88 protein-coding genes, 3 pseudogenes and 1 other annotated feature are annotated in these 88,991 nt (G+C 39.0%); of the genes and pseudogenes, 18 read left to right on the top strand and 73 right to left on the bottom strand.

Annotation, left to right across the window (positions count from 1 at the left end; genetic code table 11):
- The 12 genes from FQ204_RS02890 to FQ204_RS02835 form a co-directional block, all read right to left on the bottom strand.
- Positions 1 to 1,196: Ig-like domain-containing protein (locus FQ204_RS02890; RefSeq protein WP_260843542.1), on the bottom strand; the 1,196-nt coding region annotated here is incomplete at its 3' end.
- A gap of 615 nt (positions 1,197 to 1,811) precedes the next feature.
- Complete coding sequence (locus FQ204_RS02885; RefSeq protein ID WP_144208404.1) at positions 1,812 to 2,132, bottom strand: TfoX/Sxy family protein; 321 nt, start codon at positions 2,130 to 2,132, stop codon at positions 1,812 to 1,814.
- Positions 2,133 to 2,134: 2 nt separating this feature from the next.
- A complete protein-coding gene (locus FQ204_RS02880) occupies positions 2,135 to 2,635 on the bottom strand; it encodes a GNAT family N-acetyltransferase (RefSeq protein WP_144208401.1) in 501 nt (166 codons plus the stop codon).
- A gap of 14 nt (positions 2,636 to 2,649) precedes the next feature.
- A complete protein-coding gene (locus FQ204_RS02875) occupies positions 2,650 to 2,811 on the bottom strand; it encodes a DUF3781 domain-containing protein (RefSeq protein WP_260843541.1) in 162 nt (53 codons plus the stop codon).
- Positions 2,812 to 2,869: 58 nt separating this feature from the next.
- On the bottom strand, positions 2,870 to 3,934 hold the full coding sequence (locus FQ204_RS02870) for a PhoH family protein (protein WP_144208399.1): 1,065 nt from the start codon (positions 3,932 to 3,934) through the stop codon (positions 2,870 to 2,872).
- Positions 3,935 to 4,008: 74 nt separating this feature from the next.
- Entirely contained in the window at positions 4,009 to 4,224 is a 216-nt protein-coding gene (locus tag FQ204_RS02865) for a YozE family protein (RefSeq protein ID WP_003028019.1), read from the bottom strand.
- A complete protein-coding gene (locus FQ204_RS02860) occupies positions 4,221 to 5,750 on the bottom strand; it encodes a hypothetical protein (RefSeq protein ID WP_186286759.1) in 1,530 nt (509 codons plus the stop codon). Before FQ204_RS02860 ends, FQ204_RS02865 begins: the two co-directional genes overlap by 4 nt.
- A gap of 76 nt (positions 5,751 to 5,826) precedes the next feature.
- Positions 5,827 to 6,195: an ASCH domain-containing protein gene (locus FQ204_RS02855; RefSeq protein WP_260843540.1), complete on the bottom strand. Its 369-nt coding sequence runs from the start codon at positions 6,193 to 6,195 to the stop codon at positions 5,827 to 5,829.
- Between the two features lie 93 nt (positions 6,196 to 6,288).
- Entirely contained in the window at positions 6,289 to 6,918 is a 630-nt protein-coding gene (gene pyrE, locus FQ204_RS02850) for an orotate phosphoribosyltransferase (RefSeq protein WP_144208396.1), read from the bottom strand.
- Positions 6,919 to 7,078: 160 nt separating this feature from the next.
- Complete coding sequence (gene pyrF, locus FQ204_RS02845; protein WP_144208393.1) at positions 7,079 to 7,771, bottom strand: orotidine-5'-phosphate decarboxylase; 693 nt, start codon at positions 7,769 to 7,771, stop codon at positions 7,079 to 7,081.
- Positions 7,772 to 7,964: 193 nt separating this feature from the next.
- On the bottom strand, positions 7,965 to 8,903 hold the full coding sequence (locus FQ204_RS02840) for a dihydroorotate dehydrogenase (RefSeq protein WP_144208390.1): 939 nt from the start codon (positions 8,901 to 8,903) through the stop codon (positions 7,965 to 7,967).
- A gap of 9 nt (positions 8,904 to 8,912) precedes the next feature.
- Positions 8,913 to 9,719, bottom strand: a complete 807-nt coding sequence (locus tag FQ204_RS02835; RefSeq protein WP_144208387.1) for a dihydroorotate dehydrogenase electron transfer subunit — start codon at positions 9,717 to 9,719, stop codon at positions 8,913 to 8,915.
- Positions 9,720 to 9,911: 192 nt separating this feature from the next.
- Here FQ204_RS02835 and FQ204_RS02830 point away from each other — a divergent pair, with 192 nt between their 5' ends.
- The gene (locus FQ204_RS02830) at positions 9,912 to 10,820 is read left to right on the top strand and encodes a LysR family transcriptional regulator (protein ID WP_144208384.1); all 909 of its coding nucleotides are present in this window, start codon (positions 9,912 to 9,914) and stop codon (positions 10,818 to 10,820) included.
- A 366-nt stretch (positions 10,821 to 11,186) separates the two neighbouring features.
- On the opposite strand, the gene FQ204_RS02825 is transcribed toward FQ204_RS02830, so the two are convergent.
- The 9 genes and pseudogenes from FQ204_RS02825 to FQ204_RS02785 form a co-directional block, all read right to left on the bottom strand.
- Positions 11,187 to 11,627: a cupin domain-containing protein gene (locus FQ204_RS02825; RefSeq protein ID WP_144208381.1), complete on the bottom strand. Its 441-nt coding sequence runs from the start codon at positions 11,625 to 11,627 to the stop codon at positions 11,187 to 11,189.
- 24 nt (positions 11,628 to 11,651) lie between these two features.
- Positions 11,652 to 12,395, bottom strand: a complete 744-nt coding sequence (locus FQ204_RS02820; RefSeq protein ID WP_144208377.1) for a carboxymuconolactone decarboxylase family protein — start codon at positions 12,393 to 12,395, stop codon at positions 11,652 to 11,654.
- Between the two features lie 95 nt (positions 12,396 to 12,490).
- Positions 12,491 to 13,375, bottom strand: a complete 885-nt coding sequence (locus FQ204_RS02815; RefSeq protein WP_144208374.1) for a LysR family transcriptional regulator — start codon at positions 13,373 to 13,375, stop codon at positions 12,491 to 12,493.
- Between the two features lie 95 nt (positions 13,376 to 13,470).
- Positions 13,471 to 14,709: pseudogene (locus FQ204_RS02810) on the bottom strand (MFS transporter).
- A gap of 363 nt (positions 14,710 to 15,072) precedes the next feature.
- Positions 15,073 to 15,915, bottom strand: coding sequence for an alpha/beta hydrolase (locus FQ204_RS02805; protein WP_144208371.1), 843 nt, complete (start codon positions 15,913 to 15,915; stop codon positions 15,073 to 15,075).
- Positions 15,908 to 17,236, bottom strand: coding sequence for a PTS sugar transporter subunit IIC (locus FQ204_RS02800; RefSeq protein ID WP_144208368.1), 1,329 nt, complete (start codon positions 17,234 to 17,236; stop codon positions 15,908 to 15,910). Before FQ204_RS02800 ends, FQ204_RS02805 begins: the two co-directional genes overlap by 8 nt.
- Positions 17,237 to 17,394: 158 nt before the next feature.
- Positions 17,395 to 18,324: a hypothetical protein gene (locus FQ204_RS02795; protein WP_144208365.1), complete on the bottom strand. Its 930-nt coding sequence runs from the start codon at positions 18,322 to 18,324 to the stop codon at positions 17,395 to 17,397.
- A 118-nt stretch (positions 18,325 to 18,442) separates the two neighbouring features.
- Positions 18,443 to 19,309, bottom strand: a complete 867-nt coding sequence (gene thrB / locus FQ204_RS02790; RefSeq protein ID WP_144208362.1) for a homoserine kinase — start codon at positions 19,307 to 19,309, stop codon at positions 18,443 to 18,445.
- 1 nt (position 19,310) lies between these two features.
- Positions 19,311 to 20,597: a homoserine dehydrogenase gene (locus FQ204_RS02785; protein WP_144208359.1), complete on the bottom strand. Its 1,287-nt coding sequence runs from the start codon at positions 20,595 to 20,597 to the stop codon at positions 19,311 to 19,313.
- Between the two features lie 180 nt (positions 20,598 to 20,777).
- On the opposite strand from FQ204_RS02785, the gene FQ204_RS02780 reads away from it, so the two are divergent.
- Complete coding sequence (locus tag FQ204_RS02780; RefSeq protein ID WP_144208356.1) at positions 20,778 to 21,731, top strand: polysaccharide deacetylase family protein; 954 nt, start codon at positions 20,778 to 20,780, stop codon at positions 21,729 to 21,731.
- 31 nt (positions 21,732 to 21,762) lie between these two features.
- Here the strand turns inward: FQ204_RS02780 and FQ204_RS02775 are convergent, their stop codons facing one another.
- From FQ204_RS02775 to FQ204_RS02750, 6 genes and pseudogenes are all read right to left on the bottom strand, one after another.
- Positions 21,763 to 21,924, bottom strand: a complete 162-nt coding sequence (locus FQ204_RS02775) for a hypothetical protein (RefSeq protein ID WP_003069441.1) — start codon at positions 21,922 to 21,924, stop codon at positions 21,763 to 21,765.
- A gap of 14 nt (positions 21,925 to 21,938) precedes the next feature.
- Complete coding sequence (obgE, locus tag FQ204_RS02770) at positions 21,939 to 23,249, bottom strand: GTPase ObgE (RefSeq protein WP_144208353.1); 1,311 nt, start codon at positions 23,247 to 23,249, stop codon at positions 21,939 to 21,941.
- Between the two features lie 57 nt (positions 23,250 to 23,306).
- Positions 23,307 to 23,441 (bottom strand): DUF4044 domain-containing protein, encoded by a 135-nt coding sequence (locus FQ204_RS02765; RefSeq protein WP_003024272.1) that lies wholly within the window; start codon positions 23,439 to 23,441, stop codon positions 23,307 to 23,309.
- Positions 23,442 to 23,620: 179 nt separating this feature from the next.
- Positions 23,621 to 23,985, bottom strand: a pseudogene (locus FQ204_RS10660) (UDP-glucose 4-epimerase GalE); the annotation flags it as partial.
- Between the two features lie 8 nt (positions 23,986 to 23,993).
- Positions 23,994 to 25,475: a UDP-glucose--hexose-1-phosphate uridylyltransferase gene (galT, locus tag FQ204_RS02755; protein WP_144208350.1), complete on the bottom strand. Its 1,482-nt coding sequence runs from the start codon at positions 25,473 to 25,475 to the stop codon at positions 23,994 to 23,996.
- Positions 25,476 to 25,548: 73 nt separating this feature from the next.
- The gene (locus FQ204_RS02750) at positions 25,549 to 26,727 is read right to left on the bottom strand and encodes a galactokinase (protein WP_144208347.1); all 1,179 of its coding nucleotides are present in this window, start codon (positions 26,725 to 26,727) and stop codon (positions 25,549 to 25,551) included.
- A gap of 236 nt (positions 26,728 to 26,963) precedes the next feature.
- Here FQ204_RS02750 and FQ204_RS02745 point away from each other — a divergent pair, with 236 nt between their 5' ends.
- Positions 26,964 to 27,968: a LacI family DNA-binding transcriptional regulator gene (locus FQ204_RS02745; RefSeq protein ID WP_144208344.1), complete on the top strand. Its 1,005-nt coding sequence runs from the start codon at positions 26,964 to 26,966 to the stop codon at positions 27,966 to 27,968.
- A complete protein-coding gene (birA, locus tag FQ204_RS02740; RefSeq protein WP_144208341.1) occupies positions 27,969 to 28,904 on the top strand; it encodes a bifunctional biotin--[acetyl-CoA-carboxylase] ligase/biotin operon repressor BirA in 936 nt (311 codons plus the stop codon). It abuts the gene before it with no gap.
- A gap of 60 nt (positions 28,905 to 28,964) precedes the next feature.
- Here birA and FQ204_RS02735 read toward each other — a convergent pair whose 3' ends face one another.
- From FQ204_RS02735 to FQ204_RS02680, 12 genes are all read right to left on the bottom strand, one after another.
- The gene (locus tag FQ204_RS02735; protein ID WP_144208338.1) at positions 28,965 to 29,381 is read right to left on the bottom strand and encodes a YjdF family protein; all 417 of its coding nucleotides are present in this window, start codon (positions 29,379 to 29,381) and stop codon (positions 28,965 to 28,967) included.
- Positions 29,382 to 29,618: 237 nt separating this feature from the next.
- Entirely contained in the window at positions 29,619 to 29,813 is a 195-nt protein-coding gene (locus FQ204_RS02730; RefSeq protein WP_003024260.1) for a DUF3272 family protein, read from the bottom strand.
- Between the two features lie 38 nt (positions 29,814 to 29,851).
- Entirely contained in the window at positions 29,852 to 31,516 is a 1,665-nt protein-coding gene (dnaX, locus tag FQ204_RS02725) for a DNA polymerase III subunit gamma/tau (protein WP_144208335.1), read from the bottom strand.
- Entirely contained in the window at positions 31,516 to 32,013 is a 498-nt protein-coding gene (locus tag FQ204_RS02720; RefSeq protein ID WP_144208333.1) for a GAF domain-containing protein, read from the bottom strand. The genes dnaX and FQ204_RS02720 overlap by 1 nt, the downstream gene beginning before the upstream one ends.
- Before the next feature lie 684 nt (positions 32,014 to 32,697).
- Positions 32,698 to 35,262, bottom strand: coding sequence for a pneumococcal-type histidine triad protein (locus FQ204_RS02715; RefSeq protein WP_144208330.1), 2,565 nt, complete (start codon positions 35,260 to 35,262; stop codon positions 32,698 to 32,700).
- An 8-nt stretch (positions 35,263 to 35,270) separates the two neighbouring features.
- The gene (locus FQ204_RS02710; RefSeq protein ID WP_144208327.1) at positions 35,271 to 36,194 is read right to left on the bottom strand and encodes a metal ABC transporter solute-binding protein, Zn/Mn family; all 924 of its coding nucleotides are present in this window, start codon (positions 36,192 to 36,194) and stop codon (positions 35,271 to 35,273) included.
- Between the two features lie 150 nt (positions 36,195 to 36,344).
- Entirely contained in the window at positions 36,345 to 37,067 is a 723-nt protein-coding gene (gene trmD, locus FQ204_RS02705; protein ID WP_144208416.1) for a tRNA (guanosine(37)-N1)-methyltransferase TrmD, read from the bottom strand.
- On the bottom strand, positions 37,057 to 37,575 hold the full coding sequence (gene rimM / locus FQ204_RS02700; protein WP_144208324.1) for a ribosome maturation factor RimM: 519 nt from the start codon (positions 37,573 to 37,575) through the stop codon (positions 37,057 to 37,059). The genes trmD and rimM overlap by 11 nt, the downstream gene beginning before the upstream one ends.
- Before the next feature lie 195 nt (positions 37,576 to 37,770).
- Positions 37,771 to 38,139, bottom strand: coding sequence for a 50S ribosomal protein L7/L12 (rplL, locus tag FQ204_RS02695; protein WP_003024225.1), 369 nt, complete (start codon positions 38,137 to 38,139; stop codon positions 37,771 to 37,773).
- Positions 38,140 to 38,209: 70 nt separating this feature from the next.
- Complete coding sequence (gene rplJ, locus FQ204_RS02690; RefSeq protein WP_144208321.1) at positions 38,210 to 38,710, bottom strand: 50S ribosomal protein L10; 501 nt, start codon at positions 38,708 to 38,710, stop codon at positions 38,210 to 38,212.
- Between the two features lie 37 nt (positions 38,711 to 38,747).
- Positions 38,748 to 38,882, bottom strand: a sequence feature (ribosomal protein L10 leader region).
- A 342-nt stretch (positions 38,883 to 39,224) separates the two neighbouring features.
- Positions 39,225 to 40,106, bottom strand: a complete 882-nt coding sequence (gene dapA / locus FQ204_RS02685; protein ID WP_144208318.1) for a 4-hydroxy-tetrahydrodipicolinate synthase — start codon at positions 40,104 to 40,106, stop codon at positions 39,225 to 39,227.
- Positions 40,107 to 40,161: 55 nt separating this feature from the next.
- Positions 40,162 to 41,238, bottom strand: coding sequence for an aspartate-semialdehyde dehydrogenase (locus tag FQ204_RS02680; RefSeq protein ID WP_144208315.1), 1,077 nt, complete (start codon positions 41,236 to 41,238; stop codon positions 40,162 to 40,164).
- Positions 41,239 to 41,738: 500 nt separating this feature from the next.
- On the opposite strand from FQ204_RS02680, the gene FQ204_RS02675 reads away from it, so the two are divergent.
- Positions 41,739 to 42,431 (top strand): YoaK family protein, encoded by a 693-nt coding sequence (locus FQ204_RS02675; protein ID WP_144208312.1) that lies wholly within the window; start codon positions 41,739 to 41,741, stop codon positions 42,429 to 42,431.
- A 57-nt stretch (positions 42,432 to 42,488) separates the two neighbouring features.
- Here the strand turns inward: FQ204_RS02675 and FQ204_RS02670 are convergent, their stop codons facing one another.
- Positions 42,489 to 43,436, bottom strand: coding sequence for an AEC family transporter (locus FQ204_RS02670; protein WP_144208309.1), 948 nt, complete (start codon positions 43,434 to 43,436; stop codon positions 42,489 to 42,491).
- Between the two features lie 14 nt (positions 43,437 to 43,450).
- Complete coding sequence (locus FQ204_RS02665) at positions 43,451 to 45,073, bottom strand: malolactic enzyme (RefSeq protein ID WP_144208305.1); 1,623 nt, start codon at positions 45,071 to 45,073, stop codon at positions 43,451 to 43,453.
- A gap of 203 nt (positions 45,074 to 45,276) precedes the next feature.
- Here FQ204_RS02665 and FQ204_RS02660 point away from each other — a divergent pair, with 203 nt between their 5' ends.
- The gene (locus FQ204_RS02660) at positions 45,277 to 46,167 is read left to right on the top strand and encodes a LysR family transcriptional regulator (protein ID WP_144208302.1); all 891 of its coding nucleotides are present in this window, start codon (positions 45,277 to 45,279) and stop codon (positions 46,165 to 46,167) included.
- Positions 46,168 to 46,335: 168 nt separating this feature from the next.
- On the opposite strand, the gene FQ204_RS02655 is transcribed toward FQ204_RS02660, so the two are convergent.
- From FQ204_RS02655 to FQ204_RS02640, 4 genes are all read right to left on the bottom strand, one after another.
- Positions 46,336 to 46,989, bottom strand: coding sequence for a DNA alkylation repair protein (locus FQ204_RS02655; protein ID WP_144208299.1), 654 nt, complete (start codon positions 46,987 to 46,989; stop codon positions 46,336 to 46,338).
- Position 46,990: 1 nt separating this feature from the next.
- Positions 46,991 to 47,533: a GNAT family N-acetyltransferase gene (locus FQ204_RS02650; protein ID WP_144208296.1), complete on the bottom strand. Its 543-nt coding sequence runs from the start codon at positions 47,531 to 47,533 to the stop codon at positions 46,991 to 46,993.
- Between the two features lie 121 nt (positions 47,534 to 47,654).
- Positions 47,655 to 48,191, bottom strand: coding sequence for a hypothetical protein (locus FQ204_RS02645; RefSeq protein WP_144208293.1), 537 nt, complete (start codon positions 48,189 to 48,191; stop codon positions 47,655 to 47,657).
- A gap of 88 nt (positions 48,192 to 48,279) precedes the next feature.
- Positions 48,280 to 49,950, bottom strand: coding sequence for a formate--tetrahydrofolate ligase (locus FQ204_RS02640; protein WP_144208290.1), 1,671 nt, complete (start codon positions 49,948 to 49,950; stop codon positions 48,280 to 48,282).
- A 137-nt stretch (positions 49,951 to 50,087) separates the two neighbouring features.
- Between FQ204_RS02640 and FQ204_RS02635 the strand changes: the two genes are divergently transcribed.
- The 5 genes from FQ204_RS02635 (at position 50,088) to FQ204_RS02615 (ending at position 54,349) form a co-directional block, all read left to right on the top strand.
- Positions 50,088 to 50,780 (top strand): phosphopantothenate--cysteine ligase, encoded by a 693-nt coding sequence (locus FQ204_RS02635; protein WP_144208286.1) that lies wholly within the window; start codon positions 50,088 to 50,090, stop codon positions 50,778 to 50,780.
- Positions 50,777 to 51,328 (top strand): phosphopantothenoylcysteine decarboxylase, encoded by a 552-nt coding sequence (gene coaC, locus FQ204_RS02630; RefSeq protein ID WP_144208283.1) that lies wholly within the window; start codon positions 50,777 to 50,779, stop codon positions 51,326 to 51,328. Before FQ204_RS02635 ends, coaC begins: the two co-directional genes overlap by 4 nt.
- Complete coding sequence (locus tag FQ204_RS02625; RefSeq protein ID WP_144208280.1) at positions 51,312 to 51,875, top strand: ECF transporter S component; 564 nt, start codon at positions 51,312 to 51,314, stop codon at positions 51,873 to 51,875. Before coaC ends, FQ204_RS02625 begins: the two co-directional genes overlap by 17 nt.
- Positions 51,876 to 52,055: 180 nt before the next feature.
- Positions 52,056 to 53,774: a phospho-sugar mutase gene (locus FQ204_RS02620; protein WP_144208277.1), complete on the top strand. Its 1,719-nt coding sequence runs from the start codon at positions 52,056 to 52,058 to the stop codon at positions 53,772 to 53,774.
- A 227-nt stretch (positions 53,775 to 54,001) separates the two neighbouring features.
- Positions 54,002 to 54,349 carry a PedC/BrcD family bacteriocin maturation disulfide isomerase gene (locus tag FQ204_RS02615; protein ID WP_144208274.1) on the top strand — a complete coding sequence of 116 codons (348 nt, stop codon included), beginning with the start codon at positions 54,002 to 54,004 and terminating at the stop codon, positions 54,347 to 54,349.
- Between the two features lie 115 nt (positions 54,350 to 54,464).
- On the opposite strand, the gene mutY is transcribed toward FQ204_RS02615, so the two are convergent.
- From mutY to FQ204_RS02590, 5 genes are all read right to left on the bottom strand, one after another.
- On the bottom strand, positions 54,465 to 55,634 hold the full coding sequence (mutY, locus tag FQ204_RS02610) for an A/G-specific adenine glycosylase (protein ID WP_144208271.1): 1,170 nt from the start codon (positions 55,632 to 55,634) through the stop codon (positions 54,465 to 54,467).
- A 66-nt stretch (positions 55,635 to 55,700) separates the two neighbouring features.
- Positions 55,701 to 56,678, bottom strand: a complete 978-nt coding sequence (gene pta / locus FQ204_RS02605; protein ID WP_144208268.1) for a phosphate acetyltransferase — start codon at positions 56,676 to 56,678, stop codon at positions 55,701 to 55,703.
- Positions 56,679 to 56,681: 3 nt separating this feature from the next.
- Positions 56,682 to 57,578: an RluA family pseudouridine synthase gene (locus FQ204_RS02600; protein WP_144208265.1), complete on the bottom strand. Its 897-nt coding sequence runs from the start codon at positions 57,576 to 57,578 to the stop codon at positions 56,682 to 56,684.
- On the bottom strand, positions 57,575 to 58,393 hold the full coding sequence (locus tag FQ204_RS02595; RefSeq protein ID WP_144208262.1) for an NAD kinase: 819 nt from the start codon (positions 58,391 to 58,393) through the stop codon (positions 57,575 to 57,577). The genes FQ204_RS02600 and FQ204_RS02595 overlap by 4 nt, the downstream gene beginning before the upstream one ends.
- Positions 58,377 to 59,048 (bottom strand): GTP pyrophosphokinase family protein, encoded by a 672-nt coding sequence (locus tag FQ204_RS02590; protein WP_144208259.1) that lies wholly within the window; start codon positions 59,046 to 59,048, stop codon positions 58,377 to 58,379. The genes FQ204_RS02595 and FQ204_RS02590 overlap by 17 nt, the downstream gene beginning before the upstream one ends.
- 95 nt (positions 59,049 to 59,143) lie before the next feature.
- On the opposite strand from FQ204_RS02590, the gene FQ204_RS02585 reads away from it, so the two are divergent.
- The 6 genes from FQ204_RS02585 to FQ204_RS02560 all read left to right on the top strand — a co-directional run bounded on the left by FQ204_RS02585 (position 59,144) and on the right by FQ204_RS02560 (position 63,763).
- Positions 59,144 to 59,701 carry a CYTH domain-containing protein gene (locus FQ204_RS02585; RefSeq protein WP_144208256.1) on the top strand — a complete coding sequence of 186 codons (558 nt, stop codon included), beginning with the start codon at positions 59,144 to 59,146 and terminating at the stop codon, positions 59,699 to 59,701.
- Between the two features lie 82 nt (positions 59,702 to 59,783).
- Positions 59,784 to 60,743, top strand: coding sequence for a ribose-phosphate diphosphokinase (locus FQ204_RS02580; RefSeq protein ID WP_144208413.1), 960 nt, complete (start codon positions 59,784 to 59,786; stop codon positions 60,741 to 60,743).
- A gap of 9 nt (positions 60,744 to 60,752) precedes the next feature.
- Positions 60,753 to 61,868, top strand: a complete 1,116-nt coding sequence (locus tag FQ204_RS02575; RefSeq protein WP_144208253.1) for a cysteine desulfurase family protein — start codon at positions 60,753 to 60,755, stop codon at positions 61,866 to 61,868.
- Positions 61,869 to 61,873: 5 nt separating this feature from the next.
- The gene (locus tag FQ204_RS02570; protein ID WP_144208250.1) at positions 61,874 to 62,221 is read left to right on the top strand and encodes a DUF1831 domain-containing protein; all 348 of its coding nucleotides are present in this window, start codon (positions 61,874 to 61,876) and stop codon (positions 62,219 to 62,221) included.
- Between the two features lie 177 nt (positions 62,222 to 62,398).
- On the top strand, positions 62,399 to 63,043 hold the full coding sequence (locus FQ204_RS02565; RefSeq protein ID WP_144208247.1) for a redox-sensing transcriptional repressor Rex: 645 nt from the start codon (positions 62,399 to 62,401) through the stop codon (positions 63,041 to 63,043).
- A gap of 27 nt (positions 63,044 to 63,070) precedes the next feature.
- The gene (locus tag FQ204_RS02560; RefSeq protein WP_144208244.1) at positions 63,071 to 63,763 is read left to right on the top strand and encodes a gamma-glutamyl-gamma-aminobutyrate hydrolase family protein; all 693 of its coding nucleotides are present in this window, start codon (positions 63,071 to 63,073) and stop codon (positions 63,761 to 63,763) included.
- On the opposite strand, the gene radC is transcribed toward FQ204_RS02560, so the two are convergent.
- The 18 genes and pseudogenes from radC to pcrA form a co-directional block, all read right to left on the bottom strand.
- Complete coding sequence (gene radC / locus FQ204_RS02555) at positions 63,760 to 64,440, bottom strand: RadC family protein (RefSeq protein WP_144208241.1); 681 nt, start codon at positions 64,438 to 64,440, stop codon at positions 63,760 to 63,762. The genes FQ204_RS02560 and radC overlap by 4 nt on opposite strands.
- An 86-nt stretch (positions 64,441 to 64,526) precedes the next feature.
- Entirely contained in the window at positions 64,527 to 65,180 is a 654-nt protein-coding gene (gene phoU, locus FQ204_RS02550) for a phosphate signaling complex protein PhoU (protein WP_144208238.1), read from the bottom strand.
- Positions 65,181 to 65,259: 79 nt separating this feature from the next.
- Positions 65,260 to 66,018: a phosphate ABC transporter ATP-binding protein PstB gene (pstB, locus tag FQ204_RS02545; RefSeq protein WP_144208235.1), complete on the bottom strand. Its 759-nt coding sequence runs from the start codon at positions 66,016 to 66,018 to the stop codon at positions 65,260 to 65,262.
- Between the two features lie 40 nt (positions 66,019 to 66,058).
- Positions 66,059 to 66,862 (bottom strand): phosphate ABC transporter ATP-binding protein PstB, encoded by an 804-nt coding sequence (gene pstB / locus FQ204_RS02540; protein ID WP_144208233.1) that lies wholly within the window; start codon positions 66,860 to 66,862, stop codon positions 66,059 to 66,061.
- 11 nt (positions 66,863 to 66,873) lie between these two features.
- A complete protein-coding gene (gene pstA / locus FQ204_RS02535; protein ID WP_144208230.1) occupies positions 66,874 to 67,758 on the bottom strand; it encodes a phosphate ABC transporter permease PstA in 885 nt (294 codons plus the stop codon).
- Complete coding sequence (gene pstC / locus FQ204_RS02530; protein WP_144208227.1) at positions 67,748 to 68,659, bottom strand: phosphate ABC transporter permease subunit PstC; 912 nt, start codon at positions 68,657 to 68,659, stop codon at positions 67,748 to 67,750. Before pstC ends, pstA begins: the two co-directional genes overlap by 11 nt.
- A 21-nt stretch (positions 68,660 to 68,680) precedes the next feature.
- Positions 68,681 to 69,547: a phosphate ABC transporter substrate-binding protein PstS family protein gene (locus FQ204_RS02525; RefSeq protein WP_144208224.1), complete on the bottom strand. Its 867-nt coding sequence runs from the start codon at positions 69,545 to 69,547 to the stop codon at positions 68,681 to 68,683.
- Positions 69,548 to 69,653: 106 nt separating this feature from the next.
- Positions 69,654 to 70,958 (bottom strand): RsmF rRNA methyltransferase first C-terminal domain-containing protein, encoded by a 1,305-nt coding sequence (locus FQ204_RS02520; RefSeq protein ID WP_144208221.1) that lies wholly within the window; start codon positions 70,956 to 70,958, stop codon positions 69,654 to 69,656.
- Positions 70,959 to 71,732: an inositol monophosphatase family protein gene (locus tag FQ204_RS02515; RefSeq protein ID WP_144208217.1), complete on the bottom strand. Its 774-nt coding sequence runs from the start codon at positions 71,730 to 71,732 to the stop codon at positions 70,959 to 70,961. It abuts the gene before it with no gap.
- Positions 71,716 to 72,000 (bottom strand): UPF0223 family protein, encoded by a 285-nt coding sequence (locus tag FQ204_RS02510; RefSeq protein ID WP_144208213.1) that lies wholly within the window; start codon positions 71,998 to 72,000, stop codon positions 71,716 to 71,718. The genes FQ204_RS02515 and FQ204_RS02510 overlap by 17 nt, the downstream gene beginning before the upstream one ends.
- 1 nt (position 72,001) lies before the next feature.
- A complete protein-coding gene (locus tag FQ204_RS02505; protein ID WP_021001807.1) occupies positions 72,002 to 72,403 on the bottom strand; it encodes a Spx/MgsR family RNA polymerase-binding regulatory protein in 402 nt (133 codons plus the stop codon).
- A 121-nt stretch (positions 72,404 to 72,524) separates the two neighbouring features.
- The gene (locus FQ204_RS02500; RefSeq protein WP_144208210.1) at positions 72,525 to 73,457 is read right to left on the bottom strand and encodes a bifunctional riboflavin kinase/FAD synthetase; all 933 of its coding nucleotides are present in this window, start codon (positions 73,455 to 73,457) and stop codon (positions 72,525 to 72,527) included.
- 25 nt (positions 73,458 to 73,482) lie between these two features.
- The gene (gene truB / locus FQ204_RS02495) at positions 73,483 to 74,361 is read right to left on the bottom strand and encodes a tRNA pseudouridine(55) synthase TruB (protein ID WP_144208207.1); all 879 of its coding nucleotides are present in this window, start codon (positions 74,359 to 74,361) and stop codon (positions 73,483 to 73,485) included.
- A 206-nt stretch (positions 74,362 to 74,567) separates the two neighbouring features.
- The gene (locus FQ204_RS02490; protein ID WP_144208204.1) at positions 74,568 to 75,842 is read right to left on the bottom strand and encodes a DUF2130 domain-containing protein; all 1,275 of its coding nucleotides are present in this window, start codon (positions 75,840 to 75,842) and stop codon (positions 74,568 to 74,570) included.
- Positions 75,843 to 75,967: 125 nt separating this feature from the next.
- Positions 75,968 to 77,707, bottom strand: a pseudogene (locus FQ204_RS02485) (ABC transporter ATP-binding protein).
- Positions 77,700 to 79,469, bottom strand: coding sequence for an ABC transporter ATP-binding protein (locus FQ204_RS02480; RefSeq protein ID WP_144208201.1), 1,770 nt, complete (start codon positions 79,467 to 79,469; stop codon positions 77,700 to 77,702). The pseudogene FQ204_RS02485 and the gene FQ204_RS02480 overlap by 8 nt, the downstream one beginning before the upstream one ends.
- Before the next feature lie 656 nt (positions 79,470 to 80,125).
- Entirely contained in the window at positions 80,126 to 80,524 is a 399-nt protein-coding gene (locus FQ204_RS02475; protein ID WP_144208198.1) for an NUDIX hydrolase, read from the bottom strand.
- A gap of 28 nt (positions 80,525 to 80,552) precedes the next feature.
- Positions 80,553 to 82,835 carry a DNA helicase PcrA gene (gene pcrA / locus FQ204_RS02470; RefSeq protein WP_144208195.1) on the bottom strand — a complete coding sequence of 761 codons (2,283 nt, stop codon included), beginning with the start codon at positions 82,833 to 82,835 and terminating at the stop codon, positions 80,553 to 80,555.
- Between the two features lie 152 nt (positions 82,836 to 82,987).
- Here pcrA and FQ204_RS02465 point away from each other — a divergent pair, with 152 nt between their 5' ends.
- Entirely contained in the window at positions 82,988 to 84,193 is a 1,206-nt protein-coding gene (locus FQ204_RS02465; RefSeq protein ID WP_144208192.1) for a cation diffusion facilitator family transporter, read from the top strand.
- 261 nt (positions 84,194 to 84,454) lie between these two features.
- Here FQ204_RS02465 and FQ204_RS02460 read toward each other — a convergent pair whose 3' ends face one another.
- The 5 genes from FQ204_RS02460 to pyk form a co-directional block, all read right to left on the bottom strand.
- The gene (locus FQ204_RS02460; RefSeq protein ID WP_144208189.1) at positions 84,455 to 85,288 is read right to left on the bottom strand and encodes an amino acid ABC transporter substrate-binding protein; all 834 of its coding nucleotides are present in this window, start codon (positions 85,286 to 85,288) and stop codon (positions 84,455 to 84,457) included.
- A 9-nt stretch (positions 85,289 to 85,297) separates the two neighbouring features.
- The gene (locus FQ204_RS02455) at positions 85,298 to 85,927 is read right to left on the bottom strand and encodes an amino acid ABC transporter ATP-binding protein (protein WP_144208186.1); all 630 of its coding nucleotides are present in this window, start codon (positions 85,925 to 85,927) and stop codon (positions 85,298 to 85,300) included.
- A 9-nt stretch (positions 85,928 to 85,936) separates the two neighbouring features.
- On the bottom strand, positions 85,937 to 86,578 hold the full coding sequence (locus FQ204_RS02450; protein WP_144208183.1) for an amino acid ABC transporter permease: 642 nt from the start codon (positions 86,576 to 86,578) through the stop codon (positions 85,937 to 85,939).
- Positions 86,579 to 86,721: 143 nt separating this feature from the next.
- A complete protein-coding gene (gene lepB, locus FQ204_RS02445) occupies positions 86,722 to 87,279 on the bottom strand; it encodes a signal peptidase I (protein ID WP_144208180.1) in 558 nt (185 codons plus the stop codon).
- 154 nt (positions 87,280 to 87,433) lie between these two features.
- Positions 87,434 to 88,936, bottom strand: coding sequence for a pyruvate kinase (gene pyk, locus FQ204_RS02440; protein WP_144208177.1), 1,503 nt, complete (start codon positions 88,934 to 88,936; stop codon positions 87,434 to 87,436).
- Between the last annotated feature and the right edge of the window lie 55 nt (positions 88,937 to 88,991).

Here is an 88,991-nt window from a genome sequence, read left to right as displayed (position 1 = left end):
CCTGATTTTGGTGACTTCTCTTTTACAATGTACTTCCCATCAGAAAGAGCCTTTGTAAGAGCAATACCATTTTCATCAGTTGTTACTTCCTGAACTTTAGACCTATCACTTTTTCGTAGAATTTCAAAGACAACGCCTGCCAACTTAACACCTGCATCAGCTTCATCGAATTTAGTGATTTTGATCTTACCAGCAATATCGGCAGTAACTGTGGCACCCGCAGATTTAACAGACTTCATTGTCAATGAGTACTCTTTACTTTCATTGACCTTTTCACCCCATTTTTTCCAAGTTAATTGCGGTTCGTTATCAATCCAGTACTGAGCGGAGTTTTTCACCTCTGAAGTATCTGCCGGTGAAGTGGTACGGTACTCTAGCAAAAAGCTCTTGTTCCCCATATTGGTCGGCATGAGCAATTCATAACTACGTTTACCATTGGTAAAAGTCAGCAAGGCCGAATTGTCCGTATCCTTTTTATACTCCTCTGGATCAGTAGTCACTCTATACTGTTTGATTTGGTTTTTGACACCAGGTTCATTGGTATTTGTCGAAATGTATTCTACTTCCCATAGATCAAAGGTAGACTCTATATAAGTCGCAAATGCCCCCAGACTGAGATTATCTTTAATCTTAACAGCATGACCATCCATATTTTGTTTTGAACGGTTAATACGCATGTTCCATCCGATTTGAGGAAGGCTTCCGTGGTTCCAACCACCTTTATAAATCAGCTCACCTTCAACAGGAGCCACATTAAATGGTCTCGTCTTAAAGGTTATTTCCTGTGTTTTACCACCTGGTATCTTATAGGTAACTTTCTTTTCTTCTTTTGTAACTGTTTCTTTTGCAGTTGCAACAAAGTTCCCTCGGATATTTTGCTTATCTTTGACTGCTTCATTAAAAGTGAAAAGCAGCTGATGTTTGTCCTTTTCTACCTTCACAGTTCCCATCTTTGTATTTGAATTTGTATCGATTAAATCCATAGTTCTATCTTCCAAATTCAAATTGTCAGGAGCTTTTACGATAAAGTAATCTCCTGGCTTAATCTCGTTCACCGGTACTCCAGAAAATGAGAAGTCACCCGAAAATTTCAAAGCCACTTCGGTTGTGGTTTCATTATGCCATCCGATTGAGTCATCACCTGTAGAGGCAATGGTTATTTTCAGGTTATCGAAATGTGCCCTTACTTGTAACATCAGCAGCAGACACTCGCTGGACGTTCCAGAAACCTATAACAGTAAAGACCGTGAATAAAGATAAAAAGAAAATTATCCACTTCTTTGTCTTCATAATAAATTTCTCCTTTTTCTAATTTTTTATAAGCTAATAGCACAAATATTGATATTATACTACAATTACTATTATACTTCAAATCAGTTAAAAAAACTATATCCTTTAAGGAAGTTTTCTTGACAGATTGTCACCCTTTGATTTATTTTTACTATGAGAAAAGTAATTAAGACTATTTCACGAAACACAACAATAAAAGTGCTATAAAATTCATACAAAGAGTACTTCTACTGGAGATTATGGACTTTTTGAAAGACCAAAACAACATTAACATCGTTCTTGAGCTCCCATACCCCAACGCTAAGCTAAAGACTATCAACAAGCTCTTCCAAGTCATCAAACAAAATGTTTTTAGCTTTTGAAACTTTGATAAGATAAAAAACGCATTCCCCCTTTTTATCCACTAAAGTAATCTTCCGCTGCCTGTCATTTAAATTCGGAGCTATATTTGGTAAATTGGTTACCTTTTTTAGCCATAACAAAAAAGCCCATAGCAGGCTTCTTTGTTGCTTTGTTCACATTTACTTTTTCTTTTTAGGTTTGGGCGTTGGCAGTTGATCATACATAGCTAAAATCAAGTCTTCTAGAAACACCTTATTATCAAGGTCTTCCACTAAAATCATTTCTTTAGCACCTTCGTATGGACACTCAAACGAAGGTTGGTCAATCTTATCTAAGACTGCTTGCACGGGTTTAACTAAAAAGCGATTATCATAAATGCCGCCAATAATCTTGCCACGGAAGTAAAGAATATACTCCCCCATCATAGCACGGTAAGTCACATCATCTAATCTCGATAATTGCTCCAAAACAAATTCCAAATAGTTTTTACTTGATGCCATTTCTATCCTCCTAAGCTCCGTTCAACGATAACAATCGTATAGAGTGCTTGCTTAACCTCGTATCCAATTGGTTTAAAGCTCTGCTTTTCCCAAAAATGCTGAGATTGAAGATTCCCCTTGACATAAGCTAAACGTGCTTTTCGAAAGTTCTTAGCAAAATAAGCTAACGCTTCTGTCACAATCTGACCGCCAGTTCCCTTTCCCTGATAGGCCTGATCAACCATAAACAAACCAATAAAAACAGTCTCCTCATCAGGATATGCATAGACAAAATCCATAACAGCCACAAGGTTAGAATTATTCCAAAAGCCAACATAAAATTTATCAGACTTGGCTTTCCCCTCAGGTAGACGGAGCATATCCTCTTTTACACTTGCCAAATTTGGCTCTGGTGGACAATGCTGAAAATACAGAGGATTGCTTTCATATAAAGATAAAATACTTGGAATATCCTTTTCAGTTAGTATTCTACAGCTATAATGCTTAGATAGTTGAGCAATCATCTTTTTTTAAATTCTTACTTTCTGTGTCCTGTAATGATGGTATAGGATGATGCACTGATGGTCAACAAAATATGGTCATCATCAGCCACATAGAAGTTCTTTCTATTGTGACTAATCGTTGTCTCAGATCTTTGGATAAAACCTTTAGCCCATACAACTGGATTTTCCTCTCTCAAAAGCAGATTTTTTTGCAGACGTACTTATCCAAGATCAGTCGTGTGCAACTTGTCCAGATTAACTAAGAGATAGCCCTTCATCATCTTCTGACTCCTTGGCTGACTCGCTGACGATTTCGTGACTAACTAAACTAGAATTTTCTTCTTTAGAAAAATGACTATGCACCACTTCTGTAGAATGTTCATAGGCTTGGATAATCTCTGCAACCACAGGATGACGAACAACGTCCTTGGCTGATAAGTAAACAAAATCAATCTGCTTGATATTCTTCAATTTCTCTGTCGCATCAATGAGACCTGATTTACTATTCTTTGGCAAGTCAATCTGGCTAATATCCCCATTGACAATCATCTTGGAATTAAAACCAAGTCGAGTCAGAAACATCTTCATCTGCATAATAGTCGTATTTTGCGCTTCATCTAAGATGACAAAGGCATCATCCAATGTTCGTCCACGCATATAAGCCAAAGGAGCTATCTCAATGATTTCTCGCTCCATAAGACGCGTTGTTTGATCCTTACCTAAAATCTGATACAATGCATCGTAAACTGGCCGCAGATAAGGATCTACCTTTTCCTTTAGATCCCCTGGTAAAAATCCCAGACTCTCGCCCGCTTCTACTGCAGGACGGGTCAAAATAATCCGCTTGACCTGACCGCGTTTGAGTGCTGTCACTGCCAAGGTCACCGCAAGAAAGGTTTTTCCTGTCCCTGCTGGTCCAATCCCAAAGACAACATCATGATTCTTAATGCTATCGACATAGATTTTCTGACCTAAGGTCTTGACACGAATGGGCTTGCCATAAGAATCTTTGATAATTTCTTCCTCATACAGAGCCACAAACTTATCAATTTCACCATTTTTGACCATTGTAATAGCTGTCACTACATCTGGTGTTCCAACTGTCATTCCACGGTTGACTAAGACTAGCAGAGCTTGAATAACCTGACGAGTCTCCTCACAAGCTGCTTCGCTACCGATAATCTGGACAATCTCCGTCCTTGCATGAATGGTTACCTGCAACTCCTGTTCCATTAAACGTAAGTGGCGTTCATTGGAACCAAAAAGATGAAAAGTATCGTCTGGATGCTGTAGGGTAATTTCTACTGAATGTTCTTGCAAACAAAGAACCTCTTTCTTCACATTATTTACTATATTATAGCAAAGTAACTTGGAAAATTCTATCTTTTCCTGAACTAATGAGCCTGATATTCTTCCCAAATCGCATCAAAGTCGCTGAGATTAAAGGAAAAATCAGCATGTTCTTCTAAATAGCGACTGACTTCATCAAAATCATCCGTATGCTTAGGAAAAGTCGGTTCATGAAAAACTAAATCGGCGAGTATTGCCTTAGGCGCTTTGCTTTTGGGATTGCGCTCCGTCATCAACCAAGTGTAAAACGATTTTCTCATTCTACCTTTTCTCCTTTCTTACTTTTTAACCAATTCGGTAAATATTCAGTCAAACCTAACGCAGACAATATGATAATTTGGGGTAAAAATTGTATCAAATACCGCGTCTTTCCACCTTCAAAAATAAGCAAAAACAACAAGCCTCCAAAAACTGCAAGACTGACACAATTCAATTTATCATTTGCACAATATTTCCACAAGGCAAAAACAAGTCCCAGACTCATCACAATCCAAACAACCTGCTTCACAGTCTCATAATAGCGATACTCACTCTTATCCACACTTAGAAAATAGGTTCTGATAAACTGCGTCACAGGATTCTGTTTTGTATAAGGATAAAGTGGTGAGATATAGGGCGTTTTCTCATATTCCACATCTCGATATAACCAACCCAGAGTTCCCTCTGAAACAGTTAATGAATGCTTATAGTAAAGATGACTGAGAAATCCTAAAAACGAATATTCTTTTAAACGCCGCTTGATTTCTTTTTTGACATTTTCTTGCTTGAACATTCCATTATTATACTGTTCTCGCTGATCTACATCAATGTATTGAAGCAAGCCCTCTTTCATGTCTTCTTGATCGTGTCCAATAAAGGTCAACCCTAAGTCGATAAAGAGCAAGGGACTTTTCGCTAATCCATTCCCTTGTATCAGTGTCACTTCTGTTTGTGTCGCTTTCAAATAGTTCCCGCCGAGAGAAATCATGCTAAACGATAAGAGAAAGGTGAAAAAGATTAGGATAAATTTCTTCCATTCCTTTTTGAAAAACAGCAACATAAAACCTGCCATAATGACAATCAACACAGTTGGTCGAATCAGAACTGCAAGACCACTTATCAAGCCCAATCCAATTGTCTTTATGAAGAGTACCCTTTTATCCTGCCATTGAAGTCCAAATAAATCAAAAAGCAAGAATGTTTGTAAAGCGATGAGCGGAAGAGGCCATATATCCGTGTACATCGAATAAAAATAAGGTGAAAAGCCAACTAGCAAGACATACAAACTAAATGTCATATCAGCAGCAGACTTGCTCACATGTTTTTTCATTCCCTTGTACAAAATGAGAGCTGTTATGTCGGCATAAAACATATTTAACCCTTGCAAAATCCATAAAGCTGAACTTCCAAAGATATTATAAAAAAAGCGCTCGTACAAAAAGAGAAACAGATTATTCGGATTGCGTGTCAAATAACTAGAAATAGAAGATTCTTTTAAATATTTAAAAGCACCGTTAAAAACAACTGCTGCATCTCGCCGAATCAACAACTGAGCAGACAAAAGCATTGCTAACTGAAATACAATAACCGCTATCATAATAGCAACTTTGTGCTTCATCAGGTAGTGGTAGCATTTTTTTACATTTCCTAAATAACGATAAGCCAGAAACGCTAGTATCGCCACTCCAATCAAAGCCAGACTAGAAATTGTCCCTAGATGAATAATCGCAGTAAAAAACCAATGCAAGCCCACAATTAACATGATTTTTTGCAAGATTCCAAAGAAAAAAGAGTACATTTTTAGCATAGGACCATTATATCAAAATCTAATTTATTTCGCTATTTAAAAAACAACAATCATCAGATTGCTGCTTAACGTCTAATTACGTGCTACGTCCGTTTTCTTCATTATCTAAAAGATAATCTTCTAAAACAGTAAAAATTTCTGTAACAACCAAAACAGACTCCGAAAATTCTAATCCTTCTTCTGGCAAGGTTTTACGCCAATAATCACTAAAAATAGTCTGCCAATCTCTCAAACTGCGATTGCCTTCCCCTTCTAAAAAAGCTTCTTCTGCTGTCACTTGATGAAAGGGACGGACAAGAACTTCTTTTATCACCATGACCAAGGCACGACTAGGATTATCCATTCTATCTAGCATAATGGAGACTTCCCCAACTTTAGGTAATGATTCCTTTTCTTTTTCATACTCTTCAAACCAAGAACTTGTCGCTTGCTTGACTCCTCTCAAGGTCAAATCATATAAATCTGAAAATTCATCTGGATGCGCCCAAATTTCTGCTTGCGGATAATTCCTACTTATGTTCTACCAGATTCATTGTCCTTATTCCTGCCAATTTTCTTGGTCATGTTTAAATTTCTCAAGTAGAGCCAAACCTTCTGCTGAAACATAGCCTTCTTGTTCTGCCAGATTGATCAATTCAGTATAGTTAGATAAGGTCACTAGTTTCACGCCTGCATCTGAAAAATTCTTTTCTGCTCTAGGTAATTCGTAAGTGAAAATAGCCACTACTCCAATGACATCTGCACCTTCCCGCTTCGCTGCTGCAACGGCATCCAAAACAGAACCACCAGTTGAAATCAAATCCTCAACCACGACCATTTTTTGACCTGATTTTACCCGACCTTCAATCTGATTTCCAGCCCCATGATCTTTAGGTTTGCTACGAATATAGGCAAAGGGCAGATTCATCTTGTCTGCAATAATAGCACCATGAGGAATACCCGCTGTCGCTGTTCCAGCAATCACTTCTACTTCTGGAAATTCAGCCTTGATTTTCTCTACAAAACCATTTTCAATCAACGTTCGCGTTTCTGGATAGGCCAAGGTCACACGATTGTCTGTATAAATTGGAGACTTAATACCACTAGCCCAAGTGAAAGGTTCTTTCGGTTTCAAGTAAACAGCCTCAATTTTCAATAAGTCACGGGCAATATCTTTTGCTAAAGTCATGATTTCTCCTTTTGATATGATTCTTTTTATAATTCTATATGATTTCATTCATACACATCATTCGCTATCGTAATTTTTAGAAATCAGCAAGATAGTCTATAAATTTCCAAGATTTAGCAATCTATGCAGAAAGACACAAAATCATATTTTATTTGTCTTCTTAACTGTTCCACTGTCTTTTAATTTCGTGGTAAGCATCCCAAGGATTTTCAGCCTGAATGATAGGACGTCCGACTACAATATAATTACTGCCAATCTGATGCGCTTCTTGCGGCGTCATAACCCGTTTTTGATCCCCGATTTCAGAACCAGATGGTCGAATACCTGGCGTTACACAAAGAAAATCGTCTGCCGTCGCTTCTTTAATCAACTCTACTTCCAAAGCCGAACAAACTACGCCATCCAGTCCAGCCTCCTTAGCCTTGCGAGCATAATTGACTACAGATTCCTGTACTGTTGTTTGGATATTTTGACAGTCGCGCATATCCTCTTCACTAGTGGAGGTCAACTGAGTAACGGCTACCAGTTTGGCCTTGTCTCCAAGAACTTTTTTAGCTTCACGCATCATCTCTACACCACCAGCAGCATGAACCGTCACCATATCAATCCCAAAAGTACCCAAAACTGACATAGCTGAACGAACTGTATTTGGAATGTCGTGCAATTTCAAATCTAGGAAAATGCTGTGTCCCAAACCTTTCAGATAATGCACAATTTCCGGACCAATGGCATAGAAAAATTCCATACCAATTTTTACATAAAGCTTTTCGTCTTCTGGAAAATGCTCCAAAAACTCCTTGACATCATCAAAGGATGGAAAGTCTAGGGCAATAATAGGACGTTCTTCACGCATGAGGGATAATCTCCTTATTTTTACTGGTAATACTCATAAAGAAAAACCTTGCCTGAGAGCAAGGTTACACGAAAATCAGCATTTTATTGCCATTTTAAACCGTATGTGCCTTGGAGCCTCTCTGGACTTCTTTAAAGGTTTTATTTCATTTATTTTATAATTTACTTTGTCTCTTGTCAAGCAAAAAATCAAACTAAAGCAAATTTTCCTTGACTTCTGCTCGCAGACTTTCCAAACTCTCAATGCCATACTTATCCATGACTTTAGGCAGGTTCTCAATGATATTAGGACAAGCATACGGATCGGTAAAGTTTGCCGTACCAACACCAATAGCGGATGCTCCAGCAATAAACATTTCAATGGCAGCTTCTGCTGAGTCTACTCCACCCATGCCAATAATGGGCAAGTCGCTAGATTGGGCTACTTGACGAATTAACTTCAAGGCAACTGGAAAAACAGCTGGTCCTGACATACCGCCCGTTCCATTTGCAATAATGGGTTTTCTGCTTTTTAAATCAAACCGCATGCCAACTAAAGTGTTAATCATAGTAAAGCCAGAAATTCCAGCAGCTTCAACTGCCTTAGCTATCTGCGTAATATCTGCTACACTAGGTGTCAATTTTACATAGACCGGCACTTCCGACACATCTACTGCTGCCTTCGCAGCCTCATACGCCAAATCTGGCACCTGCCCAATCAATAATCCTCCATTGCCATGATCCACATTAGGGCAAGAAATATTGAGTTCAATCGCCTTGACGTTTGGTGCTTGCGAAATTTTTCCTGCAACAAAAGCATACTCTTCATTGGAAAATCCAGCAACATTAGCAATAATCGGCAGATTAGGATAATGTTGAGCCAGCCAAGGAAGTTTTTCTGCTAACACCACATCTACGCCAGGATTTTGTAAGCCAATAGCATTAAGCATACCGGCTGGTGTTTCCGCCACGCGCGGTGTCGGATTGCCAAAACGAGGATTCTGCGTGCTTGCTTTAATCATTATCGAACCAAGCACATCCAGAGCATAATATTTGGCATATTCCTGACCAAAACCAAAACAACCCGAAGCTGGAATAATTGGATTTTTCAGTTCCAATCCTGGAAGAGAAACTGCTAAACGATTTTTCGACATGCTAACCTCCTACACCAAAACTGTACCAGTCTCAAAAACGGGACCGTCTTCACAAACGCGTTTATTGACTGATTGAGCCTCACCAGCCACATGAAGTACACAAGCATAGCAAGCACCCATTCCACAAGCCATTCGTGACTCCATAGAAATGTAAGCTCGCGGATGGCTACGAAATGTTTCATCAACATATTTGAGCATACCGGGAGCGCCGCAAGCATAAACCGCTGTAAAACTTTCTGGCAACTCATTCACAACAGAGGAAACATAGCCTTTGCGACCATAAGAACCGTCATCTGTTGTTACAATGACACGACCGTATTTTTTCATCTCTTCTTCCAAAATAACAGCAGATTTTGTTGCAAATCCAAGAACTGAAGTGACCTTGACTCCTTTGCTGTGTAATTCTTTTGCTACTTGTAGCAAGGGCGGAACCCCAATCCCTCCTCCAATTATAAGAGCTGTATCACCAACGTCCAAACCAGATAAATCAAAACCATTGCCTTGAGGTCCCATGACATCTAACTGAAACCCCTTTTGCAGTTGAGAGAAAATTTCCGTGCCCGCTCCTTCTATCCTGTAAATAATCCGACAGATTTTCTGTTCTCTGTTAATCTCCGAAATCGAAATAGGACGTCGTAAAAGTTTCGCATCATCTGGAACTCGAATATGCAGAAACTGACCAGCCTTCATTTGACTAACCATTTCTCCTTGCAAATTCATAGTAAAAATTCGCGGAGCAATTTCCTCTTGGTCTATAATCGTCATTTTCTCCATCACGATTTTTCCAAATCTTGTCTTACACGAGCTATTTACCATCTCTACCTCATTTCTTTATTAAAAAAGACCCTGCATATACACGCAAGGTTTCACGAAAATAGAGAGCAGAATTTCTCACTCTTCTTTCAACTGAAACCTTGGAAGTCTCGCTGGACTTTCTTAAAGGTTAAATTTAACATATTTTACAACTTCAAAAGTGTTTTGTCAATGCTAATATGATAAAATAGATTCATGAGAATTCAGCAATTACATTATATTATCAAAATCGTCGAAACTGGCAGTATGAACGAAGCTGCCAAACAGTTGTTTATCACCCAGCCCAGTCTGTCTAATGCTGTACGTGATTTGGAAAATGAAATGGGGATTGAGATTTTTATCCGAAATCCCAAAGGCATTACCCTAACTAAGGACGGCATGGAATTTCTCTCCTATGCCCGTCAGGTGGTAGAGCAAACCCAGCTACTGGAAGAACGTTATAAAAATCCCGTTGCAAACCGAGAACTTTTCAGCGTTTCCTCCCAACACTACGCCTTTGTGGTCAATGCTTTCGTATCTCTGCTCAAGAAGAGTGACATGGAAAAGTATGAGCTTTTCTTGCGTGAAACGCGAACTTGGGAAATCATTGATGACGTCAAAAATTTCCGTAGTGAAATTGGTGTTCTTTTTCTCAACAGCTACAACCGCGATGTCCTCTCTAAAATGCTAGATGACAATCACTTGCTTGCCACTCATCTCTTTACTGCACAGCCCCATATTTTTGTTAGCAAGAGCAATCCTCTAGCCAAGAAAAAATTGGTTCAATTATCAGACTTAGAAGATTTTCCTTACCTCAGCTACGATCAAGGAACCCACAATTCCTTTTACTTTTCAGAAGAAATCCTATCCCAAGAACACCATAAAAAATCCATCGTTGTCAGTGACCGAGCAACCCTTTTCAATCTTTTGATTGGTCTTGACGGTTACACTATCGCAACTGGTATTCTCAACAGCAATCTCAACGGTGACAATATTGTTTCCATTCCGCTAGATATTGATGACCCTATTGAGCTGGTTTATATTAAACACGAAAAAGCTAGCTTGTCTAAAATGGGGGATAAATTCATTGAGTACCTGTTAGAAGAAGTTCAATTTGATAAGTAAACCATAATCATCTGTTCCACTCTTATGTGTGATAAACAATGAAATTTTTATGTTATATTTTCTCCCATCGCTTTACAATAGGCTTGAATCCTTTTATTGTACTGCGGTGGGAGTTTTTTCTACAATTTTCGTCTTTCTGCCTAGCGGGCGAACTATATTTCATAGATAGAATAGTCTGAAAGCTCACAATTAAAAACAGCACAAACTTTTTCACTCTCGGTTTGTGCTGTTTTCTTTAATACATCGGTCTGTCGCCATCCGTTCCTGGCTTTGAAATGCCTAGACTAGCGTAGCTGTGTAAAGACGGTTCTTTTATGATACGAACAATCAAATCCGCAATACTTACTCTTGAAATGATTGTTTCTTCTAATCCTTCAATTGATTATATTCTTCGTCTGAAACAGCTTCACACCATTCATTTGACAAATCTTCTCCTGGAACACCAATCGCTATATGACTGAACCAAGAATCTTTCTTAGCGCCATGCCAATGTTTTACATTAGCCGGAATAACGATTACAGAACCTTCAGATAAACTAACGGCTTCTTTGCCTTCTTCTTGATACCAGCCTTCACCAGCCGTACAAATCAAAATCTGTCCACCGCCCTTGCTAGCATGATGAATATGCCAATTATTTCGACAACTAGGCTCAAAGGTAACATTATGAAGGGCAATCACACCATCTTTTGTTGCACCAACGGCATTTAGATAAGATTGACCGATAAAGTATTGAGCATAAGCATCATTTGATGTGCCAAGTCCGAAATGATTTGCCTTATCAAAGGCTTCTTTTGTTTGATATTTCATTTTTCTACTTCCTTTGTGATAAATTTACTGTTGTGCATTTGCAACTTCGTTGATACAGCTAAGTGCATTGAGAGTACGTGGATAACCGATATAAGGGATACAGACAGAGATGACTGCAATTAACAACGTTTTATCATTTCCCAAGCGAAGATTGGCTGCAATATGTCCCTTCAACTGCGGTTCACAGCCTCCTTGAGAATAAAGATAACAGAATGTCAACAATTCACGCTCTGTGTAATCAAGCCCAAAACGAGTATAATAATCACAAAAACAATTATCTACCAACCATTTGTTGATATGGCGTACATCTGGCTCGCCTTTTGTTGCAAAATCCTTCATTTGATTGCCAAAAATTGCAATTTGTGCTGCTTCACCGGCTTCTAAGCGAGTTTGATTTTTCGGATTTTTTTGACTAGCCAAAGGAAGTGACATTCCTTGATTGGTAAAAATCGTATTTGTCATTGTTATAAAGGAATAGACACGACTAAGCCCTAAATAAGCGACTGCTTGATACAGCAATTCTTTGACTTCCACAGCTTTTACCCCATTGTTCAAAGCAATTGGGAGAACTTCTTTGTAAAGCTCAAATCCTTGACTTCCGACCAACACTGCTAAAATCGCTAAGTAATATCGCCTTTTATCTAATGAAAAGGGAAGGTCTCTTGGCACCTCCTGAAAGGCAAATTGTTTAAAAAGCGTAACAAACTCTGGGTCTGTTTCAGATAAGCCCATCAAATCTGGAAAAGAGATTTCATTATCGCTATCCATGATATTTCTCCTCGCTTTCTTCTTTATATTGTTATTGTACTGCTTTATTTATTGCAAATCAATCTAAATTATAGAAAAACTCAGATAAGCAAAACTTATCTGAAATATTTCCTAGCAATATCTAAAAAATCCTCTATGTAAGGATGAGCGTGCTCTAAGTGATAAAAGAGAAAATAATCACGCTCTATTGGCTGTTTGTCATCATTTAAAAGAGGAAGTTCACAATATGGGAGAGAAGCTGGTTTCTCATACATTTTTTTAAAGGGAAAATAAGCATGAGAAACCATTAGCTGAAGTGCTGCTTCTTCGTGCGAAAAAACGAAGTGAAATTCAGACTTAAAACCAAGATTATCTCGATAATAATCTGACTCTAGTCTTTCTTGCCCCTTAATGGCTAATAATAAGGCTGGATAAGCCTGCAAATCATTCAAGCGAACAGATGTTGATTGTAACAAGGGGTGATCTTGCCCAGTTCTGATATAAAGTGGAAAAGAGGTCAAAGGAATATTGGCATAATTCTCTGAAAAAGCTTTCCGCTGGTCACTAATCGTCACATCCAACTTTTGCTGACGCAAAGCAAGACCAATTTCTTCATGACTTCCCACTGTGATTTCCAGTTGAACACTTGGAAAACGCTCTTTGAATTCAGCTAAAATCTGTGGAAATACACTTTCTGACATCCCCCACAGCACACCAATTCGCATAGAGACAGGCTGTTCTCCTGTCAAAAGTTGCGTATCTGCAACCAGATCATGATAATCTTCCAACAAATGTTGACTTTTTTGATAAAAAAATTTTCCAGCTCTCGTTAAATGAAATCCTCGATTTTTTCGTTCAAAAAGAGTAACTCCCAACTCCTCCTCTAATGATTTCATCTGCTGGGACATAGGTGATTGCGAAATAAAATTTTCTTCTGCTGCTTCTGTAAAACTTCCTGTACGAATAATATCCTGAAAATAAGACAGCTGTTTAAAATTCATCCCGTTTCCTCCTGTATTTGCCTGATTTCATTATACCATGAAATGCAAAAAGCCTGTCACTTCAATTGGACAGACTTTCATTAAAACTTGATATATTACGCTTCTTTTACAACCAATTCTTCTCCTAATTGTGAGTAACGTTCTGCTTTTAAGTTCTTAATCGTCCATAAGGCAGCAAAGCTAATCAAATAAAGGCTTGCTAGGAAAATCATGACCATTGAGACACTTGAAAAATCTAAAATTTTCCCAATAATCACAGATGAAAAGCCTCCAATTGCACGTCCGACATTTAAGATGACATTATTAGCTGTGGAGCGAATGTGAGCTGGATACAATCTCGTAATCATCGCGCCATAACCAGCAAACATACCGTTTACAAAGAAGCCGACAATCGCACCACCGACAATCATGGCTGGCATTGAATTAGCAAATTGGAAGAGGTAAACACACATGGAAGAAGCTAAAAGAAAGATTGAATAAACAAATCTTGGTCCCCATTTATCAAGGATTTGACCGAAGGTGAGCATTCCCAGACACATTCCCAAAATCGTTGAGACCATCCAAAGTGAGGAATCTTTTACAGAAATATGCAGGCTTGTTTGGATAATGGTCGGAAGCCAGTTCATCATACCAAAATACCCAGCAATTTGCACCGTCGTCATGACCATCAGTGCTACCGTCTGAGCTGTTAGAGCTGGTGTTTTAAACAATTCACTCATTTTAACAGACTGGCGTCCTTCTGCTTTTAATTTCACATTGCCATTATCTCGGATATGATCATCGTCAATCACTAGCATCATCCACAAAACCAAAGCAATAGGGGCAAGGCCAAAGAGGAATAGACCTTTCCAGCCAAGTGCCGGTGCCAACCAACCTGCTAAAAGCGCTGAAGTAATGGAACCGATTTGACCTGCAATTCCGTTTAGAGATGAAATGCGTCCCATTTTTCCAATAGGAACAATTCCTGCCATGATAGCAATGGCAACTCCATACTCTCCGCCAACACCTATCCCAGCAATGAAACGCATGAGATAGAGATAATAAATGTTTTACGTAAAGTAAATCAGCCCTGTCGCTAATGAAAAAATAACAATCGTCCATTTAAAGACTTTGAACTTGTGATAGCGGTCAGCCAGTATACCAAAGATCAAACCACCGACCAACATTCCTAGATTGGTAATCGTCGCAATCCAGCCCCCTTGGGCTCCTGTAACGCCCAATTCTGAAATGATAGACGACATCGAAAAAGCTAAGAACATGACATTTAAGTCGTCTGTTCCTGATGCAACAATCGCAGCAACTAATGCTCGCTTATTATTTTTGTCTAAAGACATGCACATTCTCCTTAATCGTAGCTCACAGACTACATTTATTAATTGAATACAGCCTTAAAAATCAAAAAGCTCAGGAAATCCTGAGCCAAAAGTTTACAGTAAAATAGTAGATTAGCGCACTAATCCATTTTAACGATTACTTTTATGCCTCACAGGACATGATTAAAGTTGTATTTAATTGCATTAAGTATAAAATAGATTAGAAGATTTGTCAAGGGAATTTAACAAATAGTTTTTAGTCTTGTTTCGACAATAAATTACCAAATAGTATACAAAAAAACTGATTAACTTCTTCATCATTTACAAGAACACAAAAAGTTTGGGGTAAAATTGAGGGTTACGAAAGTATCGCTTTTTCTACTCTTAATTTCCTTGATTTCTCTGATTTTGTCTATCTACAAGCCGTTCTTGGACTAAAGACACGACCTCATCATTGGTTGGCAAGTCAGAGTGTTGTGCATCCTCACCTGTAACGGTGGTTTCTGTATAGTGAGCCGCTTGCCCTTGATAAATATACTTGCCAGCACTTACACTTGCATCAGGAACCAATTCATCTGAATCATAGGTAATGGTGCCTGCTACAGAGTACATGGATAAGGTCGTAGGAATATTTTTGCGATTCTTAATGAAATCAGCCAGCATCTCTGTCTTGTTGTTGATGTTTGTTTCAGTGAAATTATAAGGCGTTCCGATTGTCATTAACTTTTTAAGATCCACATCATAATCGCCAAGATAATTTTCAATAAATGCTGTATAAATCAAACCACCATTAGAATGCCCCAGACCTTTAAAATTATTGAAATTATATTTTCCTTGCAAGTCCTCAAAAGCAGCATTGACCATTTTAGCTTGTTTTTTGATGTTACTATAACCATCTTTATTGTTCTCAAATCCGATAACAATAATTGGTTCATTGTCATTGGCAGCAATGGTACCGCTATAAGTAATGCGTCCGTCATTCCAAACTTTCACTTTGAGCAAGCTATGTTTAACCCCGCGACGTCTTTGATTCATCTTTTGAACCAAACCGTCAAAACGATTTTCTGTAGCCGAGCTTCCTGGTATCATAATGATTGGAGACAGGCGAGAATTATAAAATTTAGCAATTTCATCGATATTTTTTCTTGTCCAACTATAAGAAGGGACTGCTAAAGCAATGAGAAATATTAAAACTGTCAGTAAAACAATTTTTACTTGTTTAGTCATGCTTACCTCCTTTTTGATCTATTTGTCGAAGTTCATCATGAATCCGGTCATTAAATCTAACGAAAGGAAGATAAATCATGACATCAATGATAAAAATGAAAATCCCTACAGCTAAAGCTCGCAAACTTCCCCCTGTTCCAATAAAGGCATAAAGTACACTCGGCGCTCCGCTAGGAACTGGATACACAGCTGGTGGCATTATTCTGAAATAAAGAAAAATACTAGCGATAAAGACATTCACCATTGGTATAAGAATAAAAGGAATCAAAAAGAGAAAGTTGAAAAAAATAGGAATCCCGACCATAAAGGCTACGCCGTGGTTAAACAAGGAAGGAAAAATACTCTTCAAACTGACATCGCGATCCTTGTCACTGCGTGATTTCCATAAAATAGCTACAAGCAGAGCCAGCGTCCCTCCAAGCCCCGCAAATACGCCATAAGCATCATAAAGATTTGTTTCTGAAAAAAGATAAGGAACCCCTCTCGTTGTATGATGCTTTAAAGCATAATTAAGGTTATCCAGAGCAAAAGAGTCATTTACAAAAGGAATATCATTAAAAGGATTGCTATTTCCAATCCAAGCACTAAAAGTCCGTAGGGCAGTATTCATCTCAATCACGAAAATATTGTTTTGATTGACAATTAAGCCTGAGAAAAAATTTGCAATCGTTGAAAAAACATTGTAGAGATTTCCCAGATAAATAAGAAAACTACAAACAACTGCCAGTAATAAAGAGGATAGAATAGGAAGAACCGTCTTTGGATGATATATAAAATGTTTATCCACAATTTGATCATCACTTGGACTTGAGAAACGAAAGATTTGTCCTACTACATAGCCAATCAAAATAGCAACCACTAAATTGATATTGACAGGAAGATTGATTCTCGTCAATGCTCCGTCATTTAAGAGCACTGAGAATAACTCTCGCGAATTGACCAGCAAACTAAAAACAAAAGCAGTAATTCCTGCTGTTCCCGTACTACGTCCGTAGTGACCAACTGTATATTTTGCACTAAAATAAGTCGCTAAAGGCCCTGCCATTCCTCCCGTCAGAGCGGTGAAGTTTGTCAAAACCAATCCAATCGTCGAAAAATATGGAAACCAAAGTCGAACTCCAAATAAGTTATTGATATAGCCGTTTGGTGAAAAAACAGATTCTGCCAAAACCATTGTTGTCGTGGTGAGCAAGAAAAAAGGAAACAGCGACACCAAAGTTTCTTGGGTGATTTTAATAAAACTCTTTTGCCGAAAAGCAATCATTTTTTTAATTAAATATTGATCTATATGGCTTTTTCTCGTTAATTTATTGAACATCATAGCTTGATTGTAGCATAGTTGAGACGACAATTCAATTAGGCTGGGGAAAAATAACATTGCTCAATATTTTGACGAATAACTATAGCAAATGTTCAACAGTTTGTAAGTTAGATTTAAAAAAGCTCAGATACAAATCCAAGCTTTGAAATATTTTAAACTTACCCTAATTTTCTTGTAATATACTTTTGTGACTGTGCAGAAAGAGCACTAATAATCATTCCCACAGCTCCAGCACCTGTGAATAATAATAACAAACCAAGATTTGTCCAATAAGAACTATGAATTTCATTACCACTTAAAATATAGTCCGTTAGATAAGTAAAGGCAGTAAAAACATCCACTCCTTCAACTTTAGCAAGCTGAATAGCGTAATCAAACTGATGTGCAATCAGCATCATGATAAGCATAAAGACAGCACTAATCGCAATCCCGACTTTAGACAGCTTTTTACCTAACAATTCGTAGCCTTTTACTGTACAAACTCCCATGACAATGCCTGAGACAACCGCTACATAACCAAGTTGCGCAATCACCAAGGTAACAATTCCCCCTATCAAGCTCCCTAGAAAGACTCCTACCGTTCCTGCTAAGATACTTTCCTTTTGGTGATCATAAACTTGATTTTCAATCGATAAGTTTGAGCTTAATTCTTGAAATGCTTCTGGTGAAAGCAGCAAAAGATTTCCTCCAACTTGATACAAATCTACTTGTCCTGCTTTTCCGGTCTGCTCGCACACATTCGTAAGATTTCTTTCTTTCAAGAACGCGATAATGTCTTGTAATCCCTGACGAATATATTCACGTGTTTTTCCTTTAGTCATACCTGTTTTAATATGAAAAGTTGTTTTATATAAATTGACTTGATAGGTTTTCAGAGCCCTAGAAGATTTCGTCAACTCTTTAAATTCTTCCAAAGATGGTAATGCTTCACCATTTTTTACCGAGCAACAAATACAGTATTGATTTTTTTGATTCGTTTGTTCAATATAGAAAGTATAACCATCTTTTTGACCAAAAATAACAGATGAAGTCTCATCAAACTGCAACCCCAACTCTTCCGCAAGTGCCTGCAAATCAAGTTTATTCATAATTGTACTTCTTTGTATATTCTTTATTTATTATAGCATACATTTGAATTTATAAACAAGGGCAAATTATGTGGAGAAACATAAAAAGAGTTGCAATAACACAACTCTTCATCTTTTCTCATTTTTCTACTCGAACGCCTTGGCAATCAACCTGAAGTTCAAAAACTTGTCCTTTAAATTGTTGCCCTTCTATTTTCTCTTTTATCGTATTCGACTGGCCTTTTGGTGCTAGAACCATCAAAGTAGGTCCTGCTCCTGATAGATAAGTCGCATACGCACCGTTTTTCTTTGCCAACATCTTGATTTTTGGAAATTCCTTAATCAAACCTTGGCGAAAATGCTCATGAAAACGGTCGGACTCAATAGCACGCCCTGCTGTCACCATATCGCCCTTCATTAAAGCGGCAATTGCCACATTCGCCACAGAACTTGCAGCGACAGCTTCTCGATAAGATAAACCTTTTGGAAGAACACCACGGCTGTCTTTGGTGCGCAATTCATAATCTGGAATATAGGCGATAAAGCTTACTTCTGGAAACTCCGTCACCACAGTTGAAACTTTCTCGTTTAAATAACTAGAAATTGTCAAATTTCCATAAATTGCAGGTGCCACATTATCTGGATGTCCTTCAATTTTCGTCGCAAGATTCAATTTTTCAGCATTTGTCAACTGCAAATTTGCCAATTGATTTGCAAGTTCAATTCCTGCAACAATAACGGAACTAGAAGAACCCAGACCACGCGCTAAAGGAATATCACTTGTCATTTTTAAATGATGAGGTTGAATAGCTGGAGCAATTCTGCGCGCCACTTTAATCAATAAATTCCGTTCATTTGAAGGAATACGCCGCTCCAAATCATGCTCAATTAGCCAACGGTCGCTTTTCCCCAAAACTTCAATGGTTAGATATTTACTGACAGCTACACCAACCGAGTCAAATCCCGGACCAATATTTGCGCTCGTTGCAGGTACAATAATTTTCATTTTATTCTCCTAATACTTTGAAGGTGTTCAATAATTTAAAATCAGAAGTTGCCTGCAATTTTCGAGTGACATTTTCTAGCTGCGTTTTGTTGACAGCATGGGTAATAATCACAACACGTGCGGTATTTCCGTCTGTTCCTTGTTGCAGAATTTGCTTAAAGGAGACATTTTCAGCATTAAAAATTTCTGCTAAACGTAAAACTTGTCCTTTCGCATCAGGTGCTAGTATCGAAAAATAATACGGGCTCTTACAATCTTCTGGTTTAGCCAGAACTAATTCACGCTGAAACTCATTAAAGGCTTTTCCAACGGTTCCTTCGTTAATCCGTCGAACAATCCGAATAATATCTGCAACAACACTTGTTGCGGTGGGTTTTTGTCCCGCACCTGGACCGTAATACATTGACTCACCAATACCGATAGATTCTACAAAGACTGCATTCATCACGCCATTCACACTAGCAAGAGGATGAGATTTTGGTAAAAAGGTCGGTGTGACTTCTGCAGCAAGGCCCGATTCCGTTTCTTCAATGGAACCGACTAATTTAACAACATAGCCTAATTGCTGCGCAACTGCTACATCTTCTGGTGTAATATTGCGAATGCCTTGATGGGCAACATCTTCAAATTTGACCGTCATTCCAAAAGCGAATTGACTTAAAATAACCATTTTATAAGCAGCATCAATTCCGTCCACATCATTGGTTGGGTCACTTTCTGCAAATCCAAGTCGTTGTGCTTCAGAAAGTGCTGCTTCATAAGACCAGCCCTCTTCTACCATTTTGGTCATCATGAAGTTGGATGTCCCATTGACCACACCGAGAATACGCGTAATTTTATCAGAAGCTAGGGAATTAACAAGCGTGCGTAAAATCGGAATCCCTCCCGCTACTGCCGCTTCATAATAAAGAGCTACCTTGTGTTTTGCAGCAATCTCAAGCAACTCAACGCCATGAACTGCCAACAAGTCTTTATTTGCAGTGACAACATGCTTACCTGCCTCTAGTGCTTGAGTGATGAAAGTTTTTGCAGGTTCAATACGCCCCATCAATTCAACGACAATCGTTACTTCTTTATCATTCACAATTTCATCAATCGTCGTGACAAAATTAAAATGATTGCCTGCTGCTAACAAGCGTTCTTTTTCAGCATCATCTTTTACCAATACTTTCGCGATTTCAATTTCTGAATGAGCTGCTTGTACAATCTTTTCACTATTTTCTTTCAATAAAAATGGAACACCACTAGCAACTGTCCCAAAACCAAGTAAAGCAATTTTAATAGACATGACCACTCCTTGAGATTTTTATGCTTTTTATTATAGCAAATAAACTTGGTTTTTTCTAGTAAGCAGGCACTACGATTTTTATAAAAATAATAGAAATCTATTTTAAAATTTTGTGAACGCTTAGTAAGAAATATGGTAAAATAAATATAATGATTTAAAAGTAAAAAGGAGTTCTACATAATGGGAAAACATTCTGGTAATCGTTCTGTACGAAATCGTATTCGTAAGAGGAGACAACGGCGCGCTATTATTAGCCTCATCTTATTGGTCGTTCTGGTGATTGCAGGGACATTTATGTGGAAACGCTCTGGGACAAATCTATCTAATAACCAAGCAAGATCTGCCACTTCAACAGTAAAGAAATCTTCTACCTCTCAGTCAACAACCAAAGAAACAGATAATTCTAGCCAGAAAACAAGTAAAATCAACTGGGTGAAACAGGAACAACCAGTTAAATTCCCTATTTTGATGTACCATGCGATTCATAATATGGATCCTTCTGAAGCAGCAAATGCTGGTTTGATTGTCTCGCCAGAAACGTTTGAAAGTCATTTGAAAGCCCTAAAAGACGCTGGTTATTATACTCTCACTCCAGAGGAAGCATATAAAGTTTTGACCGAAAATGTTCTTCCGAAAAATAAAAAAGTCGTGTGGTTGACCTTTGATGATAGTTTGAAAGATTTCTACACCAATGCTTTTCCACTTCTTCAAAAATACCAAATGCGGGCAACCAATAATGTCATTACTAGCTTTGTCGACGAAACTGGGCGTGAAGATATGCTGACGCTTGATCAAATCAAAGAGATGAAAGAAAAGGGAATGTCTTTTGAAGACCATACTGTTAATCATCCGGATTTATCCCTTTCAAGTGCAGAAACACAAACGACAGAATTGCAAGATTCTAAGCAGTATCTAGACAGCAACCTGTCACAAAATACAACGACTGTCGCCTACCCTTCAGGACGTTATAGTGAAACAACGATACAGATTGCTGAAAGCCTCGGCTATAAAATGGGATTGACAACCAACAACGGACTAGCTTCTCTTAATGACGGGCTTTTAACCCTCAACCGTGTCCGTGTCAATCCAACAACGACTGCACAAGACTTATTAAATGAAATTGCTACAAATTAAAGAATAGGACTTGCTCAAAAATGAGCAAGTCCTATTCTTTTTTCTTTTGTGCTAATTTTTCACGTTCCAAGCGAAGCTTTCGGTTCGGATTGAGTTTGTTAAAAAGTTTTTCGAGCTTTTCTTCATTCCAAACGTCAGCTGCAGAAACGAAATTGCCGTTTTCATCACGAAAGGATATTGGTTTATCACCCATAAGATTGCTCCTTTTTAGTCTACAAATTCAAATTCAAATTTGCCGATACGAACCAAGTCACCATCTTTAGCACCACGCGCCCGCAATGCCTCATCTACACCCATGCCACGCAGTTGACGAGCAAATTTCATGACAGCTTCCTCACGGTCAAAGTTCGTCATAGTAAAGAGTTTTTCCAATTTGTCTCCTGAAAGTACCCATGCTGCATCGTCAGCGCGTGAGATTTCAAAAGCAGGAGTATCTTCATCAAAACCATAATAGGCTTCCTCTTCCATTTCTGACTCATCGTAAAGCAGAAATTCTGGCGTTTTATCTAGCAATTCTGCAGTTGCATCTAACAGCGTCGAAAGTCCTTGTTTTGTCAGGCTTGAAATTGGAAAAATCTGTGGCAGTTCATCAAATTCATCATAATTTGCTGCTAATTTTTCTTTAAATATTTTCAGATTTTCTGCACTTTCAGGCATATCCATTTTATTAGCGACAATAATCTGCGGACGTTCCATCAAGCGAAGATTGTAGGACTCCAATTCTTTATTGATAGCAAGATAATCTTCGTAAGGATCGCGCCCTTCGCTGGCTGACATATCAATGACGTGCAAGATAACACGCGTCCGCTCAATATGGCGAAGGAATTGAGTTCCAAGCCCTACACCTTGACTGGCTCCTTCAATCAAGCCAGGCAGGTCTGCCACAGCAAAGGATTCACCGGACTGCGTCCTAACCATTCCAAGATTGGGGACAATGGTCGTGAAATGATAAGCTCCAATTTTCGGCTTAGCAGAAGTAATCACACTTAAAAGAGTGGATTTTCCAACAGACGGAAATCCGACTAAACCGACATCTGCCAAAATTTTCAATTCCAACTGGAGTTCACGTTCTTGACCCGGTTCACCATTTTCAGAAATTTCTGGTGCTGGATTTTTAGGCGTCGCAAAGCGGATATTGCCACGACCGCCGCGACCACCACGGGCTACAATGAACTCTTGACCATTTTCAATCAAATCTGTCAGGACTTTTCCCGTTTCAGCATCACGAACCGTTGTTCCTTGCGGTACATGAACAATCAAATCTTCTGCTCCACGACCGTGCATTCCCTTGGTCATCCCCTTTTCACCAGACTGAGCCTTAAAATGACGATTGTAACGAAAATCCATCAGGGTACGAAGCCCTTCATCTACGACAAAAACAACATTGCCGCCACGACCACCGTCACCGCCCCAAGGTCCGCCATTTGGGACATACTTTTCACGGCGGAAAGCTACCATGCCATCGCCGCCATTACCAGCCTTGACTTTAATCTTAGCTGTATCTAAAAACATACTCATATTTTTCTCTTTTCTCGTTTTCCACTCTAAAAAAACGCTCTTTCAAGCGTTCGAGGATTAGAAATTGCTCAAAGCACCAAGTGCACTTGCAAAGATTGCTCCGACTGTTACCAATAACATGATAACAACGACAATCAAAGTCAATTTTTCAAATCCTGTTTTTTTACGTTGTCCATTATCACCGAAAGCCACGATATTACCTCTATGTATTTAATTTACTCTTCTAATTGTAACATGAAGAAGATAGTTTTTCAAATGATAGCTGAAAAGAATAAATTTCAACTGCAAATTTCCAAAGAATAAATTTCAACTGCAAATTTCCGCAAATAAAAATCCAACAAACTTCCTGCTGGATTTCAATGTCAATCAGTTTAACCGTTTAGATGTGTCGAATGCTGTTTCCAAGCTGTCTCGATAATCATCTCCATATTGTCAAATTTTGGTTGCAAATCCAAGACTTGGCGAGCTTTGTCCGATGAATCAATGAGCTTCGTATCTGGAACACCCAGACAATCTGCAATTTCTGATGGAATTGGATATCCTGTCATCTTACGATCCGCTTCTGCAATTTCTAGATTAGAAAAACCTGTTGAAGAACCTAGATTGAAAGCTGAAGACTCATTGCCGGAAGTAGTCCACTGCTAAAATGAGCGTCTGCTAAGTCAAATGGACGTGTATCATCACAAACATTTGTACCATCTGGTTTCTTGCAATCATTTCCGAAAATAGCAATTTTTTAATGGGTTATTTCACAAGACCAATCGATTCAATAAAACGCATAAAGGCAGTCTGACCTTCTTTTGTTCGCTTGTAAACGCCCGCATCTTCCAAAACACGTTTGAAAATCTGACCAACCGAAGCACGCACAATTGATTGAGCTGATTCTGCCGTTATATTTGAATGGCTGACTTTTAACTGGTCAGCCCATGCTTGATGATAGGGTGCCACTTCCGATCTTTGCCCCAAAAGAAATTCTTCAACTTCTTTTAACTCATTTTTCAAACGAGGTGGGAGAATTGCCAAGCCCATGACCTCAATCAAGCCGATATTTTCTTTCTTGATGTGTTGAACATCCTTATGAGGATGATAAATACCATCTGGATATTCTTTTGATGTTTGATTGTCCCGAAGAACCAAATCTAACTCAAACTTACCATTTTTTTGGCGTGCGATTGGAGTGATAGTATGGTGCGATTCACCATTTGACTCAGCTATAATCTGAACACTTGAATCTGAATAGCCGCGCCAACTTTGTAAAATCTTATCAGCCAAATCTATCAATGCAGATTTATCAGTTGATTTTAACCGCAAAACAGACATCGGCCAGTTGACAATACCAGCTCCTACATTTTCAAAACCTGCAAAGGTGAATGTTTTGTCCAGCTCTGCCTTTTCCATAGGAAAAGTATGTCGTCCACCTTGATAATGGTCATGAGTGAGAATGGAGCCTCCTACGATAGGAAGGTCAGCATTGGAGCCTGCAAAATAGCCTGGAAAAGTCTCTACAATATCCAAAAGACGCGCAAAAGTAGCACGGCTGATAGCCATAGGAGTATGTTTGCTATCTAAAAAGATACAATGCTCATTAAAATATGCATAGGGAGAATACTGAAAGCCCCACTCTCGTCCGGCTAAGTCAAAGCGGATAATTCGATGATTCGCTCGCGCCGGATGATCTAGCCGCCCTTGATAACCCTCATTTTCAAAACAAAGCTGACAGGCTGGATAGTGGCTCGTCTTGACTTTCTTAGCTGCTGCAATCTCTTTGGGATCCTTTTCTGGCTTAGAAAGATTGATCGTAATCTCCAAATCACCGTATTCAGTAGGTGCTTGATAGGCAATATTCTTAGCAATGGCTTTCAATTTGATGTAATCATTACGCTTGCTGAGCTCATAAAAATCAGCAATAGCCTGCTTGGGAGCTTGTTTGTAGGTCTGCCAAAATTGCTGATTGAGCTGACTAGGTGCTGGCGTGATTAAATTCATCAACTCTGCCCCAAGAATACCCTGTTCTGCAAGAGTTGCCCCAATGTTTCCAGTTGCTAAAGCAACTTCTAGTAAATCGTCTTTGAGATCAATTAAGCTGGTTGCTACTGTCTCCTGTTTCGCAGCCTCTTCTCCAACCAGACTCATGACGCGATTTGTCAGATAAATTCGGTCAATTTCTGTAAAAGAGCTATTTGCTATGACCTCTGTTACAAAGGCATTCAGTAAATTTCGTGCCATTGATTTTCCTTTCTTTTATAGAAAGGGCTGAAATTCTCGTCAGCCCTTATTTACTATTATATAAAACGCTCGCTTAATCCAACACACGACTGCCGCCAGCAATTTCAGCAATATAGAAGCTCGGCGCATAACCTACAACTTCTTCATATTTTTGCCCAACATTTTTTTGGAAAGCTTCCACTGCGTCTTTGCGAACCAAAGCAATGGCACAACCGCCAAATCCTGCTCCCGTCATACGAGCGCCAAGTACGCCTTCTTGCTCCCATGCAGTATGAGCCAAGGTATCCAACTCTAATCCTGTGACCTCATAATCATGTTCAAGTGAGACATGAGACGCATTCATTAAGCGACCGAATTTTTCCAAATCGCCAGCTTGCAAAGCAGCTTGAGCCTGAAGAGTCCGTTGATTTTCCAACACAGCGTGACGAGCACGTTTGAGTCGATTTTCATCTTGAATTAAGTAGCTGTATTCATCAAAATCCCATTCATTTAATTCACCCAAAGTCTCGATAGAGAGTTTTTGCTTTAATTCCTCTACTGCTTTTTCACATTCTGCACGCCGTTCATTGTATTTGGAGTCTGCTAGTTCACGACGCTTATTCGTATTCATGATGACAACCACATTGTCTTTGAGGTCAAGTGGCACCAAGTCGTATTCGAGCGTGTTCGTATCTAAGTAAATTGCCCGTTGATCCGCCCCCATGCCAATGGCAAATTGATCCATGATACCAGAATTAACACCGATAAATTCATTTTCTGTTTGTTTACCAATTTTTACTAAATCTAAACGTTTCAATTTTAAATCAAACAGTTTCTCTGCAATAATTCCTGTCAATAGCTCTAAAGAAGCCGATGAAGAGAGACCTGAACCATTTGGAATATTTCCAAAGATATAGATGTCCATGCCTTTGTCAATGACATGTCCTGCTTTTTGCAAGAAATGAAGCACCCCTTTTGGATAATTCGTCCAATGATGCTCTTTTTCAAAACGAAGATTTTCTAAAGGCACCTCAATAATGCCTTTATCTTCAAAGTTCGCAGAATAAAAACGAAGTAAATTGTCATCACGCTTGCGCGCCGCTCCATAAGTTCCTAGCGAAATAGCTGCCGGAAAGACGTGACCACCATTGTAGTCTGTATGCTCACCAATTAGGTTAATGCGACCCGGTGAAAAGAATGTATGATCTGCTTCTGTTCCAAAAACTGTTGCAAAATCTGAACATAATTGTTGAATAGAAAGAGTCGTTGACATAAAAAGTCTCCTTTTTGTTTGGTATTGTAACCGTTTTATTATCTTTATTATAAAATATCATTAGTAAAATTTCAAGTATTTTAGTAAATTTTTACCGAATTTGATTACTAAAATTTAAAAATTTTTAAAGATAAAACTTGATAGTGAAAGGCTTGAGCTTTTACTAAATATTTTTTGTATTTTACTAATTTTTAAGGTATAATATACTTATTCTTTAGAGAGAACAGGAAAAAAGAATGACAACCATTAAAGATATTGCAAGTGTAGCTGGTGTTTCTCCAGCAACTGTATCGCGTGTTTTAAATCATGACCAATCCATGTCTGTGAGTGATGAGACACGCCAAAAGATATTTGACATTGCAGAGGAATTAGAATATAAAAAAACAAAAAGAGGAAGCAAGCGAAATTCTCAAAACCGCAGAATTGCAATTGTGGAATGGTACACAGAAGAGGAGGAACTAGACGACCTCTACTACTATGCCATTCGTCTTGGGGTAGAGAAAAAAGCCCAAAAATTGGGCTATGATGTTATACGCTTTTTCAATAATGAAACATTAAATCATCTTGAGCAAATTGACGGTATTATCGCGATTGGAAAATTCAGCCCTCAAAAGATAAAGGAGCTGGAACTCCACACAAGGCAGCTTGTTTTTATTGATAGCAATACGCTTGCCTATGGACATAGCTGCGTCACGACAGATTTTGAAAATTCCGTTACAACTGTTCTGAACCACTTTTTAGAAAGGGGACACCAACAAATTGGGCTGCTAGTTGGGCAAGAACAAACTTCTGATAAAACCACTATCCTATCTGATCCACGCTTGGTAACCTTTAAAAATTATCTAACTGAAAAACAACTTTATCAAGAAACATACGTCAAAATAGGAAACTTTTCATCTGAATCAGGTTATTCTATGATGAAAGAATTGATTGAAAATTTAGGTGAACAACTTCCAACTGCATTTTTCATGGCAAGTGACGCCTTAGCTGTTGGTGCTCTTCGAGCGCTTCAAGAAGCGGATATCCCTGTACCAGATCGTGTTAGTTTGATTGCTTTTAACGATACATCTATTGCCAAGTACGTCTATCCACCACTCAGCACAGTTACTGTCTTTACAGAGGAAATGGGCAGACAAGGTTTGCAACTGCTGCACGAGGAATTTCAACATCCTGGCTCGACCATTCCACGTATGATAACACTTGCCACCAAACTGACCCTTAGAAAGAGTAGTTTAGAATAAATGAAAACATACGAAATTTTATTTGACATTCTGAGTCAAAAATCTGACTATATCAGCGGTGAAAAATTGGCGCAAGACTTAGGAATTTCACGTACTTCTATCTGGAAAGCCATTCAACATTTAGAAAAAGAAGGCATTCACATTGAATCCGTAAAAAATAAAGGCTATAAGCTCCTTTCAGGTGATTTATTGATTGCTGAAAAAATAGAAGAAACTGCTCCCATTCAAGTTTCCTTCAATTCAAACTGCAAATCCACTCAACTTGATGCCAAAGCAGGAATTGAAGCTGGCAATCCTGCCAACATGCTCTACCTCGCTTCCTCTCAATCAGCTGGTCGTGGACGCTTTGGCAGAAATTATTTCGCTCCAGATCAAGGCGGAATTTATATGTCTCTTCACTTGAAACCCAATCTCCCTTTTCAACAAATTCCCGCCTATACTATCCTGACTGCTGGAGCCATTTATAAGGCTATTAAAGACCTCACTTTAATGGAAATGGACATTAAATGGGTCAATGACATTTACTACAAGGGCAAGAAAATAGCTGGCATTTTAACCGAAGCTATTACTTCTATCGAGACGGGCTTAGTCACTGATGTGATTATTGGAGTGGGCATCAATTTCGCAATCTCTGATTTTCCGAAAGAGTTAAAAAGTAAGGCTGCCTCTCTCTTCCACGAAAAGCAACCTATCACACGCAATGAACTCATTGCTGAAATTTGGAAAGATTTTTATGAATGTGATCCGGATGAGCTGATCTATCTTTACAAACAACACTCTCTTGTCTTAGGTCGGACAGTCACTTTTTGCCAGAATGACAAAGACTACAAAGGAGTTGCCAAGGAAATATCAGATAGCGGTCAGCTATTGGTTCAATTAAATACTGGACAAGAAATGTGGCTAAATAGCGGTGAAGTTTCTTTAACAAGTTGGTAAATAAAAGAAGGAGATAAATTGAGTAAACATCAACTTGTCTCCTTCTTTTTCAGCACAAACTCAATGACCTTTGTGCTTTTCTTTGCGTTTTTGCTGTTTTAGTTGGAATTTTCTATTTTGCACATATTCTTTTTGAGCTTTCAATCTGGAACTTTTGTTTTGTTTATCTAACTCTTGTTGCAGTTTTAGTGCGTCTTGTGATTTCGTTGAGCGTTTTTCACGTTTCATTTCTTTTTTTGCTAATCGTTGCAAGCGTTTAGGATTTGCACAATGTCTTTTTCTCTTTACTGCAACAACTGGGCTAAATTGTAATTGTGAAAACCTCTGATTAACAAATTCCAAAACCTCGTTCATCTGGGGTTCAACTCCAAATGTCATCCGACAAACAGACAAACCTTGAGCATTTTCTTGCTCAAATAAGCCATAATAAAAGCCATTTTCAAAGTATATGGTCAATTCTAGTGAAACATGTTCCATACAGCATCCTCCTTAAATATATTACAAAGAAGGGACAACCAAGGAGGAGGGTTACTGATAGTCGTGACCTGCTTCAATTTGTCATTAGAAAAACAAATCTGGCATAGCACGTATATGTTCGGACTACCAACCGAAACTGTGTTTTTATCTTTGCACTTTTATTCTATCGCAAGCAGAACATTTTTTCAAATTGAAAAGAAGAGAAAAGGTTGAGGATTTTTGCCCCAACCTTTCTTGTTATTTTTTACGTTTGATATGTTTGTCAATTTCGTCCACTATTTTTCCCATGACATAACTCACCTGTAAATTGCGAATCACTAAAAGCGCCCAGAAAACGGCAAATAAATAGTGTCCTGACATCATTGCTTCGTTAAAAAAATACGTTTCAATTGCTGTGAAAAAAGCTGTTGTAAGAAATTGTTGTCTTGTCATGATTCTATTATAGCACGAAACAGCAGAAAAATCTAAATTCAGTCCTCTTGAACGGTAATTTTTTCCGCTAAGAAATCAAATCCTTCTGGAATGATGCTTTCTTTCTTCTCTTCTCCTTGACTGGCATTTTCTCCACGTGCCTTGGCGGAAAATTCAGCCCGAATCTCTGTCCAATCCGTCATAGAAACTGCCAAAATGTCCGGTGAAAATCCAGCCGCATTGCTTAATAAATTCCCAAACATGGTGTTGAGATTCTCCCGTTTCATGGTTTGCTCTGCATTAAAGCTCGACTCAAATGCCAAAATGGCGTGATTTTCGTTAGCCGCGACGGGTTGTGAGCCGACTAACAGTGCCTTGTCCGCACCAGCTAAATTTTCAATAATTTCTCTCCAAGCATTCTGCAACTTGGTTAGATTGCTCCGAGCTAGGCTAGGATTTTCAACTGCTTCTTGCAAAATGGCATTCACTTTATGTCTATCTACTCGATAACCCTTGTTTGTTTTGGCTGGTCGTGTTGCCTGCACTGGCTTACTAGGTGCAGAACTTGACTGCAAACTTGCCAATTGATTCTTAAGCTGGCTGATTTCTTCTTTGAGCGTTTCTATCTCGCCTGCTATATTGGAGGGTAATTCTGCTTTTTCTTGCCCTTCTGCCAGTCGAATGGTCATCATCTCTGTATAGATCTTGGGTTGCAAGCTATTTTTAATTTCTGCAAGACTTCTCGTTGCAATCTCAATCAACTCAAACAACTTTTCTTGTGGTGTATTGAGGTTGTCCAAAAAGATCTCGCTCGTATGCGTATTTTCTCCACCTGTTTTGACAATGAGCAAATCTCTGAAATATTGCAGCAGGTCTGTGACAAAGCGAGCCATATTTTTGCCGTTGTCGAATATGATATCAAGATTTTCCAATGCTGCTGACGTATCATGTGCTAATACAGCTGCTACGTAAGCGTCTAGCGCTCCTAGACTGATAGAACCCGTGATTTCCTCAGAAATAGTTGTCGTCAGCTGATTATCTTGAGTCAAGCTGAGGGCTTGATCCAAGATAGACAATGCATCTCGCATACCGCCTTCTGCCCGTCTTGCGATAATCTGCACTGCTTCATTTTCAAAGTCAATATTTTCTTGTTGCAAAATCCACTCAATATGCTCTACAATATATTTGGTCTTAATCGACTTGAACTCAAAGCGCTGAACACGCGAGAGAATGGTTGCTGGTATTTTATGCAGTTCTGTCGTTGCTAAAATAAAGACAACATTCTCTGTCGGCTCTTCCAAAGTCTTAAGAAGCGCATTAAAAGCGCCTGTTGAGAGCATGTGAACCTCATCAATGATATAAACCTTATGCTTCGCTAGACTGGGAGCGTAAGTAGATTTGTCACGAATATCTCGGATTTCATCCACACCATTGTTGGAAGCCGCATCAATCTCAATGACATCTTCTAGGCTTCCTTCGGTAATGGCTTGGCAAATATAACAGTCATTGCAAGGTTCGCCACCCTTTTGGTTAGGGCAATTCATCGCCTTAGCAAAAATCTTGGCTACGCTGGTCTTTCCTGTCCCTCTGGGACCTGAAAAGAGATAGGCATGACTGATTTTATCCTGTTCAACTGCCTGCCGCAAGGTTGTCGCCACAACCTCCTGCCCAACTAGCTGACCGAAGGTTTGGCTTCTATATTTTCGATATAAAGCTTGATACATTAGGCTTTGTCTCCAAACATTTCAAAATTCCAACTTGTTTTCTCTAGCAAGAGAGCCACAAAATTTTCCAGATATTCTCGGTCAATCTCATCATAATCTGCTACCAGATGAGAATCCAAATCCAGCACCCCTACTAGGCTGTCGTTTTTGACCATTGGTACTACAATCTCGCTGCGAGCTCTGCTATCACAGGAAATGTAATTGCCATGTTGGGTCACATCTTCTACAATCATCGTCTGCCGTTTGGCTGCTGCTTCACCGCAGACCCCTTTTCCTAAAGCAATGTGCACGCAGGAAACACTCCCTTGAAAAGGTCCTAACACCAACTCGTTTCCGTCATAAAGATAAAAGCCAGTAAAGACAGAATTTGGCAAAGCTTGGTTTAGCAGAGCAGAGCTGTTTGAGAGATTCGCCAACGCGTTGCTTTCGCCCTCTAGTAATGCTTCAAGCTGCGCTAAAAGTAATTGATAATTTGAAATTTTTTCTGATTGATTCATATTTTCTATTATATCAAAAAAACAGCCTCGTGACTGTTTTTTCGCAAGTGGACAAGTCATTCCTCAAAAATGATAGATTTGTTAGTTTATAAAAAGTCGTCCGAGGGTCGGACGAAGTGAACCGCTTTTGATTGAGACAATCTGACCCTCGGACGAAGTGAACCGCTTTTTGTTGAAGCAATCTGACCCTCGGATGAAGTGAATCACTTTTGATTGAGACAATCCGACCCTCGGACGAAGTGAACCGCTTTTGGTTGAAGCAATCTGACCCTCGGACGAAGTGAATCAATTTTAGTTGAGACAATCCGACCCTCGGACGAAGTGAACCGCTTTTGGTTGAAGCAATCTGACCCTCGGACGAAGTGAATCACTTTTGATTAAGACAATCCGACCCTCAGACGAAGTGAACCGCTTTTGATTGAGGCTAGCCGACCCTCGGACAGGGTAAATTAGTTTTGGTTTGTTCTATCCGCCCAGCGGACGAAGTGAAATCATTTTGGTTTGCTCTATCCGCTCGGCGGACGGAGTAAATCTCTTTTAGTTTGTTCTATCCGCTCGGCGGACGGAGTGAATCTCTTTTAGTTTGTCTTATCAGCCTGGCGGACAAGATAAAACTTCCCTTTATAAACATAGAATAACAAAAGAGCTGGAAAGTCAATTTCCAACTCTTGAGGGGGGGTATTATTAAGAAACCAATTTTCCTGTAAGTACATTGATAGACTTGACAGTTCCTGTCGAATCAGTGTAGCTGACTGTCTTGTTTTCAGGATGATAGGTAAAGTTTTCTAAGCTCAAACCATATTTAAAAGCAATGTTAATCATTTTTGCTCGGAAATCTTGCAGAGACAATCCATAGCTTGCTGCGCGTGCCTTTTCAGCTTCTTCTTCAGCATTAACTGTTGGTTTTTCAGTCCCTTCTGAATTTTCCTTTTCATCATCTACCTCTTTACTTGCAGAGTCGTCTTTCTTATCTTCTGGCTCTTCATTTGGTGCATAATTCTTGCCATCATCTGATTGGTTTTGCTTGCCATGGTCGCTGTCATTACCAAAACCATCATCAGAGTGAGGACGATCGTTTGGATTTTGCACATAATATTTCACCGTAGCAAGGAAATCTTCCATGCTATAACCATCTGGCGCGTTGTAAAGACCTTCGTCAAACCAAGAGAGAGAAATATTGTGATAGTGATCATGGTGCGGAATAATCAATTGCCCATTCTTGTAATCCACAACATAAGCTGTATGATATGGCATTGCCTCAACCGGCACTTTTTTAGCTGGTGTCACGCGTTCATAGATTGATTGCGCACTTTCTTTTTGAGGTTGCTTTGGATCAGTTTTAGGCTTGTCTTCTTTCTTTTCATTCAGCGCTTTGGTTTTCAGATATTCTTCTGTCGCCTTACGCTCAGATTCTGACAAATCCTTCTTAGGAATATAATGGCTGTGTGTCATGTGTGGCGCAGTGTAGCCATCTCCCTGCTCCTCTGTCACATCATGCGGATCAAAGATATAACCGTCTGATGTCGCATAACGACCTGCAGCTTTAGCTAGCGCAACTTCATCAGCCGTATAAGCAATTTGCGAATTTGCTTTGCCTGCGCGGTCAGGGTGCACTTCGGCGGAGAGTTTCAAGACTTGGTCTAGCAAAGCCAATTTATCCGCATTCTTGTCTGCCACTTTTTGGAGCAAATCATTCACTTGAGCCAGTTTATCACTTGCATTTCCTTTTTCTTCCAATGCTTTTCGGATAGACATCAACACAACTTTCGCTTTCTTTGCAAATTCTGTGTTTTGGCTAGCAGAATCATTATCTGAACCAGTTGCTTTCACCATTTCGGCTAACAAGGCTTTTGCTTTCGCAAGCAGGCTCTCTTTCTCCTCTATACCTAATAACAGATTTGAGTTGAGACCATTTATTTGTTCTTCAAAGTTTGCTTTTTGACGTGCATCTGAAACCTTCTCTAACAAAGCTTCTGCTTTAGCAAGGAAAGTTTTGATTTGCTCATCACTAACTTCTGTTTCAGCAGGTTCTTCTTTCTTCTCGTTTTTATCAGAAGTTTTGCCAGTATCTTGCTGATTTTTATCTGGTGTTGCTTGATGATCTTGTTGCGCTTGATCCGATTGCTTAGCTTCTGAATAGTCCTCGCCCGGCGTTATCATCTGAGCAATCTTTCGTTCCAATTCAGACATGTCACGATAATAAATAAAATGATAATGATTGCCGTGCGGAACAGCCACTCCATTAGAAGTCCGCTTTGTAATCTGTGCTGGGTCAAATACCAGACCGTCTGATTCTACATGCCGTTGACTCAAAGGAGTCGCATACAATTGCCGCAGCAATTTAATGATTTCAGCTTTATTTCCGCGCTTCGGTTCAGTTTGTTTTGGAGCTGGTTGAGAAGGCTGAGTTTGCTGATTTCCTGTATGATTAGACGTTCCCGGATTAGCAGGACGATAGTCCAACGATGGATGGCTCATTCCTCCGTTTGACTGAGGAATTTGACCTGAATTGGACGGATATTGTGGACGACTTTTGCCTGTTTTATTGTCCCAATAGTTTTGAGCCGCCGCCAATTCACTAGGCGATAAATCACTCTTTGGAATGTAGTGGAAATGATTGCCATGCGGAACGATAAAAGCATCACCTGTATCCTCAATGACATCAGTTGGATTGAAGACATAGCCATCATCTGTCGTATAACGACCTTGCGCACGAGCTTCTTTGACAGCTGTTGTTACAGTTCCTTTTGCGCCCTTATGCCCTTTCCCACTGTATTCTTCCCTTTGACGAGCAATTTCTTCTTTTGTCCGAACATTGCTGGTGTGATTTGGATCTTTCAGATAAAGATAATACTTGCCATTCACCTTAATAATGTAGCCGTCTTTTACTTCGTTGACAATATCAGACTGCTGCAAAGTGTAGTTTGGATCGCGCATGATTAGCTCCTCACTGATAATGGCATCATAAGGAACTTTTCCATTGTAATAGTGATAATGATCTCCGTGAGACGTTACGTAGCCTTGGTCTGTAATCTTAACGACAATCTGCTCTGCGTTGATTCCTTCTTTGGCACTCACTTCATCAGGAGTCAAATTCTCAGACTTTTTTGCTTTGGCTTTGGACTTACTATCAACATAAGCTACACGATTGTCTGCTTTGCTAGAAACACTTTGATAACGCCCTAGCTCATACGCACAAATGCTCAATGCAAGAACTGCAATAGATCCAACAATATATTTTTTCTTCATTTTTCTCCTCATTTTTTCAATTCTTTTGCCAATACCGCTAGATTGGCGTCTAGATTTTCAAGATAAGTTTTATTATTTTGTGGGTCAGCTTCCAAAGGATTCAATTCTTTTAATTTCACCCCTGTGGATTTGACCAAGGTTTTAGCAACTTTTGATGACGCATTGCTTTCCACGAAAATTGTTTTGACCTTGTATTGTTTCACAAACTCTTCGATTTCCGTCAGCTGACGCGGACTAGGCTCTTGCTCTGGTGAAATCCCAGCAATCCCCAATTGAGTCAATCCAAATCGCTTTGCCAAGTAAGAAAAGGCCGTATGCTGCGTCACAAACGTTTTTTGTTTCGCTGCTTTGAAAATCGGCTGATATTTTTTAGTCAACTCTTTTGCCTTAGATGCCAGCTCTTTCGCATTTTTTTGATAGGTTTCTTTATTTTTACTATCAATCTTCGAAAGTTTATCAGCGATGATTTGCGCTTCTTCTGCTACTTTTTCTGGATCTAACCAGGTATGCGGATCATAAAGAGTTTTTTCATCCACTCCCTCACCAGCAGCAACATCTTCTAATCCCGGTACACGCTCCAGCTTCATACCTTCTGACGCTTCAAGCACCTTCACTTTGGATTTTTTTAGATTTGGATCCAATTTTCCTGCCCATGACTCTAGTGTATGAGAATGGTAAACAAAGACATCCGCATCATAGATAGCAGCTACATCATTCGCTGATGGTTCAAAGGAATGAATACCGCTACTGGATTGAATCATCCGAACATCATTTAAATCGCCTGATACTTCTTTGACCATAGCATAAATCGGATAAAAACTTGTTACAATTTTCAGACCTTTACTCTGTTTTTTTGTACTTGTTCCACACGCTGTCAACAACAAAGTCAATCCTACCACAAAAATAGAAAATAGATATTTCCTTAATTTCATATATCACTCCTTAACTAGTGTTTAACCAGTTTATTAACTGGTTAATATGATACCATGATAGAAATTAGCTGTCAAGAATTTTTTATCTGTTTTTCTAACAATAATAAAAAAGCTTCCTAAACCACATTAGAAAACTTTTAGTCTTATACATCAATTATTCTTTTCTTTACGAATCTCTTCCAACATTTCAGTTTCTTCTGCTGTGAACTCATATTTTTCTAGCAAATCTGGACGACGCTCGTAAGTCTTTTTCAGACTCTCATACAGACGCCATTTTCGAATATTTTCATGATGACCGCTCATCAAAATATCTGGCACAACCATTCCACGAAAATCATAAGGGCGCGTATATTGAGGATATTCTAAAAGACCTGATGAAAAACTGTCATCAGTATGACTAACTTCCTTACCAAGAACTTCAGGAATCAGTCGTACCGTCGCATCAATCATCGTCATAGCAGCCAACTCTCCACCGGTCAAAACATAATCTCCAAGAGAGACCTCGTCTGTCACCAAACTTTTAATCCGCTCATCATAACCTTCATAATGCCCACAAATAAAGATCAATTCTTCTTCTTGAGAAAGTTCTTCCGCATAGGCTTGATTAAATGTTCGACCAGCGGGATCTAACAAAATAACCCGTGGTTGCTTTTTTTCAATCGCATCATAAGCATCAAAAATCGGTTGCGCTCTGAGCAACATTCCCTGACCGCCTCCATAAGGCTCATCATCAACATGTCGCAACTTCTCTGCATTTTCTCGAAAATTATGATAGTGAATCTCTAGCAATCCTTTTTCACGTGCCTTACCAACTATTGAATGCTCCAGCGGGGCAAACATCTCCGGAAATAATGTTAAAATATCAATCTTCATCATCCAGCCCTTCCGGAATTTCCACATCTACTCGATTATTTTCAAGATCAATATTCAGCACAACAGGTGGAATATAAGGCAAGAGTAAATCGCGCTTACCTTTACGCTTTACCACCCAGACATCATTGGCACCCGGCTGCAAAATTTCTTTAATGGTTCCAATCAAAATATCCTGTTCATAAACATTTAAGCCAATAATTTCATGATAATAAAATTCGCCCTCATCTAAATCCGATAAGTCTTCTTCAGCCACTTTCAAAGTAAAATCACGATATTTCTCAATGTCATTGATATGGTACATTCCTTTGAATTTGATAATATCAAAATTTTTCATCTTACGATGACTAGCAATTTCCACATTCATGACAAAATGTTCCTTTTTATCAAAAAGAGCTAAAACATTTCCTTTTTTAAAACGCTCCTCTGTAAAATCAGTTACGGACATAACGCGCATTTCACCTTGCAAACCTTGCGTATTTACAATTTTTCCAACATTATAATAGTTCATTTTCTCTCCAAATACTAGCATTATCCTATTTATTCTATCATGAATAAAGGGAATTCTCAAGAAAACAAAAACCCCACTAAGATAAATTCTTAGTAGGGTCATTGGGGAATGACATTATTCCTCTGATTTTAAATCGCCTTAAGCAACCTTAAAACCTTGATTTATTAGGTTTCCGCAATCTCTTGCGGTGCTCTATTATTTAAGAGTAACTGAAGCTCCAGCTTCTTCCAATTTAGTTTTGATTTCTTCTGCTTCTGCAGTTGCAACACCTTCTTTAACAACAGTTGGTGCTCCATCAACAAGTTCTTTAGCTTCTTTAAGACCAAGACCTGTGATTTCACGAACAGCTTTGATAACGCCGACTTTCTTGTCGCCTGCTGCAGTCAATTCAACGTCAAATGAATCTTTTGCAGCGGCAGCTTCACCAGCACCAGCAGCAGCTACAGCTACAGGAGCAGCTGCAGTTACACCAAATTCTTCTTCGATAGCTTTTACAAGGTCGTTCAATTCAAGAATTGAAGCTTCTTTAATTTCAGCAATAATATTTTCAATGTTCAATGCCATTGTTATTTCCTCCAAATATGTTTTCGTTATTTATTATTAGTTTGTAGCATAGGCTACGCGCAACTTAAGATTAAGCTGCCTCTTCTTTGTTCTCTGCAACCGCTTTGACTGCAAGAGCAACGTTGCGAACTGGTGCTTGAAGTACAGATAGTAGCATAGATAGAAGTCCTTCGCGATTTGGAAGAGTTGCAAGAGCAACGATTTCTTCTTTAGATGCAACAGCACCTTCAATAGCTCCACCTTTAATTTCAAGTGCATCAGCTTCTTTAGCAAAATCATTGATGATTTTTGCTGGTGCTATAACATCTTCATTTGAAAATGCAACAGCAGATGGTCCAACAAACGCATCAGCAAGACCTTCAAGTCCAGCTTTTTCAGCTGCACGACGTAAGATTGAGTTTTTAATGACTTTATACTCAACTTCGCTTCCACGAAGATTACGACGAAGAACTGTGTCTTGTTCAACTGTAAGACCACGAGCATCAACAACAACGATACTTGCAGCTGCTTTCATTTTTTCAGCAACTACATCAACTAGTTCCGCTTTTTTAGCAATACTTGCTTCACTCATTTAGTGTTTCACCTCCGTAATTATTTGCTTGGGGAATTTTTCCAAAAGAAAAACGCGCCCAAACCTAGACACGAAAGTACAATACGTTTCTTTTACATGATCCGTTTTGTCCTCGGTAGGATCTTTATGAGTCAAGCTCCCCTACTGTCTTAGGCAGTTTTTTCAAACCAATGATTATTGTAACATAAGAAAAAGAAGATTGCAAGAGTTTTTGATAATTTTTTATAGCTAGAGGGAAAATCTATCTTTTTTGGTTAGCAGATACATTAAATTTTTGAAAAAAGCACCAGCTCACTCGGAGTAGATGCCTTATACTCTTATAACTCTCTAGCTTTCAAATATTGCTCGTTTGCAATAAGCATTTTTTTGTAATACTGATCATAACTCTTACTAAATTTCCTTATTAGTGGAATTGCATTGGATGCCAAAGTCCTCCGTAATGAAAAAATTAACTACTTCACAATAAATTTTAACAACATTTTTACGACTTTTTACAAATCTAAAATGCTTAATTTCAATCTTCAAAAAATGGAAGAATAGAGGCTTTTTCTGTCTCTGTACAAGCAACAAGCGGGAGGCGAAGTGGTCCGACTTCAAATCCTTGAGAATTTAGCACAGCTTTAAGTGGTGCTGGGCTAGTTACAGAAAAGAGAGCTTCTATTTTGGGTAACAGCCGACGTTGAATCTGAGCAGCTTTTTTCAGCTTACCCTCATCTAAAGCAGCAAACATTTCATAAAAGTCATCTCCATTGGTATGAGCCGCAACAGATATAACGCCCTGTGCTCCGATTGCCTTTGCATGAAAAGCTTGTCCGTCTTCCCCAGTATAAATTAGAAAGTCCTGTGGAGCGTTTTCAACCAAATGGGTAAGAGCATCTATGCCTGTACAATCTTTGATAGCAATAATATTTGGCAATTGCGCCAAGCGCAACGAAGTTTCCACCGTCAAACCAGCAACCGTTCGGCTAGGAACATTATAAACGATGACTGGCAGATTTGAAGCTTCCGCAATCGCTTTATAATGCTGATATAGTCCTTCTTGAGTTGGTTTGTTGTAATAAGGAGTCACTGCAAGTCCGGCAGCAAAACCACCAAATTTGTCAACTTCACGCGCGAATTCAACTGAATCTCGAGTATCATTTGTACCAATTCCGGCTATCAACGGAACTCGCCCTTTTACAATCTTTTGAACTGCTGCAAATAATTCTAGCTCCTCTTCATGCGTCAGAGTTGGGCTTTCGCCTGTCGTTCCTGCGATAATCAGTCCTTCTGTATGATGCGCTAGAAGGTGCTCAATCAGCTTAGGAAGAGCTTCAAAGTTAATACTACCGTCCTCTTTAAACGGTGTTACAAGCGCTGTTATGATTCTAGCTTTTTTTAAATCTTCTATAGACATAAACCTCGTCCTCCTAGCTTGCAAAGTACAATGAATATGAATGCTATCTTATACTTCACTTCATCTCAAAAACAACTTCTGCTGTCGGGCGTACTAAGCCACGCTCATGCAAAGTTTCAGCGATTTGAACAGAATTCCAAGCAGCACCTTTAAGCAGGTTATCTGAAACCACCCACATGTGGATTCCTTTTTCAGCATCTAGGTCTTTACGGATACGACCAACAAAGGTATCACGTGAACCAACAGCGTTGATGGCTTGCGGATAGATTTGGTGAGCGACATCATCCTCAAGAACTGCTCCTGGGAAGTCTGAAATGGCTGCCTTGACTTCCTCAATCGGCGCTACTTCCTTGGTCTCAATGTAGACAGACTCTGAGTGCGCCGAAAGAACAGGGATGCGAACACAAGTGGCAGAAACCGCAATCGTGTCGTCTTCCATGATTTTTTTGGTTTCATTGGTCATTTTCATCTCTTCGTAGGTGTAGTCATTGTCCGTGAAAACATCAATTTGAGGAAGAGCATTAAAAGCAATCGGATAGTGCTTTTTATCGCCACCAGAAGGCAAAATTTCTGCCTTGACATCACGCGGATTGACTCCATCATTTAAGACTTCACGTAATTCACGCTGAGTCTCAAGAATAGCTCCCATACCAGCACCAGACACAGCCTGATAGGTCGATACGATGATACGCTCTAGACCCCATTTCTGACGAACAGGTTCCAGCGCCACCATCATCTGGATAGTGGAGCAATTTGGGCAGGCGATAATTCCGTTATGAGCATCAAGTGCATGTGCATTGACCTCTGGTACAACCAAAGGAACATCAGGATTCTGACGGAAATAAGAAGTGTTATCCACCACAACAGCTCCTGCCTTGACAGCGTACGGAGCATACTTAGCAGAGGTTGAGCCACCTGCTGAAAAGAGGGCAATATCAACACCAGCAAAAGCTTCCTCAGTTGTTTCCTCAATCACTACTTCTTGATCTTTAAAGGGTAGTTTCTTCCCAGCAGAACGAGCTGAAGCCAAGTAGCGTACTTTTTCAATTGGAAGAGTTGATTCTTCCAGCATTTTGATCATTTGAGCTCCAACGGCACCTGTAGCACCTACCACAGCAACTGTGTATCCCATAACATACCTCTCTGAATTTTCAAAAAATTTGTGTATTGCTGGTATTATACTACTTTTCTAAAGAATTGAAAAGACTTATAAGAAAAAAAAGAGGCTGGGCAAAAAGTGTCCCAGCTTCTATCAGATTTAGTAATAAACGAATAACGCAGTAGGTGATTGGGCTCTTCATTCGCTTTTCAAGCTCGGAAGAGCACCTAACCAACCTTGCGGGGGTGGGACTACGAACTAAAAATCGAAAATTTTTAGTTCGTAGTCCCACTCCCTAAGGGCACTTTCGTGTGATGAGCAGGTTCACACAACTCATCAAGGTCCGCTCCTGCATATATGACCTCCCATGCTCAATATGTGGCTTGCGCCACCTATCGACTCATCGCATATCTAGCATTCTACTATAGAAAATTCCAAAAGTCAAACTATTTTTATTATTAAAATTTCCAACTTATCCTATGTTTGAAATTCGTTCTTTAAAAGAGTAAAATAGTTTCTAGGAGGATGAAGTCATGGATACAACGAAACAGCCTGTCCCTATGCCTCAAGATACGAGAGTGATAGCTCTCTTGCTTGGAGCTGTGGGTGGCTGCCTGGATGTTTTCTCGCATATGCAATTCAGCACGCTGATCGCGACCCAAACAGGGAATATCATTTTAATCGTAGCCGATTGGAATGGAGCCGCTGTAAAAACTGCTTACCATATTCTTTCACTTATCTTCTTTACTCTTGGTTTTATCCTTGGCATTCTGCTTAAAGAACGGGCGAAAAGCTCTCATTGGCGTACTTGGGGAATCTTACCGTTAACTCTTACCACTTTCCTCTTTCCTTTCTTTCACTCACATTATTTTATATGGGTGATATTGCTTGCAACCTCTACCGGAATGGTCATGCTAACTTATACAGGCTCAAAAATTGAGTCTTATCCCTACATGATTATGATGACTTCAGGAAATTATCGGAAAATGGTCACTGCTTGGTATGAATACATTCGTTTTAAGGAGCGTAGACATATTATTCAAAGACAGGCTGTTAATTACTCTATGATTGTTGCTAGTTTCATCGGAGGTGCTATTTTTACTGGATTTCTCACACAACTCATTCACCAATATGCTATCTGGACAGTTACCACTATTTTGACGATTATTAGCATCCATTATACTAGATACAACCATATACATCATCTAAAACAAAAGAATATCTAACATCAATTAACGCCCCGACTGTTGTCAGGGCGTTTTGCTATTATTTTTAATAATGCTTTATCCAAGCAATGTCACAACAACTGGAATAACAATTACAAATAAGACGGTACTTAATGTCACAACATTTGTCGTAAATTCGACATCACCACCGCCCTGACTGGCAAGAATTGGGAGAACTGCAAGGGCAGGTGCGGCAGATTGGACAACGAAGGTCTTGTATTCCATCGCAGGCAATCCGCTTGCTACTAAATTCAAAAGGATAACCATTGTTATTGGTGCTAAGATAAATTTACCAACTAAGGTCACAACAGAATCCTTATCGAACCGAATTGTGCTCAAACCTGCTTTAGCTAAAATGATTCCAATGTAAATAAGAGACAAAGGAGTTACCAAGTTTCCAATGTAAGTAAGGGTACTGTTGGCAAAACTAGGTACTTCCCAGCCTAAGATAAGAAAGACTAAGGCGACGAGAAAACCAATCAGAGGAGCTGGCAAGAGCTTTTTCCAGTCAAATTTTTGCCCTGCTTTCTTTTTTCTTGTCTTACTGTCACTCGTCATCAGATAGACTCCAAGCGTCCAAGTAGAGATGGTGTTGGCGATATAGTAAACCAGGAAATATGGAAGTGCCTTGTCCCCGAAGAGGGCAACATTTAAAGGAAGTCCGATAAAAATCGTATTGGCATTGACGAAAGTATTAATCATGGTTGCCCGACGACCGGGGCGCACCTTGAATAACTTTACTGCCGCAAAAGCAAGGAGATAGCCGATGGCAAAAGCTACCAAAACCCAAAGGAGAGCTCCTGATAACGAAACAAGCTTGCTCAAAGTCATATACTTTAAGACAGAGACAAAGATTGAAACCGGCAAGGCTACATTCATTATGAGGCGGGACAGATTGGGACCGAAGTCTTCTCCGAACCAGCCCCTTACTTGCAAGATATAGCCTAATACAATGATTGCAATAATTGGGATGATACTTTGAATAGAGGTTAAAAAGATATTCATAAAAACCTCCTATCTTAGTATCTTGGATACCATTTCAAATCGCCTACTGCTTTAGCCATATCTTTCTCTGCTGCTTGTGCAAGACCCTGCTCTTGAGCTTTTTTGGCGACGGCTTCTGCTACCTTGATAGATACTTCTGTCACGTATTTGAAAGGCGGAAGAACGGGAGCTCCAGGCTGGGTAATATCCACAATGCCGCTCAAGGAATGGGCTGCAGCCCCAATCATTTCATCTGTCAGCAGCTTGGCCTCTGAGCCAAGGACACCCAGACCTAAACCAGGGTAGATGAGAGCATTGTTGGCCTGACCGATTTGATAGGTCACACCTTTGTACTCCACATCATCCGCTGGGATACCTGTTGCCACAAAGGCTTTTCCGTCAGACCATTTGATCAAGTCCTCGGCAGATGCTTCTGCTAGTTTTGTAGGGTTGCTGAGCGGGAAGATGATGGGCCGTTCTGTGTTTTGACACATGGCTTCTACGATTTCTTTGGTGAAAGTGTTGGGCTGCGTAGAAGTTCCCACTAAGATTGTTGGTTTGACCGTCTTCACTACTTCAAGCAAATCTATGAGTTTATCTGCATTTGGGAAGTCGGAGCGTTTCTTAGCAAAGGTTTTTTGCTCAGGAGTTAAGTCATCCATGTCATCAAAGAGCAGACCTTGCTTGTCAACCATGAAAAAGCGTTTATAGGCTTCCTCTTCTGACAAACCATCTACTACCATCTCTCTGTGTACACGCGCAGCGATTCCCGCACCCGCTGTACCGCCGCCGTAGCAGAGATAGATCTGGTCGCTTAGTTTTTCACCAGTGACGTCCAGAGAACCAAAGATACCACCCAAAGTGACAATTCCTGTCCCTTGGATATCATCGTTAAAAGTTGGGATTCTATCTTTGTATTTGTTTAAAATAGTTGCAGCATTTAAGCGGCCAAAGTCTTCCCAATGCAGGTAGAGTTTAGGGAAAAGACGCTCAGCTGTTTGGACAAATTGATCAACAAAATCATAGTAACGGTCTCCACGAACTCTTTCATGACGATTTCCAAGATAATTTGGATTGTCTAACAACTCCTTGCGATTGGTTCCTGCGTCAATAACTAGTGGCAAGACGGATTTTGGATCAATTCCTGCTGCTGCAGTATAGACCATGAGTTTGCCGACTGAAATATCTACACCATTGGTGCCCCAGTCACCGATTCCCAGGATTCCTTCTGCATCTGTCACCACAATCAGCCGGATTTCATGGTCTCCTGCCGCGTTTTTCAGCATTTCTTCGATGTTTTCAGGATGGTTGATGTCCAAATACCCGGCATACTGAGGATCTACAAAGAGATCGCTATAGCCCTCGATGGTATCAGCGATTGTAGGGTCGTAGACAATGGGGTTGAATTCCTTGATATGCTGACTAAATAGATAGTAAAAGAGAGTTCGGTTGGTATTGAAAATCTCCATCAAAAACAAGCGTTTTTCAAGATTGCTGCCTTTTTGCTGATAATGATGGTAGGTTTGAGCTGCCTGTTCTTCCAAGGTTTGGACATAAGGCGGCAAGAGTCCGACGAGCCCAAGCTCTTTGCGTTCTGCTTCTGTGAAGGCTGTGCCTTTATTCAAAAAAGGATTATTTAAAATTTCATGTGCTTTCATATAGACTGCTCCTTGGTTTTTAGGGTAAGAAAAATGGATTTTTAGGCTTGATCTGTCGCTCAAAAACCATCCTCTGTTTGCTTTATTATAAAATAAAAGTGTTCCTATAGTCAAAAACAGCAGTACGGATAAAATTTATTTATACCAATTTTCTTTTGCCCTAATTTCACCTCTTTGTGTTACACTTGAAGAAAGAGGTAACCATGAACATAAAAGATTTTGAGTATTTTTATTCTCTCACGCAGCTTCAATCTTATACTGCTGTCGCCAAGAAATTTGACATCAGTCAGCCGTCTGTTTCTTATGCCGTAAAACGCTTAGAAGAAGAATTTAATTGCAAACTCATTGCAGCAGATCCGTCTCATCGTACTTTTTCTTTGACAGAGCAAGGAGAAATCCTCCTAAGCCATCTCAAGCGCATCCTGCCTGAGCTTTCTTCTGCCCATAAAGAAATCAATCGCTCATTAGCGCATTATTCGACTGTCGGATTCCCGCCGATGATTATGAATTATTTACTGTCATTTATTTCTGAAAATGATGATAAAACTGCCGTTTTCCAAAAAATCCGTCCTATTCGGGGAGGTTCTGTCGAATTGCTTCGACTCTTGGAAAATGGAGATTTAGATGCCAGCTTTATTGCGACACTCGGCTCCTTTTCGCACAACACCTTAAACTTGCGGGAGTTATTTTCAAGTCAACTATTTGTCGTCATGTCTAAATCCCATCCGTTAGCCAGTAAAGAAATTCTCTCCTTTTCGGAATTGATTGATGAATCTTTTATCGTCCTTGACCAGCATTTCATTCACCTGAAAGCTTTTCGTGAGTTAAATCAAAAGCATCACAATAAAGCTGAAATCTTTTTTCAGACGGATGACGTTTCCCTGCTAAAGCAGATGCTGCGTAAAAATATCGGTATCAGCCTTTTAGCAGATTTTGCTCTTTCAGACGATGAGGATAAATTGGTTAAAATCCCTCTGTCTAAGGAGGATAAAATAACATTTTATATCTATCTTGCCAGTCTAACATCAACAATTTTAAATGAAGATATAATCAATTTCTTTGATTACATCACCAATCTTCTTCAAGAAAAATAAAAACCTGAACCGATTCTCTTTAGGAGGCTTATCCTAGAGGATTGGTTCAGGTTTTGTTTATTGATTGATAATTGTCTGATTGTGCTTTATCTTTTGACTCAAAATGATTTCAATTGTTAATGGGTGCGAAGGAAAAAGATAAACGAAAGAAGTCTATCATTATCCTTTTCATAAATACTTGCTTCCTTCTTTAATACTGAGTTTGCTCAGTCTATCTTTGTATTTTTCGATAAACTCCTGCACCCAGACAGGATTGGTCTTGGAGTAATCTCGCAGGGCCCAGCCGATGGCCTTATTGATGAAAAACTCTGTCTGGCCCAGATTGTTGATTAGGATCTGCTCCAAGAGCTCGGTATCCGTTTCTTCTTTTTGAAGCAATTGGTGCTCAAGGGCAAGGCGCCGCAGCCAAAAATCTTCATCCCTGCTCCAATCTAATACTATTTTCTTTGTCTCAGGATAATGCAAACTAATATAGCCTACTGAGCGGCACAAAAAGTCAATCGTGTCCCACCATGGCTTTGTTTGTGCTAATTTCTTTATCTTTGGTAAATCGTTTGAGGTCAAGGCTTTTTGTTTTAGTTGTAAGTAATCTAGCACCACATATTGCATTTCACGATAGGGATTCTTCCAGGCCTGGTCAATAAATCCCCAATCTATCGTAGATTTGTGATGTTTCTTAAAAAATATTTTAGAGATTTGTCGCCTAATAGGTGTTTTAACTCCTAAAAATTCAAACTGGCTTTTCATATATGCTCTCATATGAACGGCGTCATCAGAGTTCGCTACTTCTTTTAATTCTTGGAAAATGTCTTCTGCTTTCATATTACCATTCATTTTCAATACCTATATCTTTGACTAATTTAATTGGTCTTGCTGGTTTATCTAAACTCTTCTGCAACCAAACTGTATCATGCCACTGGCCGAACTTGTAACCAATTTTTGGGAAATGAGCCACTTGCTGATAACCACGTTTTTTATGGAAAGAAATACTGGCGTCATTCGGCAGTGCAATACAAGCTAGAAAATGGATATAACCCTGTTGGTCTAAAATCCCTTCTAAGGCATCATAAAGCTTGCTTCCCAGACCCTTGCCGCGTGCATCCTCAGCCAGATAAACCGACAGCTCGCAGACCCAGTCATAGGCCGTACGTCCATAGTAAGTCGAAGCATAAGCATAGCCCAGAATGACCCCGTCCTCTTCAGCGATCAAGTAGGGAAATTTATCCAAGATTTTCTCAATCCGATCGGCGAATTCCTCGACAGTCGGCACCTCATACTCAAAAGTGATAGCCGTCTTCTCCACATAGGGAGCGTAGATTGTCACCAAAGCTGCTGCATCTTCTTTTCTTGCAAATCTGATGTTCATTGCGTCTCCTTTTTCAAAAGAAATAAAACTAAATTCAATTTTCACGTGCGTCATCCAATTCTACCATTTCGTAAAGAGTATTAGAATTGCATATTTTATTATAATAGAAAAACTACTAAGATTATTTCCTATATTTCTTATTATATAGGATAATTTCTTTTGCGATTTGAGGTTTGGTGGCTTTTCCAGTGATTAGTAACCTGAGAGGCTTGATAACTTGTAACCCTAAGCGATTTTTTGTGTAGTAAGATAGCCGATAGTGAAAATAGTTCACCAATTCTAAAAAAGCAAAAAGCCATAAACCGATTCCAATCATTGCGTTTGTGTTATTTTCTCTAAAGGTCATTAGCCAAATCGGTATATAAGCAAACATCAACATATAATCAAGTACTTTTAAGAATTTATAAATTGGTGCAACAATCCGAGTTTCCAAATCTTGCTTTTTTTGGATTTTCTTTAGACAGTTTAACCAATATAAAGCACCTTGAATCAAAATCAAATTGAGAATGAAAAAAGGAAAATAGATGATTGCACTCGAAGGCGCAAATCTTGTTTCTGGTTTTATATATATTAGATACACGATACAGAATAAAAATACGCTCGTCAGTTCCCCTGAGAATAAATAACTCAACTCTTGTTCGATACTTCTTTTTGGCAAAAAAGCATCTCCTATAAAGAAAAAGCTAAGTCATAATCATTGATACCAGAAAAAGGCTCCTCAAAAGCCTTTTTCCTTGCAATCTTGATTAGAACAAGCCAATAGCTGTGCCGTCTGGAGCCACATCCATATTGAGGGCTGCTGGGCGTTTTGGCAGACCAGGCATAGTCATAACATCACCGGTCAGGGCGACAATAAAGCCTGCGCCCAATTTTGGAACAACTTCACGAATCGTAATTTCAAAGTTTTCTGGTGCTCCCAGAAGCGTTGGATTATCTGAAAAACTGTATTGGGTCTTGGCCATACAGATTGGCAGCTTATCCCAACCGTTCTTGACAATTTGAGAAATTTGAGTTTTTGCTTTCTTTTCAAAATTGACTTTTGTTCCGCGATAGATTTCCTTGACAATTTTCTCGATTTTTTCTTCAACTGTCAGAGCGTTATCATAGAGTCGAGTGTAGTTGGCAGGGCTAGTTTCAATTGTTTTGATCACAGTTTCAGCAAGAGCTAAACCACCGTCAGCTCCGTCTGCCCAGACACTGGCCAATTCCACAGGGACATCAATCTCTGCACAAAGTTCCTTGAGCACTGCAATTTCAGCTTCCGTATCGGAAACAAATTCATTGATAGCTACTACGGCTGGAACACCAAATTTACGGATATTTTCCACGTGGCGTTTAAGGTTGGCAAAACCTGCTTTAACCGCTGCGACATTCTCAGTTGTCAGGTCTTCTTTAGCGACACCACCGTTCATTTTCAAAGCTCTGAGGGTCGCAACAATGACTACTACATCTGGAGCAGTCGGCAGATTGGGTGTTTTAATATCTAGGAATTTCTCAGCCCCCAGGTCCGCACCAAAGCCAGCTTCAGTCACCGTGTAGTCTGCCAGATGCAGGGCTGTTGTCGTCGCCAGAACAGAGTTACAGCCGTGAGCGATATTGGCAAATGGCCCGCCGTGGACAAAGGCCGGTGTGCCATAGATAGTCTGTACTAGATTGGGCTTTATAGCGTCTTTCAAGATGAGAGCAAGAGCCCCTTCTACTTCCAAATCTCGAACATAAACAGGCGTCCGATCATAACGATAACCAATAACGATATTAGCTAGACGTTCTTTCAAGTCCTCAATGCTTGTCGCTAAGCACAGAATAGCCATGATTTCAGATGCAACTGTAATATCAAAACCATCTTCCCGCGGAATGCCATTAACCGGACTACCTAGACCGACGGTCACATGCCGCAAAGCACGGTCATTCAGATCTACCACGCGCTTCCAGATGATGCGACGTTGGTCAATTCCTAGAGTATTTCCTTGATGTAAATGATTGTCAATCAAAGCAGAAAGAGCATTGTTGGCAGTGGTAATCGCATGCATATCTCCTGTGAAATGCAAATTGATGTCTTCCATTGGTAAAACCTGTGCATAACCACCTCCAGCGGCTCCGCCTTTGATTCCCATAACTGGTCCAAGAGACGGTTCACGAATAGCAATCATGGTTTTCTTGCCAATTTTGCTGAGGGCATCTGCCAAACCAATAGTAATAGTTGATTTTCCTTCGCCGGCCGGTGTCGGATTGATGGCTGTTACCAGAATCAGCTTACCAACTGGGTTCTTTTTTAATTTCTGAATCTTATTAAAAGACAATTTAGCCTTGTATTTGCCGTAGAGTTCCAAATCGTCATAATCAATTCCGACTTTCTCTACCACATCAGCAATCGGCTGCAAGTCAACACTCTGAGCAATTTCTATATCCGTTTTCATTGGGAATCCTCCAGTTTTGATAGGATTATTATATCAAAAAATAAAGAAAACAAACACTTTCAAAGCTAAAATTCTCAAAAACGTTCGGAAAAGTCTTTTCTATTTACGAATTAACTTTTTTTGTGTAAAATTTAGTTATGAAACTATTGATTACTTCTGGCGGAACGAGCGAAAAAATTGATCAGGTTCGTTCTATTACAAATCACTCTACAGGAAAACTTGGTGCACTGATTGCGGAAAGTTTCTTAGCCCAAGGCGACCAGGTCACCTTAGTCACTACACAGAGTGCTGTCAAGCCTGCTGCTCATCCGAATTTAACCATTCAAATCATTGAAAATGTACAAGATTTGCTGGAAACAATGCAGCCTTTGGTCAACACTCATGATGTTTTAATTCACTCAATGGCTGTTTCCGACTATACCCCTATTTATATGGCAGGATTTGACCAAATCACTGCTTCACAGGATTTAACAGAGTTTTTGAACAAAACAAACGTACAAGGGAAGATTTCTTCACAAGATGAATATCAAGTGCTCTTTCTCAAACAAACACCGAAAATTATCAGCCAAGTAAAAAAATGGAATCCCCATATCCGTCTAATTGGTTTTAAACTCTTAGTGGATGTTTCTAAGGAAGAGTTACTGGCAGTTGCTCGTGCCAGTCTTGCTAAAAATCAAGCTGAAATAATTGTGGCAAATGACTTGTATGATATTTCCAATAATCAACATCATGCTTACTTGGTCAAACAAGATTCCGTAATAGAAGCCACTACTAAAGAAGAAATTGCTCAATTATTGCTGACACATATTCACACAAAGGACAATCTATGAAACATATTACACTAGCTGTCACAGGAAGTATTGCTGCATATAAAGCTGCCGACTTGGTCAGTCAATTGACAAAAGACGATCTAAATGTAACTGTTCTCATGTCTCAAGCAGCTACAAATTTCATTACCCCCTTAACTTTGCAGGTATTGTCGAAAAATTTAGTGCATACAGATGTCATGGACGAGCCTGCGCCAAACAAGGTCAATCATATTGAAATTGCCAAGCAAACAGAGCTTTTCTTGGTTGCACCTGCTTCTGCCAATACAATCGCTAAATTAGCCAATGGCTTTGCGGACAATATGATAACCAGCACTGCACTTGCTTTGCCTATAACAGCCAAAAAAGTGCTAGCTCCTGCTATGAATACAAAAATGTATGAAAATCCAATCACTCAAGAAAATCTATCTAAACTAGAAAAATACGGCTGGCAAATTATTCAGCCTAGAGAAACCGTCTTAGCCTGTGGTGACCACGGAATCGGCGCTCTTGCTTCTGTAGAAACAATTATAAAAAAAGTAAAGGAAATGATTTATGAAGAAACAATCTAATATTGCTCAAATTGCTATCTTTTTTGCTATTATGCTCGTCATTCATCTATTGAGTTCAGTAATATTTAATCTTTTTCCCGTCCCGATCAAACCAACAATTGTTCATATTCCAGTTATTATCGCTAGTATCCTTTATGGACCAAAAGTTGGTGCACTTTTAGGTGCTTTAATGGGAATCATTAGTCTAGTTACGAGTACCATTGTCCTCTTGCCAACAAGTTATCTATTTAGTCCATTTGTCCCTAATGGGAATATTTATTCGCTCATCATTGCTCTCGTTCCGCGAATTTTAATCGGAGTCACACCTTATTTTGTTTATAAATATCTTAAAAATAAGACTGGACTTATTTTAGCTGGGACCGTCGGTTCGTTGACAAATACTATTTTTGTTTTAGGAGGGATTTTCCTACTATTCTCCAAAGTTTATAACGGAAACATTCAACTACTGCTTGCTTCTGTTATTTCAACCAATTCCATTGCTGAAATGATTATTTCTGCGGTTCTGACGGTTACCATTATTCCAGCCCTTGAAAAAGTTAGAAAATAATCACGTGAAAACGTGATTTTTTTATGAAAAAATGCTATAATGAAAACGGTTAAACAATAAAAGAAAGTTTAAAATTCTGAGAAAAATATAATTTTCATTATTCTACTAAGAAAACGAAGTTAGTTGCTTTTTTTCAGATGTTTCATAAACTTTCCAATTTTTATAAAAGGAGATTTCACAATGACTTATCAAGATAATTTCAAAAAATGGCTTGATTTTGCAGAACTTCCAGATTACCTTCGTAAAGAATTGGATTCGATGGATGAAAAGACAAAAGAAGATGCTTTTTATACCAATCTCGAATTTGGTACTGCTGGTATGCGTGGCTTGATTGGTGCAGGTACGAATCGTATCAATATTTATGTCGTTCGTCAGGCAACTGAAGGTTTAGCACGTTTGATTGATGAAAAAGGTGAAGATTTCAAAAAACGCGGTGTCGCTATCGCTTACGACTCTCGTCACTTCTCACCAGAATTTGCCTTTGAATCTGCTGCTGTCTTAGCAAAACATGGCATTAAATCTTATGTATTTGAAAGTCTCCGTCCAACACCAGAACTATCGTTTGCAGTTCGCCATTTGGGAACTTTTGCTGGGATTATGATTACAGCTAGCCACAACCCTGCTCCATTTAATGGCTATAAAGTTTATGGTGAAGATGGGGGGCAAATGCCGCCGCATGATGCTGATGCCTTGACGGATTATATTCGTGCAATCGAAAATCCATTTGCCATTGAAGTAGCTGATGTTGAAGCCGAAAAAGCATCTGGATTGATTGAAATCATCGGTGAAAACGTTGATACTGAATACCTTAAAGAAGTAAAAGATGTGAATATCAATCAACAATTGATTGATGAATATGGAAAAGACATGAAAATCGTCTACACTCCGCTTCATGGTACAGGTGAAATGTTAGCACGCCGAGCATTTGCCCAAGCTGGTTTTGATTCTGTTCAAGTTGTCGAAGCTCAATGCGTGCCAGATCCAGACTTCTCCACTGTCAAATCACCAAATCCAGAAAACCAAGCTGCTTTCGCACTCGCTGAAGAATTGGGACGTAAAGTTGGTGCGGATGTCCTTGTCGCAACAGACCCAGATGCTGACCGTGTGGGCGTTGAAGTTCTCCAAAAAGACGGTAGCTACCGCAATCTTTCAGGAAATCAAATCGGTGCGATTATGGCCAAGTATATCCTTGAAGCGCATAAGACTGCTGGAACACTTCCTGCAAATGCAGCACTTTGCAAATCCATTGTCTCTACCGATCTTGTAACCAAGATTGCTGAAAGCTACGGCGCAACCATGTTTAATGTCTTAACTGGTTTCAAATTTATCGCCGAAAAGATTCAAGAATTTGAAGAAAAACACAATCACACTTACATGATGGGCTTTGAAGAAAGCTTTGGCTACTTGATTAAACCATTTGTACGTGACAAAGATGCTATCCAAGCTGTTTTGGTCGTAGCTGAGCTTGCAGCTTACTACCGTTCTCGCGGCTTAACTCTTGCAGACGGAATTGAAGAAATCTACAAAGAATACGGTTACTATGCTGAAAAAACGATTTCAGTTACTTTGTCTGGTGTTGATGGCGCTGAACAAATCAAAGCTATTATGAGCAAGTTCCGTGACAATGCACCGAAAGAATTCAATGCTACTGCTGTTGCAGTCACAGAAGATTTCAAAGCACAAACTGCTACTGATTCTGACGGCAATGTAACGAAATTAACAACTCCACCAAGTGACGTATTAAAATACACACTTACTGATGGTTCATGGATTGCTGTACGTCCTTCAGGAACCGAACCAAAAATCAAATTCTACATTGCTGTTGTCGGAGATTCCAGCCAAGACGCTCAAGCAAAACTTGCTAAAATTGAAGCAGAAATCAACGACTTTGTAAAATAATCAGAATCTCACTTCTATCATTTTCAATTTCGAGTCTGTGACAATAGTGTCTCAGGCTCGAACTGCTTTTATCATAGAAATATTTTCTCTATTTACAACTTCAAACAGTCTAACAGACTATTGTCTTGTCTCATTCCTTTTTTAATATTTCACTTTTCATTTCAAATCTCTGCATTATTTTTATATTTATGGCATACTGAAATGAGCAAAAGAAATGAGGTTATTTTATGGAAAAATTTGCACAAGACATTAAAGATTTAGAAGTGACTACTGTTAATCGTGCTCGAAAAGCTATTGCAGCCAAAGAAACTGCTACATTTTTCATTGGTCGAAAAACATGTCCTTACTGTCGTAAATTCGCCGCTACGCTAGCTAGTGTTGTCACTGAAACCAAAGCACATATTTTCTTTATCAATAGTGAGGAGCCTAGTGAACTGGAAGAGCTCCAAGCATTCCGTTCCGAATATGGAATCCCAACTGTACCAGGATTTTTACATACAGAGAATGGTCATGTGACTATCCGTTGTGACTCCTCTATGACGGCTGACGAAATCAAGTCATTCGCTAACTTATAAAAATGAAGCTGAGACGAAAATCTCCAGCTTCACAACATATTATAAACCAACTAGGCAATAGCTTTTTACAATCACAAAGCGAGGCAGGGAGCATATTATCCCTGCCTCTTAACATTTAATTTCCTTTTAATTTACCTTCTTGAAAGGCTTGCCACATTTTCTGCTGGGGTTTAGCAAATGGATAATCGGCAAAGTCATCAGGGTGCAGCCATAGAACTTGTTCCTGTTTAGGCGTTTTCGTAGCATTTACCACCTGACCGTAGAGCAAACGAATCTGCCACTTGCGATGACTAAACACATGTTGAATCGTTGGAAAAGTTTGCTCCTGCCAATCTACTATCAAATCATAGTCCTGCTCAAAACTTTCTTGAGGAGGCAATTCAAATGCGACTTGATTTTCAGCTACTTCAAAAAGTGATAGCTGTTCATCGTCAGAAAATTCATCTACTTCAATTAAAGGAAAGTGCCAAAATCCTGATAAAAGACCGCTTGTTTCATTTTTTTCCAAAAGAAACTGTCCTTGAGTATTTTGAACAATCAAACCATACAAATAAACTGGGACTGGTTTTTTCTTAGGAGCTTTGATAGGGTATTTATCCATTGTTCCATGTAAATAAGCAGCACTAAATTCTTTTATAGGACTATCTTTCGGTCTAGGATTCACCGGCGCTTCAATATCTGAACCCAAATCCATCAAGGCTTGGTTGAAATCTCCTGGTCTTTCAGGATCAATCAAAATTTCCATCATGGCCTGAAAAACTTTTCGATTAGCTGGAACACCAATGTCTAAGTTTACCTCAAATAAACGACTCAAAACTCGCATAACATTGCCATCTACTGCTGGCTCAGGCAAGCCAAAAGCAATGCTAGCGATAGCGCCCGCTGTATAAGGACCAATCCCTTTAAGGCTGGAAATTCCTGCGTAAGTGTGAGGAAACTGTCCATTAAAATCTGTCATAATCTGCTGGGCTGCCTGTTGCATATTGCGCACTCGCGAATAATATCCTAGTCCCTCCCATGCTTTTAATAAGCGTTCTTCTGGTGCCGTTGCCAAATCTTTGATTGTCGGAAACCAATCTAAAAAGCGCTCATAGTAAGGAATGACCGTATCTACTCGCGTCTGTTGTAGCATAATTTCTGAAATCCAAATATGATAAGGATTGCTGCTTCTCCGCCAAGGCAAATCACGTTTATTCTCATCATACCAAGCTAATAATTTTTGACGAAAGGAGGCAATTTTTTCATCCTCCCACATCTCAATTCCATATTTTTTCAAATCTAACATAGCTTTAGTATATCATAAAATAAAAAGAGAACCCAGAAAGTGAACTCTGGATTCTTTGTCATTTTTCTAATAATGACCAACTGCTTGGCTAGCAGTAATTAACGTTAATTTATAAACATCGTCAGCATTACATCCACGTGAAAGGTCGTTTACTGGGTGATTCAATCCTTGCAAAATAGGACCGACTGCTGAGAAACCGCCGAGGCGTTCTGCCATTTTATAGCTAATATTTCCAGCTTCGATACCAGGAAATACAAAGACAGTCGCTTGACCAGCTACATTGCTGCCAGGAGCTTTTAACTCTGCTGTTTTAGGTACAAAGGCCGCATCAAACTGTAATTCTCCGTCAATAGCAAGCTCTGGTCGCATTTCCTGCGCTAGTTTTGTGGCTTCAACGACTTTATCAACCTTTTCACCAAATCCAGACCCTTTAGTTGAATAGCTAAGCATAGCTACTTTTGGAACAATACCAAAAATTTGTGCAGTTAATGCTGAGTTAATGGCAATTTCTGCTAATGTTTTAGCGTCTGGATCAATATTGATTGCGCAGTCCCCGAAAACATAACGTTCATCACCACGAACCATTAGAAAAGCACCAGATGTACGAGAAACCCAAGGAAGAGTTTTAATAATTTGAAGGGCTGGGCGAACTGTACTTGCCGTAGAGTGAACTGCACCAGAAACCATACCTTGTACTTTTCCAAGATACACGAGCATGACACCAAAATAATTGACATCCTCTTTCAATAGTTTACGAGCTTCTTCTTCTGTGATTTTTCCCTTACGGCGTTCAACAAAAGCTGCAACCATTTCTTCAAAACAAGAACAATTTTGAGGGTCAATGACTTCATAACCTTCCGTTACGCCTTCAATTTCAAGATAAATCCTAATTTTTTCGGGATTTCCCAACAAAACAGGTGTAATACTAGTTTCTTTTACCAAACGTTTTGTCGCTTGAAGAATACGTGGTTCTTCACCTTCTGGTAAAACAATTTTTACTTCTTTGTCTTTAAGTGCTTCGCGAATCTTTTCAAAAATTTTCATGTTTTACTCCTTTTTATTGCTTAATTTTTGAATTACTGCTTGGAAATCTTCCGGAAGAGGACTCGATTTATTCACAACTTCCTCATGGAATGGATTGTAAAAACGCAATGAGTGGCAATGAAGCGCTTGCCGCGCTATGCCATCTGTCAAGCTGCCTCCATACAAATCATCTCCTAAAAGAGGAAAGCCAATATAAGAAAAATGAACCCTAATCTGGTGTGTCCGTCCTGTGTGAAGATGAATATCAACGAGGTAAACATCACCATATTGCGCTAAAACTTTATAGCTCGTATGAGCATATTTCCCATTTTTCGCTACACAGCGTGTAATAATACTGCTATCTTCTCGTGCGATGGGAGCGATAATGTCTCCTTCAGGCTTTAACCGTTCAGAACCCTTAACCAAAGCATAATAATGCTTCTCAATGACTTTCTTTTGCAGCTGTTTATCCAATCTTGCATGAGCATAACCGTGTTTTGCAAACAACATCAGACCACTCGTATCACGATCCAAACGTGTTACAATATGAATCTGCTGATTTTCATAATGATTAGAAATGTAGTAAGCTTTTACAAAATTGGCCATTGTATTAGAATGATTCACACTAGGAATGCTAGCTACGCCTGCTGGCTTGTTCAAAATCAAAAAATGTTCATCTTCGTAGACAATCTCTAATTCTCTTTCTACTGCCCGTAGACTACCAAAACCTTCTTCTGCAGGAATATCGACAGCAACTTTGTCGCCAATATCCAACAAATAAATGGCATTTTGCTTTTTTCCATTTACTTGAATATCTCCACCAGAAAACTTAATTTTTGCAAGCAAACTTTTGGAAATTTCGTGTTTTTTTAAAAAGGTCTTGACTTTAACATGTTCATCTGCAGTAAATTCAAACCTCATTCCTCCACCTCGCCAATAAAAGCATCTTTTACACGATTCCAGAAGCTCGTATGACTCGGTGTAGCAAGAAAGTTAATCTTATGTTGATCAATTTGAAATTCAATTTTAGAAATATTGTTTATCATAAAATTTTGATTGTCAATCGAAATTGCATGTCGGTCATTCCAAGTCGGCACGATTTCAATTTTATCTTTCTTAGGAACGATAATTGAGGAACCTAAGGTCCGAAACACACGATTGTTCAAGCTTGCAACTTCTGCAATCTGAAGAGCTTCAATGGTTGGGTGCAAAACAGCTCCACCTAGCGATTTATTGTAAGCTGTGCTTCCTGTCGGAGTTGATACTGAAATGCCATCACCACGAAAGCGCTCAAAATGCACTTGATTGATAATGACATCAGCAACCATTGTTCGTCCTGAACGCTTGATTGTTGCCTCGTTCAAAGCACGTTTTGTACAAACTTCATTATTTCCATGGAAAATTTTAACATTTAAAATCGGATAGGAAACTTTCGCACCCGTGTCTAATTTTAAATTGTCAATTAGTTTGTCCAATTCAAAATCTCGATAATCCGTATAAAAACCCAAATGTCCTGTATGGACGCCAACAAAGCGGACTTTATCTAGCTGATCTTCATATTTATGAAAGGCCGACAAAAGCATCCCATCGCCACCGATTGAAATGACAATATCAGGATTATTATCATTCAAAATAAAATGATTCTGCTTTAATTTTTGTTTTAACTGGCGAGAAATTTCTTGACTTTGTCGCCTGCGATTGCTGATAATCCCTATTCTTTTACCTGTATTCTTCATCTGTATCGTCACTATTTCCTACGCCATCATTCAATTTGCGACTAATTGGGTCAAACAAGGCTTGTGCCTCTTGAATATCATCACGAATTTTTCCCATTTCTTCGTCCAATTGATAGGCGATTTTTGCGGTAATCTCCAGACGTTTCTTAATTTCATCTGGAAATTCACCCTTATATTTATAATTCAGCGAATGTTCAATTGTTGCCCAAAAATTCATGGACAGAGTACGGATTTGAATCTCTGCTAAAACCGTTTTATTGCCATTGATGGTATCAACAGGATATTCAATAATGACATGATAGCTTCGATATCCACTAGCCTTACGATTTTTAATATAGTCTCGCTCTTGGATAATCCGCATGTCATGGCGTTTTCGCAAAACATCCAAAACTTCTTCTACGTCATCCACAAATTGAACCATCACGCGCAAACCTGCTATATCTTGCATATCTTGCGCTAGATTTTCCTCTTTAATCCCGCGCAGAGCCATCTTTTCTTTGATACTTTCTATCGGTTTTACACGCCCCGTCACAAATTCAATCGGAGAATGCTGTTTTTGTTTTCGATACTGTTTACGAATCCCGCGCAGTTTGATTTTTAACTCACCAACCGCTTGAATATAAGGATCCAGAAACTCTTCCCACTCTAATTGCATACACTCACCTTGTCATTTTACTTAATTTTTTATAAAATAAACATAATACTTATTATAACATAAATCGCTTTCAAACAAAAGAAAAGGATTTGAAAATGAATCATTTGGAAATTGAATACAAAACGCTTCTGACAAAGAATGAGTACCAACAGCTGTTACCGCTGTTTTCAGATATAACAGCTACCAAACAAACAAACTACTATATTGACACAGCCGACTTCTCAATCCGAGATACAAAAATGGCACTTCGGATTCGTGCTTTTGACAATCGTGCCGAATTAACTTTGAAAATTCCGCAGCAAATCGGTAATATGGAATACAATCAAGCTCTCACTTTAGAAGAGTGTCGCACACTCATCAATACATGTGTGCTACCTGAAGGAGAAATACGTACCCTGCTGACTCATGCTATCAATCTCGATGAACTAAAGGTGCTAGGGAACTTAACAACTATTCGCTATGAAAAAGAGACCACTATTGGCTTAATGGCACTTGATGAAAATCATTATTTTGACAAAACAGACTACGAATTAGAGCTGGAAGTGACAGATGCAAAGGTTGGAAAAGAACAATTCGACCACTTTTTACAAGCTCATCATATCCATTATAAATATGCAAAACCTAAAGTTGCAAGATTTGCTCAAAACTTATGAATAAAAGCTGAAATTTTGCTTATTTTTTGATAAAATGGAATGTAGAAACCAAAAGGAGTCTTAATAAGTTATGATGGATATACTGACAGATAAAGCACAGATGAAGTTGTTTGCACTAAATTCCAATCACGATATTGCCGAAAAAATTGCTAAAGCCGCTGGCGTGACTCTTGGAAAACTATCCTCGCGTCAATTTTCAGACGGAGAAATCCAAGTAAACATCGAGGAAAGTGTTCGTGGTTTTGATGTATTTATCATTCAATCAACGAGTTTCCCTGTCAATAATCATTTGATGGAGCTTCTCATCATGGTGGATGCTTGCAATCGTGCCAGCGCTAACTCTGTCAATGTTGTGATGCCGTATTTTGGTTATGCTCGTCAAGACCGTACTGCCGCTCCACGCGAACCGATTACAGCAAAACTTGTCGCAAATATGCTGGTAAAGGCAGGGGGTGATCGTGTTCTGACCCTTGATTTGCATGCGGTCCAAGTCCAAGGCTTCTTTGATATTCCTGTTGATAACCTTTATACCATCCCTCTTTTCGCCAAACATTACTGTGAAAAGGGCTTGTCTGGCGAAGATGTAGTTGTGGTCAGTCCAAAGAACTCCGGCGTTAAGCGTGCTAGAAGTTTAGCAGAGCATTTAGATGCTCCAATTGCTATCATCGACTATGTACAAGATGACTCTAACCGTGATGAAGGTTACATTATCGGAGATGTGGCAGGTAAAAAAGCCATTCTCATTGATGATATTCTAAACACTGGACGTACCTTTGCTGAAGCCTCAAAAATTGTTGAACGTGAAGGCGCAACAGAAATTTATGCGGTTTCTAGTCATGGTCTATTTGTCGAGGGAGCTGCTGAAAAGTTAGACAATTCCCCAATCAAAGAAATTCTAGTAACCGACTCAGTTGCCACTAAAGAAAAAACTCCGAAAAATGTTCAATACATTACTGCAAGTGAGCTAATCGGAGATGCAATCGTTCGTATTCATAAAAGAAAACCAGTCAGTCCTCTTTTTGCTTACAATAAAAAGAAATAAGGAGAAATCTTGATTTATTTCGATAATGCAGCAACAACTCCTATGTCAACAGCTACTATTGCTGCTATGACACAGGTTATGGAAAATACCTTTGGCAATCCGTCTAGCATTCATAGTCACGGTAGAGCTGCTAGTAAAATTCTTCGTGAAGCCCGACAAGAGCTTGCTGAACTGCTTCATACCAATAGTCAACATATTATCTTTACATCTGGTGGGACAGAAAGTAACAATACAGCTATAAAAGGATATGCCTTGGCCCATCAAGACCAAGGAAAACACATTATCACTACTGCTATTGAGCATCATTCTGTTCTTGAAACTATTGAATATTTGGTGGACAAATTTGGCTTTGAAGCTACTTATATCCAACCTAAAAATGGAGAAATTACAGCTCAACAGATTAAAGAGTCTCTTCGAGAAGATACAATACTTGTTTCAACCATGTATGCCAATAATGAAACAGGCTATGTGCTTCCGATCAAAGAAATTGCTGAAGTTGTGAAACATCATCCCGCTGCTTATCATGTGGATGCTGTGCAAGTTATGGGTAAATTACCTGTCTATCCTGACGAGCTAGGAATTGATTTCATGAGTGCATCAGCTCATAAATTTCACGGTCCTAAAGGGGTCGGCTTCTTGTACTTCAATCATGTAAAATTTGATAAGTTTTTACATGGTGGAGACCAAGAAGATAAAAGACGGGCAGGTACTGAGAATTTAGCAGCTATTGCCGGTATGGTTGCAGCTTTAAAAGAGAATCTTAAAGACTATTCAAAAAATATAAGTCATGTGGAAAGCTTAAAGAAACAGCTTCTCGCCGAACTTGATGGAACCAATTACTATATAAACAACGCTTCCTCTACACTTCCCTATGTCATAAATCTTGGCTTTCCAAAGCATGCTAACGATTTATTGCTCATGCGTTTAGACTTATCTGGAATTTCTATCTCAACTGGCTCTGCTTGTACGGCAGGCGCTATTGAACCCAGTCATGTTCTTGAAGCACTTTATGGTAGCGATTCAGAACGCTTAAAGGAATCTATTCGCATTAGTTTCTCGGAGCAAAATACTTCAGAAGAAGTTCAACAATTTACTACGATATTAAAAGAAATTTTAGGAGGATAAAATAGATGGCTTTTCAGACCACTATTCACTTAAAAGACTGCCCCTACAGTTACTCTCTTGGAGAAAATGTAAAAAAATTTACTTTGCGTGATAACACATTTGCCGAAACCAAAGTTGGAAATTATGAACTGTCACGTTTATTAGAAAATGTTCCAAATAGCGGGGATGGTTTTCTATTAAAAATCATTATCAATAAAGACCTTTCTGGTGTAAAAATCAATATTACAGACAAATCAGGACTTCGTTTGGTCAATATTTTTAAATCAGAAGCCAATCATATTATTCAGGAAAAATTTTATTTTCTAATGGATAGTTTAGTTGAACGTGGTATTTTTACCAAACAAGAGCAATAAGCAAATAGCTTAAAAGCTCATTTTTAAACCGTCAGTAAAATAATATAATGAGAGTGGGATAACGAGCTGAAAATCTTTGATTTTCTGAATTTTGTCCTACTCCTTTTCTATTTTTATCAAATAAGTTGATTTTTTCACAAACTTTCTATAAAATAGTCTTTGAAAGGATGTGATTTTGTGAAATCTGAAAAAAATACCACCATTCCACGCGCAACTGCAAAAAGGCTCTCTCTTTATTATCGGATTTTCAAACGATTTAATTCCGAAAAAATCGAAAAAGCCAATTCAAAACAAATCGCAGATGCTATCGGGATTGATTCTGCCACTGTCCGTCGTGATTTTTCTTACTTTGGCGAATTAGGTCGTCGTGGCTATGGTTATGATGTAAAAAAACTCATGAATTTTTTTGCTGATTTACTTCATGATAATTCTATTACCAATGTGATGTTGGTCGGTATCGGTAATATGGGACACGCACTTCTCCACTACCGCTTCCATGAACGGAATAAAATGAAGATTGTCATGGCATTTGACACTGATGATCATCCTGAAGTTGGAACTACTACAACTGACGGGATTCCTATTTATGGCATTTCACAAATCAACGATAAATTAAAAGGTGTAGATGTAAAAACAGCTATTTTGACAGTTCCTAGTGCAAAAGCGCAAGAAGTTGCAACTGCTCTTGTACAAGCTGGTGTAAAAGGTATTCTCAGTTTTTCCCCTGTTCACTTAACCGTTCCAAAAGATGTTGTCGTTCAATATGTTGATTTAACAAGTGAGCTGCAAACACTTCTCTACTTTATGAAAAAAGGGAATTAAACAATTAGAAAGAGCAGACATTTATTTATGAAGAAACCCATTATTGGAATTACTGGAAATGAAAGACCAAACCCCGAAGATGAATTTGCCATCATGAGTTATGCTGCTAAGGGATTTGTGGAAGGTGTAAAAGAAGTTGGTGGAACTCCCATCATATTGCCAATCGGAGATGCAGATATGGCGCAGCGCTACATTCAGATGATTGATAAGCTCATCCTAACGGGTGGGCAAAATGTATCACCGCAATTCTATGGCGAAGAAAAAACAATTGACAGTGATGATTACCATTTGGAGCGTGATTTGTTTGAACTAGCCTTAATCCATGAAGCTGTCCAACAGCAAAAACCAATTTTTACTGTTTGCCGCGGTACACAATTGTTTAACGTCGCAATGGGTGGAACTCTTTATCAAGATATTGAACATCATTGGCAAGACAGTTCTGCTGAGTATACGACTCAAAAATTAGTCACTAAATCCGGCTCTGTTTTAGAAAAGATTTACGGCGAAGTGTCTCATATCAACTCTTTCCATCATCAGAGTATCAAAGACTTAGCAGAAAATATTGAAGTCATTGCCCGTGATCCAAAAGATAATACCATTGAAGCCATTACAACAACCGATGAAATTGCTTATCTGGGAGTCCAGTGGCATCCAGAATTCTTATTTGAAACACGTCCTAAAGATCGGCTTCTTTTTGACTATGTCGTCAATAAACTTTAAATCAATTCCGTTTCTTCTCGATAACTATAATAATCTTTCTTAGCGACGATGAGATGATCCAGTAAGATGAAACCCATTAGTTCACAGGCTTCTTTTACATGTTTGGTCACTTCATCGTCGTTTCTGCTCGGCAGTACGGCTCCTGAAGGATGATTGTGTACTAAAATAATGGATGTCGCCATGTGCTTCACGGCATAATGCAGGATTTCTCGTGGCTCTGCAATACTGCGTGACACGCTGCCGATAAAAATTGTCTGTTGATGAATGATTTTGTTTTGAGTATTCAGATATAAAGCCACAAGGTGTTCTTGCTTTTTATGCCCCAATTCCTGTTGCATTTTTTTCGCTAACTTTTGACTACTTAAAATTTGCTCTTGCGTAATCAATTCTGCCTTACTGATTCGCTGTCCCAGCTCCATCATGGCTTGCAATTCAATAGCTTTGATACGACCAATTCCAGAGATTGATTGCAGTTCTTGTAGCGTCATATTACGCAAATCATTCAAACTAGAAATAGTTGATAGAATTCGTTGAGAAACTTGAAAAACAGTTTCTTTTTTATTGCCCGTACGGATAAGAATGGATAACAATTCTTGATTGCTCAATTGTTCTGCACCTTCTGCTACCAAACGTTCTCTTGGCAATAAAGAATCTTCCTGAAATGAAATACTGTACATAAAATACCTCCTCATATTCTTATTCGGAAAAAGAAGAGGAAAATAAAAAATCTGAGAAATGATTCTCAAATTTTTTAAATTAGTATTTACATTTCAACAATTTTACCTGTTTCAAAGTAAACAACCCATTCACAGATATTTTTAGCATAATCACCAATACGTTCTAGGTACGAAATAACTTGGAAGTAATCACGGCCTGTAACAATCAAATCTGGATTTGTTTTAATTTCTTGCGTTGCTAGGTCTCGAATATCATCAAAGTACTGATTGATTTTCTCATCCATAGCAGCTACTTCATAGGCCTTATCCACATCGCCATTAAGGTAAAGCTCAAGTGCTGCTTCCACAAAGTTCTTGACATCACGTCCCATCTTGCTGATTTCTTCTTCAACAGATTGGATGCGAACTTCTCCTTTCATGCGGATCGTCGCCTGCGCAATGGAAACAGCATGGTCACCCATTCTTTCCACATCACTACTTGCTTTCAAAACTGTAATAACTGTGCGTAAGTCTTGTGAAACGGGCTGCTGCAAAGCAATAATTTCCAGAGATTTTTTCTCCAACTTTACTTCATATTCATTTACTTCTGCATCTTCTTCGATAACCTCTTTTGCTAATTCACGATCGTGGGTCACAAATGCACGAACTGTGCGGTTAATCTGTGATAAAACTTCATTTCCCATCGCGTAGAATTGGTTATGGAGTTTTGCTAAATCTTCTTCAAATTGTACTCTAAGCATAAAATTTCCTTTCATAAGATATAAAGGGTGCTAACAGTCTAGGGACTGGTTGAGATAACAAAAAGTAACTTCTGTCTTTCTATCCGAATTTTCCTGTAATATAATCTTCCGTTTCCTTATGAATTGGACTGAGGAACATTTCTTTTGTGGTATTAAACTCAATCAAATCTCCATTTAGGAAGAAAGCTGTCTTATCTGAAATACGACTAGCCTGCTGCATAGAACGTGTCACCAATAACATCGTATATTGATCTTTCAGTCCATAAAGTGTTTCTTCAATTTTTCCTGCAGAAATGGGATCAAGTGCCGACGTTGGCTCATCTAAAAGGATGATTTTCGGACTCGTTGCTAAGACGCGAGCTACACAAACACGTTGCTGCTGACCGCCTGACAAGCCAATTGCTGAATCATATAAGCGATCTTTTACCTCATCCCAAATGGATGCTCCCTTTAGTGAAGTTTCAACAACTTCATCCAACACCTCTTTGTCTTTGACACCATTGATTCGCAGACCATAGACAACATTTTCATAAATCGTCATCGGAAATGGATTGGGCTGTTGAAAAACCATTCCAATTTCTTTGCGAAGCTCTACTGTATCTGTTCGCGGACTGTAAATATTGTGCCCGTTATAAATCACAGTACCTGTCGTTGTCACCTCTGGATTCAAATCTCCCATGCGATTGATTGCTTTTAAAAGGGTTGATTTTCCTGACCCAGAAGGACCAATCAAAGCAGTAATCTCCTGTGGTAATATATCTAATGATACACTATTGAGAGCTTTCTTTTTATTATAATAAACCGACAAGTCCTTAATTTGTAAAATAGGTTCTGTCATTCTGATATCCTTTAATAAATTCTAAATTAATCACAGCTTTTTAACCAAAATGACCAGAAACATAGTCATTCGTAGACTGCAACTTAGCATTTTGGAAAATATTGGCTGTTTCATCATATTCGATTAAATCACCAAGATAGAAGAAACCGGTATAGTCACTAGCACGTGCTGCCTGCTGCATGCTGTGGGTCACGATGATAATCGTATAGTTCTTCTTCAACTCTAACATCGTTTCTTCTAACTGCGCTGTTGCAATTGGATCGAGCGCAGAAGCAGGTTCGTCCATTAAAAGTATTTCTGGCTTCACGGAAATAGCTCTAGCAATGCAGAGACGTTGCTGCTGACCGCCTGATAACATCAAAGCAGACTTGTGAAGATCATCCTTTACTTGTTCCCAAAGCGCTGCTTGCTTCAAAGACGTTTCAACAATTTCATCTAAAATCTTCTTATCCTTGACACCAGCACGTTCATGCGCAAACGTAATATTACGGTAAATGGATTTGGCAAATGGATTTGGCCTTTGAAAAACCATTCCGATATGCTTACGCATTTCATAAACATTGATATCTGGGCGGTTAATATCAATTCCTTCATACCAGATCTCACCAGTAACCTTAGCGATGTCAATCGTATCATTCATCCGATTCAAACTACGAAGATAGGTTGATTTACCAGAACCTGAAGGTCCGATAAGAGCTGTAATTTTATTTTTCTTGAACTGCATATCAACCCCTTTAATGGATTCATTTTGACCATAGTAAACATGCAAATCCTTCGTTGATAAAACAACCTCTTCCTCAGGAAAAGTAATGATATGTTTTTCATTCCAGTTATATTCTGCCATTTCTTCTCCTTTTAAGCAGATGTTAATTTCTTATGCAGGTAACTTCCGAGCTTACGAGCTCCAAGGTTAAAGATTAAAATAAAGATGAGAAGCACTGCTGCTGACCCAGCTGACACTTCCACTGCATCAGGAATCGTTCCTTCACTATTGACTTTCCAAATGTGAACAGCCAAAGTTTCAGCTTGACGGAAAACAGAAATTGGGCTAGTTACGCTGAAAATGTTCCAATTTGACCAGTCAAGTGCTGGGGCAGATTGACCTGCTGTATAGATAAGCGCAGCAGCTTCCCCAAAAATACGCCCAGAAGCTAATACAATCCCCGTCACAATACTTGGTAACGCTTCTGGAACAACAACATGGACGATCGTTTCCCAGCGAGAAATTCCAAGAGCAAGTCCAGCTTCGCGCTGTGTATGATGCACATGCTGTAAGCTATCTTCGACACTACGTGTCATCTGTGGCAGATTAAATACAGTTAACGCTAGGGCTCCAGAAATGATTGAAAAACCATATTGGAATTGAATAACAAAAATCAAATATCCAAAGAGACCGACAACAACGGAAGGCAGGGATGATAAAATTTCAATACAGGTTCTGACAAAATCTGTCACTGGACCTTTTTTAGCATACTCAGATAAGTAAATCCCTGCTCCCATTGATAAAGGAATGGAAATGATTAAGGTAATAACTAACAGAAATAGCGAATTATAGAGTTGAATCCCAATTCCGCCGCCTGCTTGATATGAAGACGATTGTCCAGTCAAGAATTTCCAAGACACATGGGGTAATCCTCTTACTAAAATGTAAAGAATTAGCGAGGCAAGGATGGTAACAATGATTCCTGCAATGATATAGAGGACGCCAGTGGCCAATTTATCCATTTTTTTAGCGTGCATAGTTCTTCTTACCTCTTTCCTTTGTAATCAATTTAATCACAGTATTGAAGGCTAAGCTCATCAAGAGTAGAACCAGAGCGAGTGACCACAGAACATTGTTATTAACAGTTCCCATAACAGTATTTCCAATTCCCATTGTTAAAATAGAGGTCAGGGTCGCAGCAGGTGTCGTCAGAGAAGTTGGGATAACTGCTGAATTTCCTACGACCATTTGAATCGCCAACGCTTCACCAAAAGCACGAGCCATTCCAAAGACAACTGCCGTAAAAATACCCGAACGAGCTGCTTTTAAAGTTACACGCCAAATTGTTTGCCAACGAGTCGCTCCCATTGCCATACTGGCTTCTCGATAATGACGAGGCACCGCACGTAAGCTATCTGTTGTCATAAAGGTTACTGTTGGTAAAATCATGACAAAGAGAACAAAAATCCCTGACAAGATTCCAAAACCTGTTCCGCCAAAGATACTACGGACAAAGGGGACAACTACCTGCAACCCAATGAAACCATACACAACCGATGGAATGCCGACTAGAAGTTCAATAGCTGGTTGGAGAATTTTTGAACCTTTAGGAGAGACCTCCGTCATAAAAACAGCTGCTCCAATCGCAAATGGTGTCGCTAATAAAGCTGATAAAAGGGTTACAAGAAAAGAACCTAGAATCATCGGTAAAGCGCCAAATTCCTTACCTGACGGATTCCACCTTGTTCCAAAAAGAAAACTAAAGATATTTACTTTATTAACAAAGAAGGTCGAAAGACCTTTCTCTGCCACAAACAATAAAATCATTGCAACGACAAAGACAATCAAACTCATGCAAAGAAAAGTAATGGTTTTACCAAAGGCTTCTAAACGAGAATTCTTTGACTTTGTCAGCATTTTTTTTGCTACTTCGTTCATGTTATTTCTAAACTCTTTCTTTTACTTTGAGCTAATAGTTCCATCAAGACTACGAGCAACTTTCATGTCGTTGATAGGAATGTAACCCATTTTCCCAACAATATTATTTTGGACTTCTGCTGTCATCATATACTCCAGAAATTTCTTAGCTAACTTGTTAGGTTCTCCCTTAGTGTACATGTGCTCATAAGACCAAATAGGCCAGTTGTTCGTCGTCACATTCTTCTTCGTTGGCTTGTAGCCATTCAAGTTTAAACTTTTCACACTCGTGTCCACATAAGAAAAAGCTAAGTAAGAAATGGCACCTGGAGTCTGTGAAACAATCGTTTTGACCATTCCGTTAGAATCCTGCTCCTGTGCTTGCTTGGCTTCCTTGCCATTCATAATAACACTATCAAAAACTGCTCGACTACCAGAACCAACTGCACGGTTGATGATGGTAATTTCCAAATCCTGACCACCAACTTGTTTCCAGTTAGTATATTCACCAGTAAAAATTTTTCGTAGCTGCTCTGTTGATAAATTGTTTATCTTAATTCCTTTATTTACGATAATCGCAGTGCCCGCAACAGCAACTTGATGATCAACCAAAGCCTTAGCATTGATACCACTTTTTTCTTCTGCAAATAAATCGCTATTTCCAATATCTACGGCGCCAGATTGGACCTGTGACAATCCTGTACCTGACCCTCCGCCTTGTACATTCACAATTTTTTTCGGATTTTCCTCAGCGTATTTATCTACAACTGCCTCAACCAAAGGCTGCAAAGCGGTTGATCCGACAGCTGTTATTGACTCGCCACGGTTAATCCAGGAAGCACAAGCTGACAAACTGAGACTACAAATCACAAGAGTGATTGCCAAAAGTATTTTTTTATGCTTTACCAAAATAATCTCCTTTTAAGATATGAAAACGCTTGTTGATCTATGGTTTTTCTAACTTATTCGCGTCTTATCTCACTATAACATATATCGTGGGTTTTGGAAAGATTTTTTATTGAAATCTGAGGCCTTTTGGAAAATAATTTTTCAAGATATTTCCAGTTACCTTTGCAAATCCTAAACCATTGCCTTGAACGACTAGCTGATACCAGCCATTTACAAGGTTTTGAGGCAGATTTACCGTCTCGCCAGCAACGTATTTTTTAAATTGCTCTTCATCAATTTCAATGACTTGCTTCACTTCACTTGGTTTTAAAGCAAGTCCCAAAGCAAAACTTGGTTCAAATCGTTTTTTCTTATAGACTCCCAGATGTAGACCGTTTCTAGCAATTTTTAATTTCGACATATCTGGCAGACCTAGTGGCAATAGATATAAATGCTCTCCAAAAGTCTGTAACTCTCCAGTTAGCTCTATGGCAAGATGTTCTCTTTGAAACTCTTGCCACAACATCTTCTGCTCAGGTGTCAGATAGCTCTTCTTTGCCTTTAATTTTTTAGCTGACTGCTCACCACAAAAACGAAATTTTGCAACAAATTGTCCTTCCCCCTTGAAATGGTGAGGATACATGCGTGCAGTTTCCGAAAAGTGAATACCAGCCACCATACCATTGATTTTTGGAATTTCAACTAATTCAAGCGGATAGTTTTCTAGTAGCCAGTCAACGATTTCCTCGTTTTCCTCTGGTGCCCAAGTACAAGTGGAATAAATCAGTTCACCATTCGTCGCCAACATTTTTATCGTATCTTCTAATATCTCACGCTGAAGCTGTGCACACTGAGCTGGATAAGATTCACTCCAATACTCCATTGCTTCTGGCTGTTTTCTAAACATTCCTTCGCCAGAACAAGGTGCGTCTAAGACAATCAAGTCAAAATAACCTTGAAAGACTTGACTTAATCTGTCCGCTGACTCATTCGTCACCACAACATTTCTCGCTCCAAAACGCTCAATATTTTCTACTAAAACCTTAGAACGTTTTGGATTGATTTCATTGGAAACAAGAATACCTGTATTATTCAAGTATGACAATAAATGAGTGGATTTCCCACCCGGCGCTGCAGCTAAATCAAGAACTTTCATATTCTGCTGCAGTGCTGCAACTTGAGCGACCATTTGCGCAGCAGGTTCTTGTGAATAGACTAATCCCGTGACATGCTCTATTGATTTTCCAGAAACTTTGCCATAATAACCCCAATTCGTGTCAGGGATAGAATTTGGAAAAGTTTTTTGCTGTTCTTTTAATGGATTGACCCGAAAAGCGGAAACTGGCTCCTCATCAAAAGTTAGAAAAAAAGAGGGAACTTCCTCTCCCAAAAGATTGTTGTACTTTTCTTTAAATCCTTTTGGAAAATTCATTTAATCCTCTCGCTTTCGATATATGTATGTTTTAATTTCATCTAATTTCATAGTTGGAATCATCATAATCCCCTGATGACTTTCAAAATCAGGCTGTTCACCATCAAATGTCAAAGTCGTGTATCCCAACTTATCTCCCATAATGGAAGCAGCAGCATAATCCCAAGGCCAAATATAGGAAATATAGGTCAACAGTTGACCCGACAAAACCTTACTAAAGCTGATTGCAGCACTTCCGTACACTCGAACACCTAAGGTTTCTTTCGCCAAATCAGCAATTCCCCAATCATTGCGCTCAAAAATCCCAGCATTTGAAGCTATTAAAAATTGATTTAAAGGGCGATCTTGGTAAGGAGGCAGTTTCTGCTCATTGCAATAGACATCAAATTGACCACCACCGTGGTACAACTTATCCTCTATCACATCATAAATAATACCAAATTGACCAATTCCATTTTCAAAATAAGCCAATACAACAGCAAAATCAGCTTTTTGCGCTACAAAATTATTCGTGCCGTCAATGGGATCGATAACCCAAACATTGCCATCCGAAATAGAATGACGCAAGCCATTTTCCTCAGCTAAAATGTGATCCGCAGGATAAGCCTCCAAAATCCAGGTTACTAAATTATCCTGAACTTCTTTGTCCATCTGAGTTACCAAATCAGTCGGACTGGACTTGGTTTCGATTTCTAATTGATCATCCAAATGCTCTTTGATATAAGAAGCCGCATTCAGTACAATTTGCTTGGCAAAATTAAATTTCTTTTCCAAGAGAAAACATTCCTTTCTCCTTTTGTTTTGCAGCTTGAACGGCTCGATATAAAGAATAGCCACTCGCTGCTTCAAATTCACGTCCGATACGCTTTTCTTCAGCTTTGCTTGGAACAATTTTTTTGAATAGTTGATAAGAAGCCAATATCTTTTCGGCTGCAATTTTCACTTCATAAGCCTGCTCAACATCATTCAAAAAAGAAAGCACTGAAGCAAGCTCTTCAGTGCTCCACGACATGTCTAGTGGGTAACGATAGTTTTTATTCATATTATTCAATCTCAGCTCTTAGAGTTGCGTCGCGCAATTCCTGTTTTCGATATCCGCGAGGCAAAAACGCACGGATTTCATCTTCGTTAAATCCAATTTGCATTCGCTTGTCTTCCAGAATAATCGGGCGACGTAAAAGACTTGGATTTTCCTCAATTAGACGAAGCAATTCGGAAATTGATAAACTTTCAACATCTAAATTTAATTTTTGAAAAATTTTTGAACGAGTTGAAATAATGTCATCTGTTCCATTCTCCGTCAGAGAAAGGATATGTTGCAATTCTGGTGCAGACAGTGGGCTCGTCATGATATTGTGCTCCTCAAAAGGAACTTCATGATTGGATAGCCATGCACGCGCCTTGCGACAACTTGTACAACTCGGTGATAAAAATAGTGTAACCATGCATTTCTCTTCTTATTATTTGTAACTGTTATCATTATACTAAATTTTATGTAAGATTACTAGGTATTTTTACAAATTTTCTCCTATTTTTTTAGGAAAAATAAGAAGCTTAATACATGATTTAGTGGTTTTCATTTTCAGGAGTCCAATATCTTGCGATTTCCTCATCTGCTTGCAATTGTTTGACTAGTTCGTCCACATGATCGAATTTTACCATATCTCGGATTTTATCCAACCAAAAAATACGAATAGTATCACCGTAAATATCTTGTGAAAAATCAAAAATATTAGCTTCAAAACGAAGTTCATCACCTTCAAAAGTGACATTTTTTCCAACGCTAGCCATTCCGCGATATATCTGTCCGTCGTGCTCTACATCAACCACATAGACTCCATCTGCTGGTAAAATAACCCGATCCAAGGGAGCAAGATTTGCTGTTGGATAGCCAATCGTCCGCCCTCTTGCATTGCCATGAACGACAATTCCGCGGGTGGATAGCGAATAACCCAGCAATTGATTACTCTCTGCGACATCTCCTGCTAGTACCGTTTCTCGAATGCGAGTTGAACTTATTTTTGCTCCGTTGAAATTTACAGAAGGAACTACGATAACTTGCCCTTCAAACAGCTTTTCCAAATCTTCTGCACTGCGTCGATCAGAACCAAAATGATAATCAAATCCTGCAATGACTGCTTCTGCTTTCAAACGCGAGATGTATTTTGTGAAAAATTGTTCAGCCGTATTACGAGCAAATTGACTAGTGAAATCAATCAAATATAAATAATCTACCCCAAGATTTTCTAATTGTTGCAAGCGATCTGCTGGGCTTGTCAAATGAAGCATCAATGAAGGTTGATAACGTACAAAGGCTAATTTGGGAGATTCTGGAAAAGTCAGCACTGCAATCTTCAAATGCTTCTCTGCTGCAATCTTTCTCGCTTCAGCAAACAAAGCTTGATGTCCTTTATGCAGTCCGTCAAAATACCCTAGCACTAATACTGTGTGTTCAATTTGCTGAATGTCTTTTTCATTTTTAATTCTAATCGTTTTCATCATTTATCTATTTTATCACAAAATTTTAAAGAAATACTTTTCTAGGTTTATATTCTTTGTCACGCTTTTCTAGAATAGCAAGCAATTTCCCTTGAAAAAATCCAGCTACTTGAGTTTCATTTAAATTTACATCAATAAATCGACCAAATCGTACGTCCTCTGCCTGATCTTGCGTAAGGTCTATCTTGAGCAGATCCCCTATGCCCAATTCAATCGGCTGCAAGAATGAAAAATCTCCTTTGTTCACCTTCTCGTCAATTTCTGCTAAAGTCAAAGCTTCTTTCAAATCCATGCCAGCCGCAGCAGTTCGAGTCAGTTGAGACATATGGGAAGCATATCCTAATTTCGCTCCTAAATCAACTGCCAACGTTCGCACATAAGTCCCCTTGCTGCATTTAACCCGAAAGGGAAAACGTGCCAAGTCGCCTTCATGGACAACAGCCCCTGTCCGTTCAAAGTCATAAATTGTCACTTGACGCTTCGGTCGCTCTACTATCTCCCCAGCTCGAGCATACTCATAAAGTTTGCGTCCATTGACCTTGACAGCCGAGTACATAGGGGGCACTTGAGTCTGCTCGCCAACCATACTGGCAATGACTTGATCTACTACGTTTTCATCCAATATTTCCGTCACAGGGCTGAAAGCAATCTGCTCCCCACTAGCATCCTCTGTCGTTGTTGAAAAGCCTAGAGTGGCCTCTCCTTCATAGATTTTACCTTCATCCTGCATAAATTCTACCAATCGCGTGGCCTTTCCGACTGCAATGGGCAGAACACCTACCACATCTGGGTCCAAAGTACCTCCGTGACCAATTTTTTTGGTTCCTAAAATTTTACGCAGTTTAAACACCGCATCATGTGAGGTCATTCCTGCTTCCTTTTTTAAATTGATAATTCCGTCCATTTGATTCCTTTATTCTGCTAAAAATCATATCAGCAATTGATTACATTCTTTATTTCTTTCAGTCCCACAAGAGCCATAATGAAGCTGTATCCAAACATCTAGTCAGACTCGAAGCAGTCGTCGAACCCACCCCTTCAGATAAAGGTTAGAGGTGGCAAGGCAAGTGCATCTTTCAAAATTGCTTGTCGCATCTGCATAGTGTCCTACTAGTCGTTCTTCAACGCTTCAAACTTAGCCTTCATGGTTGGATTTTTGCGGGTTAGTTTTTTGACGGACACGTCATCAAGTTTGTTGTTGGCGAGGCGCAGTTGATTGTCTGATGTCTGAAGTGCCTGTTTGACTGCTTCCATTCGCTTAATAGCTTTGTCAATTTCTTCAATTGCCTTATTAAAATTCTTAGAAGCTGAGTTATAGTTCTTTGCAAACGCTACTTTAAAGGTTTCTAAATCGTCTTCAAAGTGAGTAATGTCAATATTTTGCTCCCGAACCAGAGCCAGCTCCTGCTTGTATTTCAGAGAATTGAGCGCAGCATTGCGTAAAAGTCCAATGAGCTGGATAAAAAATTGAGGACGAACCACATACATTTTTTCATACTCATGACTGACATCGACAATGCCAGTGTTGAAATAGTCGTTATCTGCTTCCAGCATGCTTACCAAAACAGCATACTCGCATTTCTTTTCCCTGCGGTCCTTGTCCAATTCTTTGTAAAAATCAGCATTTTTATGCTTCTTCTCAGTACCGTCCGCTTCATTTTTCATCTCAAACATAATAGAAATGATTTCTACTCCGTTTTCATCTTCCTCACGAAAAATGAAATCCCCTTTAGACCCTCGCGCAGAAACCTGATTATCCTTCTCAAAGTAAGCATTTGGAAAGGCAAAACTGCGAACTTTGTTAAATTCGCTTTCAGCGTAATGCTCTAAACTCTCTCCAATCGCTTTAGTAGACTGTTGTGCTTTAAAGTTCTTGTAAAATTCTACTTGCTCATTAACCGCCTTTAGCTGAGCTTCGTAATTTTGTTTAACAGATGCAAGGGACAATTCATTTTCTTTCTCTTGCAACAAAAGCTGGGTTTGTATTTGGTCGCGTTCTTTTTCAATATTTGTCAACGAAGCCTGCAGCTCATTTTGGTGTTCCAGCTTCATACGATCCAGCTGCGACTGCAAGCCCAGCAACTCCTTATCTTTATTGATGAGTTTTTCAGACAGAGCCTGCTCCGTATCCTTTTTGATCAGCTCCTTTTGTGATTCAAAATTGGAAATAGTCGCCTTGAGTTCCTGGATTTCAGACTCTTTCTGACTTAAGACCTGCTGTTGCTCATTCTGTGCTTTTTGTTTTTCTAAAGCTAATGCCTGCTCAATTCGAGCATGGATTTCCTTGTCAAATTCTGTCGTCCGTACCTGAGCCAAGAGCTCGCTGTACTGACTTTCGTTGACTGTAAAGACTTCCCCGCAGTTGGGACATTTGATTTCGTTCATGGATACCTCTTCATTGATCGTTCTCTATAACATCTTATTATACCATTTCTTATGGTTATTTTAAATCAACAGCTTAAATATAAAAAGACCGTTGGCACATGAACAACAATCTTTTTGTTTGTAAATTAAGCCTGTATTCGCCAGCTGGCAGCACTGCGTCTTTCCTGAATAAATCTGCTGTACAAGCCTTGTTTGGCAAGTAGTTCTTGGTGCTTCCCTTGCTCAACAATGCGTCCTTGATCAAGAACAATAATTTGATCGGCACGCTCTACCGTTTTTAGTCGATGAGCAATCATAATAATAGTCTTATCCTTTGTCAAAGAATGAATAGCCTGCATGAGTGCTTCTTCATTTTCAGGGTCGACATTAGCTGTTGCTTCGTCCAAAATGATAATTGGAGCGTCCTTGATAATGGCACGAGCAATGGAAATCCGCTGCCGTTCCCCACCAGAGAGACTGGCTCCGCCTTCACCAATCTTGGTCTGATATCCCTCTGGCAAAGACAGGATAAAGTCATGACAAGCAGCTTTTTTCGCAGCAGCGACAACCTCTTCATGACCAGCGTCTGGATTTCCAAACTTAATGTTATTTTCAATGGTATCTTCAAACAAATAGACCGTTTGAAAAACAAAACTAAAATTACGAATAAGGCTGTCATAACTGTATTCTTTCACATCATGACCGTCTAAACTGATACTGCCACTCTCTATATCCCAGAAACGAGCAATGAGATTGCAAAGAGTTGTCTTTCCAGAACCAGAAGGTCCCACCAAAGCTGTCGTCGTCTTTTCTGGAATATCCAACGATACATCATCAATAATTTTCTTACTCTCATAGGAAAAATTGACATGATTCAGCTTGATATTGCTGGTTTTTGGCTGCAAATCTTTTCCGCTAATATCCATTGGTTTAATCGACAAAACTTTATTGACCATATCAACTGACAAATCAACAATTCGAAGAAGAGAAGAAAAGCTACCAACTCCATCAAGACTTTCATAAATCATAAAAGCACTGATGAGCATCATGATACAAATCAAAAGATTCATACTGCCTTTTAGGTAAAAGTAAATAGAGAACGCTCCCATAACCGTTCCAGTCAGCTTGGTAATTATCCCTTGCAGGGCGATATAAGGCGAGGTAACCCAAGTCAGCTTTGTATCCAAGCGCCTTTTATCATCAATAGCACGCGATAGTTTTTTAGCCGATGATTGAACAATATTATAGTTCTTTACTTCCGCAATCCCTTGACTGTATTCTAGCACAACTGCTACCAAATCTGTGTCAGCCTGCTGCTTAGCTTCTGATACATTTCCAGCTTGCCAACGCATCAATCAATTTGGCAAGAGAAACAATATCAATCCTGCCAACAAGATTAAACCAATTCTCCAATCGTAGATAAATACAAAAACCGTAATAGTTCCTGCTGTTAGAAATCCTTCCAACGTCATCATGACAACCCGAGTAGCAACATCCGCTAGACTTTCAAGTGTATTAGTTGTGACGCTGGTAATTTGTCCCAGACTATTTTGATTAAAATACCCCATTGGCAGGTAGCGCATGTGTTCAGCAATTTCAATCCGCTTATGGGTACAAGTATGATAACCTGCTTCTGTCTGCAACATTGTAACTTTCAGGCTAATCAAAATATTAAGAATAACAGATAAGAGCATCATTCCAAGAGAGAGCCCTACAGTCTGCATAGAAACATCATTGTTAATGATAGCCATAACAACCAACCCAATAGCTGGAATCCGAAAAGCAACAATAAAGGCTTTTAGAACCCCTAAACAAACAGAAGTATAGAATTTTTTACGATCTTCTTCCGTACAAAAATCAAAGAATTTTTTCAATGTACTAAGCATCTGCAAATCCTCCTTCCGTCATTTTATCGCTATCTTTTACTGCTATATGAGCTTGCCACATAGAAGCATAAAGCGGACAAGTCTTCTGCAAATCTGCATGTTTTCCTTTTGCCTCAATACGTCCGTCATTAACTACGACAATCTGATCTGCACTTGCAATCGTTGAAAGACGGTGAGCAATGACCAGAAGCGTACGACCTTCTATCAAACGAGCTAAACTAGACTGAATGAGAGCTTCATTTTCAGGATCGGTATAAGCCGTTGCCTCATCCAAAATAATGACTGGTGCGTTTTTCAGCATAGCTCGTGCAATTGTAATCCGTTGCCGTTCTCCACCAGATAAATGATTACCACCAGTTCCAACACGGGTCTCAAAACCATTTTCTAAATTACTAATAAAATCATAGCAACCGCACTTGCGAGCAATGTCAATCACTTCTTCATCCGAAGCAGCGGAATTACCCATACGGATATTTTCCATAATCGTTTCATCAAAAAGGTAATTATCCTGTGTGACGTAGGCAATCTGACGACTGTAATAATCAAGAGGTAGGTTTTGAATGTCCACGCCCCCAAAGGTAATATTACCAGAACTAACATCCCAGAAAGAAGCTAGGAGCTTAGCAATCGTAGATTTTCCTGAGCCAGAAGGACCGACAAGAGCAGTCACTGTATCAGGCTCAATCGTTAAGGAAATACTATGCAACACTTCTTCCTCATCCGAATAACCAAAGCTAACATCTGTCATTCGCAGTTCTGTTCCTTTTGGAATTTCTGTTAATTCTGTCGGACGAGGCAAATCAGGTTTTTCCAAAATAGCAATCACTTCACCAAAAATCGTCGCAATTTTCCGTAGATCATCCATATAGGAAGCCACTAAAATTAAAGGTGTCAAAAGACTAAGAGACAGAATGATTAGTAGAATAAAGTTGCTGGCTGTTAGACTCCCTTGCAGGTAAAAGAAGGTTCCAAAAGGAAGCAAGAAGAGCAAACCAGACGGCAAGAAAGCTGTAACAATGCCCATTTCTACTACGCATTTACGCATCCATTCAATAAAACAATCAACTCCTTCTTTAGCAGCTATGACAAATTTATCATAAGAAAATTTCTCTTTTCCAAAAACTTTGATGACTTCAATTCCATTGATGTATTCTACTGCTGTATCGTTGAGCTTTTTCGTTTTCTCAACCGTATTTTCAAAATCACCTTTGCTCTTGCGCAGCATATTACCATAAGCTAAGATAACAATCGGGATTGTCAGAAGCGAAAGCAAGGTTAGGCGCCAATCAATCACTAACATGGCAATTAAGATAATAAAGGGACCACATAGTCCAGATGTAAACTCAGGAATTAAATGCGCCAAGGTTACTTCTGTGGCATCCACCCGTTCAACAATGATATTTTTGTAAGTACCAGAAGATTGATTCAAGACCACTCCAAGGGGCAATTTGGCCAATTTCTCTGTCAGACGATAGCGCATTTCTGCCAAAATCTTAAAAGTTGCAGTGTGAGATAAGAGCGTCGAAATCCCATGAAAAACCCAATGCGCAATCCATGCCAGTCCTATCCAAATGGACTGAAGGACATAAAAGTTCCAATCTCGATTGCCTTGTAAAAGCTGATTGATCATATTTCCTACAAAAAAATAAGGCAAAAATCCACACAAAACAGATAAAAAAGCAAATATGAGACTGATGATAAAATAAAATTTATGAAGAGACACAAACTCCAGTATCCAAGATACAACCGACTTTTTCTTCATACAAATCCCTTCTTTCTCTTAAAATCCTAATATGGGACTCCCAGTCAAACAATTTCATGATATACCGAGAGTATTTTATAGCAGTTTCTTCCGACCAATCCTCAGCTAAAATCTGCTAAAGTGTATAATCAGCATACAGAGCCTCATCAAGAAACTGCTTTTCTACTAAAAACTAATCCCAGCACACTTACAAATCGGACGAAGCGAAACATCTTGATAACTTTACTTAAAACTGGGATTAGTATTTCCACAAGTAAATCAGCTTTTTATTTTATCATAAAAAATCCCTTTTTCAGGATAATGGAGCCAGCGCATTTTCTATCTATTATTATAAATTCTGACAATTCTAATGTCAAGCAAAAATAAAAAAGGAGTCAGACAAGCTACAATCGCTTCACAAGAAGATTTGTCTCACTCTTTTATTTATTTTATATCATTAAAAGTTCACAATTTGCTATGAACAAACTCGCCTATTCATCAAATTTAACCTTTCTGTCAGCTTTTATATCTTCGCGCCATACTTTCAATCATTTCTATGATTTACAGGCGGACTTCTGCCGGCTCCTTCGCTGTAACATTATCTCTTTCTAAAAGGACATACAATATTCTAAATAATCTACTTTCTGCCACAAACTGCTTCCTTTCACTGCTGTTAGCTATCTCAACTTTTCGACCACCTTTTGAAAAGTCTCTTGATTGCTCTGCCAGTATAATATATCAGGCACATTTTTAACTTCTGTCCACATAAAATCAATATGTTCATCAGAAATATGAATATCTTTTTGATTCGTTTCCACAAGAAAAAGTGTTTTAAAAATAGTCAAGTCTTCATCAATAACAACTGTATGATGACCAATTTTCAAAAGCTTTGTTAGCTCGATTTCCAGTCCAGTCTCTTCAAAAATCTCACGAATACAAGCTACTTCAGGACTTTCATCACTTTCAATGCCACCAGTAATCGGTTGCCAGAAAGAAAGTTGTCCAGTTTTAACTTTTAAGAGCAAAATTTCCTTAGTAATCGGGGCATAAATCCAGGCTTCAATGGAATATTTCATCGCAGTAGTCCCTTTTAAAATTTAGATTTCACTTCTTCTCAATTGGTGCAACACTTGCCAACAGTTTCTTTAATCCAACCTCTGGAAAATTGATTTTCAATTCTTGGCTACTACCGCTGCCTGACACTTCCAATACCGTTCCATCTCCCCATTTTTTATGGTGAGCAATGTCGCCGATAGCCCAATCAATAGTCGGCTGATTAGCAGCTACATTCTTACCAAATGGCAACTGGCTAGAGGAAGTGCTGCTCGGTGCAGCTTGCCGCTTGCGTTCCTGCAATGCTTGAGCGAGACTCATTCCTTGACCAAACTGAACAGTTTTACCATTCACATAGGAAGCTTTAAAGGATATATTAGCAGGTCGAGCCAAGCCTTGATAATCTAGCAAGTCTGAACTAATTTCATTGAGAAAACGAGTTGGACGATTGTAGTTGGTTTTTCCGTATAGCAGGCGCGAGTTGGCATTGGTTAGGAACAAGACTTTTTCAGCACGAGTAATTCCGACATAAGCTAATCGACGCTCTTCCTCTAGCTCGTCTTCGTCATCAGCCGCGCGACTAAGTGGGAAGACATTTTCTTCCATACCGATAATGAAAACCACTGGAAATTCTAACCCCTTGGCAGCATGCAGCGTCATAAGTGTCACTTCAGAGCTTTCCTGGTCACCATCATCTGTATCTGCAATCAAAGCCAAATCATTGAAGAAACGGCTAAGTCTGTCTAAACCAGTCTCCTCAGTATCATTTTCTGGATTTTCATCAAAATTCTTAGTAACAGAAAGGAATTCTTCGATATTTTCAATTCGAGCCTGACTTTCCAGCGTAGCTTGAGCTGCTAATTGCTGGGTGTAACCAGTCTTTTCAAGCACAAGCTCGACCAGTTCTGTCACGGTCAACTCGTCCAATCGTTCGCGCAGATTCAAAATAAGATTGGCAAAGTCAAAAACAGCCTGAGCAGCTTTCCCCTTAACAGGTGAGAGCATAATCTGCGAAGAAGCATCTAAAAGAGACATCTCTTGACCAGCTGCAAAATTACGAATTTTCTCCACTGTACCCGGTCCAACTCCCCGCTTGGGCTCATTGACAACGCGTTCAAAACTGATGTTGTCGCTAGTATTAGCGATGAGATTGAGATAGCTGATAACATCTCGAATTTCCTTGCGGCTATAAAACTTAGTCCCCCCCACCATAGTGTAAGGAATATTAGCTTTTAGGAGAGATTCTTCAATATTCCGAGATTGGGCGTTGGTTCGGTAAAGAACAGCAAAATCCCGATAGACATAGTCAGATGTGCTAGATAGTTCATCAATGGTTTTAGCTACAAAGAGAGCTTCGTCTTGCTCATCATTAGCCCGATAATAAACAATATCTTCACCGTCAGCATTTTGTGTCCAGAGAGTCTTTGGACGGCGGTTGCGGTTGTTTTTGATAACATCATTAGCAGCTTGCAGAATGGTCTTGGTTGAGCGGTAATTTTCCTCCAGAAGAACAACTTTAGCTTCAGGATAATCCTTTTCAAAGTCCAAGATATTTTGCATATCAGCACCTCGCCAGCCATAGATAGACTGATCTGCATCACCAACCACACAGATATTTTTAAAGCGTGAAGCTAACAGTTTGACCAGTTGGTACTGAGCGTGGTTGGTATCTTGATACTCGTCCACATGGATATATTGATAGCGCTGCTGGTAATAAGTCAACACATCTGGATTTTTATCAAAAAGGCGCAAGGTCAGCATGATTAAATCATCAAAGTCCATCGCTTCTGACTGACGGAGCTCTTTTTGGTACATTTCATAGCACTTCGCTACAATTTCTGTATACATGTCTCCTGCTAAAGCTGCATAGGCCACTTCATCAATCAAATCATTTTTCGCATTGGAAATCGTGCCTAAAATAGCTCGTTCATTCCACTTTTTAGGATCTAAATTGAGCGTTTTGAGAATACGCTTCATCAGAGTCCGTTGCTCACTAGGATCGATAATCGTAAAATTGCGGTTATAGCCGATATGGTCAGCTTCCCTACGCAAAATTCGCACACACATCGAGTGAAAAGTCGCAATCAAGCAATCCTCTGTTGCTGGATTGAGAGTATAAGCACGCTCTTTCATCTCACGAGCTGCTTTATTGGTAAAAGTAATCGCCAAGATATTCCAAGGATTGACTAACTTTTCATCAATCAAATAGGCAATACGGTGAGTTAAAACACGTGTTTTCCCAGACCCAGCTCCTGCCATAATCAGCAAAGGCCCTTCCGTTGTTTGAACCGCCTCCGCCTGACGGTCATTCATACCAGTTAATAAGGGATTCATCTTTTTTCCTCTTTCAAAGTCAATGATTCTATTATAACAAAAATCACTCATAAGCTAAACTAGAAAAGAAAATCTTTGCTTTATTTCTTCCCCATAAAAGTTTGAAAAATCACTTAAAAAGCGTTATAATAAACATTCTGAAAGGAAAACGCATGAATAATAATCCAGCAAAGAATCTTAAACTCGCAGAGCGCGGTGCTATTTTAGCTATTGTCACCTACATTGTCTTATCTATCACTAAAATCATTGCCGGGTCTGTCTTACAATCCTCTAGTTTGACAGCCGACGGTTTTAACAATGTTTCGGATATTGTTGCTAATATTGCCGTTTTGATAGGACTTCGTATGGCACGCAAGCCAGCTGACACGGACCACAAATTTGGTCACTGGAAAATTGAAGACTTGGCTAGTCTTGTCACCTCTCTTATCATGTTTTTTGTCGGATTTGATGTTTTGATTGATACTATTCAAAAAATTATTTCTCGCCAAGAAACGACCATTGATCCTTTAGGCGCTATCGTCGGGATTATTTCCGCCTTAGTCATGACAGGGGTGTATTTTTACAATAAAGCTTTAGCAAAAAAAGCACAGTCTAAAGCACTTGATGCTGCTGCCAAAGACAATTTATCTGATGCTATCACTTCGCTTGGTACAACGATTGCAATCATCGCAAGTGCCTTCAATTTCCCGATTGTGGATAAACTGGTTGCCATCATTATCACCTTTTTCATCCTTAAAACGGCTTACGAAATTTTCATGGAATCTTCTTTTAGTTTATCAGACGGCTTTGATGAAAATCTTTTAAAAGAATACAAAGAAGCCATTTTAGAAATTCCTAAGATTTCCCGTGTCAAATCTCAAAGAGGGCGGACTTACGGCAGCAATATCTATCTTGATCTCATTTTAGAAATGAATCCTGACTTGTCTGTCTATGAAAGCCACGAAATTGCCGATCAGGTTGAAAATACGCTCAAAGAACGATTTGGTGTCTTTGATATTGACATTCACATTGAGCCAGCCCCTATCCCTGAAGATGAAATATTGGACAATGTTTATCGAAAGCTATTTATGAGAGAGCAATTGGTTGAGCAGGGTAGTCAATTAGAGGACTTGCTAGCGCCTGAATTTGTGTACATTTCCCAAAACGGCTGCCAAATGAACAAAGAAGAATTTCAAATCGAAAAAGGAAAGCAATCTCCTATCAAAAATTTCCAATTAACTTCTATCAGTCAAAAAACCAAACTAATTTGCTACGAAGAAGACGGGATTATTCATACTAGCCTTTGGCGTCGTCACGAAACGTGGCAAAATATTTTCCACCAAGAAACACGAAAAAACGAGAGCAAACAACAGTCGTAATGCCATAGAAACCGACTTTCTTATCTCGCTCCCACAAGGCTAATAAGGAGTTTTGCTATAAAAAATAAGGCTGAGATAAAAATATTCTCAGCCTATAATTTTTAGGAATTTATCAGTAAAGCAAACTAATTTGGCCCTCATTTCTCACAATCAATAAATCATCAAACCCAAAGCCCTCACTAAGATGATACTCCTAGCGAAAACTTTGGGTTTTGTCTTTACTTCTTCTGCGGGTGATTGGTGCAACAATCAGATGTTCTCTCATTTTTTGACTTCATCTGTCGCAATATCCTCACCAAACCATTTGTTTGCTATTTTTTGAAATTGACCTGTTTGATATAATTTTTTGAATGCTTGGTTTATGTTTTCAACGAGCTGCTTATCCGTTTTTCTAGCACCAACCGCAAATGATTCGCTATCAAATCCGGCTGGGAAAACATAATAATCCGGCAAAATCCCCTCTTCTTTTAAATAATAATTAGCATAAACTCGGTCAATCAACAATCCATCAATCCGACTATTTTGCAAATCAATCAACGCCTCTGTAAAACTTTGATATTGAGCAGCTTTGTGATTTTTAACCAGATTCTTCAAAAGCTCCGGATGAGCTTCAAACTCATCGTAACCCGAAGAACCTGTCTGAGCGCCAAGAATTTTATCCTTCATGTCAGCTGTTTTTGCAATGTTAGATGACTTTTTAGCAACTAATACCTGTTCATTTTTCATATAAGGAATGGTGAACTGTACTTTCTTCCGCCGCTCATCGGTTGCAGAATAGCCGTTCCAGATGAGGTCAATCGTTCCATTTGTGAGTTCTGTTTCTTTCATGTCCCAATCAATCGGCTGCCAAATGATTTTTATTCCGTATTCTTTAAATACAGCATTTGCCAAATCAATATCAAAACCAACATATTGACCATTTTTTTGCTCAAATCCCATAGGAACAAATGTATTGTCAAACCCAATGGTAATGCTCTTTTTTTGTTGGTATTTTGACCAATTATCTACTTTAGGATTGCTAACATTACTACAAGCTGTAAGGAGCAAAAAAGAAATCAAACCACAGATCGCAAGAACGTAACGTTTTATCTTCATATTCTCCTCCTATTTAGGTTGCACTTTGAGAATCGTATCTGCAATATTTTCTGCAAACTGCAAATCATGGGTCACTACAATTTGCGTCATTCCTAGTTCACGATTCTGAAGAATCAACTTTTCAACTTCAAGACGCAATTCCGGATCCAATGCGGAAGTTGGCTCATCATAACCGATAATTTCTGGGTCAATCATCATCGCACGAGCTAAAGCTACACGCTGTTTTTGACCACCTGATAAAGAATAAGGATACGCTTTTGCATATTCTGCTAGTCCCAATCGTGTCAACAAGCCAATTGCTTTCTTTTCTGCGTCCTCTTTTGTAAAATTTTTTGTTTTAATGGGTGATAACGTTAAATTCTCAAGAACCGTTAAATGTGGAAATAGCTGAAAATCTTGAAACACAAATCCCAATAAATTACGTTTTTCAAGTTCATCTAAGGGAAGCTCTTCGCCATTGTAAATAATGTCACCTGAATCAATTGTTTCTAAGCCAGCTAACATCCGCAGTAATGTCGTTTTCCCGCCGCCAGACGGTCCTACAATGGCAAGAATTTGCTTTTCTGGCACCTTTAAATTCAAGTCGGAAATAATTTGCTTTTCGCCAAACCGTTTGCTAATATTCTTTAATTCTAACATAAGCGCCTCCTACTTATAGTAACTATATCTCTTTTCAACTTGCTTCGATACAATCGTCACAAGACCAATCAAGATAAGGTAAATAGCCCCCGCTATAAACATCGGTGCTAAACTCGCATCACGATTAGCTGCAGTCCGACTAGCCAAGATTAAGTCGGAAACACCAAGCGCATAAACAAGAGACGTGTCTTTTACCAACGTCATCACTTCATTAAAGACACTCGGAAGCACCACCTTGATAACTTGAGGTAAAATAACAAACCGTATCGTTTGAAATGGTGTAAACTTCAAAACCTTAGCTGCCTCATATTGTCCTGCTGGAATGGATAAAATCCCACCACGGAAAATTTCGGCGAAATAAGCAGCATAATTTAACGTAAATGCTATGATAGCCGCCGGAAGCCGATCCAAACGCACACCAATGCTTGGTAAAACATAATAAATAAAAATCAGTTGTAGCAAGAGAGGTGTACCGCGCATAATCCAAATATAAATATTTATAAGCCAATGAAGTAGCTTAAAGTGGATTTGCATTAAAAAGGAAATCATAATTCCAAGTGGTATGGATAAAACTAAGACTAAAACAAATACTTGCAAAGTCACCAATGCGCCATTCAATAAGCTTGGCAAAACTTCAAAAATATAGTTCATGCGTACACCTCCTAAATAAATATTTATCATTATATCAAAAATTTTTATATTTTCAACATCTTTTTGCAAATATATCCATAAAAATTTAATAATTATCGCAAAAACTTCCTTTTCTAAAGAATAAAAAAACAAAATAGTAGAAACTATTTTGTTTTTATAAATCCAAATTGATTAAGTGGAAGCACTCTAAACGAGATAACTCCCTTGATTTGTTTCTCAGCAATTAAACCGAACTTCCGACTATCTTCCGTATTTTGCCGATTATCATTTAGAATCAAATATGACTGCGTGGGAATTTTATTTGTATTTGATTTGGTCAACGTCTGGATAGTAAAATCATGAGTAAAATAGCCAGTATTATTAGCTTTTGCTAAGTATTTTTCCTTATCTTTTGTTAAATAATCTTCTGACTTGATTTTATTATTCAAATAAAGTACATCATCCATATAGACGACAGAATCATTTCCTAAACCAATGACACGTCCAACATACTCTTTTCCGTCTGCCTCGTACAATACAAAGTCATCTCTTTTAATTTTTTCATTTTTATTGGCAACAACAACATCTTTATCTTGCAAAAAATGATTTGCGTCTTTTGCAGTAATGCTATATGGTGTAAAAATAAAAATTCGCAGACAAACGATAGTTACCACAATGATAGATAAAAAAATGACATTCCTAATTAAATCTCTCTTTACCATTCTCTCTCCTCTTCTTTTATTATTATATCATGTTTTCAGAAAATAAACAAAGGCGGAAAAAGTAAATGGCTATTCCTATTTTCATCTGCAACTAAAAAAACCTATCAATCAAGCTACAAAACATTGATTGATAAGCTTCTTTTAGTAATACATATTAACGTACTGTGCGAATACGCATAGTGTTTGTTCCACCAGTTCCAACTGGTACACCAGCTACAATCACAATGTTGTCGCCAGATTCCACAAGACCGCTTTCAAGAGCAACTTTTTCAGCAACTTCAAACATATCATCAGTTGATGCAGGTTTTTCAGTTACAACTGGAATAACACCCCAGTTCAACATCAATGAACGTTGTGTTAATTCATCAAATGTAATTGCCAAGATGTCAGCATCTGGACGATATTTAGAAATCAAACGAGCTGTATTTCCTGATTCAGTCATTGTTACAACCAATTTGATGTCCATTGAGTTTGTAGCGTCTTTAACAGCTGAAGCCACAACTTCTGTCTTAGAACTACGAGCATAGTCAACTGATGACAAACGTCCATATTCATTCAATAGAGTTTGAGCGTTTTTATCAATTGTAGCCATGGCTGTTACAGATTCAAGTGGGTATTTACCATTTGCAGATTCAGCTGAAAGCATTGTCGCATCTGTTCCGTCAATAACAGCGTTAAATACGTCTGATACTTCTGAACGAGTCGCACGTGGTTTTTCAGTCATTGTTTCAAGCATGTTAGTTGCTGTAATCGCAATTTTACCAGCTGCATTGACTTTTGTGATAATCATTTTTTGGTAAACTGGAACCATTTCAAATGGTACTTCAATACCCATGTCACCACGAGCAATCATGATACCATCAGCTACTTCAAGGATTTCATCCAAGTTTTCGATACCTTGTTGGTTTTCGATTTTAGCGAACAATTTCACATGTCCATTACCAGTTTCTTCACAGATTGCACGAACTTCGTTAACGTCTTTTGCAGTACGTACGAATGAAATAGCGATAAAGTTGATTCCTTGTTCTAGACCAAAACGAATATCGTCATTGTCGCGTTCAGCAAGTGCTGGGAAAGGAATCTTTGTATTTGGAATATTAACACCTTTTTGTTTAGCGATAATACCGTCGTTTTCAACTTCTACTTCAAATTCACGTGTAGCAGGATCTTTTGCAATAACGCGAAGACCAAGTTTACCATCATCGACAAGAATTTGTTTTCCAACTTCAACATCGTCATAGATATCAAGTGCGCCTGCGACGTTCAAAGCAATCACTTCGCGAGTTGATTTGATACCTTGTTTAGTTGCAACACGGATTTTTTCACCCGTTTTGTAAGAATATTCTTTAGCATCGTCTTCAAATAATTCTGTACGAATTTCAGGACCTTTTGTGTCTAGAAGATAACCAACTTTTTGACCAGCGATTTCTTCTGCACGATGAACAGTAGCCATACGATCACCTTGCTCTGCATGGTCACCATGTGAGAAGTTGAAACGGAAAGTGTTAGCTCCAGCTTCGATCAATTTAGCGATATTTTGCGCTGATGCTTCAACATCAAGCTTTTCGCTCCAATATCCGTCTTCACCGAATCTTTTACCACCACGGATTTCTACCGCAGGACCTAAAGTTGCAACGATTTTTACACGTTTATTCATGATATATGAAAACTCCTTTTTATTTAAATGGTCTTTATGACCAGAATAACAAATT

It is taken from the genome of Streptococcus constellatus, assembly GCF_902167705.1.
In the GTDB taxonomy this organism is placed as follows: domain Bacteria; phylum Bacillota; class Bacilli; order Lactobacillales; family Streptococcaceae; genus Streptococcus; species Streptococcus constellatus_A.
This window is presented reverse-complemented; position numbering and strand designations above follow the sequence as displayed.

Coding starts and splice junctions, on each gene's coding strand:
- FQ204_RS02885 (WP_144208404.1), bottom strand. CDS start 2,132: ATGGCATCAAGTAAAAACTATTTGGAATTTGTTTTGGAGCAATTATCG.
- FQ204_RS02880 (WP_144208401.1), bottom strand. CDS start 2,635: ATGATTGCTCAACTATCTAAGCATTATAGCTGTAGAATACTAACTGAA.
- FQ204_RS02865 (WP_003028019.1), bottom strand. CDS start 4,224: ATGAGAAAATCGTTTTACACTTGGTTGATGACGGAGCGCAATCCCAAA.
- FQ204_RS02860 (WP_186286759.1), bottom strand. CDS start 5,750: ATGCTAAAAATGTACTCTTTTTTCTTTGGAATCTTGCAAAAAATCATG.
- pyrE (WP_144208396.1), bottom strand. CDS start 6,918: ATGACTTTAGCAAAAGATATTGCCCGTGACTTATTGAAAATTGAGGCT.
- pyrF (WP_144208393.1), bottom strand. CDS start 7,771: ATGCGTGAAGAACGTCCTATTATTGCCCTAGACTTTCCATCCTTTGAT.
- FQ204_RS02840 (WP_144208390.1), bottom strand. CDS start 8,903: ATGTCGAAAAATCGTTTAGCAGTTTCTCTTCCAGGATTGGAACTGAAA.
- FQ204_RS02835 (WP_144208387.1), bottom strand. CDS start 9,719: ATGGTAAATAGCTCGTGTAAGACAAGATTTGGAAAAATCGTGATGGAG.
- FQ204_RS02830 (WP_144208384.1), top strand. CDS start 9,912: ATGAGAATTCAGCAATTACATTATATTATCAAAATCGTCGAAACTGGC.
- FQ204_RS02825 (WP_144208381.1), bottom strand. CDS start 11,627: ATGAAATATCAAACAAAAGAAGCCTTTGATAAGGCAAATCATTTCGGA.
- FQ204_RS02820 (WP_144208377.1), bottom strand. CDS start 12,395: ATGGATAGCGATAATGAAATCTCTTTTCCAGATTTGATGGGCTTATCT.
- FQ204_RS02815 (WP_144208374.1), bottom strand. CDS start 13,375: ATGAATTTTAAACAGCTGTCTTATTTTCAGGATATTATTCGTACAGGA.
- FQ204_RS02805 (WP_144208371.1), bottom strand. CDS start 15,915: ATGACTAAACAAGTAAAAATTGTTTTACTGACAGTTTTAATATTTCTC.
- FQ204_RS02800 (WP_144208368.1), bottom strand. CDS start 17,236: ATGATGTTCAATAAATTAACGAGAAAAAGCCATATAGATCAATATTTA.
- FQ204_RS02795 (WP_144208365.1), bottom strand. CDS start 18,324: ATGAATAAACTTGATTTGCAGGCACTTGCGGAAGAGTTGGGGTTGCAG.
- thrB (WP_144208362.1), bottom strand. CDS start 19,309: ATGAAAATTATTGTACCTGCAACGAGCGCAAATATTGGTCCGGGATTT.
- FQ204_RS02785 (WP_144208359.1), bottom strand. CDS start 20,597: ATGTCTATTAAAATTGCTTTACTTGGTTTTGGGACAGTTGCTAGTGGT.
- FQ204_RS02780 (WP_144208356.1), top strand. CDS start 20,778: ATGGGAAAACATTCTGGTAATCGTTCTGTACGAAATCGTATTCGTAAG.
- FQ204_RS02775 (WP_003069441.1), bottom strand. CDS start 21,924: ATGGGTGATAAACCAATATCCTTTCGTGATGAAAACGGCAATTTCGTT.
- obgE (WP_144208353.1), bottom strand. CDS start 23,249: ATGAGTATGTTTTTAGATACAGCTAAGATTAAAGTCAAGGCTGGTAAT.
- galT (WP_144208350.1), bottom strand. CDS start 25,475: ATGGCACGAAATTTACTGAATGCCTTTGTAACAGAGGTCATAGCAAAT.
- FQ204_RS02750 (WP_144208347.1), bottom strand. CDS start 26,727: ATGTCAACGACTCTTTCTATTCAACAATTATGTTCAGATTTTGCAACA.
- FQ204_RS02745 (WP_144208344.1), top strand. CDS start 26,964: ATGACAACCATTAAAGATATTGCAAGTGTAGCTGGTGTTTCTCCAGCA.
- birA (WP_144208341.1), top strand. CDS start 27,969: ATGAAAACATACGAAATTTTATTTGACATTCTGAGTCAAAAATCTGAC.
- FQ204_RS02735 (WP_144208338.1), bottom strand. CDS start 29,381: ATGGAACATGTTTCACTAGAATTGACCATATACTTTGAAAATGGCTTT.
- FQ204_RS02730 (WP_003024260.1), bottom strand. CDS start 29,813: ATGACAAGACAACAATTTCTTACAACAGCTTTTTTCACAGCAATTGAA.
- dnaX (WP_144208335.1), bottom strand. CDS start 31,516: ATGTATCAAGCTTTATATCGAAAATATAGAAGCCAAACCTTCGGTCAG.
- FQ204_RS02720 (WP_144208333.1), bottom strand. CDS start 32,013: ATGAATCAATCAGAAAAAATTTCAAATTATCAATTACTTTTAGCGCAG.
- FQ204_RS02715 (WP_144208330.1), bottom strand. CDS start 35,262: ATGAAGAAAAAATATATTGTTGGATCTATTGCAGTTCTTGCATTGAGC.
- FQ204_RS02710 (WP_144208327.1), bottom strand. CDS start 36,194: ATGAAATTAAGGAAATATCTATTTTCTATTTTTGTGGTAGGATTGACT.
- trmD (WP_144208416.1), bottom strand. CDS start 37,067: ATGAAGATTGATATTTTAACATTATTTCCGGAGATGTTTGCCCCGCTG.
- rimM (WP_144208324.1), bottom strand. CDS start 37,575: ATGAACTATTATAATGTTGGAAAAATTGTAAATACGCAAGGTTTGCAA.
- rplL (WP_003024225.1), bottom strand. CDS start 38,139: ATGGCATTGAACATTGAAAATATTATTGCTGAAATTAAAGAAGCTTCA.
- rplJ (WP_144208321.1), bottom strand. CDS start 38,710: ATGAGTGAAGCAAGTATTGCTAAAAAAGCGGAACTAGTTGATGTAGTT.
- dapA (WP_144208318.1), bottom strand. CDS start 40,106: ATGTCTATAGAAGATTTAAAAAAAGCTAGAATCATAACAGCGCTTGTA.
- FQ204_RS02680 (WP_144208315.1), bottom strand. CDS start 41,238: ATGGGATACACAGTTGCTGTGGTAGGTGCTACAGGTGCCGTTGGAGCT.
- FQ204_RS02675 (WP_144208312.1), top strand. CDS start 41,739: ATGGATACAACGAAACAGCCTGTCCCTATGCCTCAAGATACGAGAGTG.
- FQ204_RS02670 (WP_144208309.1), bottom strand. CDS start 43,436: ATGAATATCTTTTTAACCTCTATTCAAAGTATCATCCCAATTATTGCA.
- FQ204_RS02665 (WP_144208305.1), bottom strand. CDS start 45,073: ATGAAAGCACATGAAATTTTAAATAATCCTTTTTTGAATAAAGGCACA.
- FQ204_RS02660 (WP_144208302.1), top strand. CDS start 45,277: ATGAACATAAAAGATTTTGAGTATTTTTATTCTCTCACGCAGCTTCAA.
- FQ204_RS02655 (WP_144208299.1), bottom strand. CDS start 46,989: ATGAAAGCAGAAGACATTTTCCAAGAATTAAAAGAAGTAGCGAACTCT.
- FQ204_RS02650 (WP_144208296.1), bottom strand. CDS start 47,533: ATGAACATCAGATTTGCAAGAAAAGAAGATGCAGCAGCTTTGGTGACA.
- FQ204_RS02640 (WP_144208290.1), bottom strand. CDS start 49,950: ATGAAAACGGATATAGAAATTGCTCAGAGTGTTGACTTGCAGCCGATT.
- FQ204_RS02635 (WP_144208286.1), top strand. CDS start 50,088: ATGAAACTATTGATTACTTCTGGCGGAACGAGCGAAAAAATTGATCAG.
- coaC (WP_144208283.1), top strand. CDS start 50,777: ATGAAACATATTACACTAGCTGTCACAGGAAGTATTGCTGCATATAAA.
- FQ204_RS02625 (WP_144208280.1), top strand. CDS start 51,312: ATGAAGAAACAATCTAATATTGCTCAAATTGCTATCTTTTTTGCTATT.
- FQ204_RS02620 (WP_144208277.1), top strand. CDS start 52,056: ATGACTTATCAAGATAATTTCAAAAAATGGCTTGATTTTGCAGAACTT.
- FQ204_RS02615 (WP_144208274.1), top strand. CDS start 54,002: ATGGAAAAATTTGCACAAGACATTAAAGATTTAGAAGTGACTACTGTT.
- mutY (WP_144208271.1), bottom strand. CDS start 55,634: ATGTTAGATTTGAAAAAATATGGAATTGAGATGTGGGAGGATGAAAAA.
- pta (WP_144208268.1), bottom strand. CDS start 56,678: ATGAAAATTTTTGAAAAGATTCGCGAAGCACTTAAAGACAAAGAAGTA.
- FQ204_RS02600 (WP_144208265.1), bottom strand. CDS start 57,578: ATGAGGTTTGAATTTACTGCAGATGAACATGTTAAAGTCAAGACCTTT.
- FQ204_RS02595 (WP_144208262.1), bottom strand. CDS start 58,393: ATGAAGAATACAGGTAAAAGAATAGGGATTATCAGCAATCGCAGGCGA.
- FQ204_RS02590 (WP_144208259.1), bottom strand. CDS start 59,048: ATGCAATTAGAGTGGGAAGAGTTTCTGGATCCTTATATTCAAGCGGTT.
- FQ204_RS02585 (WP_144208256.1), top strand. CDS start 59,144: ATGAATCATTTGGAAATTGAATACAAAACGCTTCTGACAAAGAATGAG.
- FQ204_RS02570 (WP_144208250.1), top strand. CDS start 61,874: ATGGCTTTTCAGACCACTATTCACTTAAAAGACTGCCCCTACAGTTAC.
- FQ204_RS02560 (WP_144208244.1), top strand. CDS start 63,071: ATGAAGAAACCCATTATTGGAATTACTGGAAATGAAAGACCAAACCCC.
- radC (WP_144208241.1), bottom strand. CDS start 64,440: ATGTACAGTATTTCATTTCAGGAAGATTCTTTATTGCCAAGAGAACGT.
- phoU (WP_144208238.1), bottom strand. CDS start 65,180: ATGCTTAGAGTACAATTTGAAGAAGATTTAGCAAAACTCCATAACCAA.
- pstB (WP_144208235.1), bottom strand. CDS start 66,018: ATGACAGAACCTATTTTACAAATTAAGGACTTGTCGGTTTATTATAAT.
- pstB (WP_144208233.1), bottom strand. CDS start 66,862: ATGGCAGAATATAACTGGAATGAAAAACATATCATTACTTTTCCTGAG.
- pstA (WP_144208230.1), bottom strand. CDS start 67,758: ATGCACGCTAAAAAAATGGATAAATTGGCCACTGGCGTCCTCTATATC.
- pstC (WP_144208227.1), bottom strand. CDS start 68,659: ATGAACGAAGTAGCAAAAAAAATGCTGACAAAGTCAAAGAATTCTCGT.
- FQ204_RS02520 (WP_144208221.1), bottom strand. CDS start 70,958: ATGAATTTTCCAAAAGGATTTAAAGAAAAGTACAACAATCTTTTGGGA.
- FQ204_RS02510 (WP_144208213.1), bottom strand. CDS start 72,000: ATGAATAAAAACTATCGTTACCCACTAGACATGTCGTGGAGCACTGAA.
- FQ204_RS02505 (WP_021001807.1), bottom strand. CDS start 72,403: ATGGTTACACTATTTTTATCACCGAGTTGTACAAGTTGTCGCAAGGCG.
- FQ204_RS02500 (WP_144208210.1), bottom strand. CDS start 73,457: ATGAAAACGATTAGAATTAAAAATGAAAAAGACATTCAGCAAATTGAA.
- truB (WP_144208207.1), bottom strand. CDS start 74,361: ATGGACGGAATTATCAATTTAAAAAAGGAAGCAGGAATGACCTCACAT.
- FQ204_RS02490 (WP_144208204.1), bottom strand. CDS start 75,842: ATGAACGAAATCAAATGTCCCAACTGCGGGGAAGTCTTTACAGTCAAC.
- FQ204_RS02480 (WP_144208201.1), bottom strand. CDS start 79,469: ATGAAGAAAAAGTCGGTTGTATCTTGGATACTGGAGTTTGTGTCTCTT.
- FQ204_RS02475 (WP_144208198.1), bottom strand. CDS start 80,524: ATGAAATATTCCATTGAAGCCTGGATTTATGCCCCGATTACTAAGGAA.
- pcrA (WP_144208195.1), bottom strand. CDS start 82,835: ATGAATCCCTTATTAACTGGTATGAATGACCGTCAGGCGGAGGCGGTT.
- FQ204_RS02465 (WP_144208192.1), top strand. CDS start 82,988: ATGAATAATAATCCAGCAAAGAATCTTAAACTCGCAGAGCGCGGTGCT.
- FQ204_RS02460 (WP_144208189.1), bottom strand. CDS start 85,288: ATGAAGATAAAACGTTACGTTCTTGCGATCTGTGGTTTGATTTCTTTT.
- FQ204_RS02455 (WP_144208186.1), bottom strand. CDS start 85,927: ATGTTAGAATTAAAGAATATTAGCAAACGGTTTGGCGAAAAGCAAATT.
- FQ204_RS02450 (WP_144208183.1), bottom strand. CDS start 86,578: ATGAACTATATTTTTGAAGTTTTGCCAAGCTTATTGAATGGCGCATTG.
- lepB (WP_144208180.1), bottom strand. CDS start 87,279: ATGGTAAAGAGAGATTTAATTAGGAATGTCATTTTTTTATCTATCATT.
- pyk (WP_144208177.1), bottom strand. CDS start 88,936: ATGAATAAACGTGTAAAAATCGTTGCAACTTTAGGTCCTGCGGTAGAA.